General features: G+C 49.8%; 100 protein-coding genes, 1 tRNA gene and 1 pseudogene (2 of these 102 running past the window's edge). 41 read left to right on the top strand and 61 right to left on the bottom strand.

Annotated elements, in window-relative coordinates; genetic code table 11:
• The 10 genes from EB241_RS00970 to EB241_RS00925 form a co-directional block, all read right to left on the bottom strand.
• Positions 1 to 3,656, bottom strand: partial view of a dermonecrotic toxin domain-containing protein gene (locus tag EB241_RS00970; protein ID WP_124231368.1) — the 5' portion only. The gene continues 1,846 nt to the left of window position 1, outside the view; 3,656 of the gene's 5,502 nt are visible here — the first part of the coding sequence; it begins with the start codon at positions 3,654 to 3,656; its stop codon lies beyond the left edge, outside the window.
• A 260-nt stretch (positions 3,657 to 3,916) separates the two neighbouring features.
• The gene (gene yfaE, locus EB241_RS00965; RefSeq protein WP_124231367.1) at positions 3,917 to 4,177 is read right to left on the bottom strand and encodes a class I ribonucleotide reductase maintenance protein YfaE; all 261 of its coding nucleotides are present in this window, start codon (positions 4,175 to 4,177) and stop codon (positions 3,917 to 3,919) included.
• Positions 4,177 to 5,307: a class Ia ribonucleoside-diphosphate reductase subunit beta gene (nrdB, locus tag EB241_RS00960; RefSeq protein ID WP_124231366.1), complete on the bottom strand. Its 1,131-nt coding sequence runs from the start codon at positions 5,305 to 5,307 to the stop codon at positions 4,177 to 4,179. Before nrdB ends, yfaE begins: the two co-directional genes overlap by 1 nt.
• A 62-nt stretch (positions 5,308 to 5,369) precedes the next feature.
• The gene (nrdA, locus tag EB241_RS00955; RefSeq protein ID WP_124231365.1) at positions 5,370 to 7,655 is read right to left on the bottom strand and encodes a class 1a ribonucleoside-diphosphate reductase subunit alpha; all 2,286 of its coding nucleotides are present in this window, start codon (positions 7,653 to 7,655) and stop codon (positions 5,370 to 5,372) included.
• 456 nt (positions 7,656 to 8,111) lie between these two features.
• Complete coding sequence (ubiG, locus tag EB241_RS00950; protein ID WP_124231657.1) at positions 8,112 to 8,840, bottom strand: bifunctional 2-polyprenyl-6-hydroxyphenol methylase/3-demethylubiquinol 3-O-methyltransferase UbiG; 729 nt, start codon at positions 8,838 to 8,840, stop codon at positions 8,112 to 8,114.
• A 101-nt stretch (positions 8,841 to 8,941) separates the two neighbouring features.
• Entirely contained in the window at positions 8,942 to 9,553 is a 612-nt protein-coding gene (locus EB241_RS00945) for an HrpE/YscL family type III secretion apparatus protein (RefSeq protein ID WP_158612361.1), read from the bottom strand.
• Complete coding sequence (locus tag EB241_RS00940; protein ID WP_124231363.1) at positions 9,537 to 10,226, bottom strand: hypothetical protein; 690 nt, start codon at positions 10,224 to 10,226, stop codon at positions 9,537 to 9,539. The genes EB241_RS00945 and EB241_RS00940 overlap by 17 nt, the downstream gene beginning before the upstream one ends.
• A gap of 83 nt (positions 10,227 to 10,309) precedes the next feature.
• Positions 10,310 to 11,020 carry a type III secretion system inner membrane ring lipoprotein SctJ gene (gene sctJ, locus EB241_RS00935; protein WP_124231362.1) on the bottom strand — a complete coding sequence of 237 codons (711 nt, stop codon included), beginning with the start codon at positions 11,018 to 11,020 and terminating at the stop codon, positions 10,310 to 10,312.
• 15 nt (positions 11,021 to 11,035) lie between these two features.
• A complete protein-coding gene (locus EB241_RS00930) occupies positions 11,036 to 11,449 on the bottom strand; it encodes an EscI/YscI/HrpB family type III secretion system inner rod protein (RefSeq protein WP_124231361.1) in 414 nt (137 codons plus the stop codon).
• Positions 11,450 to 11,523: 74 nt separating this feature from the next.
• Positions 11,524 to 11,730 carry an ATP-dependent helicase HrpA gene (locus EB241_RS00925; RefSeq protein ID WP_124231360.1) on the bottom strand — a complete coding sequence of 69 codons (207 nt, stop codon included), beginning with the start codon at positions 11,728 to 11,730 and terminating at the stop codon, positions 11,524 to 11,526.
• A gap of 458 nt (positions 11,731 to 12,188) precedes the next feature.
• On the opposite strand from EB241_RS00925, the gene EB241_RS00920 reads away from it, so the two are divergent.
• Positions 12,189 to 14,168: a hypothetical protein gene (locus EB241_RS00920; protein ID WP_124231359.1), complete on the top strand. Its 1,980-nt coding sequence runs from the start codon at positions 12,189 to 12,191 to the stop codon at positions 14,166 to 14,168.
• A gap of 580 nt (positions 14,169 to 14,748) precedes the next feature.
• Here EB241_RS00920 and EB241_RS00915 read toward each other — a convergent pair.
• The 9 genes from EB241_RS00915 to sctV all read right to left on the bottom strand — a co-directional run bounded on the left by EB241_RS00915 (position 14,749) and on the right by sctV (position 23,508).
• Positions 14,749 to 15,819, bottom strand: coding sequence for an EscU/YscU/HrcU family type III secretion system export apparatus switch protein (locus EB241_RS00915; protein ID WP_124231358.1), 1,071 nt, complete (start codon positions 15,817 to 15,819; stop codon positions 14,749 to 14,751).
• 3 nt (positions 15,820 to 15,822) lie between these two features.
• The gene (locus tag EB241_RS00910) at positions 15,823 to 16,620 is read right to left on the bottom strand and encodes an EscT/YscT/HrcT family type III secretion system export apparatus protein (RefSeq protein WP_124231357.1); all 798 of its coding nucleotides are present in this window, start codon (positions 16,618 to 16,620) and stop codon (positions 15,823 to 15,825) included.
• Position 16,621: 1 nt separating this feature from the next.
• Positions 16,622 to 16,882: a type III secretion system export apparatus subunit SctS gene (sctS, locus tag EB241_RS00905; RefSeq protein WP_124231356.1), complete on the bottom strand. Its 261-nt coding sequence runs from the start codon at positions 16,880 to 16,882 to the stop codon at positions 16,622 to 16,624.
• A 15-nt stretch (positions 16,883 to 16,897) separates the two neighbouring features.
• On the bottom strand, positions 16,898 to 17,551 hold the full coding sequence (gene sctR, locus EB241_RS00900) for a type III secretion system export apparatus subunit SctR (protein WP_124231355.1): 654 nt from the start codon (positions 17,549 to 17,551) through the stop codon (positions 16,898 to 16,900).
• The gene (locus tag EB241_RS00895; RefSeq protein ID WP_124231354.1) at positions 17,551 to 18,546 is read right to left on the bottom strand and encodes a FliM/FliN family flagellar motor switch protein; all 996 of its coding nucleotides are present in this window, start codon (positions 18,544 to 18,546) and stop codon (positions 17,551 to 17,553) included. The genes sctR and EB241_RS00895 overlap by 1 nt, the downstream gene beginning before the upstream one ends.
• Before the next feature lie 135 nt (positions 18,547 to 18,681).
• On the bottom strand, positions 18,682 to 19,149 hold the full coding sequence (locus EB241_RS00890) for a hypothetical protein (protein ID WP_124231353.1): 468 nt from the start codon (positions 19,147 to 19,149) through the stop codon (positions 18,682 to 18,684).
• On the bottom strand, positions 19,127 to 20,494 hold the full coding sequence (locus EB241_RS00885) for a FliI/YscN family ATPase (RefSeq protein WP_407644247.1): 1,368 nt from the start codon (positions 20,492 to 20,494) through the stop codon (positions 19,127 to 19,129). The genes EB241_RS00890 and EB241_RS00885 overlap by 23 nt, the downstream gene beginning before the upstream one ends.
• Positions 20,488 to 21,393: an FHA domain-containing protein gene (locus tag EB241_RS00880; protein WP_124231351.1), complete on the bottom strand. Its 906-nt coding sequence runs from the start codon at positions 21,391 to 21,393 to the stop codon at positions 20,488 to 20,490. Before EB241_RS00880 ends, EB241_RS00885 begins: the two co-directional genes overlap by 7 nt.
• Positions 21,394 to 21,420: 27 nt before the next feature.
• A complete protein-coding gene (gene sctV / locus EB241_RS00875; RefSeq protein ID WP_124231350.1) occupies positions 21,421 to 23,508 on the bottom strand; it encodes a type III secretion system export apparatus subunit SctV in 2,088 nt (695 codons plus the stop codon).
• A 400-nt stretch (positions 23,509 to 23,908) separates the two neighbouring features.
• Between sctV and EB241_RS00870 the strand changes: the two genes are divergently transcribed.
• The 6 genes from EB241_RS00870 (at position 23,909) to rcsC (ending at position 33,204) form a co-directional block, all read left to right on the top strand.
• Entirely contained in the window at positions 23,909 to 24,388 is a 480-nt protein-coding gene (locus EB241_RS00870) for an RNA polymerase sigma factor (protein WP_407644246.1), read from the top strand.
• A 21-nt stretch (positions 24,389 to 24,409) separates the two neighbouring features.
• Complete coding sequence (locus EB241_RS00865) at positions 24,410 to 24,952, top strand: GNAT family N-acetyltransferase (protein WP_233592506.1); 543 nt, start codon at positions 24,410 to 24,412, stop codon at positions 24,950 to 24,952.
• A gap of 6 nt (positions 24,953 to 24,958) precedes the next feature.
• Positions 24,959 to 25,192: a hypothetical protein gene (locus tag EB241_RS00860; protein WP_324128834.1), complete on the top strand. Its 234-nt coding sequence runs from the start codon at positions 24,959 to 24,961 to the stop codon at positions 25,190 to 25,192.
• Positions 25,193 to 25,218: 26 nt separating this feature from the next.
• Complete coding sequence (locus tag EB241_RS00855; RefSeq protein WP_124231347.1) at positions 25,219 to 27,264, top strand: secretin N-terminal domain-containing protein; 2,046 nt, start codon at positions 25,219 to 25,221, stop codon at positions 27,262 to 27,264.
• 224 nt (positions 27,265 to 27,488) lie between these two features.
• Complete coding sequence (gyrA, locus tag EB241_RS00850; protein WP_124231346.1) at positions 27,489 to 30,125, top strand: DNA topoisomerase (ATP-hydrolyzing) subunit A; 2,637 nt, start codon at positions 27,489 to 27,491, stop codon at positions 30,123 to 30,125.
• Positions 30,126 to 30,348: 223 nt separating this feature from the next.
• Positions 30,349 to 33,204 (top strand): two-component system sensor histidine kinase RcsC, encoded by a 2,856-nt coding sequence (gene rcsC / locus EB241_RS00845; RefSeq protein ID WP_124231345.1) that lies wholly within the window; start codon positions 30,349 to 30,351, stop codon positions 33,202 to 33,204.
• A gap of 142 nt (positions 33,205 to 33,346) precedes the next feature.
• Here rcsC and rcsB read toward each other — a convergent pair whose 3' ends face one another.
• On the bottom strand, positions 33,347 to 33,997 hold the full coding sequence (gene rcsB / locus EB241_RS00840; protein ID WP_124231344.1) for a response regulator transcription factor RcsB: 651 nt from the start codon (positions 33,995 to 33,997) through the stop codon (positions 33,347 to 33,349).
• The gene (gene rcsD, locus EB241_RS00835) at positions 33,994 to 36,648 is read right to left on the bottom strand and encodes a phosphotransferase RcsD (protein ID WP_124231343.1); all 2,655 of its coding nucleotides are present in this window, start codon (positions 36,646 to 36,648) and stop codon (positions 33,994 to 33,996) included. The genes rcsB and rcsD overlap by 4 nt, the downstream gene beginning before the upstream one ends.
• Before the next feature lie 1,401 nt (positions 36,649 to 38,049).
• On the opposite strand from rcsD, the gene ompC reads away from it, so the two are divergent.
• The 4 genes from ompC (at position 38,050) to EB241_RS00815 (ending at position 42,980) form a co-directional block, all read left to right on the top strand.
• Positions 38,050 to 39,168 carry a porin OmpC gene (gene ompC, locus EB241_RS00830; RefSeq protein ID WP_124231342.1) on the top strand — a complete coding sequence of 373 codons (1,119 nt, stop codon included), beginning with the start codon at positions 38,050 to 38,052 and terminating at the stop codon, positions 39,166 to 39,168.
• A gap of 365 nt (positions 39,169 to 39,533) precedes the next feature.
• Positions 39,534 to 40,574, top strand: coding sequence for an FAD:protein FMN transferase ApbE (apbE, locus tag EB241_RS00825; RefSeq protein ID WP_124231341.1), 1,041 nt, complete (start codon positions 39,534 to 39,536; stop codon positions 40,572 to 40,574).
• Between the two features lie 21 nt (positions 40,575 to 40,595).
• On the top strand, positions 40,596 to 41,240 hold the full coding sequence (gene alkB / locus EB241_RS00820; RefSeq protein WP_124231340.1) for a DNA oxidative demethylase AlkB: 645 nt from the start codon (positions 40,596 to 40,598) through the stop codon (positions 41,238 to 41,240).
• 87 nt (positions 41,241 to 41,327) lie between these two features.
• Complete coding sequence (locus EB241_RS00815) at positions 41,328 to 42,980, top strand: multidrug ABC transporter permease/ATP-binding protein (protein ID WP_124231339.1); 1,653 nt, start codon at positions 41,328 to 41,330, stop codon at positions 42,978 to 42,980.
• 38 nt (positions 42,981 to 43,018) lie between these two features.
• On the opposite strand, the gene EB241_RS00810 is transcribed toward EB241_RS00815, so the two are convergent.
• Positions 43,019 to 43,846, bottom strand: coding sequence for a 4'-phosphopantetheinyl transferase family protein (locus tag EB241_RS00810; protein ID WP_124231338.1), 828 nt, complete (start codon positions 43,844 to 43,846; stop codon positions 43,019 to 43,021).
• An 81-nt stretch (positions 43,847 to 43,927) separates the two neighbouring features.
• The gene (locus EB241_RS00805) at positions 43,928 to 44,134 is read right to left on the bottom strand and encodes a hypothetical protein (protein ID WP_124231337.1); all 207 of its coding nucleotides are present in this window, start codon (positions 44,132 to 44,134) and stop codon (positions 43,928 to 43,930) included.
• Positions 44,135 to 44,593: 459 nt separating this feature from the next.
• Here EB241_RS00805 and EB241_RS21015 point away from each other — a divergent pair, with 459 nt between their 5' ends.
• A complete protein-coding gene (locus tag EB241_RS21015) occupies positions 44,594 to 44,791 on the top strand; it encodes a hypothetical protein (protein ID WP_199737283.1) in 198 nt (65 codons plus the stop codon).
• A 109-nt stretch (positions 44,792 to 44,900) separates the two neighbouring features.
• Here EB241_RS21015 and EB241_RS00795 read toward each other — a convergent pair whose 3' ends face one another.
• Entirely contained in the window at positions 44,901 to 46,175 is a 1,275-nt protein-coding gene (locus EB241_RS00795; protein WP_124231336.1) for a Glu/Leu/Phe/Val family dehydrogenase, read from the bottom strand.
• Between the two features lie 292 nt (positions 46,176 to 46,467).
• Between EB241_RS00795 and EB241_RS20780 the strand changes: the two genes are divergently transcribed.
• The 4 genes from EB241_RS20780 to EB241_RS00775 all read left to right on the top strand — a co-directional run bounded on the left by EB241_RS20780 (position 46,468) and on the right by EB241_RS00775 (position 48,999).
• Complete coding sequence (locus EB241_RS20780) at positions 46,468 to 46,746, top strand: hypothetical protein (RefSeq protein ID WP_158612360.1); 279 nt, start codon at positions 46,468 to 46,470, stop codon at positions 46,744 to 46,746.
• Between the two features lie 394 nt (positions 46,747 to 47,140).
• The gene (locus EB241_RS00785; protein ID WP_124231335.1) at positions 47,141 to 47,467 is read left to right on the top strand and encodes a tail fiber assembly protein; all 327 of its coding nucleotides are present in this window, start codon (positions 47,141 to 47,143) and stop codon (positions 47,465 to 47,467) included.
• A 345-nt stretch (positions 47,468 to 47,812) separates the two neighbouring features.
• A complete protein-coding gene (locus tag EB241_RS00780; protein WP_199737282.1) occupies positions 47,813 to 48,244 on the top strand; it encodes a CHAP domain-containing protein in 432 nt (143 codons plus the stop codon).
• Positions 48,245 to 48,507: 263 nt separating this feature from the next.
• Positions 48,508 to 48,999, top strand: coding sequence for a lysis system i-spanin subunit Rz (locus tag EB241_RS00775; RefSeq protein WP_158612359.1), 492 nt, complete (start codon positions 48,508 to 48,510; stop codon positions 48,997 to 48,999).
• Here EB241_RS00775 and EB241_RS00770 read toward each other — a convergent pair.
• Together EB241_RS00770 and EB241_RS00765 are read right to left on the bottom strand one after the other, a co-directional pair.
• Positions 48,993 to 49,316 (bottom strand): DUF1493 family protein, encoded by a 324-nt coding sequence (locus EB241_RS00770; RefSeq protein WP_124231333.1) that lies wholly within the window; start codon positions 49,314 to 49,316, stop codon positions 48,993 to 48,995. The genes EB241_RS00775 and EB241_RS00770 overlap by 7 nt on opposite strands.
• On the bottom strand, positions 49,310 to 49,774 hold the full coding sequence (locus EB241_RS00765) for an STM2901 family protein (RefSeq protein ID WP_124231332.1): 465 nt from the start codon (positions 49,772 to 49,774) through the stop codon (positions 49,310 to 49,312). Before EB241_RS00765 ends, EB241_RS00770 begins: the two co-directional genes overlap by 7 nt.
• A gap of 667 nt (positions 49,775 to 50,441) precedes the next feature.
• Here EB241_RS00765 and EB241_RS00760 point away from each other — a divergent pair.
• The 3 genes from EB241_RS00760 to EB241_RS00750 all read left to right on the top strand — a co-directional run bounded on the left by EB241_RS00760 (position 50,442) and on the right by EB241_RS00750 (position 52,273).
• Complete coding sequence (locus EB241_RS00760) at positions 50,442 to 50,720, top strand: hypothetical protein (protein ID WP_124231331.1); 279 nt, start codon at positions 50,442 to 50,444, stop codon at positions 50,718 to 50,720.
• Between the two features lie 426 nt (positions 50,721 to 51,146).
• Positions 51,147 to 51,848: a hypothetical protein gene (locus tag EB241_RS00755; protein ID WP_124231330.1), complete on the top strand. Its 702-nt coding sequence runs from the start codon at positions 51,147 to 51,149 to the stop codon at positions 51,846 to 51,848.
• Positions 51,845 to 52,273, top strand: coding sequence for a hypothetical protein (locus EB241_RS00750; protein WP_124231329.1), 429 nt, complete (start codon positions 51,845 to 51,847; stop codon positions 52,271 to 52,273). Before EB241_RS00755 ends, EB241_RS00750 begins: the two co-directional genes overlap by 4 nt.
• 464 nt (positions 52,274 to 52,737) lie before the next feature.
• Here the strand turns inward: EB241_RS00750 and EB241_RS00745 are convergent, their stop codons facing one another.
• From EB241_RS00745 to EB241_RS00700, 10 genes are all read right to left on the bottom strand, one after another.
• A complete protein-coding gene (locus EB241_RS00745) occupies positions 52,738 to 53,493 on the bottom strand; it encodes an HGGxSTG domain-containing protein (RefSeq protein ID WP_124231328.1) in 756 nt (251 codons plus the stop codon).
• Between the two features lie 424 nt (positions 53,494 to 53,917).
• Complete coding sequence (locus EB241_RS00740; RefSeq protein ID WP_233592505.1) at positions 53,918 to 54,157, bottom strand: hypothetical protein; 240 nt, start codon at positions 54,155 to 54,157, stop codon at positions 53,918 to 53,920.
• Between the two features lie 671 nt (positions 54,158 to 54,828).
• Positions 54,829 to 56,964: a DUF927 domain-containing protein gene (locus tag EB241_RS00735; protein WP_124231327.1), complete on the bottom strand. Its 2,136-nt coding sequence runs from the start codon at positions 56,962 to 56,964 to the stop codon at positions 54,829 to 54,831.
• Positions 56,961 to 57,143: a hypothetical protein gene (locus EB241_RS00730; RefSeq protein ID WP_124231326.1), complete on the bottom strand. Its 183-nt coding sequence runs from the start codon at positions 57,141 to 57,143 to the stop codon at positions 56,961 to 56,963. The genes EB241_RS00735 and EB241_RS00730 overlap by 4 nt, the downstream gene beginning before the upstream one ends.
• 17 nt (positions 57,144 to 57,160) lie before the next feature.
• Entirely contained in the window at positions 57,161 to 57,358 is a 198-nt protein-coding gene (locus EB241_RS00725) for a helix-turn-helix transcriptional regulator (RefSeq protein WP_124231325.1), read from the bottom strand.
• A gap of 218 nt (positions 57,359 to 57,576) precedes the next feature.
• Complete coding sequence (locus EB241_RS00720) at positions 57,577 to 58,203, bottom strand: hypothetical protein (RefSeq protein ID WP_124231324.1); 627 nt, start codon at positions 58,201 to 58,203, stop codon at positions 57,577 to 57,579.
• Positions 58,200 to 59,444, bottom strand: a complete 1,245-nt coding sequence (locus tag EB241_RS00715) for an integrase domain-containing protein (protein WP_124231323.1) — start codon at positions 59,442 to 59,444, stop codon at positions 58,200 to 58,202. Before EB241_RS00715 ends, EB241_RS00720 begins: the two co-directional genes overlap by 4 nt.
• 175 nt (positions 59,445 to 59,619) lie before the next feature.
• Positions 59,620 to 59,696: transfer RNA gene (locus EB241_RS00710), tRNA-Pro, on the bottom strand.
• 85 nt (positions 59,697 to 59,781) lie between these two features.
• Positions 59,782 to 61,533 (bottom strand): LPS biosynthesis-modulating metalloenzyme YejM, encoded by a 1,752-nt coding sequence (yejM, locus tag EB241_RS00705; protein WP_124231322.1) that lies wholly within the window; start codon positions 61,531 to 61,533, stop codon positions 59,782 to 59,784.
• Between the two features lie 21 nt (positions 61,534 to 61,554).
• Positions 61,555 to 61,782: a YejL family protein gene (locus tag EB241_RS00700; RefSeq protein ID WP_124231321.1), complete on the bottom strand. Its 228-nt coding sequence runs from the start codon at positions 61,780 to 61,782 to the stop codon at positions 61,555 to 61,557.
• A 160-nt stretch (positions 61,783 to 61,942) separates the two neighbouring features.
• Between EB241_RS00700 and yejK the strand changes: the two genes are divergently transcribed.
• A complete protein-coding gene (yejK, locus tag EB241_RS00690; RefSeq protein WP_124231319.1) occupies positions 61,943 to 62,947 on the top strand; it encodes a nucleoid-associated protein YejK in 1,005 nt (334 codons plus the stop codon).
• A gap of 55 nt (positions 62,948 to 63,002) precedes the next feature.
• Here the strand turns inward: yejK and rplY are convergent, their stop codons facing one another.
• Both rplY and EB241_RS00680 read right to left on the bottom strand, forming a co-directional pair.
• Positions 63,003 to 63,287, bottom strand: coding sequence for a 50S ribosomal protein L25 (rplY, locus tag EB241_RS00685; RefSeq protein WP_124231318.1), 285 nt, complete (start codon positions 63,285 to 63,287; stop codon positions 63,003 to 63,005).
• 186 nt (positions 63,288 to 63,473) lie between these two features.
• Positions 63,474 to 65,228 (bottom strand): DEAD/DEAH box helicase, encoded by a 1,755-nt coding sequence (locus EB241_RS00680; RefSeq protein WP_124231317.1) that lies wholly within the window; start codon positions 65,226 to 65,228, stop codon positions 63,474 to 63,476.
• 206 nt (positions 65,229 to 65,434) lie between these two features.
• On the opposite strand from EB241_RS00680, the gene rsuA reads away from it, so the two are divergent.
• The 3 genes from rsuA to EB241_RS00665 all read left to right on the top strand — a co-directional run bounded on the left by rsuA (position 65,435) and on the right by EB241_RS00665 (position 67,975).
• Positions 65,435 to 66,160, top strand: a complete 726-nt coding sequence (rsuA, locus tag EB241_RS00675; RefSeq protein ID WP_124231316.1) for a 16S rRNA pseudouridine(516) synthase RsuA — start codon at positions 65,435 to 65,437, stop codon at positions 66,158 to 66,160.
• A gap of 5 nt (positions 66,161 to 66,165) precedes the next feature.
• Complete coding sequence (locus EB241_RS00670) at positions 66,166 to 67,365, top strand: Bcr/CflA family multidrug efflux MFS transporter (RefSeq protein ID WP_124231315.1); 1,200 nt, start codon at positions 66,166 to 66,168, stop codon at positions 67,363 to 67,365.
• A gap of 268 nt (positions 67,366 to 67,633) precedes the next feature.
• Positions 67,634 to 67,975: a YejG family protein gene (locus EB241_RS00665; protein WP_124231314.1), complete on the top strand. Its 342-nt coding sequence runs from the start codon at positions 67,634 to 67,636 to the stop codon at positions 67,973 to 67,975.
• A gap of 23 nt (positions 67,976 to 67,998) precedes the next feature.
• On the opposite strand, the gene yejF is transcribed toward EB241_RS00665, so the two are convergent.
• The 8 genes and pseudogenes from yejF to EB241_RS00625 form a co-directional block, all read right to left on the bottom strand.
• Positions 67,999 to 69,582 (bottom strand): microcin C ABC transporter ATP-binding protein YejF, encoded by a 1,584-nt coding sequence (yejF, locus tag EB241_RS00660; RefSeq protein WP_124231313.1) that lies wholly within the window; start codon positions 69,580 to 69,582, stop codon positions 67,999 to 68,001.
• Positions 69,582 to 70,607 (bottom strand): microcin C ABC transporter permease, encoded by a 1,026-nt coding sequence (locus EB241_RS00655; protein ID WP_124231312.1) that lies wholly within the window; start codon positions 70,605 to 70,607, stop codon positions 69,582 to 69,584. Before EB241_RS00655 ends, yejF begins: the two co-directional genes overlap by 1 nt.
• Positions 70,604 to 71,698, bottom strand: a complete 1,095-nt coding sequence (locus EB241_RS00650; RefSeq protein ID WP_124231311.1) for a microcin C ABC transporter permease YejB — start codon at positions 71,696 to 71,698, stop codon at positions 70,604 to 70,606. The genes EB241_RS00655 and EB241_RS00650 overlap by 4 nt, the downstream gene beginning before the upstream one ends.
• Positions 71,699 to 71,708: 10 nt before the next feature.
• Positions 71,709 to 73,517 (bottom strand): extracellular solute-binding protein, encoded by a 1,809-nt coding sequence (locus EB241_RS00645; RefSeq protein WP_124231310.1) that lies wholly within the window; start codon positions 73,515 to 73,517, stop codon positions 71,709 to 71,711.
• A gap of 116 nt (positions 73,518 to 73,633) precedes the next feature.
• A complete protein-coding gene (locus tag EB241_RS00640) occupies positions 73,634 to 75,172 on the bottom strand; it encodes a cyclic di-GMP phosphodiesterase (RefSeq protein WP_124231309.1) in 1,539 nt (512 codons plus the stop codon).
• Positions 75,173 to 75,391: 219 nt separating this feature from the next.
• Positions 75,392 to 75,967 (bottom strand): bifunctional murein DD-endopeptidase/murein LD-carboxypeptidase, encoded by a 576-nt coding sequence (gene mepS, locus EB241_RS00635; protein WP_124231308.1) that lies wholly within the window; start codon positions 75,965 to 75,967, stop codon positions 75,392 to 75,394.
• 509 nt (positions 75,968 to 76,476) lie between these two features.
• Positions 76,477 to 77,184 (bottom strand): phosphatase PAP2 family protein, encoded by a 708-nt coding sequence (locus tag EB241_RS00630; RefSeq protein ID WP_124231307.1) that lies wholly within the window; start codon positions 77,182 to 77,184, stop codon positions 76,477 to 76,479.
• A gap of 47 nt (positions 77,185 to 77,231) precedes the next feature.
• Positions 77,232 to 78,189 (bottom strand): annotated as a pseudogene (locus EB241_RS00625) (CobW family GTP-binding protein).
• 134 nt (positions 78,190 to 78,323) lie between these two features.
• On the opposite strand from EB241_RS00625, the gene EB241_RS00620 reads away from it, so the two are divergent.
• Positions 78,324 to 78,623 (top strand): fimbrial protein, encoded by a 300-nt coding sequence (locus EB241_RS00620; protein WP_124231306.1) that lies wholly within the window; start codon positions 78,324 to 78,326, stop codon positions 78,621 to 78,623.
• 67 nt (positions 78,624 to 78,690) lie between these two features.
• Here EB241_RS00620 and yeiP read toward each other — a convergent pair whose 3' ends face one another.
• Positions 78,691 to 79,263 carry an elongation factor P-like protein YeiP gene (yeiP, locus tag EB241_RS00615; RefSeq protein ID WP_124231305.1) on the bottom strand — a complete coding sequence of 191 codons (573 nt, stop codon included), beginning with the start codon at positions 79,261 to 79,263 and terminating at the stop codon, positions 78,691 to 78,693.
• Between the two features lie 191 nt (positions 79,264 to 79,454).
• Between yeiP and EB241_RS00610 the strand changes: the two genes are divergently transcribed.
• The 4 genes from EB241_RS00610 (at position 79,455) to fruA (ending at position 83,832) form a co-directional block, all read left to right on the top strand.
• Positions 79,455 to 79,712, top strand: a complete 258-nt coding sequence (locus tag EB241_RS00610; RefSeq protein ID WP_124231304.1) for a YkgJ family cysteine cluster protein — start codon at positions 79,455 to 79,457, stop codon at positions 79,710 to 79,712.
• A 338-nt stretch (positions 79,713 to 80,050) separates the two neighbouring features.
• Positions 80,051 to 81,184 (top strand): fused PTS fructose transporter subunit IIA/HPr protein, encoded by a 1,134-nt coding sequence (gene fruB / locus EB241_RS00605; RefSeq protein WP_124231303.1) that lies wholly within the window; start codon positions 80,051 to 80,053, stop codon positions 81,182 to 81,184.
• Positions 81,181 to 82,119, top strand: coding sequence for a 1-phosphofructokinase (fruK, locus tag EB241_RS00600; protein ID WP_124231302.1), 939 nt, complete (start codon positions 81,181 to 81,183; stop codon positions 82,117 to 82,119). The genes fruB and fruK overlap by 4 nt, the downstream gene beginning before the upstream one ends.
• A 15-nt stretch (positions 82,120 to 82,134) precedes the next feature.
• Positions 82,135 to 83,832, top strand: coding sequence for a PTS fructose transporter subunit IIBC (fruA, locus tag EB241_RS00595; RefSeq protein ID WP_124231301.1), 1,698 nt, complete (start codon positions 82,135 to 82,137; stop codon positions 83,830 to 83,832).
• A gap of 87 nt (positions 83,833 to 83,919) precedes the next feature.
• Here fruA and EB241_RS00590 read toward each other — a convergent pair whose 3' ends face one another.
• From EB241_RS00590 to EB241_RS00580, 3 genes are all read right to left on the bottom strand, one after another.
• Positions 83,920 to 84,438 (bottom strand): hypothetical protein, encoded by a 519-nt coding sequence (locus EB241_RS00590; RefSeq protein ID WP_124231300.1) that lies wholly within the window; start codon positions 84,436 to 84,438, stop codon positions 83,920 to 83,922.
• Between the two features lie 306 nt (positions 84,439 to 84,744).
• Positions 84,745 to 85,587 carry a deoxyribonuclease IV gene (gene nfo / locus EB241_RS00585; RefSeq protein WP_124231299.1) on the bottom strand — a complete coding sequence of 281 codons (843 nt, stop codon included), beginning with the start codon at positions 85,585 to 85,587 and terminating at the stop codon, positions 84,745 to 84,747.
• A 64-nt stretch (positions 85,588 to 85,651) separates the two neighbouring features.
• A complete protein-coding gene (locus tag EB241_RS00580; RefSeq protein WP_124231298.1) occupies positions 85,652 to 86,710 on the bottom strand; it encodes a YeiH family putative sulfate export transporter in 1,059 nt (352 codons plus the stop codon).
• A 121-nt stretch (positions 86,711 to 86,831) separates the two neighbouring features.
• Here EB241_RS00580 and yieE point away from each other — a divergent pair, with 121 nt between their 5' ends.
• The 4 genes from yieE to EB241_RS00560 all read left to right on the top strand — a co-directional run bounded on the left by yieE (position 86,832) and on the right by EB241_RS00560 (position 91,365).
• Positions 86,832 to 87,710 carry a DNA-binding transcriptional regulator YeiE gene (gene yieE / locus EB241_RS00575; RefSeq protein ID WP_124231297.1) on the top strand — a complete coding sequence of 293 codons (879 nt, stop codon included), beginning with the start codon at positions 86,832 to 86,834 and terminating at the stop codon, positions 87,708 to 87,710.
• Between the two features lie 150 nt (positions 87,711 to 87,860).
• A complete protein-coding gene (locus tag EB241_RS00570; protein WP_124231296.1) occupies positions 87,861 to 89,330 on the top strand; it encodes an amino acid permease in 1,470 nt (489 codons plus the stop codon).
• 167 nt (positions 89,331 to 89,497) lie between these two features.
• The gene (locus EB241_RS00565) at positions 89,498 to 90,580 is read left to right on the top strand and encodes a FecCD family ABC transporter permease (protein ID WP_124231295.1); all 1,083 of its coding nucleotides are present in this window, start codon (positions 89,498 to 89,500) and stop codon (positions 90,578 to 90,580) included.
• Positions 90,580 to 91,365 carry an ABC transporter ATP-binding protein gene (locus tag EB241_RS00560; protein WP_407644245.1) on the top strand — a complete coding sequence of 262 codons (786 nt, stop codon included), beginning with the start codon at positions 90,580 to 90,582 and terminating at the stop codon, positions 91,363 to 91,365. Before EB241_RS00565 ends, EB241_RS00560 begins: the two co-directional genes overlap by 1 nt.
• A 42-nt stretch (positions 91,366 to 91,407) precedes the next feature.
• Here EB241_RS00560 and fghA read toward each other — a convergent pair whose 3' ends face one another.
• The 3 genes from fghA to ptrR form a co-directional block, all read right to left on the bottom strand.
• The gene (fghA, locus tag EB241_RS00555; protein ID WP_124231293.1) at positions 91,408 to 92,283 is read right to left on the bottom strand and encodes an S-formylglutathione hydrolase; all 876 of its coding nucleotides are present in this window, start codon (positions 92,281 to 92,283) and stop codon (positions 91,408 to 91,410) included.
• A gap of 12 nt (positions 92,284 to 92,295) precedes the next feature.
• Entirely contained in the window at positions 92,296 to 93,420 is a 1,125-nt protein-coding gene (locus tag EB241_RS00550; protein ID WP_124231292.1) for an S-(hydroxymethyl)glutathione dehydrogenase/class III alcohol dehydrogenase, read from the bottom strand.
• Positions 93,421 to 93,611: 191 nt separating this feature from the next.
• Entirely contained in the window at positions 93,612 to 94,508 is an 897-nt protein-coding gene (gene ptrR / locus EB241_RS00545) for a putrescine utilization regulator PtrR (protein WP_124231291.1), read from the bottom strand.
• A gap of 129 nt (positions 94,509 to 94,637) precedes the next feature.
• On the opposite strand from ptrR, the gene EB241_RS00540 reads away from it, so the two are divergent.
• The 7 genes from EB241_RS00540 (at position 94,638) to mglC (ending at position 102,877) form a co-directional block, all read left to right on the top strand.
• The gene (locus EB241_RS00540) at positions 94,638 to 95,774 is read left to right on the top strand and encodes a YbfB/YjiJ family MFS transporter (protein ID WP_124231290.1); all 1,137 of its coding nucleotides are present in this window, start codon (positions 94,638 to 94,640) and stop codon (positions 95,772 to 95,774) included.
• A gap of 126 nt (positions 95,775 to 95,900) precedes the next feature.
• Complete coding sequence (folE, locus tag EB241_RS00535) at positions 95,901 to 96,566, top strand: GTP cyclohydrolase I FolE (RefSeq protein WP_124231289.1); 666 nt, start codon at positions 95,901 to 95,903, stop codon at positions 96,564 to 96,566.
• Between the two features lie 8 nt (positions 96,567 to 96,574).
• Complete coding sequence (gene yeiB, locus EB241_RS00530) at positions 96,575 to 97,729, top strand: DUF418 domain-containing protein YeiB (RefSeq protein ID WP_124231288.1); 1,155 nt, start codon at positions 96,575 to 96,577, stop codon at positions 97,727 to 97,729.
• A 155-nt stretch (positions 97,730 to 97,884) separates the two neighbouring features.
• Complete coding sequence (gene galS, locus EB241_RS00525) at positions 97,885 to 98,883, top strand: HTH-type transcriptional regulator GalS (RefSeq protein WP_124231287.1); 999 nt, start codon at positions 97,885 to 97,887, stop codon at positions 98,881 to 98,883.
• Positions 98,884 to 99,231: 348 nt separating this feature from the next.
• Entirely contained in the window at positions 99,232 to 100,227 is a 996-nt protein-coding gene (mglB, locus tag EB241_RS00520) for a galactose/glucose ABC transporter substrate-binding protein MglB (protein WP_124231286.1), read from the top strand.
• Positions 100,228 to 100,326: 99 nt separating this feature from the next.
• Positions 100,327 to 101,847, top strand: coding sequence for a galactose/methyl galactoside ABC transporter ATP-binding protein MglA (gene mglA, locus EB241_RS00515; RefSeq protein ID WP_124231285.1), 1,521 nt, complete (start codon positions 100,327 to 100,329; stop codon positions 101,845 to 101,847).
• 19 nt (positions 101,848 to 101,866) lie between these two features.
• Positions 101,867 to 102,877, top strand: coding sequence for a galactose/methyl galactoside ABC transporter permease MglC (gene mglC / locus EB241_RS00510; RefSeq protein WP_124231284.1), 1,011 nt, complete (start codon positions 101,867 to 101,869; stop codon positions 102,875 to 102,877).
• A 53-nt stretch (positions 102,878 to 102,930) separates the two neighbouring features.
• Here the strand turns inward: mglC and EB241_RS00505 are convergent, their stop codons facing one another.
• The gene (locus EB241_RS00505) at positions 102,931 to 104,907 is read right to left on the bottom strand and encodes a glycoside hydrolase family 127 protein (protein ID WP_124231283.1); all 1,977 of its coding nucleotides are present in this window, start codon (positions 104,905 to 104,907) and stop codon (positions 102,931 to 102,933) included.
• 9 nt (positions 104,908 to 104,916) lie between these two features.
• Complete coding sequence (locus EB241_RS00500; RefSeq protein WP_124231282.1) at positions 104,917 to 106,296, bottom strand: MFS transporter; 1,380 nt, start codon at positions 106,294 to 106,296, stop codon at positions 104,917 to 104,919.
• Positions 106,297 to 106,577: 281 nt separating this feature from the next.
• Between EB241_RS00500 and EB241_RS00495 the strand changes: the two genes are divergently transcribed.
• Positions 106,578 to 107,393, top strand: a complete 816-nt coding sequence (locus tag EB241_RS00495) for an AraC family transcriptional regulator (RefSeq protein WP_124231281.1) — start codon at positions 106,578 to 106,580, stop codon at positions 107,391 to 107,393.
• Between the two features lie 492 nt (positions 107,394 to 107,885).
• Here the strand turns inward: EB241_RS00495 and sanA are convergent, their stop codons facing one another.
• The 6 genes from sanA to metG form a co-directional block, all read right to left on the bottom strand.
• Complete coding sequence (gene sanA / locus EB241_RS00490) at positions 107,886 to 108,611, bottom strand: outer membrane permeability protein SanA (protein ID WP_124231280.1); 726 nt, start codon at positions 108,609 to 108,611, stop codon at positions 107,886 to 107,888.
• A 254-nt stretch (positions 108,612 to 108,865) separates the two neighbouring features.
• A complete protein-coding gene (locus tag EB241_RS00485) occupies positions 108,866 to 110,563 on the bottom strand; it encodes an NAD-dependent malic enzyme (protein ID WP_124231279.1) in 1,698 nt (565 codons plus the stop codon).
• A gap of 119 nt (positions 110,564 to 110,682) precedes the next feature.
• Complete coding sequence (gene cdd / locus EB241_RS00480) at positions 110,683 to 111,567, bottom strand: cytidine deaminase (RefSeq protein WP_124231278.1); 885 nt, start codon at positions 111,565 to 111,567, stop codon at positions 110,683 to 110,685.
• A gap of 127 nt (positions 111,568 to 111,694) precedes the next feature.
• Positions 111,695 to 112,387, bottom strand: a complete 693-nt coding sequence (locus EB241_RS00475; protein ID WP_124231277.1) for a CidB/LrgB family autolysis modulator — start codon at positions 112,385 to 112,387, stop codon at positions 111,695 to 111,697.
• Positions 112,380 to 112,775, bottom strand: a complete 396-nt coding sequence (locus EB241_RS00470; protein WP_124231276.1) for a CidA/LrgA family protein — start codon at positions 112,773 to 112,775, stop codon at positions 112,380 to 112,382. The genes EB241_RS00475 and EB241_RS00470 overlap by 8 nt, the downstream gene beginning before the upstream one ends.
• Before the next feature lie 181 nt (positions 112,776 to 112,956).
• Positions 112,957 to 115,014: a methionine--tRNA ligase gene (gene metG, locus EB241_RS00465; protein ID WP_267431904.1), complete on the bottom strand. Its 2,058-nt coding sequence runs from the start codon at positions 115,012 to 115,014 to the stop codon at positions 112,957 to 112,959.
• Between the two features lie 149 nt (positions 115,015 to 115,163).
• Here metG and apbC point away from each other — a divergent pair, with 149 nt between their 5' ends.
• On the top strand, positions 115,164 to 115,343 hold the 5' portion of the coding sequence (apbC, locus tag EB241_RS00460) for an iron-sulfur cluster carrier protein ApbC (protein ID WP_124231275.1). Its footprint extends 930 nt past the window's final position; only the first 180 of its 1,110 coding nucleotides appear in the window; the start codon lies at positions 115,164 to 115,166; the stop codon falls past the right edge of the window.

Genomic DNA, 115,343 nt, shown 5'->3' with positions numbered 1-115,343 from the left:
TATACGCGCAATCTTTTTACCGTGTTTGACTCTACTGAATTAATTTGCTTGTTTAACCATGACTCCATCTCGCCAAAATTTTCAAAGCGATAGCTACCTGACTTTGGATCATAGCCATGATATTTATCTGGCTGTACGGGGTCTTGTTGAATTGCCAGACTTTTAACAGGATTAAGTCTTACCGCCCTTTCCCGGTAGGTTTTTTCATCACAGTTAAAGAGGGAAATATTGATTAATGAAGCCTTGCTTTCTTGTGGTTCGGAATTTGAAAAAATATGCTTTAGTTTTTCTGAAAGTTCCTGAGTATCCCCGAAGCTTTCAACAGATTTATTTGCATGAAGCTGAGGTAAGCTTCTTTCGTCAAACGGCTGAAGAGGATTGACATTATGCCGCGATACGTATCCCTGCAGTTCACTAATGAGTTCGTTGCGCGTTGTTGTGGAGTCGTAACGACTTTGTATTTTCTCAGCGGCCGTCGATAAATCCGTAACCTTATTGCTTTCTTTATAGCTTTCTTTTTCAATGGCTAATAATAAAGATGTCGGGTGAGAAGGTTTATTCACACCAAGCTTGACCGTATTGACAGATGTGTTGTGAGTTAACTGGCTTTCTGGAGCAGGATTATCACGATAGATGCGTAATACTTTAACTTGCGCATTTGCTGTTGATGATACTTCCTGGTTTAACCATTCTTTCATCTCATTATAGTTATTAAACTGAAAGCTTCCTTTGGCCGGAGCGTATCCATAATATTTCCCTGAGGCGGCCTCTCCTTGATGTACAGGATCTCTCTGAACTAAAATTGTTTTTAACGGACTCCGCGAACGAGCCTGTTTAGAGTACGTTTTGGGATCGCATTCAAACAGAGCGAAACTCAATAATGAAGCCTCACCCTCTCTCGGGGCAGAGTGGCCCAGAATATGCTCTAACTTACTGTCAAGCTCCTGGATATTTTCAAACTGAAGAGAGTCTTTTTGTATGTTCAGATTCGGTATAGTTCTGAAATCCACAGGCGCCAGAGGATTATTACGGCGGTCACTGATATACGTCTGCATCTCCTTGATAACAGATTGGCGGGTTTCGGGTGAATTGTAGCGATCCTGCAACCGCTTTGCGGCCTCAGCTAAATTAACCGTGCCGTTTCCTTTGTAGGCTTCATGTGCTACCGCTAAATGTAAAGCGGTTGTATTGCTTCTTTGAACGTTAGAAAATTTAATTGTATCGACAGAAACCTGATTCAGGGGATCCTGCCAGGCTCTTTCGGTAAGCGTTGGACGCTTTGCTGCCGTGGCACCTGAAGTTCCCGCTTCTTCTTCAGAGTTTGCCGGTCTCCTGAGGCCTGAAGGGCCGGGCTGGGGAGAGTCCGAACGGCCTGCCGGGGTTAAGGCCCCACCAACAGGAGGACGAATCCCTCCGGGTCCGGGTACCCTGATCCAGTTTCCGTCGCTGGTGGCGTGTGCCAGCATCACGGCTTTTCTGGTCTGCGGATCGATGATATTGACGTAGTTCGAATTCTGCATGAAATCGCTTCTAATCTCGTACAGTTCACTTTGGCCACCGTTGTTGGTGCTTCGAATAAACCAGCGAGATGCGTTTTGACCCTGATTTATCTGGTAAATTCCCCGGCTGTCAGGGGTAACGTGTTGTATTAACTGCTCGCCGTTTGGAACGGCATAAGAGGGGAGACTATGTTGTGTGAGTGAAGTCGGTATCACTGAGGCCGTATCAGCAACAGCCTGTCGCGGGAGCCCTTCATTTGCTATCGCAGAAACGGCTTCACGCGCGATAACATCTTCGGTGGCTTTACTGAGAGCAGATTTAACCGTACCGATCGCCGGGGTTGCATTTAATAAACCGAACACGGCGCGATTAAGACCCGCAGCACGTTGTTCCGCTGAATTTCCATTCGCGGTATCCGCTATTCCCTGGCCCAGATTTAACAGCCCGATGCCGCCATAAGCTACGTCCGCTGCTGGAAAAGCCAGCGCCACCGGCCAGAGATACTGGCCGGCATCATTGGCGTAATCCAGACCTTCCCGGAACGCAATGGCCCCATTTGACGGAATATCAGAGGCTTCTTGCTGAGTGCGGGTCTGCCAGCTATCGGCGATATTGCTGAAAATATCACCGGCGATGGGAGTACCAGTACTGATATACTGGTCAGGTTGCCATACTCCCTCAGTGGTAAAACCCGGGCGATCGTACGGGAGTCTGTGTTGTTCAGGATAGTCTGCTAACCCCTCCAGCGCTGTGTTTACACCGCTGCGAAAAATCCCGTCGGGACGATCACCCTTATAGAAATGCGAGGCGATTACCGCTCTCTTCGCGGGATCTTTTACCTGCTCAGCCAACCATGTAGTCAGGTTTTTGCCCTCGGAGGCTGAAAATTCGTGAAAAGGAGAGGAGTTTCCGGGAATATACAATATTTTACGGTCGCTTTTGTGGTCGCCTATCACCAACATATCGGTAGAGGTATAACGGTAAATTTTCAGCGGTGCGACACTGACACGGCCATCGGGCTTATTTTTTGCTTTAATCGATTCTTCATCGGCTAACGGAGCGCTTTTATCTCGCGGAAGACCTGCTGCAAGGCTGACCAGCTCATATCCCTCCTGTGTCAGGCTGTTTTCTGCACGCTGTAGCTCACTGGCCTTGAGGAAACTGGTTTTGGACAGCAGGCGATAATCCTCTTTATGTGATTTCCAGTAATTATCGATCTTGCTGTAAATTTGTGGAACGGTGGCCTTGATCTCATTAACCAGTTCATTCGCGGGAATATTGATTTGTGTTGCGGAAGTGTAGGCGGGTGGTGAACTTTGCCGAAAAATACCGGAGAACTCCTGCCCGAATTCATGCCTGAAGCCAGTAGCAGCACTGTAATGATCTTCAAGGCGATCGGTGATATGCAGGGATCCAGGGACGGGAGTGAATTCACTGACATCGAATAACTTTCTCAGAGCGTCCGCGCTGCTGTCTCGCCAGTTATTTAATACGGCCTCCGTCAGCGTCATCTTTTGTTGTATTACCGCATTATTACCGGCGGCCGGATTACTGGGATCGCGAGGTTGATATTGCAGCGTAACGACATCAGTTTTGTCAGGGTCAAGATCGATGTGCCATTTCTTTTTAGCCCAGCTTTGAATTGTGCCTGAGGCGAAGGATGCCGGTGTGATGAGATCGGAATAGTGTAAGCCTGCAAGTTTTTCATATACCGGGTTAGCGCCAGCGGAGGGCGGTTTAGCGCCTGTGGGGATCTGTTTGTCATCAGCGCGGCCGAGTTCATCTGGTCGCAGGTTAGCGTGGCTGGGTGTGTCATCAATCGCTCGTATCTCGCGTATGTGACTACTGTTATTCGCCAGACTGGACAACACTTTCGCTTTCCCGGCAGACGGCGCGGAGGATTTAAATCCGGCAGAATTTTCCGTAGCTGTTGACCCGGAAGGAGGAGACTCTGTGTCAGCCTGACGCTTGTAACGATTAGAGATATTAGCTCTTTTGTAGAGTAGTGGTGCTTTTTTACTGAGTGAGTGATTCACATTTTCCAGGCTAACAAACTGCTGATTATCCTGTTTTCCATTTCTGATATTTCTTTCTATTTTATTGACCTCTTCATTATAAGAAGGAAGAGGAAGAAAGTGATTATTATGTATTTTCATTAAATCTCTCCAGCAAAAATAAAACGAACCATGCATTTAAAATTGCAATGCGTCAGAGGTTTATTGTTTGCGAAAATTTATTAACAGAACGTCATCTGTTTACTGAGATGCAATAATATAAAGGGATATCTTTTGGTGGACGTTAGCGCGTCTAACGTTCCGTTAAACAGCGACTTTGCGATGATTTAATTATGCTGGCGGAGATTTCAGTAGGGGGATTGGACCGTGACGGGAGGCGCTGTCTGGGGCGACTGCGTTATTTACATCTCGATCTCTATATCTCCATTGGCGGTACAACAGCAGGGAAGGATTTCGCCTTTCTGTACAAAGGCCAGCGGCGGAGTAGTGTAGCAGACCTTCCCTTTCAGTAACCGGGTACGACAGGAGCCACAGTAACCTTCCCGGCACTGATACTCAACCGGAATATGGTGGGATTCCAGCGCGTCCAACAGTGAACGATGTTCTTCCTCACAGCGCAGCTGCGTACCGGAAGTACGCAGCGTAATAATCGAACCTGCCATTACAACTGGAAGTCGTCGAAGTCGTTTTCGCCGACTTCTGAATCGATCTGACCGACCAGATAAGAGCTGACTTCAACTTCCTGAGGGGCGACCTGTACGTTGTCAGACACCAGCCAGGAGTTGATCCAGGGGATGGGGTTGGAGCGCGTCTGGAAGGGGAGATCAAGCCCCACGGCCTGCATACGGATATTGGTGATGTACTCAATGTACTGCCATAAAATATCTTTATTCAGCCCGATCATCGAGCCATCACGGAACAGATATTCCGCCCACTCTTTTTCCTGTTGCGCAGCCTGTACGAACAGGTCGTAGCACTGCTGACGGCACTCTTTGGCGATATCTGCCATTTCAGGGTCGTCTTCACCGCTGCGTAACAGATTTAGCATGTGCTGGGTACCGGTAAGATGCAGCGCCTCATCACGGGCGATCAGACGGATAATTTTTGCGTTACCTTCCATCAGTTCGCGCTCGGCAAAGGCAAACGAGCAGGCAAAGCTGACGTAGAAGCGGATCGCTTCCAGCGCGTTGACGCTCATAAGACAGATATAGAGCTGCTTTTTCAGCGCACGCAGATTAACGGTAACGGTTTTGCCGTTGATCTGATGCGAGCCTTCACCCAGCAAATGCCAGTAGCTGGTCATTTCGATCAAATCGTCATAGTAGCCGGAGATATCTTTGGCACGGGACAGGATCTGTTCATTGGTGACAATATCGTCAAACACAATGGCCGGATCGTTAACGATATTGCGGATAATATGGGTGTAAGAGCGCGAATGGATGGTCTCAGAAAACGCCCAGGTTTCCACCCAGGTTTCCAGCTCAGGAATGGAAATCAGCGGCAGCAGGGCCACGTTGGGGCTGCGACCCTGAATGGAGTCCAGCAGCGTCTGATACTTCAGATTGCTGATAAAAATATGTTTTTCATGATCCGGCAACCCCTGATAGTCGATACGATCGCGTGAGACGTCGACCTCTTCAGGACGCCAGAAGAAGGAGAGCTGTTTTTCAATCAGCTTTTCAAAAATGTCATACTTTTGCTGATCGTAGCGGGCAACGTTAACTGACTGACCGAAGAACATCGGTTCGTCCAGCTGGTTGTTTTTATTTTGCGAGAACGTGGTGTAAGCCATTAGCAGTAATCCAGTAAGACCATGTTCGGGAAACGGGACGAAAAATATCGCCCCGCCTGAAGTTAAATTTTGCAGGCACCGCTTTCACATCCGTCATCCTGAACGGACGGTGCCAGATCGTCCTGTGCATCTTCTGCACCATCGCGGGTGTTCTGATAGTAAAGTGTCTTCACGCCAAATTTGTAGGCGGTCAGCAGATCCTTTAACAGTTGCTTCATTGGCACACGTCCATTGGCAAAACGGGTCGGATCGTAGTTGGTATTGGATGAAATGGCCTGATCGATAAATTTCTGCATCAGGCCAACCAGTTGCAGATAACCGTCGTTATTCGGCATTTCCCATAACAGCTCATAGTGGTTTTTCAGACGCTCATACTCAGGTACTACCTGACGCAGAATGCCATCTTTAGAGGCTTTAATGCTGATGTGCCCGCGCGGTGGTTCAATACCGTTGGTGGCGTTGGAAATCTGCGAAGAGGTTTCTGACGGCATCAGGGCAGACAGGGTTGAATTACGCAGACCGTGGGTTTTGATTTCCTCACGCAGCGTTTCCCAGTCCAGGTGTAATGGTTCGCTGACGATCGCATCCAGATCTTTCTTGTAGGTATCGACAGGCAGGATACCTTGCGCATAGGTGGTTTCATTAAACCATGCGCAGGCACCCTGTTCCTTTGCCAGCGCGTTAGAGGCCTTCAGCAGGTAATACTGAATGGCTTCAAACGTTTTGTGCGTCAGGTTGTTTGCGCTGCCGTCAGAGTAACGCACGCCGTGTTTTGCCAGATAGTAGGCAAAGTTGATTACGCCAATACCCAGCGTGCGGCGTCCCATTGCCCCACGTTTCGCCGCCGGAATAGGGTAATCCTGGTAATCGAGCAGTGCATCCAGCGCGCGCACGGCGAGGGTGGCCAGTTCCTCCAGATCGTCCAGGCTGTCAATCGCTCCCAGGTTAAAGGCTGACAGCGTACACAGGGCGATTTCGCCGTTTTCGTCGTTAACATCCATCAGCGGTTTAGTGGGCAGGGCGATTTCCAGACAAAGATTGGACTGACGCACTGGCGCGATGGATGGATCGAACGGGCTGTGCGTGTTGCAGTGGTCGACGTTCTGGATGTAAATACGGCCAGTGGAGGCACGTTCCTGCATCATCAGTGAGAACAGATCAACCGCTTTTACACGCTGCTTACGGATGCTGTCATCTTTCTCATATTGCGTATAAAGACGCTCGAATTCATCCTGATCGGCAAAAAAAGCATCGTACAGTCCCGGTACATCCGACGGGCTGAACAGGGTGATATCGCCACCTTTCAGCAGGCGGGTATACATCAGCTTATTGAGCTGCACGCCGTAATCCATATGGCGCACGCGGTTACCTTCCACGCCACGATTGTTTTTAAGAACCAGCAGGCTTTCCACTTCCAGATGCCACATCGGATAGAACAGCGTGGCCGCGCCACCACGAACGCCACCCTGAGAACAGGATTTTACGGCGGTCTGGAAATGTTTATAAAAAGGGATACAGCCGGTATGGAAGGCTTCACCGCCACGAATTGGACTACCCAGCGCCCGAATGCGCCCGGCGTTAATACCGATACCGGCACGTTGCGAAACGTATTTAACAATGGCGCTGGAGGTGGCGTTAATGGAATCCAGGCTGTCGCCACATTCAATCAGCACGCAGGAGCTGAACTGGCGAGTTGGGGTGCGCACACCGGCCATGATTGGCGTGGGCAGTGAGATTTTGAAAGTGGAAACTGCGTCGTAGAAGCGTTTCACATAGTCCAGACGTGTTTCCCGTGGGTAGCCGGAAAACAGGCAGGCGGCCACCAGAATATAAAGAAACTGTGCACTTTCATAAATGTCACCGCTAACGCGGTTCTGTACCAGATATTTGCCTTCCAACTGCTTAACTGCCGCGTAGGAAAAGTTCATATCACGCCAGTGGTCGATGAAGCCGTCCATCTGTTCAAACTCTTGCTGGCTGTAATCTGCCAGCAGGTGGTGATCGTATTTACCGAGGTCAACCATGCGTTTGACCTGATCGTAGAGTTTTGGCGGTTCAAACTGGCCGTAAGCTTTTTTACGCAGATGGAAAATGGCCAGACGCGCCGCCATGTACTGATAGTCCGGCGCATCCTTTGAAATCAGATCGGCAGCGGATTTGATAATGGTTTCATGGATATCAGACGTTCTGATCCCTTCATAAAACTGGATATGTGAACGCAGTTCAACCTGTGAAACGGAGACGTTTTGCAGGCCTTCAGCAGCCCAGTCAAGCACACGGTGGATTTTGTCCAGATTGATACGTTCGGTGCGGCCATCGCGTTTAGTGACAAGCAGGCTTTGATTCATTGCGCGTTTTATCCTGTCCGTGAAGTCAAAAGTATCCCCCGCTTATGCACAGATGTGAATACATTGTGGATAAACACTATATATAGGGGGCAGGTGAAATATGGATAACAATATGGTGAGTATTCTAGTAATTTATCATCGCTTAACAAGGCTTGATTTTTACACGCTTTTACTGTTCAGGCGCTGGCTAATTTCCTAAGTCCACGTTTCTCAAGGCGATGCAGCAAGTCAACCACTTAAGAATTTTTTTCAACATTGGGCCGGTAGCCGCTTTCTTGCACTGCCCTGAAAATGCGTGATTTTTTTTGCGTAAACGCCGCTGCATAAACATGTCTCACTGCGGTTTTATCGCCAGTGCGGGAGGCCCGGCTATTTCAGAAAGGTGTAAAAACGGATGCGGAATCAGGCAGCTTGTCATCCTGATGCAGGCTGGAGAGCCTGCATCAGAGGGGCCTGTCAGTCTCCGGGACAGTGGGTATGCAGCATATAGTTAACATCCACACCCGGTGCCAGTTTAAACTTATTGCTGAGCGGATTGTAATGCAGACCAATAATATTGCGCTCACGGAGTGAGGTTTCACTTACCCAGTCGATCAGCTCACCCGGACGAATAAACTTTTTAATATCATGGGTGCCGCGTGGCAGCATCCGTAGCACGTACTCTGCGCCCACTATCGCCAGCAGCCAGGCTTTGCTGTTGCGGTTGATGGTGGAGAAAAACACCTCGCCGCCGGGCTTTACCAGACGCGCACAGGCATGAACCACCGAGCGAGGATCGGGCACGTGCTCCAGCATTTCCATGCAGGTCACCACATCGTACTGACCTGCAAATTGCTCTGCGTGTTCTTCAACCGTTCGCTGTACGTAATCCACTTTTACCCCGTTTTCCAGCGCGTGCAGGCGGGCGATCTGTAAGGGTTCCGCCCCCATATCCAGTCCGGTAACTTCTGCCCCTTCACGTGCCATGCTTTCCGCCAGGATGCCGCCACCGCAGCCAACGTCCAGCACTTTCTTACCAAACAGCCCGTTGCTGTGCTCAGCAATATAGCCAAGGCGTAACGGATTGATGCGATGTAACGGTTTGAATTCGCCTTCCGTATCCCACCAGCGCGAGGCGAGCGCTTCAAATTTAGCAATTTCGTTGTGATCCACATTAGCCGTGACGCTGTGTTGTTCTGCCTTCATTGTTTGCTGACTCCCTACAGGTTTGGCTTCAGTATACATTGGATTAAGGCATTTCAGCGCCGTTTTCAACGCCTGCTGACACTTCAGACGAAAGAGCCGCTTCATGTTAGCGTGGCGTCTGTATTTTCCGTTACCGCTGACAGTAACTGCTCTTTGACGGTTTCCCAGCTGATAAAAAAGTCACCTGTGGTACTTTTCAGACAGAGTTGATCTTTTTGCAGCCGACTGTCATCGATAATCTCCCAGTGATTGTTGCTGTGCATTTTTAAAACGTTTTCAACCTGTATTCGCAGTTGCGGATTAACCAGTAATGAGGCCGGGCTTTTCTCGTCGTAATTGCGCCTGAGATGCTGAATTAAAGCCTCTGTTCTCTTTTCTGTCGGCTGTTTAGCAAAAGCCAACTGTAAAGCCTGTGCAAGCAACTGCTTTGTACATTGCAGAATATCCTCTTTCATTTTTTCACGTTCCCGTTGCCAGTCATCAAGCAAAACCTGTGCATCCTGCCAGAACTGTCGCGATACCCTGTGACGTACGTCGAGACGAATAGCCTCAGCCTCTGCATGAGCTTCATCTAAAATTTTATTTTTCTGTTGTATGGCAGCATTAATAATTTCTTCAGAAAGATAGAATTTTTCAACATTTTCCCTCCTTATGATGCATTCCTTCTGACGTTTAATGCCGGGATAAATGTTAATTTTACGGCAATTTAGCATTTTTATTCTCTTGTAACGGCCTGCCATCAACACGGGAAATGACTGCCTGTAATAAAGTCGATAATCTTTTCAGGGGCGGAGATTCGACCACAGGATGTTCTGCGGCTTCGACCTTATTCTTATCCAGACAAAAACGCATCCGTAGCCAGACCGGTTCAATTGACCAGCAGCGTAGTAACCAAATACCGTATATGTCAGGTTCAGGACAGGCAAAATAAGGCGGAAGCCATAATCCGGGCTTTAACCCTTTTGCCACCCGACGGCACCATTTTTCATCATCGATATTTGCCAGAAAGTAAGGGGGAGGAAGACCAACAGCGCAAATGGAAAAACATAATTTGAACAGATAAGACCATTTTTCCTGAGGTAGCTTTATTAATGTGATCAAACCAGCAGCAGGGTATGGGGCCGGCACTGGTGCTATGCCAAAAAAACGATCTGTTGTCTCTCTGCTAGCTGATTCAGTAAGAGGATAAGCAAACGAAAGCAATTCTGTTGGTAAAGGCCAGCTAAGATGCCGCCTCTTTCTCCACCCGTTCCGCCACCAGTGTATCCACGCCAGCATCGCATCCTTTTCAGTAAGGCAGCGTTCAGAGTCCGATCCACCCTGGAAATCTGACTGGTTATGATGATCCTGCATGGTTATAAAGTCCTTATCATCTCTTTTCACCATTTTGGTGATTTTTTTGCGGGGGACGGCATAAGCGACTGCTATTAGATAGTCCTGTTACATAATGATGCCATCGGTAAATGCTGTCATTTTCGGTTTCTTTTAATCAAAAAAAAGAAAGCAAGGAGCAAAAAAAATGAGGCGGTAAAATATAAAATTATGCCACGAGTGTTTCTGTTGACAGTCAGCCGGTGTTTATCGGTAAGCTGTTCGGCAGGAATAAAGGAGATTGCCAGTTTTTCATCGCCTGCATCTGTCATACCTGGAAGGCTGCTGATAATGAGTTTTCTGATATCCGACCTCATTTTTTCCAGGTTATTTATTTTTTTGTATTTGATAAAAACGGCAGCGGAGGCAGGCTGGACAGGCTCCGCCAAAGAAATACGTTCAGGTAATACAACGTGTACTCTGGCCACAACCACTCCGTCTATTTGTGAAAGCGTAAATTCCAGCTCCTGTGAAAGCGCAAATATATAGCGTGCTCTTTCTTCGAGCGGTGATGAAATAAGACCATCCTTATGAAAAATAACCCCCAGGCTGGTATGAGTCTGGGGGGGTAAGCCTGCGGAATGAAGGACCTTTACAGCAAATGAAAAATCAGATGCGGCAACAGATACCGTATAACCACTTTTATCCTGATACTTGCTGGCTTTTATACCTCTGTGTTCAAGCTCAGCCACGACTGCATTAGCAGCCTCTTCAGAAAGGTCGTGATGTAACTGTAAGTTATCATTGCATCCCGACAGGAAAATCACCAGGAGAATAACAGGTAAATATTTTATTAAAAACGCAGACATAGTTGATTGCTTACGCTATTGCAGGCTTGTCAGCTTTTCCAGAGAGTTTGTTACTTTTCCTATCATTTTAGAAAAAAACTGGTTATTAAGATAGTAGTCAGACATTGAACGATTGGCTTTCAGTACATTATATGGGTCACTGCTACCTGAGGCTGATTTAAGACTCTGCCCAGCTTGCTGAGATAACTTGTTTAACATTGAAAAAATCTGGTTAAAAATTGATTCACTGTCTGAGTTACTGCTGGTTTTATTGCTCTGTGAAGATTCAGAACCGCTTTTGCCTGGTTTATTCCCATTGCATTCACCTTGTTTATGAATGTTTTTATTTGATGGTGGCTGACAGGATTTTGCAACAGAGTCAGCGCCGCTGAACACTGGGGAATTAGCACTGATATTTTGTTGTGACGAATTAATACTTTGTATCAACATAATAAGTTACCTCTTCAAAGATGTAATTTAACGTCCCATTTACTGGGGTAATAATCAATCACTGTTACTTAAATTCAATACTGAATTGCTTTACCCGCCTGCTGCATGGAGTTTTGTGCTTTTGTGGCTGAATCAACGAAAGAACTGGTAATGCCATTAATAGTATCCGTTATCATTTTGGTGGACTGTGCCGCCGCATTCATCGCTGTCGTCGCGGCAGAAACTGAATCCAGAAGTTGCATGGATGCCAGGGATGATCCCAGTGAAGCTGCACCGGCCATATCATATCTCCTTATTGATTGAGGGTATTGGTGTTACGGTATATTGGTGGCAATACAAAACAAAACAGTTCACTTTTTTATACCAGTGATGGATCTGTGCAGGGTCAGAGATCGTATGCTGCTTATACTCTGGTGGCGAGGCAGACTTTAATTTAATAAACAGGGTTTACACTTCATGCGGTAAGATGAGAATAATTTAAAACCTTTTCATGATCTTATTTAAGCTATTTTAAAAATATAGAAATATAACAGTGAGTTAAATGGAACTAAATACTTAAAATTTAACACCAAATATTGGAGGTCACAGCTGAAAGCCTCTTATCATAATAATATGTCTGAAATAATAGTGGTGGCACTTCTGATTTATTAATTGAAAATTATTTGTTATTTAACCGTTAGGCTTAAACGGTTTAAATATATTGTCCGTGTCATATTTATCATATGTATAAGAGGTTGTCATGAAAATTAACTCAACGCCATTATCTGCAATGAATGCTGTGCAATTGAAATTAGCATCCGATGCTGAAGTCAAAGGTAACATACGAACAAAACGCGATCTCCCTGATGGATATTCAGTTACAGGACCTGGCAATAACAGGACCATTCAGTTTCCCAGGGTTGATGCCAGCAAGCTGAAGTTTACTCAGGATCCCCGAGGAAAAGAATATAAACCACTGGAGAAACAGCTAGCAGGGAGTATTATCCGTAAGCAAGAATGGCATGCGACTGAATCAGATTTTACTGCGTCATATGGGACTGCTTATGATGCGCGGGAATCCATTCTTTCCTGGGGGCTTGCCGCTGCTGATATCCATGATACCGACAATCTGCCAACCGATTGGTACAAAGACCAACAGGTTATCGACAATCTGAAATCCAGAGTACAGGAACAGTACTCTGCACCCAGACAGCATCCCGTGTATAACGCGCGTGGTAATTCGCTTGTGCCCTCACTGCCTGTGGAGGCAGGACGTGATTTTTATAATTCTCAACTGGGAAATGGTAAAGAATATAAGACAAATACCTGGCCGGTTCCCGGACTTGAGACAAAACCACTGGGACAGTATAGCGACAGGGATAAAGTGCAGGCACTGAAATATTTTTCACAACAGCCGTTGCAGCAGGAAAGTAATGAAGCCTCTAATTCGGATCGTTATATGAAAGCGATCGGCCTGTTACTTGCCTTCGATGGACTGGCAGCAGATGTGGGGGCTTTGGGGGAAATTTTTGCTGAAGGTGAGATAAAAAGCGAACTGGAGGAAGAGGTTGCCGGTAACAGTCGAGTAAAAACTTCAGCCAGCCGTACCTCCGAACGTCCGGGACAGATAGCAATATTGCCTGAATATTCTGGGTCAGAAATCAATCGTCTGCGACCTTCTCAAAGTGGAAATATCAGCCAATATGCCCTCAGAGATGGTGAAACGCTAATACAGCAAAGCCGTGTCGGCACAAATGGTATTCATCAAATAAAAAACGGCGCCGGCGAAGATCGATGGTTACTGCGCTATAAGGACAGCACGGGAGAAAGTAAAGTTTATGAAATTAACCAGAACTTCAGAACAGACAGCCAGCAGGCAAATATTATCGATCCTGCCACCAGGAAAGAGGTGCTGAATGTCTCATACAATAATGGTGAGTGGCGGCAAACCCGGCTGCCAGGTGGAATGTATCCGGGCAGACCGATGAATCAGGCACCGGGAAAAACGTATCCTGATCCACGACAAGACCTACCGCAACATCCTCTCGATCTGAGTATGACACGGCAGCAAGAGCCGGTGCGACCAGCGCCTGTTGACATCGAGCCACGGCCAGGTCCTTCATCTGAAACCGGTCGTCCGGTGAGCGAATCAGGCCGATCCTCCTCCAGATCCAGCGTTAGTGGATCGAACGCCGGTTCCAGTGGGGTCGCTTATTCACCCTATCAGGATATTGAACCGCCAGAAAATCCATTAAGAGATAGCATCAATTTACCACAGGGAAGTTATCTTAATAATCGTGGGTATATTGAAAGAAACAACTTTGACACACTGTACCGGGTCGAGAAAAAAGAGCGAACTGAACGCAGGGGCGATCCTCAGGACATTGGTTTCCGGGACTCCATGCATTTCGGCGGGGTGAAGAAAATGACTTCCGGTCCGTCGTTAATTGTTTCACGTAGTCAAAAAGGGGCGGAGGAGTATGGTGCAGCAGAGTTTGGGTGGGGGGAGTTTCACCTTTATAAAATTAATGCGCAAGGTATCCCTGGCGTATCACTCAATGAAAATATTGAACACAATGAAAATTTTATGGAGCTGTCAAACTCATACCCGACGGGAACTATAGGTGATCTACGCCGTCAAAACAGGCTGAGAGAGTTTGGCGAAAATGCTTACAATTTTGATGAAGTCCATTTAGAAAATAAAAATTTATCCAATGACAGAGTGGTGAAAATGTATTGATTTTATCCACAGGGCCGTCATCATCTAATGATAATGGCCTTTGATTATTGGTGATTATTTCTCGCAAACCAGTGGCCTGCCCGCAATATCGGCTGTAATCAGTAATCTGTAATCTGCAATCTGCAATCTGCAATCTGCAATCTGCAATCTGCAATCTGCAATCTGCAATCTGCAATCTGCAATTTGCAATCTGCAATCTGCAATCTGCAATCTGCAATCAGTAATCAGTAATCAGTAATACCGCTATGTGCACCCCCTGATTTACCATGTCGCTATATCACCATGTTTCTGTAAACACTGCTGGCGTTGGGTAGTTAAATACTGAATGTTAATGATATTCATTATCATACTGTCGCCAAACGCAGATGTTTTTTCTTGTGCGAACAATATCACTGGCCGCATGCCGATGAGTATTCAGCGCAAAGTGAACCGCTCCCACATCAGGCGACGTGCATTGCAGAAGATGACGGCATGATCGGCATCATAAAAATCCACCAGGCGATGTGTTTCTTTTTGGCGATTGAAAAAATTCACACAATACGTGCAGAATTCACTTAACGTGCTCTGCTGCCCGGAACGGTCATTCAGCACTTATCCGGTTTTGTTGATCGAGTGTTGTATAAATATGAGCGACTTGCTCAATAATGTCGGCAGGAATACATTCACCAGCCTTACCTTGAGAAAGGGTATTGGCCAGAACTGTCGAGTGAATAACAGGAACTTTTTCCTGCTTAGAAAGGCAGATCAGGTAATTCGCATTTTTGCCTCTGGCATTGAAAACGATTTGGGGTAAAGAAAACGTATTTTTTTTATAGCTAAGTGCGATGGCCACAGATGAACCATCGTAAATCACCACGTCAGTGTCCTTCAGAATATTGCCAGGGGGATCCTCTACATGGCGAGACTCAGATGGAAGTGAGAGAAGCGCTGACAATATTTTTCTGTAAGACTTAATCAGAGGATTACCTTCCGTATCCTGAAGTTCACGACGCATTTCTTCAATGCTCATTCCTTGTTTTTTCAGGAAAAAATAGCGTTTTATAAAAAGATCAAAGGCAGATAAAAAAACGAATAATATCATGAAATTGTGAAGTATCTCACGCATAATGCTACAAAGCATTAGAGGGAACATTCTGAGAGTTTCTCTCGAAAGGTTAATAATATCATCTGTTCTGGAAATAATAGTCTGGTAAGTGAGATATATTAGTATTAAAAACTTTATAAAGTTCATTAACAACTCAATTATTTGACTTCCGGAAAAAATTTGTTTTAATTTGTTCGCCGGATTTAAACGATCCATTCTTAAGGCTATCACCGAGGGAGAGAAAACGATCCCGAACTGTACCCAGCTACCAGCTATTCTTAGTATGATTACCATTCCCGCAAGGGGTAAAATAAACATACATAATTCTGAAATCATCGAAATAGTTATAATCTGTATTGCTGAATTAAATGGCAGATTGGTTAATCTTAATGAGATGACATACAGTCTTTCCAGTCGCTCCAGGCCGTTAATTGCCATTCTGAGCATTATTTCTATAGTGACGGTGACCGTTAACAGCAATATGATTTCTTCACTTTTGCTGACATCCCCCTTTTTTTTTGACTTGTCCAGTTTTCTTTTTGTTGGTTTCTCTTTTTTTTCTCCCATAGTTCAGTCCTTGCTTAGTCTGATTATATTGGGTATGTTATGGATAATATTTTCCTGCCTTATTATCTGTTTCTCAGATAAGTTAACCAGACCCGGTATATAAACAATCAGGAAGGCTATACTGATCAGTATTTTTGTTGGCAGTGCAATTAATGTTACCTGCATTCTGGGACTGTGGAGACTGAGGATAGCGATACTGAAATCAATTAATAGTAGTAGTACAGAGAATGGAGCACTGTAAACAAGTATGGAAATAAAGGATTCTGAAAGTAACAACAGCCAGTAAGTAACTACCTGTTTTGTTTGAGAGAAATAAAGACTGTCAACCGGCCAGAAAACATAACTGTCCCAGATCAGGGCAACAAGCTGGGAAAATCCATTATTATAAATAAAAGTGATTATGAAAATAGATTTAATAATATAACCTGACACTGAATTGCTGGTGGTCATTGCTGGGTTTATTTGTTCACCCATTAAAACACCACGCTGGTTGTCAAAAAGAGCGCCTGTGCTTTCAAAAATCCAGAAAGGAACGGCCAGCATTAATCCCACTATAAGTCCCAGGAGTAATTCTTTAATAAACAGAAGAAAAAAAACCGCACCCCGGATATTACTAAAGTTTACCTGTTCACTGATATACAATGCCGGAGTAATGGTAAGAGTAAATGCAATACTGTAGAGAATAACGCCTTTTATTTCTTTGAAAGCAAATAATGAAATTACATATATATAAATATAGACTCTTGCGCTGCATAAAATGAGCGAGGTTAGTGGCTCACTTAACCATGAAAAATAATACATGTTAATAGTTGGCCTGGCTAATCAAATCAAAACAGTTAAGACTCAACTGTACGATCTGGTCTAATATCCATCTTCCAGTAATAAACAGCATGATGCCGACTGATATTAGTTTAAGTACAAAAGGCAGTGTTGCATCCTGTAGTTGCATCATCGACTGGATTAAGGAAATGGTAACCCCGACAAAAATAGCTATTAACATAGGCGGAGCTGATAAAAGTAATAATATGTAGAAACCCTGCTTCAATATTTCAAGAATATACATCTTAATTTCCTGACGCTAGAGATAACTGTAAAATAAACCTTCGAGTAAGCGGCTCCAGCCATCAATTAATGTAAAAAGAAGGAGTTTAAGCGGCAGTGAAACCACCATCGGAGCCACCATTTGCATACCCAAGGCCATAAGTATGTTAGCAACGAGTAGGTCGACAACTAGAAACGGGATATAAATAAGAAAACCTGTTTTGAAACCCGCCTGTAACTCAGATAAAACGAACGAACTTAATATAATGGCCAGATTGTTATGGTCTACAGGGTCTTCAGCGTTTTTTTGCCATAATTTTTTTGCTGCTTTGGTTAAACGGATTTGCGTGTCAGGATTGATATTATGCAAAAAGAAATTCTGTAACGGCTCAATGATTCTTTCACGGTTGGAATAAATTGCTTCAATGTTCATTTCTCCTTGTGACACATCTTCAATTCTTCGGCATGTTTCGTTGAATACCGGCATCATAATAAAAATTGTGGCTGCCAATGAGATACTGTATATCACCATATTGGCAGGTACTTGTTGTATGCCAAGTGCATTACGCACGATAAGCAACACAACAGATATTTTAAGGAAGGAAGTACATATAATGATAAACAGGGGTAATAAAGAAATTGCACCAACAAATATCGCTAAAATATGTGGATCGATATTCTGTATATCCATTAAAAACGTTCCATTCTTGTTATTCTTAATCCCAGTTCACCCTCAATATCAACCAGTTCTCCGTGCGCAAGTGGTCGCTCCGCATAATACAGGGTAGCGTAACCGGGAGTACTACCACAAAAAGCCAGTATTGATCCTGGCCCAAGCGAATGGAGCTGTTCTAATGTAATCTCCAGTGTACCCGCCCGAAGAGTGACGGTAACAGGTATACCGGAAAGATCTGGGAAATCAGTATCCTGAACCATGAACTGTCTTTGTTCACTGACATCTTCAGAAGATATCGACACAATTTCGGGGTAGTTAGCGTCAGATTGTGTTGATTCCATGTCCTGTACCTTATTGTGAATGACTAAAAAGGTTAAAATCTCCGCAGTGCTTTGTTGTAAATAAATCCATTTGTTGCCAATCTTTAATCTTCCCAAACCATTCGGACTAAAAAATTGGTTATCAGGAATGAGAATGTCTCCTGTGCGAAGACTCTGGATCATTCCGGCAGGTAACGTCGTTGAAGACAGTAGTAGTGGTAAATAATAGATAAAATGGCTGTTTATAATAGCCCGATTAATTTCCCAGTTGCTGTGTAAAAATATCTTTTTCCATGCCAGGAGGGGCATGGAGATGAATCCCTTTGCACTTTGTCTGTTTATACTTATTTCTATAGCGCAGGATAGCATTGATGGCATTTTTTGTTTTGTCGGATAGAGATAACCAAATATCTCCTTCATTTCTGGGCTGAGATTGCTATTATATAATTCCCAATACCAGTCGTCTTTGCCTGTATTCATGTTTTCAGACAGTGCAGGGCAGATGGAAATAAGGCAGAGTAAGTATTCTGCGTTAGTAATGAATAATAATCCATAATGACATATAAAGCACGCTTGCTCAGTATGCAGATGATCTGGTAGCGGTTTCGGGGTTAATTTCAGGTATCCTGAATGTTCATTAAGATAATAAGTAATGGCTGGACTGCTCTCCAGGTATTTTCGGATATTCAATTACTCCTTTGATACTGTCGGGAGTTTGATATTATTCTCGGCCATAAATAAATCCCATGATGTTAAGTTATAAAATTAACCTGACTAAAAAAGGGTTGTGTCAAAATTGCAGGTGGAGGTATAGGGAAAATGTATTCAAAAATGACTGTTGTTGTTGATTGTTACAAGCATGATTTTTATCTTTTCCATTTTTTTTTCATACTTTAGTGTTAGCTGACTACATTGAGAAACCTTTTCCTGCTGGATGACACATTTCTCACTCTGACTGTTATAGTGCGATGATTTTATATTAACCTGCTGTGCCAGTTCTTTCTCTCTCTTTCTCCAGTTCTTTATGTTATGCGTTGATAAAACTCTTTCTATATTTATTGCATTTATTTTATTAAGAGTGAGGCGGCTATGATGAAAAGTATAATCCAGTTCATTTTTTAATGCTGCAAGTGTGATATTCATTTGTTGCAGTACGCTCTTTTGCTTTAACCATATCATGAATGATTTTTTATGCCTGAGATGATAAAGTCGTGAAAGTTGCATTGCTGTTTTTATCAACTGATTGTTTTCAGAATACTCTTCGTCTTCTTCAGTTGTGTTGTAATGGCGCACGGGTCACCACCTCTTTTAGTTTGTCTAATGTGAAATTCATAGGGCGTGGTGACTTTAAAGATTGTTTCAGTATTGCATCAAGCTGTGGCTTGATACTGACGGCATAATCTGTAAAAGGGTCAGCGCCACTGTGATATTCTCCCAGACGAACCAGCATTTCCACTTCGTCATAGGCAGCTATCAACAGTCTTATATTAGTGGCAATATGTTGCTGTTCAGTTCCTGTAATATTGTTCATTATGCGGCTGAGGCTGGCTGAAATATCTATAGCCGGGTAATGTCCTACATTGGCGAGTTTTCTGGAAAGAATAATATGTCCATCGAGTAAGGAGCGAATTTCATCTGCAATTGGATCATGCATGGAATCCTGCTCAATAAGTACGGAGTAGAGCGCAGTAATTGTTCCTTTTTCCGTACGTCCACTTCTTTCGAGGAGTCGGGCAAGCAGATTATAGACGGAAGGCGGAAAACCATTACGGCCAGGAGGCTCGCCATTAGCCAGTCCGATTTCACGCTGAGCTCGGGCCAGGCGGGTCAAAGAATCGATAATTAATAAAGTGGATTCACCCTGTTGCCGGAAACCCTCTGCTATCGCTGTGGCAGTAAATGCGGCGCGCACCCGTTCCATACTGCTACGATCCGATGTAGCGCAGACCACAATGGTCCGCTGACGCAGGCACGCATCCAGTTCGCGTTCAATAAATTCGCGTAGTTCACGACCTCGTTCACCAATCAGGCCAAAAACAATTGTGTCACAGGGGATATTACGTGCCAGCTCGGCCAGGAGTTTGGTTTTGCCACAGCCAGCGCCGGCAAAGATCCCCACTCTCTGGCCAGCGCCCAGGGTTAATAAACCGTCAATGCTACTTAATCCGGTATGAACAGGCTGTTCAATACACAGACGCCCGGTGACGACTGAGCCGCTGTGCATGACAGGGGCAATCCGGGAGGTGAAAGTCGTCGCGAACGCAGTGGCGCTTTGCCCGTCAACAGGACGGCCAAATCCATCAAAAATGCCTCCTTTAAGTGACTGACCGATGTGTACACAGTGGCTGTGACCCAGCGGGTAAACCTCCGCTCCTGCTCTGATGCCTTCAGGTGTATCAAGTGCAGAGAGAAAGACATGCTGGGCTTCAAACCCCACCACTTCTGCCATCAGCATCTCATCGCCGCAGCGGATGTTGCACAGATCGCCAATCTTTGCGCCGGGAAGACGACAGTTAAGAATAATGCCATTAACTCCGGTAATATAACCCGTTTTTTTGACCAGCTCAGTTTGTTTAAGCCGGTCATATAAACTGCTTTGCCACAGGTTGAGGGTGTGCTTGTAATCAGAGTTCACCAGCTTACCTCGATTTTTTGCTTACCCTCGAATATCAGTTTATCGTCTGTGATTGCCACAAAATTGATACCGCAGAGCCGATCGTTAATAAAAATATACTGGCCATCCTCAGTGACTAAATAGGGCGACTGGCCTTTGACGACCTGAATAACCTTAAAAGGTAGTGATGGGAAAGTATCGATAATGTTCAGTATGATTTGTACATCACTGTCATAAAGTTTCTCAAAATGAGAAAGTACTTCGTGAGTGCTTTCCAGCAGTTTATTTTCGTTGTCCAGGCTAACAGTGATGTTTCCTTTGTCTTTTATTTCTATGCTCAACTGAGAGAATAAATCGGCTTCTTCGAACATCTGTTGCAACACGTTACTGACTTGCTGTGTGGATTCAAGATATATGCGGGAAGCAGGCTGTATGCAGTCGGCTTGCTGCGTTGCCGGGGGAACCTTTTCTTCGGAGCTGAATATCGCCAGCACCATGGCAGTCAGTGCCAGGAAAAAACAAATTAAGGCGGGGAAAGGGCTTCTTCTTCGACGTTCATTTTCTTTGTTTTGCGCCGAAACAGGGTTTTCCTCTTTCTTCTGCGTGATATTTTCCTTCTCATCCCACGGGCTGTTTGCTTCTTCGATGCATAACCATATACCGTCGAGAGAAAAAGGGGTGCCAACAGTCAGATCTTCAATCCGATCGGTGCGATATCCTTCTTCAGTAAGCACGGGGCCTTGTAAGCCCTCTACCTGCCAGTTTGTTGTTGTGTGATTAATTCTGCAGTGGTTTTCTTTAATGACGGGATCGTATAAAGTCAGGTCGGCATCAGATGATGAGCCGATTAACCACTGTGTGCCAGATAACGGTAACAGCGCGCCACGATGCAGCCCGGTAAGAACCCTCAGTTCATATGGCATGATGATTTTCTTCCCCTTTTCTGCCTGTTATGCTTCCTGATCCTCAAGATCAATCCGCCCTTTGACCAGGATTGTTACCGTTGGAGTCAGCTCTGAGAAAGAGAGTATGGGGATATGGCTGAGCGACTCGCGCAGCAAATTTGCAAGCGGGCCTCGCAAATTTTGTTCAACAAGTAATACGCTGGAATCTTGCTGATGGGCAGGAAACCGCGTTTTCAGGCGTACCATTAACGCTTCTTGCATTTGCGAATTCAGTTCAATGCGGTTTTCATTGTTGGTTGAAATTAATCCGTTGAAAAAAATATCTTCGCAGGATTGTGTCAGTAACCAGCAATTAAGACGATCATTATGGCAATACTGTTGGCAAATTTGCCATTTCAGCGCACAACGCACCTGCTCTGTTAATGAAACCAAACTTGCATCGTGTTGATAGTGCTGAAGTATTGATTCAACGATAAGCCTTAGTGGCCGTAAAGTAATATGCTCGGCGGCCAGTTGTCGCAAAATGTCTGCAAAACAGGTCAGGGGAATACTTCTTTCTAATTCCTGAGCCAGCTCCGGCTCAACTTCTTTCAGCCATTCAATAAGTGTTCGACATTCCTGCAGACCAATAAATTGCCAGCCTGTAGCCTGAATTGCGTTTTTCATACGTTCAGCAATGAGATCGGAGGATTTGCAATAGTCTGGTTTATCTGTTGAGAATCGGGGATCGCTGGATGCCAGCCAGCACCACTCCTGTTCTCCCCGTTCTTCTGTACCTAAAACATCTTCCGTAGCATTAACAAGGTCGGCTTTTACCGCGTACTTTGAGGAATCGAAAGTTGCCCGAATGAGAGGGGCTTCATACATACAAAAACGGAACTCATCGGTAGAGACCTCAGGGGAAAATTCAAGATCAAAATTGGGAAGCATGAGTCCATAGTCGAAAACATATTGGTTCCTAAGGGAGTGCAGCCGCTGAGATAATTCAAGACATTCAGGGCTTCCCTGATGCTGCGGATGAAACTGCATAAGATAAGCGCGTAAGGGAAAAAAGCGGCGAACATTTTCTTCGTTGAGAATAGCCGACCTTTCGTCGCTGTCTCCAGAAGAAAACGGCTGGCTTTCCTGCATTTTGCCTCTTTTTTCCTGGCGATAAAGGAAAAAAAATAAAAATAAGCATGATAAACTCAGTGAGGCAAACAGAGACGTTGGCATTCCAGGTATTGCAGAGAAAAGCATCATTATAACGGCAACATATAGCCAGGATTTAGATTCCCGCATCAGCTGCGAGGCTATCTCATTGGCAATGCTAATATCTGATAAACTTTTATCCGTTGTCACCCGTGTGATAATGATGCCAGCTGAAAAGGAGATCAGTAACGCCGGAATTTGAGCTATTAATCCGTCACCAATACTCAGGACTGAATAGATATGCATCGCATCGGCTGCGGCCATTCCCTGCTGCAATATACCTACTGCAAGCCCACCCACTAAGTTAACAAAGACAATAATAATCCCGGCTATAGCATCGCCTTTGACGAACTTCATTGCGCCATCCATTGCGCCAAAGAGCTGACTTTCACTGGTTAACTGCTTCCGACGAATTTGGGCCTCTGCGGTGTCAATCAGGCCAGAACGGAGATCGCTATCGATAGCCATCTGTTTTCCTGGCATGGCATCAAGTGTGAAACGTGCTGAAACTTCAGCCACACGTTCAGCGCCTTTGGTAATGACCAGAAAATTGACAAGCGTCAGTATTAAAAATATGACCAGCCCCACGGCAAGGTTACCTCCTACAACAAAGTTACCAAAAGTTTCAACGATATGGCCTGCATCATGTTGCAGTAAAATAAGTCTTGCCGTGCCAACAGACAGTGCAAGCCGGAACATTGTGGTCATTAACAAAACAGCAGGGAAAGTTGAAAATGCAAGAGGGTAAGGTAAAAACAAAGACTTGATAGCCAGCAGCGAAGCAATGCATATATTCAGTGATATTGCCATATCGATAACCCACAAAGGCATGGGTAATATCATCATAAATATAATTGTCATTACTATGACAATGACAATAAGTTCCGTTTGCCTTACCATTTTTCTTGTCAGGTTAGCTAAAAAATCTGTTATTGCCGTCATGTTTTATCCGAAAAAATAGTATTTTTTCATCATTTTTCTGAATGAGATGATATTTTTATTATCATCTTCAAGAAAGACGAATTGTAAAATCTTATTCTCAATCTTAGAGATTAAGACGTACTGCTTTTAGTGTTGAGCATTGACTGAAACGTTCATAACATTTTTTATGGATTATTTTATTTTTAAGTATTTCATTCCATCTATATGATTTAAAAGGTTTTATTTATTTTTATTTATCTGTGCATGTCTCTTTTTCATTTTATTTGGGTTTTTTACCAGGCATTTTTTTTATGATTTGCCACTCACTTGATACAACATTTGAAAGTTAAGTAAAGGGATGTTATCTATGGAAAGGATTCTTGACCTGGCAGTGAACTATAAAAATAGTAACGTATTTGACATGGATGATTTAGTGAGAGGTACTAACGATAAGCTGCATAAATTCATCAGTCGGCGGGTTTACAACCGAAGTGATGCCGAAGATCTTGTGCAGATGACTTATCTTGAGGCTTTTCGCAATCAACACAAGTTTGCGGGTGAGTCAAGTAAAGAAACATGGCTGTTTGGAATAGCTTCTAATTTAATTAGAAATTACTTTAAAACTTTATTTAATAAACCTGAAATGGTTGATCTTGATGAAATAATGTTCCTGGCGACCGAAGAATCATCAAATCCAGATCATGTTAGCGAATATAAAATTAAATTTTGCAGAATGCTGGGTGTGGTAGACAGTTTACCCGTTAAAATGCAGGATGTTATTTATTTTATCATGGATACGGACAGTAACTATCATGATGTAGCCAGGCAACTTGGCATTCCAGTTGGCACCGTCCGCTCAAGGCTCTCCAGAGCCAGAGGGATTTTAAAGAGCCAGTGTTAAAATCAGGGATGAAAACTAACTGTGCGAATCGATAAAACTGTTATGAAAAATATACCTAAAGGGATCAGGCGCGCTAATACAGGTGATTTAAAAGCGATGGCTTTTATTTTTAACGAAACAGCAAATACCGGTATGAATTCCCCCGTTACCAGGAGTGTTACCCTGAAAGAATTTTCTTTTTATATAAATCTCTATCAGCAGGATAACCTTCCAGTGTACGTTCTTGAGCGTGATGGAGAAATAACAGGCTGGTTTTCCGTTAATCGCTTCAGTTGGGGTACACGAGCTTGCTATCTGACGGGAGAAATATCTGTTTATGTTCGTGCAGACTGCTACGGTCGGGGAGTCGGCATCCTTTTGGGAAAGGCAGCACTGCGTATTGGGCGTGCTTTTGGGCTTGAAACCCTGGTTGCCTGGATTATGGCTTCGAATCATGCCAGTCAGAGAATCGCCAGGTATTTGGGAGGTGAACAGTGGGGCTTTTTCCCGGAAATAGCGTCTTTTGGAAAGCAACGTACCAGCGTAATATTGTATGGCTTCAGACCTACTCTTTCACTCAAATAAAACTCAATGGTGTTTAATATGGTTACAATGTCAACGGTACGCAAAGAATTAGATTCTCAACTACAAATAAGTCAGAGTAATTTTTATCAGTCAGCAGCTCATATAAAAAACCCGACATTAGGTGACTGGCATAAGTTTAATCATTATATGCGTCAATACTCTTCATCCACCTGGGCCGCTAATCAGGAGGTTACTTTAAATCATAATCTGGCACGATCGATTATTAATGATATCAGATAACTAAATGATCAACGTGTGGAGGACATATGAATCAGGAAACGTGCTCAGATTTGATTTTTTTAAAGAAAATTGTTTCTTTTGTCTTTTATAGGATAAGAACTATGTCTTTATGGAATCTGTGTGTAAAAAAAAGAGCACGTTTTTTTTCTTTAATTACTTATCAGTTACTGTTGCTGGCCTCGTTTCTCTTTATCCTTAACCCATCAGCCATTGCTGTACCACCACTATCATTAACTAACTCAGAATTCTCCTATCAAAATACACCGGCATCACTACAAAAGGTATTGGAAGATTTTTCATATGCTTTTTCGCTACAGCCCGTTATTGATAATGAAATTTCTGGAGAGGTTACTAACAATATACGTACCGCAACGGCTATTGAATTTATTGACCGCCTCTCAAAAAAGTACCATCTACAATGGTTCGTTTTTGATGGCAAGCTATATATAAGCAGCCTGAAAAGCAGGCAATCTATGAAGATAAAAGTGCCAAAAGAAAATGTTGAAACCCTTAAAAAAGCACTGACTGAAATCGGTCTGTTGGACAAGCGATTTGGGTGGGCGGAACTGCCCGACAGTGCCGAAATATTAGTGAGTGGCCCCGATCGCTATGTTAAGCTTATCCAGGATTTTTCTCAAATTTCGGAGAAAGAAAAAACGAAACCAGAGAATAAAGAGGTCATGTTCTTTCCGCTGCACTTTTCGGAAGCCTCAGATCGTGAGATAAAGTATCGTAGCGAAGTGATCATCATTCCGGGAGTGGGAACTGTCCTGAAAGATTTATTAAATCACAGTAAATCAGAACCTCAGTCAAGGCAACGTTACCCTGATAAAGTCTCAAATATACTGAATGATAATTCTTATGTTAAAAACAGGATAGAATCATTTTTTCCTGACTATTCATCGTTGACAATTCCCATGTTGTCAGAGTCACGGCAGGCTGATGAAAACGATGAGAAAGAAAGAGTAGTGGTTGACACTCGCAATAATGCCATACTGATTTATGGCAAGTCTTCCAGGCGCGATGAATACGCCCAAATAATTAAAAAGTTGGATATGCCTTTAAAGCTGATTTCAATTGATACCCTGGTTGTGGATATTGATCGAAACCTAATTATCCCAGCAGGGGGGCAGGGCAAAGAGTCGAAAAGAAAGAACAGTCTTGTTGAGGGAGTTATAAATGGTAATAAAAAGATAATGACCGCTGAAGAGATGAAACGTTTTCAAAAAGAATTGAAATATTTTTCTCAACGTGGAGTGGTTTCATCAATTTCACGCTCGGCGCTTATTACTATGGAGAATTACCCCGCTATTCTTACTTTTAATCCGCAAGGCGCAGATAAGGCAAAAAATAATGAAGCTGTTTCCTGGGGGGAAACCTTTTTGCAAATAACCCCAAGAGTAATAGCTTCGGCTGAAAAAAATCTTTTTCAGGTAAAACTCGATATTTATTATGGTAATGCAACACAGCCTGCAACAGCAACGAAAAACCTGTCCGGCGATATAAGCACTTTAGTCGCATTTAACGAAGCAGATTCACTGGTTGTCGGCGGGCTGTCTGTGCATGAAGAAAACAACCTGAATGTTAATCTTTCTGAGAAGACTAAGCGGGAACGTTTTTTTATAATAACGCCCAGGAGTGTTTATGATCACCAGAGCGGCCAGCCCGTTGAGAAAAACGCCACAGTAAACAGATTAAATAAAAAAAATAAGGAGCGTTATTCAGAAAGTACTTACAAAAATATAATTAAGGATATTGTCAGGTTATCCAGCTATTCAGATCTGTCACGGGCTCCTCATGAAGATGAAAATATCTCATTACAGGATGTTTGCGATGTAGGCTGGCCGTTTTCGGTAATTTCCGGCAATGTTAAGTCGTTGGTAGATCCGCGATATACCATCTTTTCATCCTTTATAAAAAATACCGGACAGCAGAAGGCCGTATTCCCTACGGATAATTGTGATGATGCTGAAAATCTTATTCTTTTCCCAAGTGTAGATGCAGAAGTATTTCCCGGTTCAATCATTGAAATCTATGTTGTTAGCGCAAGCAATGATTATGATGACGCCTGAAATTGACCTGCCAGGCTCATAATCCCGTCGGTTGCCGCACCCCGAATGGTCATCTCCCGGCAGCCAGCCAGTCCGTCAACCTGATCTTTCATCACCAAAAGCTCAGTGCACGAAGCTCCGCTTTTAAAGCGCGCAAAACGATGCTTTCCATTCACCACCAGGTCTAAAGGTGATATACTTTCGCACCTTTGAATCCGGGTATATTTTAGAAGGAAAGCGCCTTAATGAGTGACCTGGCCAGAGAAATCACACCGGTCAATATCGAAGAAGAGTTGAAAAATTCCTACCTCGATTACGCCATGTCGGTCATTGTCGGCCGCGCATTGCCTGATGTCCGCGATGGTCTGAAACCCGTACATCGTCGTGTGCTCTATGCCATGAATGTGTTGGGCAATGACTGGAATAAACCTTATAAAAAGTCTGCCCGCGTGGTTGGCGACGTTATCGGTAAATACCACCCGCATGGCGATACCGCCGTTTACGACACCATTGTGCGTATGGCGCAGCCGTTTTCATTGCGTTACATGCTGGTGGACGGTCAGGGTAACTTCGGTTCCGTTGACGGTGACTCCGCTGCGGCAATGCGTTATACCGAAGTGCGTATGGCGAAAATTGCCCATGAACTGCTGGCGGATCTGGAAAAAGAAACCGTCGATTACGTTGATAACTACGACGGCACCGAGCAGATCCCGGAAGTAATGCCGACCAAAATCCCCAATCTGCTGGTTAACGGCGCATCGGGGATTGCCGTCGGAATGGCCACCAACATTCCTCCACATAACCTGACAGAAGTTATCAATGGCTGCCTCGCGTATATTGAGGACGAGAACATCAGCCTCGAAGCGCTAATGGAACACATTCCCGGTCCTGATTTCCCCACCGCTGCGATCATCAACGGTCGTCGGGGAATTGAGGAAGCCTATCGCACTGGCCGTGGCAAAATTTATATTCGCGCCCGTGGTGAAGTGGAAGTTGATGCCAGGACCGGGCGTGAAACCATCATCATTCACGAGATCCCCTATCAGGTGAACAAAGCCCGTCTGATCGAGAAAATGGCGGAGCTGGTGAAAGAGAAGCGTCTGGAAGGGATTAGCGCGCTGCGTGATGAATCTGATAAAGACGGTATGCGTATCGTCATTGAGATCAAACGCGATGCGGTTGGCGAAGTGGTGCTGAATAATCTCTACTCACTCACGCAGTTGCAGACTTCTTTCGGCATTAACATGGTGGCCCTGCATCAGGGGCAGCCAAAGATTATGCCGCTGAAGGAGATTCTGGAGGCGTTTGTCCGTCATCGACGCGAAGTGGTGACACGTCGTACTATCTTTGAACTCCGTAAAGCCCGCGATCGTGCTCATATCCTGGAAGCGCTGGCGATTGCTCTGGCGAATATCGACCCTATCATTGAGCTGATCCGCCGTGCCCCTTCGCCTGCCGAAGCAAAAGCCGGTCTGGTGGCACGCCCGTGGGCGCTGGGTAATGTTTCCGCCATGCTGGAGCGTGCCGGTGATAACGCCGCGCGCCCGGAATGGCTGGAAGATGAGTTTGGCATTCGCGACGGGCAGTATTATCTGACCGAGCAACAGGCACAGGCGATCCTTGATCTTCGTTTGCAGAAGCTCACCGGCCTTGAGCATGAAAAACTGCTGGATGAGTATAAAGCGCTGCTGGAGCAGATCGCTGAACTGATCTATATCCTCGAAAGCGCCGAGCGTTTGATGGAAGTTATCCGTGAAGAGCTGGAGCTGATCCGCGATCAGTTTGGCGACCAGCGGCGTACTGAAATCACCGCCAACAGCGCCGACATCAATATCGAAGATTTGATTAACGAGGAAGACGTGGTGGTGACCCTGTCCCACCAGGGCTACGTTAAGTATCAGCCATTGTCTGATTACGAAGCGCAGCGTCGCGGGGGTAAGGGCAAATCGGCTGCACGTATTAAAGAAGAAGACTTTATCGATCGTCTGCTGGTGGCAAATACCCACGATACCATTCTGTGCTTCTCCAGTCGGGGACGTTTGTACTGGATGAAGGTCTATCAGTTGCCGGAGGCCAGCCGTGGTGCGCGTGGCAGACCTATCGTCAACCTGTTGCCGCTGGAAGCCAATGAACGTATCACCGCTATCCTGCCGGTACGTGAGTATGCTGAAGGCTGGAATATCTTTATGGCCACTGCCAGCGGTACGGTGAAGAAAACGGCATTGCAGGAGTTTAGCCGTCCGCGCAGCGCCGGTATTATCGCGGTTAATCTGCGTGAGGATGACGAGCTGATTGGCGTGGCGCTGACCAACGGCAAGGATGAAGCCATGCTGTTCTCTGCGGCCGGTAAAGTGGTGCGCTTCTCTGAGCAGGCTGTCCGTGCCATGGGACGCACCGCGTCCGGCGTGCGCGGTATCAAACTGGCGGAAGGCGACCGGGTAGTCTCTCTGATTGTGCCACGTGACGACGGTGCTATCCTGACGGTGACGCAAAACGGCTATGGTAAGCGTACGGATAACAGCGAATATCCAACCAAGTCCCGTGCCACTCAGGGGGTTATCTCAATCAAGGTCACTGAGCGTAACGGTCCGGTCATTGGTGCGGTGCAGGTTGTCGACGGCGATCAGATTATGATGATCACCGATGCCGGTACGCTGGTGCGTACGCGCGTTTCAGAAGTGAGTGTGGTTGGACGTAACACCCAGGGTGTTATCCTGATCCGCACGGCGGAAGATGAAAACGTGGTGGGGCTGCAGCGGGTAGCCGAACCGGTGGCGGAAGAAGAGCTGGATGCTATTGACGGCAGCGTGGCGGAAGGGGACGACGATATTCTCCCGGAAGTGGACCATGATGATGCAGCAGAAGGTGATGAAGAAGAGTAACTCACGTAGTTATTGATCCCGAACCTCACCTTTGATAATCATCCACACCCTGTCAGCTCTGTGCTGACGGGGTGTTTTTCTTTGTGCCATTTCTGGCCGGATTGCCTTTCACTGGCAGATATTTCTCACTGCCTGAAAGGAGGTTAGCTGGCTTTTTTACCGTTCTGGCGGTACTGTAATGGGACAAAATTGGTCGATAGTTAGCCGCTCTATAGGGTTTCGTTTGAAATACTTAGTCTCTTTCAGAACCACGTTACGAATCTCCCGCTATTTGTTCCGTGCGCTGGCACTGATGCTCTGGACGCTGGGTGCGTTACTGACGACGTTTTATATTATCAATGTGCTGCATGAGAAAGAGGCTCAGGTTCGACAGGAGTTCAACGCTAATGTCGAACAGGTACAGTGGTATATGACCCATGCGACTGATGTGACCAGGGAACTGAAGTTTATTGCCGAAAACAGACTTAACGCCTCAGCCAATGGTCTGGATGTGCTGAATGGCATGTTTCCCGGCAAAACCACGCTGCCACAATTTTACCCGCTTTATTCTGATTCCGACTGTGGCGCCATGAGTAACACATGGCGTAATTCTCTGGAATCTCTCAGTTATTTTCTGCGTTACTGGAAAGATAATTTCTCATCAGCCTATGAACTTAACCGGGTGTTTTTTATTGGTGGCGAGAGCCTGTGCCTGGCGGACTTTGGGGTGGGTAATGCTTCTGCCGATCGTGGACACGCGCTGAAGTCATTACAGGAACATATCCTGAAATACCGTAATGCCAACGGCGGTGAACGAAAAAACAGCATATTTTGGGTGGTACCGTCAGCGCAGGCTGGGGTTGGTTATTACTACATGCTAACACCTGTGTATGTGGTTAGCAGGATGGTGGCACTGTTAGGCATTGAGCAGTCCGTTCGTCTGGATGATTTTATTGCCCCTGGTTCGTTCCCGATTAGTGCGATGCTTCTTGATGCCAATAACGAACGCATTATGTCTTCTTCCCATAGCGGAGAACGCATTGCGCTTGATGACTTGCTGGATGAAGGCGACTGGTTTGGCTATATCAATGGCTATAAGCAACTGGTGCTGAAAAAGACGCTGGTGCCGTCTTCCCTGACCATCGTCTATTCCGTGCAGACCAGTGATATAGTCGAAAAACTGAAAATGCTGATTATCAACGCTGTATTACTTAATCTGATTAGCGCGATTTTTCTGTTTACGCTGGCATGGCTGTTTGAACGCCGTATGTTCCTGCCCGCGGAAGATAACGCCCAGCGCCTGGAAGAGCATGAGCAATTCAACCGCAAAATTGTAGCCTCAGCGCCGGTAGGGATTTGTATCCTTCGTACCAGTGATGGCACCAATATCCTCAGTAATGAGCTGGCGCATAACTATCTCAGCATGTTGACTCAGGAAGACAGGCAGCGCCTTACTGAAATCATTTGTGGTCAGCAGGTGAATTTTGTTGATGTGCTGACGGGCAGCAATACTAATCTGCAAATCAGCTTTGTTCATTCACGCTACCGCAATGAAAACGTGGCGATCTGTGTACTGGTGGATGTGTCAGCCCGCGTGAAGATGGAAGAGTCACTTCAGGAAATGGCCCATGCAGCGGAGCAGGCCAGCCAGTCGAAGTCGATGTTTCTGGCAACCGTCAGCCATGAACTGCGTACGCCGTTATATGGCATTATTGGTAATCTCGATCTGTTACAAACTAAATCGCTGCCGAAAGGCGTGGAGTCGCTGGTTTCGGCGATGAACAACTCCTCCAGCCTGCTGCTGAAAATCATCAGCGATATCCTCGATTTTTCAAAAATTGAATCTGAACAACTGAGAATTGAGCCAAGAGAATTTTCCCCGCGCGAGGTGATAACCCACATTACCTCCAGCTATCTTGCTATGGTGCTGAAAAAACGTCTGACGCTGTGGTGCTTTATTGACAGTGACGTGCCGGTGACGCTGGATGGCGATCCGCTGAGGCTGCAACAGGTCATATCAAATCTCCTGAATAACGCCATCAAATTTACCCATACCGGCGGCATTATCCTGCGATCTTATATAAAAGATGGCTACGTGGTTTTCTGCGTGCGTGATACCGGCGTGGGAATACCGGCGAAGGATATTCCTCGTTTATTTGATCCTTTCTTCCAGGTAGGGAGCGGTATGCAGAGCAACTTCCACGGTACCGGGTTGGGGCTCGCTATCTGTGAAAAGCTCATCAATATGATGGATGGCGACATTGAAGTGGATTCAGAACCTGGAATGGGAAGTCAGTTTGTGGTCCGTATTCCGTTATACAACGGCCAGATAATGACGCCGGTACTCCATGAGGGACTGCTGGGGAGAAAGTGCTGGCTGGAGCTGCGTAACGACACGCTGGCAGACTTCCTTCAGAAACTGTTGCAGCAGCATGGTATTACCGTGGGCTACCTGCATGAAGGCGCCCCCTGTGAGGCTGACGATGTAATTATCACTGATTATGATGTTCAGATTAACCAGACGGTGCGTGCCATCATTCGGTTTGATGGTAACCACAATGATGCGCCTCTGGAGATTATTGGTGGTCACTGGATTTATGGCACAACGACGCCGCATGAATTGCCTGTTCTTTTGGGCCGGATATTCAGGGTTGAAGTGAGTCTGCCTGATTCACTGTCCGGTTTGCCTGAGACACAGGAGCAGCCCCTCAGTAATGAAGATATCCTGATTCTGGTGGTGGACGATCATCCAATAAACCGAATGTTACTTTCCGATCAACTTGGAACACTGGGATATCGGGTGAAAACCGCCCAGGATGGCGTGGACGCATTGAATGTGTTGAGTCGTCAGGAGTTTGATATTGTGCTGACCGACGTGAATATGCCCAATATGGATGGTTACTTACTGACACAGCGTTTACGCCAGCTCGGTCAGACTTTTCCTGTGGTGGGCGTCACCGCAAATGCGCTGGCGGAAGAGAAGCAGCGTTGTATGGAAGCAGGAATGGATAATTGCCTGTCGAAGCCCGTCACGCTGGATATTCTGCAACAGACGCTGGCGTTTTACGCCGATCGCGTGCGCAAGAGCAGGGAAAGTTGAACATCAGCGGTGTGAGGTAAATTCGTATCAGTACGACGCCGGAACGCAAATGTTGAGGCGGTAAGGAAACGGCGGACGGATACGATAAAACAACGCGTTAAAAGGCGAATGAATATTCGCCTTTTAACTGGCATAACTGCGATCAGTCTTTATCAACCGGCATGGTGCTGACAGAAGAGAGGTAGTTCAGCAGGGCAATATCGTTGTCCACGCCCAGCTTCATCATCGCTGATTTTTTCTGGCTGGAGATGGTTTTGATGCTGCGGTTCAGCTTCTTGGCGATCTCGGTTACCAGAAAGCCTTCCGCAAATAAACGCAGGACTTCGCTCTCTTTTGGCGATAAACGCTTGTCACCATAGCCACCTGCACTGATTTTTTCCAGCAGCTTCGCCACGCTGTCCGGCGTGTACTTTTTGCCTTTTTGCAGGGCAGCCAGCGCTTTTGGCAGGTCGGTTGGTGCCCCCTGTTTTAACACGATCCCTTCAATATCCAGATCCAGTACGGCACTGAGGATTGCCGGGTTATTGTTCATGGTCAGCACAATAATCGACAGGTCAGGATAGTGACGTTTGATGTATTTGATCAGGGTGATACCGTCGCCGTATTTTTCCCCGGGCATCGACAGATCGGTAATCAGAACATTGGCATCAAGTTTTGACAGACTGTTGATTAATGCCGTGGAATCTTCAAATTCACCAACAACGTTAACCCACTCGATTTGTTCAAGCGATTTACGAATGCCGAACAGCACGATGGGATGGTCATCGGCGATGATTACGTTCAAGTTGTTCATATTATTTGGTTACCTTGCTGCAACAGTTTATTGACATAATCGTCAATCTCACTGGTGGTATTTTTAATGTTTGAAATGTCACACTCTGTAATGTGCTGTTCTAGTGTTTCACAAAGCTGTTTGCCTGGTGTCAGGTTGAGCATGGCAAACACACCTTTCAGACGGTGTGCCGTCTGAGCAAGCGAACTCAAATCCCCTTCGGCTGCTTCATTATACAATCTCTTCACATCGTCTGGTACTGTATCAACAAAGAGCTGAAAATAGCCTGGCGAAAACAGCTGGGGGAGCTCCTGATCTTCAACAACATCATCCATGGCCAGCTGCTGCTCAATCAGCTGGAGCAATGCATCCTGCATCGCGTTACTCAGATTGAAATTGACCCTGAACTGATTACGTGACAGTACGGTATAGCCTGCTTCATTGTCCGTAAGCAATAACGACCACGGCGTCACGTTGGCGGGTTCGTCAGTCACCAGCACATCATGATCCTGGCCGGAAAAACGCTCATCCGGTGTAATACAATTGGCTCCCCAGTTTTCGAGCTGGCGAACCACTATTTTTCTGACATCATCCACCGAAATGTCAATCAGGGTAGTCAGTCCTTCCAGCAGTTTCTCTTCCTGTGGCTGCTCCAGCTCCTGCGGAGCCTGAATCTGAACGGTATAACGAGTACCGATGTCCTGTCGGGCAATAATCTCCAGCTGTCCACCCAGCTGTTTACAGAGCTGCTTGATCAGGAAAAGTGCCAGCCCTGAAGTCTGGCTGAAGCGATCCTGGCTGGTTTCACCGAGGAAGGGAAAATCTGCATTGCCCAGTTCATCGGCTTTCAGCCCTGCACCGGTATCCACTATCTCAATCATCAGGCAATCAGGGCGATCTTCTGGGTGGCTTACTTCAATACTGATGCGTCCCCAGGTCGTGGTTGTAACGGCGTAATGTAACAGCGTGGTGAGGATTTTATACAATGCCCGACGATCGCTGAAGCGGTTTTCATCACCGCTCAGGCGATTATTAACCAGTAAATTTAGCCCCTTGCGACGCAGGGAGGGCAGGGCCTCTGTCACCAGTTCATCCAGCACTGTTTGCACATTAAAAGCACCGGCATCGGGCGCCCAGTCATGGGTTTCCAGCCGGTTAAGCAGCACAATATCATCGACCAGGCGGCCCAAAGCCAGAGATTCTTCCAGCGCTTCGCTGACGGGATCGGATTCATGCGTTGTACTGAGTTGCCGTAACTGACTGATGACGTTATTTAGTGGATGGTTCAGGGCCTGTCCAAGATTCTGTAACAGTTGCTGACGCGTCTGGTGATTTTTATCCAGGATTTGCTGGGCTTTCTGCAATTTTTTGTTGACCAGTAGCTCACGATCCTGATCGCGCATCATAAACAGCTGTGTATTGGGCGAAATCACACTGCGGGCGTGACGTATTTCATACACTTCGTTATTTACCGTGGCCTGAAGTACGCCCTGATGTTGGTCGGACATATTAATAATTTTTTGCAGATTAAGATGCGGTAACAGGTGCTCGGCAATTTTATTGCTGATAATGGTGCGATTGCTGGAAAAGTCATACACCAGTAGTCCAACAGGTAAGCTGCCAACGATCTCTTCATTCAATACACGCAGAGAATCCAGCTCGGCGCTTTGGTTTTCACTCGGCCTTAACGACTGTTGCCGTATCAGAAATAATCCACCCAGCGAAAGCAGGATAAGCAGCAGATTAGCCAGAAGCGGCAACATAAGATTGTGCAGCGTGTCGACAATCAGGCCAAGAACCCGTACACGATAAACCAGCTGGAGTGGCGTGCTGGTCAGTGACGCTGAAATTTCCACGCCGGGATTGATCAATGAGACGCTGGTGCTGCTGGTGGCATCATTGCTGTCCGAACTCTCCGTGGCAACATTGTTGTCCTGTTTGATTTGAAAATTTTCCAGCGGCATGTTGAGCGGGATGAGGTCGTTGATCGGTAAATCGAATGCCACAACGGTTGCAAGATGCCCCGGTTGATTAAATGTGGTACGCACGGTGAAATAGTGATCGTTTTGCCAGGTAAAACGTCTGAGTGGCGAGAAACTCTCGCGTTCATCCAGCGCATTGGCCTGTTGCAGCATTTCGGCCCGGCGGGTGTCGACTATATTACTGATGGCACTCTCTTTGTAACGCGTTGCCATATCCTTCAATGGCAGCGTGGAAATAAGGATTAAGCTGTTATCCTGCCCGTCGAGAAAATACATGGACCAGGTGCTGTTTTCAGCACCCCATAAGGTATCCAGATAATTTGACATCCGTAGCGTCATATCCAGAGTGCTGCTGTCATGAGAGCCGAAAATCAGCGATTCAGTTTTACGACGGGTTTTTTCCAGGTAGTAAACATCCGGGCGCAGTCGGGTTTCCTGAAGGCTGCCAGAGGGAGAGCCGGTGGCGCTGGCGGCAAGATTTTCATACACTTGCCAGGTGACAAAGCGATAGGTATTAATCCGTTTTTGCATGGCATGAGCAATATCTGCCATGGCATAACGCTTATCCATCAACCATGCATTGACAGAATTGTGGATCATAAACCCGGAACTGATCAGGATCAGCAAAATAAACATCACAAAAAAGTGTGTGACATTGCCTGACTTCAGAGGAAACTTGTATGGCAACATGGGGTAACTTACCTCTGTGTACGTAATATCGGCCCTCAGCGGGGACCGACCCGCCCGGGCAGTCTGATGCGGTTAAGCGTTGCCATCAGGCTGTACCACTGTGAAATAAATTCTGTCAGTGTTAGGACTGCGAGAATACCTGCATAATTTAACGTTGTCATTGAAGAAATACCCCCGTGATTTGGCATGACTTACGCTTATCCAGTGGAATGAACTGGTCAGCAGTCGTTGCCCAGCGGTGTCCTGTGAATGCCGGGAAAATGGCGTCCCGGGCCAACGATAAAATTGCACAGGGAACACAAGAGATGGCATCTGCGCTGGCATTGATTTGTCGGGGGCCGGTGTCTTCATCGTCTTCGTTGCTAAACCTTTCATGGTTAACGTTACTTTTATCACAATTAGTGAAATTAAAGAAGTTTACAGGCTACATTATATTTTTTTCCAGGTATCCAAAGCCTTGGTGAGCCTTGCTTGTCAGGAATTAATCCTTTAAAAGCACGCTTAATGCGTTTTATCGCATCAGGTTGTCACTTTTAAAGCAAAAACTGTTAAATCGCGCAATAACAAAACCTGTCGTTTTTTGCCAGATATCGTTCAGGCACTCTTTTGGCTCATCACCCCTTCTTATCTCCGGGCAGGAGTATGGGACCGGTAACCTGAGCAAGGTTGAGGTCTGAGCGGGACGCTTGCGCCGGCGTTGATTAGCGCCTGGCGCGTGCGTGACTGCTCTGGTTGTACAGGGGCACGCGTTACAGGCCTGCGAGGTTGCAACACCTGGCAGATATTGCGCAAATACTGGCTGTTAAGCCGCTAATGGCCTGGTACTGAATAATGACTTACGCTCTGGCATCTTTTTGATTAATCCCCTGCAGAGTAAAGGGATCGCGCTGTTGGTGGGGTAAATACGGCAATAAAAAGACAGAGGCGCTGAGTGTTCAACTATTAACAACAATCACCGCTCAGACTGGCTGGGACAAACTGAGAATAAAAAAAAGCCGGACACAGGGGCCGGCAGGATAATAAATTTAAAAAAAATCATTCGGGGAGAATGAAGGTAATGGTAAATAAAATGATGATAGCGAAGAAATTATATAATCTGGCGCGTGCTCGTTTTTATCATTCAGTGCTTAATAATGTACTTACACCTGATTTTATATAAATCAGGTTATTTTTTTATTTTTGATTATTGGTGCGATTTTTTTATCAATTAGTGCTACTAAAAAGTTCCCTCTTATTAATAAAATGAAATGTTTAATTTGCAGTCTGAAACATAATTGGAAATTTAGTATCATTTTATTTATGGATTATTACTTTTTACGCAGTAGTATAAAATTACTGGCTGAATTTCTACTATCCAGCACGCAGTGGCAAATTAGGATATAACTACCAGAGGGTAATAAAATGAAACTTCGTGTTCTCTCCCTGATGATCCCAGCAATAATGATCGTCGGCTCTGCGGGTGCGGCTGAAATTTATAACAAAGACGGCAATAAGCTTGACCTTTTTGGGAAAGTTGACGGACTGCATTACTTCTCCGACAACGATGATGCCAACGGCGATCAGTCCTATGTTCGTTTTGGTTTCAAAGGTGAAACTCAGGTTAGTGAACAGCTCACTGGATACGGTGAGTGGGAGTACCAGGCGGCGCTGAACAGCGCGGAGTCGGAAGGGGCGGCCAACAGTTTTACCCGCGTCGGTTTTGCTGGTCTGAAATTTGGTGATGGAGGTTCTTTCGACTACGGACGTAATTATGGTGTGGCTTACGACATCGGTGCATGGACTGATGTACTGCCTGAATTTGGTGGTGATACTTACGGCGCCGATCAGTTTATGTTCCAGCGTTCAAATGGGCTGGCCACTTATCGCAACAATAATTTCTTCGGGCTGGTTGATGGCTGGAACTTTGCCGTGCAATACCAGGGCAAAAACAGCAGTGCAACAGAATCACCTAACGGCCGCGACGTTCTCGGACAAAATGGTGACGGCTGGGGCCTTTCCACCACCTACGATCTTGGCGCCGGCTTTGGTATTGGCGCCGCGATGTTCAGTTCAGATCGTACCACTGAACAGAATGGCGGTACCGCCGGGACATCCACCATCCTTGGTCGTGGCGATAAAGCGACAGCCTATACCGGCGGTCTGAAATACGATGCCAATAACATCTATCTGGCGGCAATGTATACCCGTTCTTACAACGCAACACGCTTCGGTTCCAGTGATGCTGCCGCTTATGGTTACGCTAATAAAGCAGATAACCTGGAACTGGTTGCTCAGTATCAGTTTGACTTCGGTCTGCGTCCTTCTTTGGCCTTTGTCAGCTCACGGGGCAGCGAAATCGAGGGATTTGGTTCGCAGAATCTGAAAAAATATGTTGATGTAGGTGCCACATACTACTTCAACAAAAATATGTCTACCTATGTTGACTATCAGATTAACCTGCTTGATGACAACAACTTCATCAACAGTGCTGGCATCAATACCGATGATGTGGTTGCGCTTGGGTTGGTATACCAGTTCTGATGTGTTGGGGAGCGCTGTCCAGCGGCGCTTCCGATTTCTTCTCATTTTTCACTCCTGATTTATCTTCCGGCCGGTTAAATCTCATTTCCCACTCAATCGATTAGTCGGGGGACGATTGAGCTGTTTGTTGTTGGTATGCTTGTAATGCTTGTAACCAGCAAAGATAATCATAGCGATGAAAATCACTGAAAGAATGCAATATATCATCCTGGATCTCCTGTTTTTATGATTTTACAGCTAAAGGTTTGCTGCGGGAGAAATCATTCTGATAAGCATTTTTAGCAAGGTCAAGGCTATAAAATTTGTATAAATCCCCTTTTTTTGAAGTTTTAGTGCCAAAAATAACTGAAGGCTCTCTTTTTTAAATGAAGAATAATTGGCTGTATTTATCTGGTTTAGTAGCATTTATTGTGATCGCTGGCTGTGACGATCGTAATCAGAGTTCACCGGTTCAGACCCTGGTTTTACATGGACGCACTATGGGAACATTCTGGAGCGTCAGTCTTGCGGATCTGCCATCTGAGCGTAAAGAGACACTGCAAAAACTGATACAACAGCAGCTGGATGAAGATGACCATGAGCTGTCAACGTGGAAGCCTGATTCTGTGCTTTCACGCTTTAATCAGTATCGGGGCAGTGAGCCACAGCCGGTCAGCGATAACATGGCTGATATTGTCACGCTGGCGTTGCGTATTGGGCAGAAAACCCACGGCGCGATGGATATTACCGTCGGGCCACTGGTTAACCTCTGGGGCTTCGGACCCGATAAGCAGCCGATAAAAACGCCAACTCAGGATCAGATCGATGCAGCCCGCACCCAAACCGGCCTGAGACACTTGCAGGTTATTCAGCGGGGTGAGGGGGGTTATCTGCAAAAAGACCTGCCGGGACTTTATGTCGATCTCTCCACGGTAGGGGAAGGATTTGCTACCGATCACCTGGCACGGTTAATGGAGAAAGAGGGGGTCAGCAGCTACCTGGTGTCTGTGGGAGGGGCGGTGTTGAGCCGGGGTATCAACCCGCAGGGCAGGCCGTGGAAAGTTGCCATTCAGAAACCGACAGACCAGGAAGACGCGGTTCAGGCGTTGGTGGATTTACAGGGACACGGTATCAGCACGTCGGGGAGCTATCGCAACTATTATGAACTCGATGGTAAGCGGATTTCTCATGTTATTGACCCAACCACGGGCAGGCCAATTCAACACAAACTGGTGTCGGCGACGGTGATAGCCACTACCGCACTGGAAGCGGACGGCTGGGATACGGGGCTGATGGTGTTGGGCGAAGAAAAGGCGAAAGCGTTGGCGCTTCGTGAAAAACTGACCGTCTACCTGATTATTAAGCAGGCCGACGGATTCCGCATCTGGATGTCGCCGCAGTTTAAAGCATTTATAGCGCAACAGTGAAGCCGATGCTCAGGAGGTAAGATGCTCGATTTGTTCAGTGAAGAATCACCCTGGGCGGAGCCGTTGGCTGAGGGGGCGATGATCCTTCGCCGACGTGCGCGGGACGAGGCAAGACAGCTACTGTCGCTACTGGAGGCGGTGGCGGCGAAGAATCCTTTTCATCACCGAATCACGCCCGGCGGGCACCGTATGTCGGTGGCGATGACTAACTGCGGTGATTTTGGCTGGTCAACCGATGCCCGTGGCTATCAGTACAGCAAGCGTGACAGCCTGAACGCACATCAATGGCCTGCGATGCCGGCCCCGTTCAGGGCATTGGCAACCGCCTGTGCAGCAGAGGCCGGTTTCACCAATTTCAACCCCGATGCCTGTCTGATAAACCGCTATGAACCGGGGGCGAAACTGACACTGCACCAGGATAAAGATGAGCAGGATCTGAAGCAACCCATCGTTTCGGTTTCACTGGGGCTACCGGCAGTCTTTCAGTTTGGCGGTTTCTCACGTGATGATGCCACTCAGCGGGTGTTGCTTGAACATGGCGACATTGTGGTTTGGGGCGGTCCCTCGCGTTTGCGTTTTCATGGTATCCTGCCGCTGAAACCGGGTATCCATGCTCTTACCGGGGCATTTCGCTATAACCTGACCTTTCGTCGTGCCTTTCGCTAAAGCATTATCCCGGAATGAGAATAATTATTGATATCGTCCGACTTCGGTTTACACTGCTGGCAGCGTTAAATCTGCCTGGATGGTGTCATGGAGTTGCTTCGCGTTGTCTGTCGACAATATCGCTGGCCGTTTACAGCGGTTATTCTGCTCAGCCTGCTCAGTGCTGCACTTGGTATAGGGCTGATTGCGTTTATCAATCGTAAGCTTATCGTCGCCCTGGACAGTTCTGTGCATGTTTTGCCGCAATTTCTCTGCCTGCTGCTCCTGCTGATGGCCCTAACCCTGGCCTCGCAGCTGTCACTGACTCTGCTTGGCCACCATTTTGTGTATCGTCTGCGTGGTGAGTTTATTAAACGTATTCTTGATACGCAGGTGGAAAGAATTGAGCAAATTGGCAGTCCACAACTGCTGGCTACACTCACCAGTGATGTGCGGAGTATCACTCTTGCTTTTGTCCGTCTGCCGGAACTGCTGCAGGGTATTATTCTGGCGATGGGCTCCACTGCTTATCTGGCGTGGCTCTCGCCAGAGATGCTGCTGGCTACCGTTGTCTGGCTGTCCGTTACCCTTGTTGGCGGCTGGTTGCTGGTATCGAAAGTGTATTGCCACATGGCAAGGTTACGTGACGTTGAAGACCAGCTCTACTGCGACTACGAGACCATTCTTGAAGGACGAAAAGAGCTGGCGTTAAACCGCCAGCGTGCGCAGCTGATTTATGAGCAGGTTTACCAGAAAGATGCCCGCGAATTCCGTCACCATATTGTCAGAGCAGACACCTTTCATCTGAGTGCCGTCAACTGGTCAAATATTATGATGTTAGGTGCCATTGGGCTGGTGTTCTTTATGGCCAACAGCCTTGGATGGGCTGATACCGCCGTTGCAGCAACCTATTCACTGACATTGCTGTTTCTGCGCACGCCGCTTCTTTCAGCCGTAGGGGCCTTACCAACGTTACTCAATGCACGTGTTGCATTCGATAAACTCAATGCCTGGCAACTGGAGCCTTACCGACCAGGTTTTGCACCGCCTGTTACCCTGAAAAACTGGCAGACGCTGGAGTTGCGTGATCTGGTCTTTCATTATGGCGATGGCGGCTTTTGCGTTGGGCCTGTCAATCTGATGCTGCGGCGCGGAGAGCTTGTGTTTCTGATTGGTGGCAATGGCAGTGGAAAATCCACGCTGGCGATGCTGTTAACTGGCCTGTATCGGCCGGTATCAGGACAGATCCTGCTGGATGGTGAGCAGGTGAATACTACCGATCCGCAGGGCTATCGTGCGTTATTCTCCGCGGTGTTCACCGATGTGCACCTGTTTGACCGCCTGATTAATCACCGTGGGCAACCCGCCGACCCGGAAAAAGTCCGCCAGTGGCTGGTTCGCCTGAAAATGCAGGACAAACTCAGGTTGCAAGGCAATCAGGTTCTGGATTTGAAATTATCCAAAGGCCAGAGCAAGCGGCTGGCACTGCTGCTGGCCATGGCGGAGGAACGTGATATTTTACTGCTGGATGAATGGGCAGCCGATCAGGATCCACATTTTCGGCGCATTTTTTACCGTGAACTGTTGCCGTGGCTGATAAGCATGGGCAAAACGGTGTTTGCCATCAGTCATGACGATCACTATTTTCTGCATGCCGATCGTCTGCTGGAGATGCGTGAAGGTAAGCTCTGCGAACTCACCGGGCAGGAGCGGGAGCGGGCAACCCTTGATGCGGTGGAGCACACGGATCTTATCCAGTAAGATCGTCAGGATACGTTCAGCCTTAAGGAAAACGGCAGTCACGCTACGCTGCCATCATTCGCCAGGTGTTGTGCTGCGGACATGTCGAATGCGTTCAGTGGCGTAACAATCCAGCTCAGCACCCGATCTTCCTGAATCAGGACGTGGCCAGTAAAAAGCCGCCCGGCAGGAAAATCAGCCGGGAAATGCCGGACCAGCCGCAGACAAACGCGACTGGCATCAGCGTTGCTTGCAACAATCTCGGCGTCCTTAAAATCCATAAACTGACGAATACGTGGGAACAGCGCCTTGTAAAGGCTCTCTTTCAGGGAGAAGGCGACGGTCAGTGCCACGGCATCGGCTAATCCGCTTTGCTGCAGGACGTTTTTTTCATCCGTGCTGATGATCATCTTCTGCAACTCATGTGCTCTGGCCTGCGGTATTACCCATTCACAGTCAACGCCTAATAACTTAGCGCAGGATGACTGCCCCACTATCAGACCGATCCAGCTATCGGTATGGGAGAGGGAGCCGACTATGCCCGGCGGCCAAATCGGTGCCCTGTTGGCATCGTTATGCAGAATAAAGCCATCAATTCCTGTCAGACTGAGTGCGTGACGCACGCAGACGCGGCTTGCCAGATACTCGGCTCGACGCTTTGTGACGGCCCGATTAAGATGAACGGGGAGAGGAATAGCAAGCTCGCTGAACAGGTGGTCAGAAAAAGAGGACAAATGGTAGTTGGCTAACATTAACATTACATCAGGATGTCCGGCAGGGGACAGAATAGCCATATCGCTAATAAAGTGATGACCGGGCTCACAGGCCAAAGATGTTGACGCGTCGAACCGGGGTAACAGATCGTCCGATATTTTTTGATGATACACCGCTTTTAACCCTGCGTAGCCTGCCAGATGGGGATTTAAACAGGTTTAGCTGTTGGTGGCAAAGATAAAAATACGGCACGGTTATTCATTTGGCGGGATCAAAAAGCCCTTAAGGGAAATGATAAAGTGGCTATTTTTTTTGGCGATCTTTGCACCCCGGTCACACCAGTAGCTGGCGATACGGAAAAAGTCATCGTGGTCAATATCACAGGCCAGTTCAACGTGACGGATGCCACTGTGCAGCATCTCTTCTGCATCTTTGCAATTTGTTGCCGTAATGGTTTTCATTTTGCCAGGCCGCCAGTGTGAATGAGGAGTGAGGAACTCAGTAGCAGCTTGTAATGTAGCGTGTTTATGTTTCGTTTTTATTACATGACATCAGCTGTGAGGAATAAAAGGTTGTCTGTATCATTCACAAAACATCCCAGCTGCCGGGATGCATTGTTTTCGTCATAACGGTATAAGCAAGCAATGACGGTTCCGAAATAATAAAATGCTATAAAAATTGACGCTGACACAGAGCGTCACCACCATAGCAACGCTCGACCGTCTTCTCACAGAAAATTAAAACAACGCTCTGAGGCAATGAGATTTATTTTCAGGGCATAAAAATAAGTTCCGTTCAGTTACGCCTGGTGATCCACACTGTCCCTTTATCCGTGGAGCGTCACAGTAATAATCAGACCTCGGTTAACCGTGGTGGTGAATATAATGTGAGTGACGTGCAAAAAGTAAGGGTGGACAGGGTTGTGCTCAGGTGAAATTCCGCTGAATCTGAATCTGAATCTGAATCTGAATCTGAATCTGAATCTGAATCTGAATCTGAATCTGAATCTGAATCTGAATCTGAATCTGAATCCGGCACGGCTGTCGCCGCTACCGGTAGGGAGTGCGGGCTTTCACGTTGGCATTTCGCTGACAGCGCTAATAATGAAATGCCAGTAACAGAATAATCCAGGCTGAGGAGTGTAACAGCGAACATCATCCGGTGAAAAATCAGAACATTATGATGCACTACAGCAGAATCCTTTCTGCTGACAGTCAGGTCGCAGGTTCACGGATAAATTCCACGCTCCTTGCGCGCAGTCAAAATTCTTTCGCAGCCAACGGCATAGGCCGCGGTACGAAGTGTGACATCCAGTGTTTTCGCTTTCTGCCATACCGCGTCAAAGGCCTGGGACATAATCACATCCAGACGTGAATTGATTTCGTCTTCGCCCCAAAAATAACTGGAGAAATCCTGTACCCATTCGAAGTAACTTACCGTAACACCACCGGCATTGCACAACACATCGGGGACGATAGTGATGCCGCGCTGATGCAAAACATCATCTGCTTCAGGTAGCGTGGGGCCATTAGCGCCTTCGAGGATCAATTTACAGCTGAGCTGACGCGCGCGCGCTGCCGTGATTTGTCCCTCCAGAGCCGCGGGGATCAGGATATCGAACGCCTGCAACCAGAAATCCTCTTCACAGATAACACCAGCCCCTGGAAAACCTGCAATTGCACCGTGTTTTTGCTGCCAGCTTTGCAGGGCGGCGATATCGATTCCCTGATCGTTCCACAGGGTCGCACTGTGGTCCTGTACCGCGACAACATGCGCTCCCGACTGTTGAAACAGACTGGCCGCCACGCTTCCCACATTACCAAAACCCTGCACCGCGACGCGGCTTTGTGCAATGGGCAGGCCAATGTTTTGTGCCGCTGCCCGGCCAGTGACAAATACGCCGCGCCCCGTAGCCGTGACGCGGCCCAATGAACCGCCGAGGTGAACAGGTTTACCCGTCACAACACCGGTGCTGGTCGCCCCGGCGTTCATCGACCATGTATCCATAATCCATGCCATCACCTGCGCATTGGTGCCAACGTCCGGTGCGGGAATATCACGCTGTGGACCGATGATATTGCCAATCTCACTGGTATAGCGGCGCGTCAGGCGTTCCAGTTCCTTGATGGAGAGTTCACGCGGATCGACGCGAATACCGCCTTTTGCACCGCCAAACGGCAGGTTGATTACCGCACACTTCACCGTCATCCACGCGGACAGGGCCATAACCTCTTCCAGATTGACGTCCGGGTGATAGCGCAATCCGCCTTTACCCGGACCGCGAGACAGGTTGTGCTGTACGCGAAAACCTTCAAAATGGCGCACGCTGCCATCATCCATTTCGAGTGGGATATCGACAATAAAGGCGCGCTTGGGATGACGTAAGGTATCGGCCCAGCGCGAGAGATCGCCCAGATAGGGCATTACGCGGTCGACCTGGGCAAGGTAGGTCGCCCATGGGGAATGTTGATCTTCAGAAACGTAAGAGAGTGATTTGCTCATTTATTCATTTTCCGTATGCAGATCATGTTTAACAGTATGTTGTTGAGTGGCATGAATGATGAAATAAACAGACCGCCTTTATATCTCATCACGGTAGATAAAAAGAAGGACATGACAGGGAGAGTATATAAAATATGCCGCCCCCGGTACGGTTTTCTCTGAGAAAATAATAAAATGCCAGCCACGGGGTCAGGCCTCATTGCCAGTTATGCAATACAGCCAGAGGGATATATAATCCCGTCACAATGCGCCCCAGACCAGGCTGCTAATCCCACGCATACCAGAACCGGGGTTGCTGTCCGATACGCTGCTCGTGCGCGGTCTTCATCAGCTCATAGCCCCAGTTGATGCCAAACACCGACATACCGCAGGCGATGGAAATCACGCGATCGTTTTTATTTATGCGGCCTTCTTTTTCGCCATTGACGATATCACCAGGACTTGTGGATTCCGTCAGCGCAGGCAGTTTACCGACATCAATCAGGCGGTAGAATGGGCTGCCAATAACGCTGCTGTAGTAGGTTTCTTTATCGCCGGAGCCAATCGCATCTGCAGTGCGGTGTGGTTATAGATAATTTTGGCACTGGTGAGAAATGACTCTTCGGTATTGACCGGACCAGAAACCAGAATGGTGGCACCTTCTTTGATCCATTCATCTTTCAATGCAGTGGTTTCAGACGTGAAGCCGCCACTGTTATCACATCAGCACCACGGATACCAAATTTTGCCTCATTCACCCCAATCGCTGGCACGTTATAGGTTTCGCTTACTCAACTGGCAAATTCATCGGCTTTCTCCTGAAAGAGGTCGAAGCAGACGACTTTTGCCACCGATTTCAGCTGTGTCATGATCGCGACATAGCAGGCTTTATTGACAGGACCTCCGCAAATCACTGTGTCGGGATCGACGACTCAGGAAAAATTATTGCAGTATCGGATAACGGAGCACTGTTCTTTCCTCTTCACATGAATGTCTGGGAAATTCTCAGGACAGAAGCCCCTGAGAATCTTCTGTCAGATGGATACAGTGCGGTCATTATCGATGGTATCTATTCTGTCGATTATAAAAGAATTGCAGAATTAAAGTGCGATGGTCTTATGTCTGATGCCCGCAATAAGATTTCGGAATGGCGTACAGAATTGGAGTTGGACGTCATCAGTGACGAAGACAAAACAAGACTGACTGCATGGATGAAATACATTAAAGAGCTTAAGGCACTGGATTTTACAGACATGGTGGATGAAAAATGTTACTCGCTGATTGAATGGCCGATAATACCTTCAGATTTGTAGGTGGGTAAAGGAATCAAGCGTTGTGATTATCAGTTGTCAGTCGTAATTATTTTCTTCATATCTTTGGTTGTCATCATCACGAAATATGAAAAAGAAAATGACTGATAAAACAACTCCCGTTGCAAGTATGGTGTAAATCAGAATCATAGATTTTTTCCTTTATATCAATCGTCCGTTTATTGGTGGTGTTGATATTAAATACAATTTACAGCCATTTGAACCATTATAAAAGAAGGGATAAACGATCAATTCTGAGATATTGATCGTCTGAAACGATCAACTTATTCTGTAACAGTAATGATATTGGTAAGTTAAGAAGATAATAATAATTATAAAGAGGTTTCGTTGTCGAAATTAATTGATATTGCAAGTTCTCAAACAGGTGTCAGTGAGAAACCACGTGGAAGCAATTCTGGCCCGGAAGTTATGAGATACCTGAAAACAGTTGGCATTAATTTTCCGGCCGCATGGTGTGCAGCCTTCGTTGTGTGGTGTCATCCTGAAGCAGGTATTACGGGCATTTCGCGAACCGGCGGCGTTCTCGATATGTGGAACAGGAGTAAGGAATATCGTGTCACTTCTCCACAACCGGGTGACGTTATGATTATCGATTTTGGGAAAGGGGTAGGGCATACGGGAATCGTTCTGTCTGTTGATGGTGATGTAATCAAAACCATTGAGGGCAACACGAATGAATCAGGTGGCAGGGAAGGTTACGCCGTGTTCAGCAAGACCCGTAGTGCTTCCTGGTGTAAAGGATTCCTGCGGTTTAACTGATGTTAAATTGAATTGATCGATAATAACGATCAATTACCCTTAATCGATCGATGGTAACCGTTACACATGTACAGGTATTTACCATAGATTTGTCTTTACTTCACAGGAGGTGACTATGGGATGGCTGTTGCTGATTATTACAGTCAGTTGGATTTCTCTGGGGTTGGTTGTCAATCGCAGGCGAAAGAGTAAAGATCAACAGGAACCATATCAGGAATGCCCATACGAATAAGCCCTGACGGCATTCTCTCTCAATGGACAACATGAATAAATATCTAATCATTACAGCAACCATTGTGGTTGCTGCTCTTTTATGGTCTGCTCACCACTTTCAGCAAAAAGCATCCCAGCTTGAGGCAAATCTTGTTGCAGCCAACAGGGCAATAAAGGAAAGCGGTGCAACCATAGTTGCCCTTCGTAACCGAAGTATTGAGCTTTCTGCCATCGACTGGCTGCATACCAATGAACTGAGAAGAAAGAATGAAGAAATTGATACTATGCGTGGCAGGCTGGTCACTGGTCACAGGATGTACGCCAAAGGTAAGTGTCCAGCCACAACCCACAATGAGCGACAATCCTCCGGCAGCATGGGCAATGATGCCACCATCGAACTCTCTGATTCTGTTGCAGGAAACGTTTCCGATATTGCCAAAGGCATTGCCAGCGACCAGCAAAAACTGATGTATCTGCAGGACTACATTCGTGCCCATACAGCCACATCAGCGTTACAGAATGCTCAGGATTCGAATCAGTAAAGCCACCGACCCGCTTTAGCAGATTCTATCAGCATACCGATGGTGAAGTCTGGCACCTGTAATGGTGTATATTTATGAAACGGATTCCATGAGAATGGTGGCTCCTGATAATAGATTTTTATATCAAACTGACCTCTTTCTACATTGAATGTTTCAAAAAACTTATCCATTAAGTCTTCCGCTTCGAATTCATCAACATCCAAATCGAAATCAATGTCTGTATCAGGTGTAAGTTGTACCTTTTTCAGGTTGAACAGATAAGTACCGGCATAGGGCCGGACCAGTTCGTAAACTCTTTCTTCAATGTTGTTTACCATAATCTGTCACTACCTCGTGCTATCATATTGTAGTCACGAATTGTTCGGTAAGTGATTTCTGTAATATCAGCGGCAAGGATAATGATACCCAACAGGGGAACAGACCTGCCAACAAAAGGTGCAATATTGCGAACCATTACCTTTCTGGCTGTCCACGGTGTATATCCTCCAAGCCATGTGGGTAATGATATTCCGAATGGAAACTTAGCTTTCCTGAAGACCTTTCTTGCTGCGACTGAAGCATGAGATGTTCCTTTAGTTGCATCTGCAAGTTTCCCTCTGGTGGGAAGATTACTTCTGCCTGAAACAATGGCTGCAACAGCCGCAAAATCAGCTACCCCCAGACCAAATTGCTCCACCGTCTTCTCACAAAAAATCATAAAGAACAGTTCAGAAGCGGTCAGATTTGTTTTCAGCGCATAAAAATAAGTTCCATTCAGTTGTTCAGTGGTATCCATACCATTCCTTTATTTGTAGAGTGTCAGAACATTAATTATACAATTATCGTAACGGAGGTGAACAAATATCAGTGATTTATTTGAGTGACAAAAATGTGGCACGATTACCGCAGCCACTGGTAACGCACACCGCGAGCGTAGCGAGTAACCGTCATGGGTGTCAAAATGCAAATCTGTGAGCCGCTACGGCCTTTTCGGTGATAAATGATGTATTCGTATGGCAGGAAGAAGAGGGCGCTCAGAATGGCTCTGGCTGAAGGCATAAATGATGGCACGTGCCATTTTGTGGTTAAAATATGAACAGGTGTTTTTGCGAGAGTAATATCAATAAGTTATTGATAATTGGGGAAAAATTTGGTCGGCACGAGAGGATTCAAATTATAAAGTTAATTATCTGTTTTTGTTAATTTTTGTATGACATGATTTAATTTTGTAGTCCCAAACATAGTCCCAAAAAGAAAAGTCATCCGGGTTTCAGCCATTTGAAGGACACTTCGAAGCAAATAGCTTTGGTGATTCATTGTAACCCTACTGACAGCTACCACGTTGCCGGGAAGTGCAATCCCGTATCTGCAATCTTCCTTAGCTACGAAGAAGGTTTATTTCCAGCGCAAATGCGGTATCGCGCGCGTACAGATGCAGAGAAAACCTTTCAGGCATACAGCTGGTGAATGCAATCACCAGATTCAATCGTTTTAAACGTCAGGAAATAACAGCGGGTAAAGCTGAATTAAGAAATCTATTCACTCTGCTGCACAAGTCTTACGACCATCCACCACTGGATGAAGACTGGCGGGGAGAAGCCGCCCTTCGCGATGGTTTTCCTGCCCGGATGCACTGCTTTAAGAGCTTCTCTAACATTTCATCAGAAATGCGCGGATACTTGCTCCTGATTTTTTCCTTCTGGATCTTGTCTATGATGCTTCTCACCTGTCTGTCTCCCTGAAGTTAAATTATTTGCTTGCGCTTGTATTGCATGGGGTGTTTTCAAAATACAGCATACGGGCACGATAAAAACCTCATGCTGTGCATGAGTCAGTTATTTTGCGCTCACGTAGCGATACGGGTAAACCTCACTCTACCCTCCCGGTCCTGCTGCGGTTCACGTGCGCGTAGTGATGCCTGGAAAACCTTCAGCGCTCATCCATTGCGCTCACACGAAAGCCTCGCGGCTCGTTCTTTTAAGAAAACGCGCGCGAGTGGCTAACCCCGTTTTATGGCCGGGGATGATCCCAGCTATCACTACCAAAAAAGCAGAATTGTTACACCAGCAACAAATCAGTAAAACCTGCGATTGCTCTAAGCCTGTGGTGGCGTATTATTCACCATGTATCATCACATGATGTAATTTTAAATAGAAAGGGAATCAAGGATGAGTGAACGTAATGAAATAATTGATGGTTCGCAGGCAGCAAGTGCGAGAGGTGGTCTGGTATACACAGAAGTTTTGGGGTGGATTGATCTCGGCCATGCGAGAGGTGATGATATCAGGGCACTGATACAAAAAATCGACGCAGGTGAAACAATGAGTGCAGATCGCTACGATGTCACCTATGCACAGTCTATGGTGTCTCCACTCCAGATCATCCGGGTAGGAAAATTTATCAGGTGGCGTATACGAAAGGGGCGTCCACATCACGAACGTAAAAGCATCGCCCTTGCAATGATGATGACGATGGCGCGGAAATTTGAAGCATTTCAGGGGGCATTCCCTAACAATCTGGTGACTGACAGCGGATTCAGTGGAGAAGACCTTGTGTCGGATTTACTGGGCTTTTACCGCGTTGTCTCCATTCAAAATCCCTTTGAAATGCTTCGCCCAATCAGCAAAATTGAAGCGTTGAAAAGATGGGATTATTACGGGAAAATTGGTTCCTGGAAAAATGAAACTTTCCGTCCACTGTTATTTCCTGATCCGGAGCGATTCCCTAACGCCAGGCCTCGCTTAGGCCAATTGCCTAACTTCATGCAGACCGTTCAGCCCTATAAAGACTGGAAATCTGGAAATGTTGCTATCGCAACTATGGACGGTTCTTTCATACAAGACGGTAAGAGAAAGGATCTAATTGTATGAGAAGGTCACATACAATCACACTGACCATACTTGCCATCATCGCAGGCGTTTTTGTTTACTTTTTGCCGGTGATTAGAATGGAGCTGGCAGGTAGTGCTCATTACATGGAACAGGATAGTCGAGAATATGCGTTCTATACCCCGGATCTTTTGAAAAAAATCCCGAGAATATCTGATCGGTATGAGTTTGATTTTTATAACGTGGCTGGTCCAGGATCACTTATATACTCGGTTACTTTTTACAATACAAATGATACCGATAGGGTCAGTGCTTATCTGGCCTCTGAGGGCTACATTAAACAAGAATCCTGTTCAGTAGAAGGAAAATGTTGGAAAGGCAACAATCCTGCCGAAACTGTAACCGTTAGCGCGGTGCCAAAAACTAATGTGGTGATGGTGCAGATTGATAACTCGCCCCAATTTTGAGTATGTAACTTCGCTTAACTGCTGGCCTTTCTGTATGCGCCATATTTGCGCCACTGAAGGCCGATTCTGTATGGTCGCGGGGATAATTCGTTTTCTAACGCAGCCGGAAAAGCGAACAACTTTGCCAAAATAAGCCCCTTATCAATATGCGTTGCCTGGCGGAAAAAAGTTTCTTATTTTCGATGCGTAAAAATCTGACGAGGTGGGCAGGCCGGGGAACGTTGAGCTGTAAAAATCCGATCTCCCCATCCCCAGGAAAAAACTTTTCATTTCGCGATTCAACACGGAAACCGGGACGGGCGGTCCACAGGTAGTGTGCTGCTGAAGTTTTTCTCCACCCCGGCCCGCAGGCGTTCAGCAGACACCACAGCATGAGATTTCCAGAGCTATCATAATTTCCCCCTGTTCCGCCCTGCTGTCAGGGGAATTAATTTCCTGCGCTTTCGTCAGACTGGCCCCTCGTATTATGACCTGTCAGCAACACGAATTTTCTCCGTGCTCTGGCTGGCATAGTGAATCCCGGCACACTGGCGGCACACCAGCGCATTGTCATTTACATAGAGGGCCGTGCGCCGCGTCTGGCAGGAGGGGCAAACGTACCACCAGCAAACGCCGCCGAAATGTGGGCCAGTTGTCGCCAGTCCGATCTCTGCGCTTTCGCCATTCGGTAGGTTTACCACCAGCTGCATATTTTCCATTCGTCGCAACGTCATATCGCTCACGGGCTGTAAATCGTCTCCCGTAGTACTGGTGCTTATTTCCGCCAGTGTGGCGCGGCCCAGTTGCTGAGCGTCGTCTGTGTAGGTTCTGGTGCGCTTCCTGCCTGCTTTACTGGACCGCTGTTTTTCAAGCCATGCCCGATAACCCTCACGCTGGCGCTTCCTTCCCGCTTTCGTTTTTGCGCCGGTGCTTTTGCCGCCGTGAAACTTACAGCGCCCGTTCAGGCTGAGTTCTCTGTTTTTACACGGCGTTCCCTTACGGGTTCTGGCACCACACGTCAGCCCACGTATATCGGGATAAGGCTCATATTCTGGCTCTTCCGGTCGGACGTAACGCACACGCTTACCCGGCAGGAACCGGGCGAAATAACTTTCTCTGTCAAAGATATTACATAAATGCATGTAGTGATTATAAGCCGCAAAGTTACGCTGACTCACCCGCCTGAACAGCGCCAGCAAACGGATTTTAGCTTTATGGTCCATCGCAAAAAAACTTAGCATTTCTATACATCTCATGGGGTAAGGGCAACGCTGCGCAATTCTTATTTTTCACCCGCAAAAAGCGGATCATTTCGGATCTCTGTATGGGGTTAAAGCAGCGCTTTACCTGAACATCAATCCCGTTGCCCTGTGCGCTGCGCAGGCCCGTAATGCAGAAATGAATTTACGAAATCATCAGGTAAAAAACTGCGCATTTTGGAGCAAAGTTGCGCAGTTTTGCCCTTTGTATCCCTTGCCGTATCTGGCTTCAGCGGGTTTTCCAAAGGGCAAAAGAACGAAAAAGGGCGAATTTGCGCAATTTGCAGCAGGTCGGGAACAGCAGGGCGGAGTTCTATCGGTGGGATTATTGCCTGGAGCCACCCGGAGGACTGACCTTCCACAACTTTTCTGAAGGCCAGTGCAAGGTTTTGAAGGTTATTTATACTTAACTGCGATGTTCTGTCAGAGTATTTTCCCCCTCATCCATTTTTTGTCTCAGAAGTTCTACCCGCTCCATCATTACCCATGTAAGACAATCCCGCGCGGTAGTGTTGGTTAGTTCGGTTATGGCAAATACAAGAGCACGGCACTGATCCAGTAATTCAGGCTCAGAGATATCCGTTGCGGTAAACATGCCATCATCAAGGAAGGTTAAGAACCCGGAAGAAGTTTTTTCGGTATCCATACCAGTAATCTCACTTTGAAGTTTAGAACCTCACCAGACCACTGCTAAATGGGGTGGTGAGGCGTAGCAGGGTTAGCAGACCGGTCAAAGCGAAACCCGGCGAGCGCGAGCGCTCCCCTACCACGCCCCACCATAATTGGGCGTGACTTGTCCTTTACGGGTACAGAAACCGCTGAATATTTAGCGGTAATCCCGCGCTTTGCTTCAGGCTGCTAAACCTGGTCGCCCACGTTGGAGCAACGAGGCGAGAATAACGCCGACCAGTATTAGCTGGCAAGAAATAATGATTAACCTGCGGCTGGTTAGTGGTAACACATTTCAATCCGCGGCTGGATGCAGAAGGGAAAACGGGATTATAGATATACAAAACGGCTTATCCCACCTGTCCCATTTGTCCCAAATGCCGTAACTAAATGATTTAACTGAAAGTGCTTTTTATTTCTGGGATAAGTTGCCCTGATTTTGGGACAAGTTGACCTGTTTTCGACCTGTCCCGGCCACCAGCAGAGGCGAACTTATCCCAGAATAGCCCTGGCTTATCCCAAAACGCCCCCAACCTGTCCCACTTTTATCCCAGAAATAAGCATTCATACACTTTAAAAACAATAAGTTAATCTTTTATATATACCTCCGGGATAAGTGGGATAAGTCGTTTTACGCGCACGTGTAAGCTATTCGGGTGTGCTTTCTTCCGATCCCGGTGCAAACAGCAGAACGTATGCCCAGGGCCTGGCATTATTCAGGTGCTTCAGGCGCGGCGTTCTTATCTGCCAGTTTTTACCGCTGGTGGGTTTTTTGAGCATTCCGGCTTCATGGAGTATCCGCGCGGTGGCGTCTTTGTTGTGGCTCCCGGCGACATACTTTTTAAACGGTGCGGGCAGCACGTAGAACAGCAATGGATCATCGTATTGTTCACCGTTATCGCGATATCCCATCAGTTCGGGGATCGGTAAATCTCGCGGGTCATAATTCAGCGGAGCAAACCGGCTCATACCAAAGGCATTAAGAAACGCTGCGGCCTGCTCAACAATCTGCTGGTGCTCTTTGTTGCCGGTACCAAATTCGGCCACCCAGGCATTAAAGCTGTGCTGAACGGCATCCCGGCAGGCCTGCGCATCCCAGCCGGTGATATGGCCTGCCAGCAGCAATGCGGCCTCCATCACGGCAAAGCGTTCTCCGACGCGGTGAACCTGTTCCCCGTAACTTTCAGGGATAAGACCGCGCCAGCGTTCCCGTGCAGCCCCTGCGGCCTCCTGAGCCTCCTGCTGGTGGTCGGCAAGCCAGCGCACCCACTCACGCCCCGCCGCGCCGTGGTGTAGCGCCCATGCATCACGAAGGGCATCAGCATGGGCCTTGCCCGATGGCAGGCCGTGAAACACCGTGGCCTTTTCCAGAGGAACGTTAAGCAGGCGCACCAGTTGCCCCGCTTTGGGCCTGATACCCTGGCTCAACAGATAGGTTTCAATGTCCATTTCCCCGGTGCTTATGGCAACGGTGCGCCAGCGTTTTAACTCCCGGTTGCCACCATCTTTTGCCCCCTGTAGTTTTCCTGAACCGTTGAACAGCGTGTAAGCCGAGGTGGCTACTGATTTGGGGTCTGCTCCCTGTCCAACTTCATCCAGCGCCAGCAGACCGTCATGGTGTGCCTGTGCTTCATTGGCGATACCCAGCGCCGTGCCGTACCACGTCAGGCGCAACATCTCCGGGTTTCCGTAAAGGCTGCTGGCAATACTGGCCGTGGTGGTTTTACCGGCGCTGGACTGTTGGAAGAAATGCACACCGAACCCGTCAGCCCCCACCAGTCCGATTAGCGGAGCCGCCAGCGCAGCGGCAACGCCCAGCATCATCGACGGATTGCCCGCTACCAGCGCGGCGACATTTTCACGCCAGCTCTGTGCGGTTCCCGCCACGGTATGACCGGACGCCGTGGCGCTGCGTCCGTGGAAAATCACGCGCTTTTCACTGTCGCCGATAATTTCCCCGTCTGGCATGACGTAAACGCCGTGCTGCCACCCGGACAGCGTGGCAACGTTCCACAGCTCCCCGTTGTCGCTGTCCGTAAGATGGTCGGCCAGAATGGCACGAAGATGGGTTTTGGCCGTGACGCGCAACCCGCGATTGCTCAGGCGTGACCAACCCTCACGATTGCCGATATCACCCGCTGCGATAGCTTCAGTACGTTCCGGACGGTTGCCGGGTGGCTGCCAGCGCAAAACAACAAAATCGGTACCGTCACCCACGCCGGTCCCCAACACGTCCACCCTGCCGCATAACCACTGGCCGGGGCGCTGAAGCTCTCCGGATTTATCAATTTTGGGCATGACCCAGTACAGCCCACCAGCGCGGGCCTCCACGCGAGGGGCCAGCTCGTCCAGCGGCGCACGATTGCCGGTTGCTTTGCGCATATCGTCAACCAGGCTTTCGCCGCGTCCGGACTGCTCACGCACCCTGGCTAAATATTCCCGCCAGTCCTCCGGCTGCCGGTCGGTTATTCCCCTGTACAGCGCTGCATCCTGCACCCCGGCCAGCGCCAGCTTTTCACCAATGGCGTTAATCATGATCGGCTCAATCTCGCCCGCCAGATAGACGCGGGCAGCGCGGCGGCCTTTGTCGATAATGCGGAGGTTATCCAGCTCCGCCAGCTGCTTTGGCCCCAGATAAATCGGCGGGATGGTGTCTCCGGCTATCTTTTTGCCGTAATCCTCCTCCCACGCGCTGGCGTGGCTGTGTGCATCAGCACCGGCAAAAATAACCGCCTCGGTGAATTTATCTTTTGGCAGTTGCTTAACGTTCGGTGCAGATTTCATCGCGCAACGCTCCGCATTACCGCTGTCGTCCTGCCGGTTATGGTGGCCGTTCTCAGTAATTCCCCTGAGCGGGTAACGGCCACGTCAGCAGAGAACGCCGCCGCATCCACAGCACCGGCCAGGCGTCGCTTGCAGTTTATCGCTCTCTGACAATAAGGAATATTTGTTCGACTATTCATACTGGTAACCTCGTTGATTACTCACGTTCTGCCAGACGTTTTGCCAACCAGTTATTTACTTCATCTTCAAACCAGCCAACTCGGCGCAGGCCTACACGGAAACCTTTTGGAAATTCACCAGCGTTGATCATTTCCTGAAAGGAACTGTCCGAACTCAAGCGCAGGATCGCTTTAACTTCTTTCTTGAGTAGTATTTTTCGGTCTAAAAGGTTCATAACTCCATATCTCCACTACAACCGGTAACATCCGGTCAGTACAAGTAGTTAACCGATAAAATGATGAAAAGTGTGGTGGTAAAAAAATAAAGTTGGTGAGAAAAAATTGATGACTGGTAATTTTTTTATTTAATGGCCGAATCAGGGTGGAGGTTTGGGAAAGAAAAAATTCCCATGTTGAAAGTTTGGTAATAAAAAGCATCCTTGCATATGGTTAGTTAATAATCTTCAGGGTTTTCAGGATAGCTTTGTAGCGCTTCGGCAATCAGTTTTCTGAAGGACTCTGTTTTGTCATTTGTATATCCATCCATAAAACCAGCTATGGCCTCTGCTGCATCTTGCGCAATTTTGCTTTTGTTAATGTCTTTTCCCCATGTGTAAACGCCTTTGTGCTTACCAGCTAAGGTCCGTGTAAGGGCTGCTATCAGCAGGAGTGCCGCATTTTGAGGAGGGAAACTTTTTCTTAACGTTGGGGGCATGTCACGAGGATATAATGAGTTCGATTTTAGTGCTGGCAGGGCAGAACCATCAGGTGAATACCAGGGACTTTCATCAGAAAGTTCTTTCAAAGCCCAGGGCCATATTTCATTAGAGTAGAATTCTGCACCAACAATATTCTCACCTATATCTTGCCACTTGTTTTTGTAAGTTAGTTTTCCAGAACGCACCTCATAAAGAATTATATGCCAATACGAAACCGCAACATTATGAACATCTGAGTGACGATCTAAGTCCCTTAAGTGAAGGCAATCATAAACACCCGCCATAGCCAGGGCTACCTGTTCAGCGCTTACGGTCCGTTGGCGGCGTATATGATTTGGTAAATTAATAATATTATCTGTCATAAAACCGCCCTCATTCCACGAGTACCATTGGCAATGGTTATTCCGGTAGCTGCATTTTCGACGAACTCACCCCACCAGCGCATAAGCACAATGCGTTTTTCCAGATAGTTGCTGCGATTGTAGGCGCGGCGTACTTCGTTAGTATCAACGTGGGCGAGGGCAGCTTCTATCACGTCTGGCTCGAATCCTTCCTCATTCGCTGCGGTGCTGAATATGGCGCGTAGTCCGTGAGACACCAGCACCCCCTGATAGCCCATACGGCGCAACGCGGCATTGGCACTCTGGCTGCACATCGGTTTAGTGGGAGCTTTAAAGCTGGGAAAAATATATTCACGGAGGGCGCTGATTGGTTTCATTGCATCCAGTACAGCCAGTGCCTGGCTTGACAGGGGGATCACATGGTCACGGCGCATTTTCATTCGTCCGGCTGGTATCGTCCAGGTGTTATCTGCCTGGTTGATCTCTTCCCAACGACATTCAGCCGCTTCTACCGGACGAGTTACAGTCAGTAACTGCCATTCAATGAGTAACCGTGTTTGACGTTCAATACTGGCAACAGAAAGCGAGTTCATCAGTTCAGGCAACTGTTCCGGCCTGATGGTTGGCATATGCTTTTTGATAGGGGTAGGGAAGGCTTTTCTGACGTTGATGGCGGTGTTTATCTCAATGAGTCCGCTATTGGCTGCGAAATCCATTACTTCATTGATACGCTGTAAAACCCGTTTCAGGGTTTCAAGGTTTCCTCGCGCTTTGATCGGTTCGAGGAGAGTGACGAATTTACGTGCAGTGAGTTCATTGATTGGCGTCGTGCCGATGTCCGGGAATACATACTTTTCCAGCGATCGCCAAATGTCCTTAATCGTATTTGCAGCCAGATTCTGGCTTTTCTTCATCTCGTACCATTCAGCCGCCACTTTCTGGAAGGTGTTTCCCCGGCGTAATTCTTCAGCGTCATGTTTTTGCTGCTGGTGGCGCTGTGGATCGATGTTCCTTGCTAACAGTGCCTTTGCATTCATTCGACGTTCTCTGGCATCGGCCAACGACAGCTCTGGGTAATTCCCCAGCGTTAGAGTCGTGCGTTTACTTGTACCTGGTTTGTAATATCGAAGTTGCCATGTCTTTACTCCTGAAGGTTTCACTATCAGGATTAGCCCTCCACCATCGGTAAGGGTCATTTCTTTGTCAAAGGTCCTGGCATTTTTTATCTGTGTAGCAGTGAGTGGTGTGGTTCTGATTGCCATATGGGACTAGCTCCTTTGGGACTAAGGATCAACTAGTCCCAAATCTAGTCCTAAAGTTTCCGTCTGTAAACGGTCAGTCCCGATAGTTACAGGCAACAAAAAACCCGCAAACTCATTGAGAATACGGGTTTTTGCGGGATTTCCATCAGTAACCGGTACTAACAGAATATGTATTTGGTCGGCACGAGAGGATTTGAACCTCCGACCCCTGACACCCCATGACAGTGCGCTACCAGGCTGCGCTACGTGCCGACATTTGACAGCTGATTCTACTGAAATCTTTTACGAATGCAAGCGCCTAACATGTTGACTGCTATGAAATTAGCCAATTCCATTGCTAATTGGCAATAAAGCGCTTTTCTTCGGTCAGCACCTGCAACAGCAACGCCAACTGCGGTTTATGATCCTTCAAACGGTTGCCTGCATTGTCCCATGCTGTATAGCTCCCGTTATTGTCCAGCAACAGGGTAAGTTGCGGTGTGTTTATCACCAGCTGGCGGTTGCTGCTACTGGCTACCCACTCATTGCGTCGGCGCGCCGCAAACAGATCTTCACCCTGTGAATAATCAGACGTCGCGGTACTGACATGCAGCAAACGTTGCATCAGGGTCGCCATTACATCCGGGTGGTTAGTCAGTTTGTTAACCTGCTGTGGCGGCGTGTTTGGCCAGTGGATCACCAGCGGCACCCGCAAATTTGCACGATTACCCATGCTGGTGTCACCATCCAGCGCCATGCCATGCAGCGAGGTAATCACCACCACGGTATTGTTGAGTAAGCCTTTAGCCTGCAAGGTGGACAGCACCGTTTGAATCTGATTATCCACCGCAGCTGCGTTGCGTTGATAATGGCGGACTGACTTTTCCGGGGTGCTGTCACTCACGTCTTTCCCCGACAGGGAAAGATAGGAGAACCACGGCGCTTTGGGGTTGTTTTGCCCTTCGAGCCAGGTTTGCCATTGAGCGACCGTCTGTTCATCGGGCTGTTGTTTGGACAGCGGTAATGAGTAGTCAGCCAGCAGTGCCTGTCGATAGAGTGGGGAAGCAAAACCATCAGAAGCGAACAGACCAAACTGATATCCCTGTCTGCCAAGCGCATCTAAAAGGGCCGAAGGCATTCTTGCCGACAATACGCCATCCATGTAGCCGGGCGAAATGCCATAAAACAAACCAAACAGGCCGCTATCAGAGCTGCTACCAGCACTGAAATGCTGGGTAAAATTGAGATTATCATTGGCAAACTGCGTTAAATGAGGCAACGATTTCGCAAGCGTTGCCTCATTTAACCCATCGACGGTAATCACCAGCAAGTTATTGCGTGTCCCGCCATCGCGAAACGTGATGTTATTTAGGGGGTAAGCGACCGACACGGCTTCAGGATTACCCTGTTCGACCAGCCTACGCTGGTATTCCTGTGCATCCAGCAGACCATGCTTTTCAAGGAAACGGCGCGCTGTCATTGGATAGGAAAGCGGCAGGTTAGAGCGCTGCATGGTGATCGGGCGATAGAAATTTGCATCAGCCCAGATATACATAACGTGGCTGGTGCAAAACGCCACGATAAAGAGCACCGCCAGTGGCTTACCGAAATTACGCCGGTCAAGGCTACGCAGTTTCTGCCAGCTCCAGGTGGCAAACAGCATTTCCACCAGGAAAATAGCCGGAACGCTGATGAACATGAGTTGCCAGTCTCGCGCCAGTTCGCTTTGATCGGGGTTGACCACCAGTTCCCACACCACCGGGTTAAGATGCAGATGGAAGCGATTAAAAACGGCGCTATCCACCAGAATCAGCGTCAGCCCAGTGGTGGCAACCATTGCGGACAAAAAGCGAAGCAGTCGTTGTGACATCACCACAAAGGTCAGCGGAAAAATAATCAGCAGATAGGTGGCGAACACGATAAAGCTGAAATGACCAATCCAACTGGTAAAGGCGTAAATACGTCCTACCAGCGAAGCTGGCCAGTCAGAAACAAACAGGTAACGGCTACCGAGGATAAAGGCAAAAAGGATATTAAACAGGGCGAACCAGTGCCCCCAGCCTATCATCTGGGAGACTTTTTCACGGTAGCGCTGCTGATTTGTTACCATATCAGGGTCAAAATTTTCACGTTAATGTGTTTTATCTTCACGTACCGACGCTTGCAGGGCGTCAGCAAATGAACGTGCCAGCGCGTTACGCTGAGCGGATGATACGCTGGTATTGATCAAATTGGTGACCATATTTCCAAGAACCATCAGGGAAAGATCGGTCGGGGCCTGATCTTTTTCAAGAATATTAACCATGTCAGCGAGCAGTTTTTCCACGCGCTCGTCACTGTATCGGGATTGTTGTGGCATAGAGTCGAATTTACTGAGTATCAAAAGGCAATATCCTACCGTAAATGTACGATTTTTTCTGCACTTTTATCGCAATGCATTGGTTAATGTTGTTGTCTGTTGATTGCTGCATCGCCGGGTGATTGAATACGCGCCTGGGTCCCATAAAGGAGAGTTTACCATGAGTCTGGATATCGACCAGATTGCCCTGCATCAGATGATCAAGCGCGATGAACAGACGCTGGAGCTGGTGTTACGTGAGTCTTTGCTGCCTGCCAATGGCCCGGTGACCGCCATGATGGAAGAGCTGCATCGCGTTTACAGTGCCAAAAGTAAAGCATACGGTTTGTTCGATCAGGAGAGTGAACTGGCCGCTGCATTACGTCATTGTCGCAAAGGCGAGGATGATTTTCTGGCGTTCAGCCGTGCTGCAACAGCACGCCTGCGTGATGAGCTGGCTAAATACCCCTTTGCTGACGGCGGTATTGTTCTGTTTGGGCATTATCGTTATCTGGCGGTGGAATATCTGCTGGTCGCGGTACTTAACAGCCAAAGCAGTATGCGGGTTAATGAAGAGCTGGATATCAGCAGTACGCACTATCTTGATATCCATCATGCCGATATTGTTGCCCGTATTGATCTGACTGAATGGGAAACCAATCCTGAATCGACCCGCTATCTGACGTTTCTGCGTGGCAGGGTTGGCCGTAAGGTTGCCGACTTTTTTATGGATTTTCTCGGTGCCAGTGTCGGGCTGGATACCAAAGCGCAAAACCGTGGGCTGTTACAGGCTGTTGATGATTACTGCGATCGGGCCAGTCTGGACAAGAATGAGCGCCAGAACTATCGCCAGCAGGTGTACAGTTACTGTAATGAACAGTTGCAGGCGGGTGAAGAGATTGCCCTGGAAGCGTTATCCGGTGAGCTGGCCCCACTGGGGGAACAAACCTTTCAGGCTTTCACTCAGGAGCAGGGTTACGCGTTGGAAGAGCACTTTCCAGCCGATCGCAGCACATTACGTCAACTGACCAAATTCGCGGGTAGTGGGGGAGGGTTAACCCTGAATTTCGATGCGTTGTTATTGGGGGAGCGCATTTTCTGGGATCCAGCGACGGATACCCTGACCATTAAGGGCACCCCGCCTAACCTTCGCGATCAGCTACAGCGTCAAAACGGCAGCAACTGAGCGCAAAAAAAAACGCCGCATATCGCGGCGTTTTTTTATCGGAGACGAACGGCAATTAAGCGCGAACGAAATCGATGTGGTGCAGTTTTGGCTTGAACGGGTGACGCTGTACAGCCTGCACTTTCACTTTGGTTTCTTTGCCATTGATAACCAGAGTCAGCACTTCGCTGTAGAACTCAGGCTTAGCCTGCATGTTCATCACCGAGTCGTGGTCCAGTTCGATGGCAACAGCTGCATCTTTACCGCCATAAATAATGGCCGGGAATTTGTTAGCTGCACGCAGGCGGCGGCTCGCACCCTTACCCTGCTCTTTACGTTCTTCTGCATTGATAGTGAACATTGTTCAGTCTCTTAAAGTGATTATCCTGCTACAGGCGACCCAGCAACAGGTTGGTATTTCAGCTTCTGCGGTTGCAAAAGCGGGGCGGATTATAGCCTTACTTCAGGTGTTCCGGCAACGGCTATATGCCGCGTTTTATTTTGCGGGTCACTGTCCGACCCTGGGCTAATGGGGTAGCCATTGATGTCAGCGAAGCTCCCAGGCCCGGCGATAACGCCCCTGATAGTCGAAAACTTTCTCGCGGATTTGCCAGTAATGGCGCTGTTTTCGGGCCACAACAAAGTCGGGGTGTCGCAATAATGGCTCCATAGCAATAATGTCCTCTGCGCTTTTCCACACCATCGCAATGCCCGGCGCGCGCTGGTGGGGGCGCAGGAAAATCTGTTCAAAGGCGGTACGCTGAGCGGGGGTACTCAGACGGAAACGTTCACTCACTTCTGTGGCATCTTCGTCATAATAGCGTGCTTTCAGCCACTCGCCTTTTTCATCAGATCCGCATTCGAGTCGCATTGCAGCGCAGCGCAGCACCAGAGCATCTTTCAGTTTCAGCGCGGCTTTCAGCATATCGTCGGGGTCCACCAGTACCGCCTCACACTGATGACATCGGCGGGCAGCAATATCATTTTCGGCAAGGCAGTGCGGGCAGCTCTTGTAACGAAAGCGATAATCGCACTGCTGGCGTTCGCCATCACTGTTTTCAACGATCCCCTGGCAGCGACGGCCATAATGTTCAGTGATGGTGCCATCTGACGCGAGTTTTCCCCAGAAAATGTTGGCAAAATCGCAGGTTGGACAAAAAACCTGCACCGGCTGGTTATCGCTTTTGCCCCTGGGAGTGCCGACTTCCGGTGTAAAAATATCATGTGCATTGCCCGCATAATCAAGGATCAGGCAGTCCCGTTTGCCGGGACAAAGGCGCAGTCCACGCCCCACAATCTGTTGATAAAGGCTGACCGATTCAGTGGGGCGCAGGATGGCTATCAGATCAACGTGCGGTGCATCAAACCCGGTGGTCAGCACGGCCACATTAACCAGATAGCGCAGCTGGCGTGCTTTGAACGCAGCGATCAATGCATCGCGCTCGCTGGCAGGCGTAGCTGCGGTAATCAGTGCATTATCCTGCGGTAACAGACCCGCCACTTCTCTGGCATGTTCGACCGTTGCGGCAAAAATCATTACACCCTGACGGTCCAGGGAGAATTCGACGATCTGTCTGATAATATGTGGCGTTATCCGCCGCTGTTGAGTCAGTTCACGGTTGAGATCGGCCTCGCTAAACAGGCCATTGTCTCTGGCGGTCAGACGACTGAAATCATACTGTACGACCGGCATATCAAGCCTCTCTGGCGGCACCAGAAAGCCGTGTTTAATCATATACCGTAGTGGCAGTTCGTAAATACAGTCCCGGAAAAGCGCATGTTCATTGCCACGTACCATACCGTGGTAATGAAACTGGTAAATCCAGCCCTTCCCCAGTCGGTAGGGCGTTGCGGTCAGACCGAGCAGTCGCAGCTGGGGGTTACGCAGACGAAGATGGCTGAGGATTGTCTGATACTGACTGTCAACAGCGTCGCTGATGCGGTGGCATTCATCGACAATCAGCAGCGTAAATTCACCGTCGAACTGCTGCAGGTTGCGTGCTACTGACTGCACGCTGCCAAAAACCACTTTGCTCTGGCTCTCCCGTCGTTGCAGTCCTGCGGCAAAAATATCCGCTTTCAGGCCATAGGATTGATATTTGCTGTGATTCTGTGCGACCAGTTCTTTGACGTGGGCCAGAACCAGCACGCGGCCACGGGCGCGCTTAGCCAGTTCAGCAATCACCAGACTTTTACCGGCACCGGTGGGCAGTACAATGACCGCAGGGTGGTGGGAACCACGGAAGTGGGTGAGGGTGGCTTCAACCGCCTCGTGCTGATAAGGGCGCAGTGTAAATGACATTACTGTTTGATGAGTTCCGCGAACAAAGCCGCATTATGTCACGAAAGCTTGTGTGATGTTTACCGGGCTCTGTGCCTGTGGGCGAACTCCCGATATACTGCCGTCTGAGATTGCGGGCGTGACGCCATGTCAAATATCCGCACGTCCTTCATCCGTCTCTTTCAGAGGCGTCAGTTTTTTTCATTCAAACAGGCAGTACAGATTTAATGCGACTTGATAAATTTTTATCTCAGCAACTGGAAATCAGTCGGGCTATTGCCGGACGTGAGTTACGGGCACGCAAAGTTACCGTGGATGGTGAGGTGGTGCGTGACGGTGCCTTCAGGCTTAGCCCGGAAAATGAGGTGGCATACGACGGAAACCCGCTGCAACTGCAAATCGGGCCGCGTTATTTTATGCTTAACAAACCGCAGGGATACGTCTGTTCCACTGACGATCCCGATCACCCCACCGTGCTGTATTTTCTTGACGAGCCTGCTGCGTATAAATTACATGCGGCAGGGAGGCTGGATATTGATACCACCGGGCTGGTGCTGATGACCGACGATGGGCAATGGTCGCACCGTATTACTTCCCCGCGCCATCACTGCGAAAAAACCTATCTGGTCACCCTTGAATCTCCGCTTAGCGCAGATACGGCAGAGAAATTTACAGCTGGTGTGCAGCTACACAATGAAAAAGACCTTACGAAACCGGCTCTGCTGGAGGTGATCGGCGCATCTCAGGTGCGTCTGACCATTAGCGAAGGGCGCTACCATCAGGTTAAACGGATGTTTGCAGCCGTAGGGAACCATGTGGTGGCGTTGCATCGTGAGCGTATCGGCGGGATCAAACTTGATGCAGAACTGCAACCGGGTGAATACCGCACGTTGACGGCAGAAGAGATTGCCAGCGTTGCTGCCGCGTCAGGCAAAAAAATAAACAAGGAATGACAAGCGTGCGCAAGGAAAAAAACTCCTCGCTGGGACTGGTAGTGATCCTCGGGCTGCTGGCAATGCTGATGCCGTTATCGATTGATATGTATCTGCCTGCACTACCGCAGATTGCCAGAGAGTTCGGCGTGTCTGCTGGTAGTGTACAGATGACGCTGAATATCTACATTCTTGGTTTTGCGCTGGGCCAGTTAATTTACGGTCCGCTGGCCGACAGTTTTGGTCGCAAGCCAGTGATTTCCGTTGGGACGCTGGTTTTCGCGGTGGCGGCAGCCGCCTGTGCGATGGCGCAAACCATCGATCAGCTTATCTTTATGCGCCTGTTGCATGGCCTGTCGGCGGCCGCGGGCAGCGTGGTGATCAGCGCCCTGATGCGTGACTGCTACTCGAAAGAGGAGTTTTCCCGCATGATGTCCTTTGTAATGCTGGTGACGACCATTGCGCCACTGCTGGCACCGATTGTTGGCGGCTGGCTACTGCTGATCTGGAGCTGGCATGCTGTTTTCTGGAGCATCTCAATGGTAGCCGTTGTCACCACGGTGATGGTGGTGACACAGATTAAAGAGACGCTGCCAGCAGATAAACGCCAGAAATTCCACTTGCGAACCACGTTGTTAAACTTCCTGTCGCTGGTTCGCCATAAGCGCGTATTTAGCTATATGCTGGCCAGCGGCTTCTCCTTTGCCGGTATGTTCTCCTTTCTCAACGCCGGGCCATTTGTCTATATCGAACTGAACCACATCTCACCGCAGAATTTTGGTTACTACTTTGCGCTAAATGTGGTGTTCCTTTTTCTGATGACGCTGGTTAACAGTCGATCGGTACGTCGCTTTGGGCCGGTGGTGATGTTTCGTTTTGGCCTGCTGGTGCAGCTCAGCATGGCCGTATGGATGGTGGTGGTCAGTGCGTTCAATCTTGGATTTTTGCCACTGGTATTTGGAGTGGCCTTATATATTGGTTGTGTTGCCATGGTGTCGTCAAACGCGATGGCGGTCATTCTCGAAGAATTTCCACATATGGCGGGGACGGCTTCATCGCTGGCGGGGACGCTGCGTTTTGGCGTGGGTGCTTTGACCGGTGCGCTGCTGTCCACCATAACCTTTACCAGCGCATGGCCAATGGTCAGTTCGATCTTCATTTGTGCCACGCTTTCTGTGCTGTTGTTGAGCTATGCAATCCGATCACACCAGGGTGCTGCCGGCTGAATAACACATCCGCGCGAGCTTTCGGTGTTTTTTTCATATGTTGCTATAATGTGAAAATAACGCTACAAAAAGATATCTCTGTGCAACAAAGTGATTGTTATCGGAACGATAAAGCGGTAAAAATAATGTTAAAATGGGAGCGAGATCTCAAAAAATAGTGCCATTATGACCGATAAATGCAGACGCAGTTGGCTGGCTGCATAATCTAAACACCGCTTGTTTGCCGCGGAACAACGGCACTTCAGCGATACCGGTCTGGGGGAACAGCATGAATACATTACAACATTCAGTGGTACACCGTCTGCCTCAGAGTTATCGATGGGGTGGTGGAGGTCGTGGGGCGAGTGTGGAGCCACTGCTTATCAGCAGCATAGCAACCGATGACGATTTGGTGGGACTTAGCCTGCTAAGCCACCATGGCGCACAGGCCTGGGATGTGATGCAGATGATTAAAGACGCACTGGCTGAAATCCAGCTTGACTGCTCCGTCGTTGAATGGGAGGGGGAACCATGCCTGTTTGTCGCCCGCCATGATGAATGCGCTACCACCTGTCGGCTTAAAAATTTCGGTGTCGGCATTGCTGAGCCATTTAAAAATGCATCTGCCTGATTATCTCAATCAGGCAGATTTTCTCATTTCAGTGCCAGTAGCTGTTGTGTGTAAGCCTGCTTTGGTGCAGCAAAAATCTGTTCACATTCTCCCTGTTCAACCACTTCCCCCTGGCGTAACACCACCATCTGATGACAGAGTGAACGAACCACCTGCAAATCATGACTGATAAAAATGTATGCCAGCCGGTGCTCCTGCTGCAGCTTTTTCAGCAGAGCAAGAATTTGTTTCTGTACCGAGCGATCCAGTGAAGAGGTCGGCTCATCAAGAATAATCAGCCGGGGTTTCAGAATGACCGCTCTGGCAATCGCCACGCGCTGACGCTGGCCGCCTGAAAACTCAGTCGGATAGCGATGTCGGGTTTCCGGGTCAAGCCCGACTTCCTGCATCATCGCCATTACTTTCTCTTCCCGCTGTGCGGCTGTCAGTTCGGGATGATGTACCTGCAAGCCTTCTGCGATAATCTGCAACACGGTCAGTCTGGGGTTCATGGATGAATTGGGGTCCTGAAATACCACCTGTACCTGGCGTCTGATCGGCAACATTTTCCGGCGATCCCATTGGTGCAGAGGTTGTCCGGCGAACCAGATTTCTCCCTGTGACGGAATTAATCGCAGAAGGGCCAGACCGGTAGTGCTCTTTCCAGAACCTGATTCGCCCACCAGTCCCAGACTTTCACCGGGACGTAGCGTAAAGCTCAGTGATTTCAGTGCGTGGTGATAGCCGCCGAACCGTCGCATTATGCCCTGTCTCAGCGGGAACGAGACCGTCAGCCGATCCACATGCAGCAACGGAGTCGTCTGGCTGTCGAACGGGTCGGGACGACCATCCGGCTCAGCATCAAGCAGTGCTTTGGTATAGGGATGGGCCGGGGCGCTGAACAACCGCGTCAGGCTGTTGCTTTCCACATTCTGCCCCTGGCGCATTACTGTCACATTATCGGCCAGCCGACGGACAATATTCAGATTATGGGTGATGAACAACAGCCCCATATTCAGCTCCTGCTTCAGCTCTTGCAGCAAAAGCAGAATCTGAGCCTGCACCGTCACATCCAGCGCCGTGGTCGGTTCATCAGCGATCAGCAACTCCGGCCGGGTCAGTAAGGCCATAGCAATCATCACCCGCTGTCGCTCGCCACCGGAAAGCTGATGAGGAAAAGCGCTCAGCCGCCTGCCTGCCTGACGTATACCCACGCGATCAAGGCAGCTAAGCATTTCGGCGCGGGCAGCCTCCCGACGCATCCCGCGGTGGAGCGACAATACTTCATACAGCTGCTTTTCAATATTGTGCAATGGATTGAGGGAGACCATTGGTTCCTGGAAGATCATCGTCATGCGATTACCACGCCATCCCCGCAGCGTTCGCTCATCGGCTTTCAGCACATCCTGTCCGGCAAACAGGATCTCGCCCTGCGGATAATGGACCGGTGGCTCTGGCAACAGGCGCATTACCGACTGTGCCGTCACGCTTTTTCCCGATCCTGATTCGCCCACCAGCGCCAGCGTTTCCCCGGCAGCCACCGACAGTGAAAGATTGTCCACCACCAGGCGGCTTGCGCCGCCCTGACGAAAAGCAATACTTAAGTTTTTTATGCTCAGCAGTGACATCAGTGCACCTTACTGGGGTCGAAGGCGTCACGAACCGCCTCGCCGATAAAAATCAGCAGCGACAGAAGGAGAGCCAGCGTAAAGAAAGCGGTTATTCCGAGCCAGGGGGCCTGTAAGTTGTTTTTTCCCTGCAACAGCAGTTCACCCAGTGAAGGGGAGCCAAGCGGCAGACCAAAGCCAAGAAAGTCAAGGGAGGTCAGCGTGGTGATGGAGCCACAAAGAATAAATGGCAGATAGGTCAGTGTCGCCACCGTGGCATTCGGCAGCATATGCCTCAGCATAATTTTGCGATCGCTGACTCCCAGCGCCTGAGCCGCACGAATGTAGTCAAAATTGCGTGCGCGGAGGAATTCAGCTCTGACCACGCCGACCAGTTGCATCCAGCCGAACATAACGGTGATAGCCAGCAGCCACCAGAATCCGGGTTGGATAACGCTTGAGAGCAGAATAATCAAAAACAGTGTTGGCATCCCGGACCAGACCTCAATCATCCTCTGGCCCCACAAATCAACCCGGCCACCGTAATAGCCCTGACAGGCACCGACGATAATGCCAATAATGCTGGACATGAGCGTCAGCATCAGGCCAAACAGCAGTGAAATGCGCGTACCATAAAGTAATCTTGCCAGCACATCGCCGCCGTTGGCATCGGTTCCCAGCCAGTTTTGCAAAGACGGCGGGGAAGGGAAGGGAACTCTGGAGGCAAAGTTAATAGTACCATCACCAAAACGAACCGGCGCCCAGATGGCCCATCCCTGTTGCTCAATACGGGACTTCAGCCACGGATCCTGATAATCGGCAGCGCTGGCCAGCGGGCCGCCAAAATCCGATTCACTGTAATTGACCAGCAGTGGAAATCGGGTCTGGCCCTGATAATGCACCACCAGGGGTTTATCATTTGCCAGCAGTTCGGCACCAAGGCACAACACAAATACCACGGCAAAAATCCACAGTGACCAGTAGCCCCGGCGGTTTTGGCGGAATCTCGCCCAACGGGCCTGGTTTACAGGGCTTAAACGGCTCATTGGCGTGCCTCAAAATCAATGCGCGGATCGACCAGCGTATAGGTAATATCGCTGAGGATATTCAGCAACAGGCCAATCAGGGTGAAGATATAAAGCGTGCCGAACATGACCGGATAATCACGCTGAATGGTGGCATCGTAGCCCAGCAGGCCAAGACCATTTAGCGAGAACATCACTTCGATCAGCAGCGAGCCGGTAAAAAACATACTGATGAAGGTGGCGGGAAAACCCGCAATCACCAGCAGCATGGCGTTGCGAAATACATGACGGTAAAGGATTTTTTTTTCATCCAGCCCTTTAGCGCGTGCGGTTACCACGTACTGTTTACGGATTTCATCCAGAAAGGCATTTTTTGTCAGCATGGTCAGCGTGGCAAACCCGCCGATGACCGTTGCCGCAACCGGCAGGGTGATATGCCACAAATAGTCGGCAATCTTGCCGTACCACCGCAGGCTGTCAAACTGGGCAGATACCAGCCCGCGTAATGGAAACCAGTCAAAATAACTGCCGCCAGCAAACAGCACGATCAAAATCGTTGCAAACAGAAATGACGGAATGGCATAACCGACAATAATGATGCTGCTGCTCCAGATATCGAAGGCGCTGCCATTGCGCACGGCTTTTTTGATACCCAACGGAATCGATACCAGATAAATGATCAGTGTGCTCCACAGGCCAAGGGTCATTGAAACCGGCAGGCTGTTTTTAATCAGTTGAATAACCGAGCTACTGCGGAACAGGCTGTCACCGAAATCAAAACGCAGATAGCTCCACAGCATGCTGAAGTAACGCTCATAAATCGGCTTATCGAAACCATAACGTTTGGTGATTTCGGCAACCACCTCCGGGTCCAGACCGCGCGAACCGCGATACTGATTGTCACCAGGATTCAGATTGACTTTGTTTTTGCCCTGAGCTTGCAGTGTGCCAGCCGTGCCCGGCATGCCGGTGCTCTGTCCAAACTCAATGTTTGCCAGCGCCTGATCCACCGGGCCGCCCGGCGCGATTTGTACAATGAAAAAGTTGATGGTAATGATTGCCCACAGGGTGGGGATCATCAGTAACAATCTGCGTAGCAGGTAATTGCCCAAACTCTGCTCCTTATCGACGTTGGGCCGGCAACTGCGCGGCTTTATTGACATCGTACCACCAGCTGTCGAAACCTGATGACCAGGTAGGACGTGTTTCTGGCATGGAAAACTTATTCCACCAGGCGTAACGATCGTTCGCGCTGTGCCACATTGGGATCATATAGAAATTCCACAGCAAAACCCGGTCAAGCGCCCGTCCCAGAGGAAGTAACGCGGCTTTATTGCCCTGCCGTTGACTGATTTGAGCAAGCAGGTTGTCAATCACAGGGTTGGAAACATGCGGGCGGTTATAGCTGGAATTGATATACTGCGTTGCCCAGTACATTTGCAGGCCGCTGTCCGGGAAAGGCATTGCCGGATAAGGCGACATCAGCATATCAAAATCACTTTTCCGCAGGCGGGCGAGGTACTGTGAACTGTCGACCTGGCGGATGTTTAATTTGATGCCAATTCTTGTCAGATTATGCTGGAAGGGCAGTATCCACTGATCGTTACCGCCGCTCTGGGTCAGCAGTTCGAAGCTGAATGGAACACCGGTTTTTACGTTGACCAGACGCTGATTTTTCAGTTGCCAGCCTGCCTGCTTTAATAAATCCAGCGCTTTTAGCAGATTGTCACGATCGTATCCGCTACCGTCAGTATGAGAGGGTTGATAAATTTGCGAGAAAACCTCATCCGGGATCTTACCTTTAAACGGTGCCAGAATTTCCAGTTCTTTGGCATCCGGGTAATTCCGTGCAGCGTATTCCGTGTTCTGGAAATAGCTGTTGGTTCGTTTATACGCACCGTAAAACAACGTCCTGTTCATCCACTCAAAATCGAACACCAGTGAGATGGCCTCGCGCACTCGTCTGTCGTTGAACAACGGTTTCTGCACGTTGAATGCCAGCCAGGTAGTGGCGCTGGCAACCTTGTTTGGCTGCTCATCCTTGACGATGTAATGGTTGCTGAAATTCTTACCCTGATACTGAGTGGCCCATTTTTTTGCCGATCCCTCAGCGCGGAAATCAAATGCCCCGGCTTTAAAAGCTTCGAAAGCGACATTGTCATCCAGGTAATAGTCGTAGCGCAGGGTGTCAAAGTTACGCAATCCCTTATTCACCGGCAGGTCTGCCGCCCAATAGTCCTTAACCCTGGAATAAGTCACGGACTGACCGACTTTATAGCGGGATATCCGGTAAGGTCCGCTGGCAGGGGGCGGAGTGGCGAGAGGTTCATTCAGTTTGTGGTCTTGCCAGAATTTTTCAGGAAACACCGGCAGAGTGAGCAGCGACAACATTTTATCGCGATCGCTTTCCGGCAGGTCAAAACGCACGGTCAGCCCCGTAATCGCTTTCGCCGTCACGCCTTTAAAAACCACCCTAAACTGCGGCACGCCTTCGGTCATAAACTTATTAAAAGTAAAAGCCGCGTCTTTTGCGGTCATCGGCGTGCCATCCTGAAAACGCGCCTGAGGTTTAAGGGTGACTTCCAGCCAACGGAAACTGTCAGGGTAGCGGGCGAATTCAGCAATCAACGGATAATAGCTACCCGCTTCATCGTCAGGGGAGACAAACAGGGTGTCATAGAGTGTCTCTGATCCTGCGGCCGGATTACCTCGTGAGGCGTAACGATTGAAATTGTCATAGGTACCGATTGCCGAGAGGACGATATCTCCACCCTTAGGTGCTGCCGGATTGACATAATCATAATGGCTGAAGTCTGTCGCATATTTCGGTTCGCCAAGTTGGGCAAAGGCATAACTCTCATTACTATTTTCAGCCAACGCCAACGGTGCGGTAACACTGAAGATTATCAGGGCAAACCAGCGCAAGATCATTATCTTATTCAACTCCGCAAACAAAATCCTAAGCTGCCCAGTCCCGGCAGCAGTACGAACGCTCAAGCCTAACAGCAGTATGCTGGCTGTGGCAATGCACCACTGATGCAACAGAATTAACTCAGAAACAGTTTCGGCTGGTTTTGCTGCATATATTCCATTAACTGCGGGACGGTACAGGGGCGACTGAACAGATAGCCCTGAAGATGGGAAACACCACGACGAATCAGCCAGGACGCCTGTTCGCTGTTTTCCACACCCTCTGCCACGACAAGCATGCCCAGCTTACTGACCATGGTCAGAACGGCTTCAAGGACCGGTGAGTGCAGGGTTTTACTGTTGATATTTTCAATAAAACCCCTGTCAATTTTAAGATAATCAAAGTTGAATTTATCAAGATAAATCAGTGCGCTGTGTCCGGTGCCGAAATCATCAACAGCGATACTGATCCCCTGATTACGGATCCAGTTGAACACCGGTTGCGTACTGTGTTCATCCAGTATGGTTCGTTCAGTAATTTCAAAGACGTAGTTGAAGTGATCCTGCGGCATCGCCTCCAACCATGCCGCGACGTCATCACAGAAACAGTTGTCAGCGAGATGATTTGGCGAAATGTTCAGATTGAATCCGGTTCCCACCGGCAGAATACGACGAAGTATATGGCTGTCACGCGCTACCAGTTCAAACAGATGACGTGTTAAAGGGGCGATAAGATTCGTACTCTCCGCGTAGCTGATAAACCGATCGGGAGGAATACTGCCCTTTTCAGGATGGGTCCAGCGTAGCAAGGCTTCAATACATGAAATTTTGCCACTCATTGTTGCAATAACAGGTTGATATACAACATGAAAGTTGCCACGCCGGATCCCCTCTAAAATATCCCTGCCGGGGCGCATCCGTCGGGACACCAGCATATAAAAAACGAAACCGCTTAGTAGGGCGAACAGCATACCGGCCAGCAGCACCATGGTTATGTCATCAACCAGGATCGGCTTACCATAAAGCAGTAGGGTAAGAGGCAAACCAGGCATCACCAGCATTCCTGATGAATTACCGGATACGGCGGTGAGATTGTGAATATGCTGTTCCCAACTGTTCAAGGCTATATCCATGTTGGCAGGTAGCATAGTGGCCAGTGCCTGTTGGTGAGTGGCAAGTAACAAATAGAGCGGAAGGTTAATGTTGAGGGGAGCCAGTTCGATGCTGTGAGGTATATGTGGATCTTTCAGCCATATTGCCAGGTCTGACTTATTGGGCATGAGCGTCGGCAGACACATGTTTATGACTTCGTTGGGGCCGGTGTCCGCTGATAACCTGGCAAGGTTTACAGGCATATTGCCACTGGAAGAAGAACAAAAAAACAGGGCGTTGTTTACCTGCATAAAGGTTCGGTTACTGATGTTTAAGGCGGCTCGTTCAGTTAAATTCTGGCTGCTGTTGCTCAGATAGGCGTTACCCGGTTTTTTTGGGGTGCCATTTACGTCGTAGGGAGGAGAACTGCTGAGCTTGCTGCGATCTTCACTGTGATGCTGCGAGACAAATACCAGAGCACTGGTGATAAACAGCAGAAAAGCGAACAGGGCAATGGCCACACTGTAACAGGCTATTTTGCACGTATTCGTATTATCCTGCCTGGAAGTTATTGAAAATGGCATTGGGTTGATCTCCCGTTAGTGCCTGTTTTTATTATTGTGCTGTCTTGCTCTGGTGTCCAGCTGGCAGGATATAACGGCTGTGTGCTGTCTGTCTTCCGATAATTGGCGTTCAAAACGGATTTTGTCTTTGTCAGTCCGTTGTGCCGGATAAAGGCCAACAAAAAAACGCTGCCATGGCAGCGTTTTGTTTTTTCGTTTCGCAGACTTCAGGATCGATAATCAGCTTTGCGAGCGGTTTAGTACTCTGCGTGCATCACGGTAGCGGTTCTTCCAGTATGCTTCATTCATATTAGAAATCGTCACGCCGTTGCTGGTGGAAGCATGCACAAAGTTATCATTGCCCAGGTATATGCCAACGTGACGTCCTGTTGAACCCGCACGGAATAACACTAAGTCTCCCGGACGTAATCTGGCGCGCTGAATACTTTTTCCGGCATCTTCCTGTTCATAGGTTGAGCGAGGTAAATCCATGCCAAACTGTTCACGAAAGGTGGTCTGAACAAAAGCTGAACAGTCTATGCCGCGTTTGTTGGTACCGCCAAGACGATAACGAACGCCTTTCCAGTCAGAATACTGTTCCATCAGACGGGATTTAATGTCCACATTCTGGACCAACTGTTCAAATTCATCCTGAGACGCTTGCAGTAAAAAACCATTTTTGTCTTTAACTGCATGGGTATCAGTTTGTGCATTGTTGCTGGTATTCGTCGAGCTACAGGCTGAAAGCAATGTTGCCAGAGCAACCGCGGGAACAAGCCGCCATATATATCTCAGAATCGGTTGAGACTTGACCATTATAAATGTGATCCCTTGAAGTCCTTAACGACAATGTCGCTAGCTAAATTGCGAAACGAAACGAGAGTAAGTTATCACGGTAAAGTAAGACAATTCCTGAATGGTTAAAATGTGTTTGTGAGCACAATTTAAAATGTAAATTTCAGAAATATAGCTATTGGTTTTTACCAGATAAAAATGAGGTTACCCGATTAAAGACCGCATGGCGAGCGGTTTTCACGACTTTTTTACCGGATTTTATAATGTCAAACTGCTTCGCCATTAACGCGCCACCGTATCGGCATGGTGCGAAAAAACTTTAACTAAAGCAGACAAAAACAGGGTGAAAATTTGTTTTTTTCATGATTTTTAGATTGGAATCTCATTTTTTTTACTAATCCAGAGCTTTTCACTAACATGGGGTCATAAACTGATCTTTTATGAAATATTCGTTCAGCCAGCCTGGCAGAAAATGAACAGCAATTGACAGTATTGATAACACCTTATTTTGCTGTCCACGGAGCATTAAATTACTTAGTTGGCTTATATTTTCCAGGTAAGTGAAAATATAAGGCGTTCACTAAATAATCACTGGCTGGCGCAATTAACCACCAGCTCATTCCAACCAGAACGATGGAAAGAGAACCTACCGCCACATCAGTAAACCAGTGTGCGCCAATCATTATACGCGGAGCGGCAAATACCAACACAATTATCACGGCGATTAAAAACGCACCCCTGGTAAAATAACGCAGCATAAAACAGGCAAAAACCATTAGCATCATGCCGTGATCACCCGGAAAACTGTCGGCAGAAGCATCTTTAGTGGGAATGCCGGTCAGCTTCGCTACGTGGTTAACCCCTGGAAAGAATTTTGTTGGACTGCGATGCGAAACGGGGATCAGATGACCCAGTTGGTTTAGCAGCAGGGCGCTGAATAACATTGTCATGCCGATGGCAAACATGCGGCGGCGACCTTCTGGCGTTTCACGTCGCCAGAAGTGAAGATAAAGCGCCCCCATTGCCAGTAACGAAACGCCATCAAAAAGTCGAAAATTGGTTATTGCGACCAGCCACAGCAACGCTTTATTGGTAACCAGCCGGTCGTTAAACCAGAAAAAAATACTTTTATCTGTGATAAACCAAAATCCATGATTCTCAGGAAGATACCAGGAAAAGAACAGCGCAAAACCCACCAGGTTAAGAACCATAATGCTGATAAATTTTTTTATATTCATTGCTGGCTAATTATAAGATTGAAAATTACCAGCGCACATTATACAGGTTAATTTAAACGAAGCTTCAACAAAGATGTCTGTAGCGTATTCCAGTGGGTTTTCGCTTTGTTAATCATTTCGATGCGGCTATCCGGGGGCTTACACTGACTGATTTTTTGTTAAAAAATCCTCACCCTGGCGATTGATGCTGACAGTGCCTATCGGGGTAGGCATTACACGCTTTATACATGTCATCGGTGCCAGCCTGACTCAGTTCAACAGGCCGCCATGGTTGAAATGGTTTCTTCATCAAATACCCATCCGCAGGAATAGTAGCCCTGTTCCTCATTGAGCGAGCGATGCCGGCGACAGTGATGCCTCAGCGGAAGCGCTGCCAGTCTTAATGGTGGCCGGGCAGGATGGTTGTGCCCATCCTCCAGAGGGCGGAGATTTTCACCGGGTCGGTCAGGTAGCGTAGTATCTGGTTTGCCAAAACGCGTGGTTATCACTGGCCGTTGGAATCTGTCGCTGTCCTGCCATGACCGCAACGCCTGCCGTGTATTCTCATCCCAGCGGTCTTCTTTGTTGGCCATGATAACGTCGGTATCAGCAAGCTGCTCGCGGAAATTTTTATTTTCCAACAGATGCCTCATGCAGCTGTTGGGGATCGGGCAGAGATAAAAAGGCATTCAGCGTCAGCCAGGGATGGTAAACATCGGCCGAGAGCATTGACAGGATCTGTTTTGGATGGCCCAGGCCGGTTGGTTCTGTCAGCAGCCGGTCCGGCTGGTTTTGCTTCAATAACATATTCAACTCAACCTGCATCGGCAGACCGTTGACACAGCGTATACAGCTGCCTGGGATCTCTTTCAGTATGGCCCCGCTTTCGGCCAGCAAAGCACCATCAACGCCCACTTCTTTGAACTCGTTCACCAGCACCGCCACGGGTTTACTGGCCAGTAAATGCAGCAGTGTTGAGCTCTTTCCGCTGCCAGGAAAACCGGTAATCAAATTCACTTTAGTCACTTTTAGCTCCTCATGCTTCAGCCTGTCCGGCAACGGGAACGATTGCTTAAGGGCCAGCTAAAACTTTACTAACAGGGCGCGATTAGAAAGTTGCTACTACGTTAATAAGAGGATAATCAAGTAATGAGGTTACTATGAACGTTACAAAACTGGCGATAGCAGCTGTTATATTCACGTCATGGGCAAATCATGCCCTGGCGGCAGGAAGCAACACTGGCGTGATATATTTTGAAGGGACCATCGTTGAACCCCTGTGTGACGTGGAAGTTGAACAAAATCAGTTCAGCTCATCCTGTTATCGTGAAGGGCGCAACCAGGTAACCCACTCGGCAATCAGCGATGAGCAGGCCATCCCTGCCAATATAGGTCAAACGGAAATACGCTGGTTAGACAGTGAGCATAAACAGGGCGTGGTGACCGTCAGCTACAATTAATTGTCGTTCGGGGACGGTAAGAGAGCCAAACCGGTCACACCGTAAGCTGACCGGTTTTTTGTGCAAATTACTCCGCGCGGCCCATGTAGCGGCGTTCCGGGATGTGAATACGGATTTTATCGCCGCTGCTGAGATATTCCGGCACCTGGATCACCAGACCGGTGCTCATGGTGGCAGGTTTAGTTCGTGCGCTGGCGGAGGCCCCTTTAATGCCGGGGGTGGTTTCGACAATTTCCATATCCAGCGTCTGTGGCAACTCAAGCGCCAGAATCTGTCCCTCCATTGTCAGCACCTGAATACCGGGAATACCGCCTTCAGGAATGAACAGCAGCTCCTCTTCAATCTGTTCTTTTTTAAACAGATAAGGGGTGAAATCCTCATCATCCATAAAGACGTATTCGTCACCGTCAATATAAGAAAAACTCACCTGGCGTCTGCTCAGGGAGATGGTTTCCAGAATGTCGTCACCTTTAAAACGCTCCTCGACTTTCAGACCGGAACGGATATCGGTAAAACGCATTTTATAGAGGGTGGATGCGCCGCGCGCACTGGGGCTTTGCACATCAATATCTTTTACTAACAGCAGCTTACCGTTATGGCTGACGGCCATTCCTTTTTTAATTTCGTTAGCTCTTGGCATGGTGAGTTCTCACTGAACGGGCGATGAAAAACAGTCGCGTCAACTTACTCCGGCTGGAGGATTCAGGCAAGGATTGCGCGAGGCATTCGCCGGGAAATAAACCTCGCGGTGCCGTAAAAAATGATCGTAACAGGGATAGTATTCTTACCGGACGGCTGCTATTGTCGCGCCAAAACTCACAGGGGAAAAAAATGGAGTGTCGTTCTGCGTGCGGAGCCTGCTGTACCGCCCCTTCAGTTTCAACACCTATCCCCGGAATGCCAGAGGGCAAACCGGCCAATACCCCCTGCATTCAGCTTGATGAACAGCAGCGCTGCAAAATATTCACCTCCCCCCTGCGCCCTGCGGTATGCGCTGGTCTGAAGCCCAACCCGGAAATGTGCTGTACCAGCCGTGAAGAAGCAATGATCTGGTTACTGGATCTGGAAAGGCGTACCGCACCCGGCTAACCGGCCTGTCAGCACGTCAGCAAAACGACGTTTTTAGCGCCTTTCTCACCGGTGCAAATATAAAACGGCCTGAGCTGGTCAGGAATACTCTATACTTTGTCAGCATTTATTCAGCTACTGCTGTATCTGATACGGCGTATTTTTCTGAAAAGTGCGAATGAAATGTGCGTCGCTTCAAAAATCTGCTACGTCGTTGAAGGTAAAACTTGCCACATTCCTGCCAACACACCAGACTCATTGAAACGTTTCAGCGATGTCTGTTCAGTTAATTCAAACACAGATTTCGCTTTTTTTCTCAAATTAGCTGAAACGATTCAATTTCAGCAGCGAGGAGAACTATGTTCCAGCTTGAACTGTCCGCAATCCATCCCGGTGCCAGCGCCGGAGATAAAGAAGATGCTATACGTCAGGTTGCCGCCGCGTTGACCGCAGCTGGTAACGTGGGTGAAGGATATGTTAACGGCATGCTGGCCCGTGAACAGCAAACCACAACCTATCTTGGCAACGGCATTGCCATCCCACATGGCACCACGGACACCCGCTCACTGGTGTTAAACACTGGCGTTCAGGTGTATCAGTTCCCGCAGGGCATCAACTGGGGCGACGATCAAACCGCCTATGTGGTGATTGGCATTGCTGCGAAGTCAGATGAACATCTCGCACTGCTGCGCCAGCTGACTCACGTACTGAGCGATGACAGCGTGGCTGAACAGCTAAAAAGTACCGACTCCGCAGAGACGTTACGCAGCCTGCTAATGGGCGAGAAGCAGGGCAGCGAGTTTAAATTTGACACCTCACTGATTGCCACCGACGTGGCCGCCAGCGATCTCATCACCCTGCAGGCGCTTAACGCGGGACGTTTACAGCAGGCGGGAGCCGTTGATGCCAGTTTTGTCAGTAAAGTGGTATCAAATCGGCCGCTGAATCTGGGGCAGGGTATCTGGCTGAGTGACAGCACCGAAGGTAATCTCACCAGCGCTGTGGCAATCAGCCGGAGCGCCACGCCGTTTGAGGTGGAAGGCGAGAAAGCGGCATTACTGATTACGGTAGCCGTCACCGACGATCAGCCCCTGAGCGTTCTCAACTACCTGAGCAGTCTGCTCTGTACACAAAAAGCCGATCGTCTGCTCACAGCTGACGCTGCGGGGATCCTGGCATTACTGACCAGCGAATTTACCGAACAGGCAGACGTGCTGAGCGAAGAATTCACCATCCGCAACGAGCATGGTCTTCATGCCCGTCCGGGAACGGCGCTGGTCAGCGTCATTAAACAGTTCAACGCAGAAATTACCGTCACCAACCTTGATGGTAGCGGTAAACCTGCCAATGGCCGCAGCCTGATGAAAGTTGTGGCGCTGGGCGTGAAGAAAGGACATCGCCTGCGCTTTACCGCCAGCGGTGAAGATGCGCGTGCCGCGCTGGATGCCATTGGCGAAGCCATAGCCGCTGGCCTGGGCGAGGGGGCGGCATGAGCAGGCGTGTCGCAACCATTACGCTGAATCCGGCCTATGACCTGGTAGGTTACACCCCGGAAATAGAACGTGGTGAAGTGAATCTGGTAAAAACAACCGGTTTACATGCCGCAGGGAAAGGGATCAACGTTGCCAGGGTGCTGAAAGATCTTGGTATCGACGTCACCGTAGGGGGATTCCTCGGTAAAGAGAATCAGGATGGTTTTCAGCATCTGTTCAGCGATCTCGGTATTGCCAACCGTTTTCAGGTGGTGGAAGGCCGTACGCGTATCAACGTCAAACTGACAGAGAAGGATGGCGAAGTCACCGATCTCAACTTTTCCGGCTTTACAGTCACACCGCAGGACTGGGAACGCTTTAGCGCTGATTCCCTGAGCTGGCTGGGCCAGTTCGATATGGTGTGCGTGAGCGGCAGCCTGCCGGAAGGCGTTGATGCAGATGACTTTACCCGCTGGATGAGCGCGTTGCGTACTCAGTGTCCGTGCATTATTTTTGACAGCAGCCGTGAGGCGCTGGTGGCTGGTCTGAAAGCCGCGCCGTGGCTGGTAAAGCCTAACCGCCGCGAGCTGGAAATCTGGGCTGGTCGTAAACTACCGACTTTGCAGGATGTGATTGAAGCCGCTCATTTACTGCGTGAACAGGGAATTGCCCATGTGGTGATCTCGCTGGGAGCAGAAGGTGCGCTGTGGGTGAACGCTTCAGGTGAATGGATCGCCAAACCACCAGCTTGTGAAGTGGTGAGCACCGTTGGTGCCGGGGACTCAATGGTTGGTGGCCTGGTTTATGGCTTACTGATGCGCGAGTCCAGCGAGCACACACTGCGTCTTGCAACCGCTGTGGCAGCAATGGCCGTCAGCCAGAGCAACGTAGGCGTTACCGACCGTACCCAGTTGGCCGCGATGATGGCGCGTGTCGACCTCCAACCTTTTAACTGACAGCAGGAGAGCATAATGAAAACGCTGCTGATAATTGATTCTTCGCTGGGGCTGGCAACAGGCTATCTGGCAAAAAATATCACCACCGCTGCGGCAGCCAGTAAAGGGCTGACGCTGACGGAAAACCTGGCCGAGGCTGACCAGATTATCGTTGCCGGGAAACACATCCCGACCGACAGCAAACTGGACGGGAAAGCCATCTATCTGGCGGATATTGAACAGCTGCTGCGTCAGCCGGAAGCAGTACTGGAGCAGGCGCAGACTGGCGCAACAACCTGGCACGCACCGGCGCCTTCTGCGGCTGCACTTGTAACTGCAACAGGTAATGGTCCAAAACGCATAGTCGCGGTCACCGCCTGTCCTACCGGTGTGGCTCACACCTTTATGGCGGCAGAAGCGATTGACGCCGAAGCGAAAAAACGCGGCTGGTGGGTCAAAGTGGAAACCCGTGGATCGGTGGGTGCGGGCAATGCCATCACCGCGGAAGAAGTGGCGGCAGCCGATCTGGTGATCGTGGCGGCGGATATTGACGTTGACCTGGCTAAATTCGCCGGCAAACCAATGTATCGTACCTCCACCAGTCTGGCGCTGAAAAAAACCGTGCAGGAGCTGGATAAAGCGGTTGCCGAAGCGAGACCTTATCAACCTAAAGGCGGCAGTCAGCCTGCTGGCGCAACGGATGAGAAGAAAGAGAAAGCCGGTGCGTACCGTCATCTGCTGACGGGGGTTTCCTATATGCTGCCGATGGTGGTGGCGGGGGGGTTGAGCATTGCGCTTTCATTCGCCTTTGGCATCACCGCGTTTAAAGAACCGGGTACGCTGGCGGCGGCACTTATGCAGATTGGTGGCGGAAGCGCTTTTGCGCTGATGGTACCGGTACTGGCCGGGTTTATTGCTTTCTCAATTGCCGATCGTCCGGGCCTGACGCCGGGTTTGATTGGCGGGATGATTGCCACCAGTATCAATGCCGGCTTCCTGGGTGGGATCATCGCTGGTTTCATTGCCGGTTATGCGGCAAAACTGATCAGCTCGAAAGTTAAGCTGCCGCAAAGTATGGAAGCGCTAAAACCCATTCTGATTATTCCGCTGTTGGCCAGTTTGATAACCGGTCTGCTGATGATCTACGTGGTGGGTACGCCCGTGGCCAAAATCATGGCGGGCCTCACGCACTGGCTGGCTAACATGGGGACGGCCAACGCGGTTCTGCTGGGTGCTATCCTTGGCGGTATGATGTGTACCGACATGGGCGGTCCGGTGAACAAAGTGGCTTACGCTTTCGGCGTTGGCTTGCTGAGTTCGCAGACTTATGCACCGATGGCTGCCATCATGGCGGCGGGGATGGTACCGCCGCTGGCGATGGGTCTGGCAACGTTGGTCGCCCGCAAAAAGTTCAACAAAGGTCAGCAGGAAGGTGGCAAAGCAGCGCTGGTGCTGGGGCTGTGCTTCATCTCTGAGGGCGCTATCCCCTTCGCTGCCCGCGATCCGATGCGTGTGCTGCCGTGCTGCATTATCGGTGGCGCCCTGACCGGTGCAATCTCCATGGCCATCGGCGCCAAACTGATGGCACCGCATGGTGGTCTGTTCGTGCTGTTGATCCCAGGTGCCATCACGCCGGTACTGGGCTACCTGATGGCAATCGTGGCGGGTACGGTCGTGGCTGGTCTGGCTTATGCCGTGCTGAAACGCCCGGAAGCTGAACTGGCAAAAGCGTAAACATCACTGCGATTAACGTCAGCAGGGCAGATGCAGGGAAGGGTAGATTATCCACGCCGTTCTCAGCATCTGCCCTTTCTTCTGTCCTTAGCCGAAACGCCATTCAACAGTTGCTGCAAAGATTGCAGGGAAGATAATCCCGGCGTCGACACCGATATGGCGGTTAAAGTTGTACTGTATTCCATTGTAAAGGTACGGCGAGAAGCCGACGCCGGTGGCTTTCTTAAACGCATGATAAGAACCGCGATCGCCACAGTGACTGAATGATTTAAAAAAGAATTCGCCGGTATAGCCATAAACGCCCTTAAAAACCCAGCCATTATCCCAGTCTGCCCAGTCTCTTCTCACCGCCAGTGACAGACAGCGATCGTCAAAGCTGTTTTTTAGCGTGCCAACCAGTCCGCTGTATTTTGACGTTTCAGAGAATTTGCGCTCCACCGAGACGAATTGGTTATTAAAATTTTCATTGTACTGTCCTTTATTACCGGTCAGATGGTAGACGAACGAACCGGTGTTAAAAGAGTACAAATGCAACGAGCTTGCCTGGCTTGTCGTTGAGACAGCACAGACAAGCCAATATAAAGCCCTGCCTGATTTTTTAAGCACGAGTAAAATCTCTTAATCAGCTGGAATGAGGTCAATAAACATCAGGGCTGATAATAGAGAGCAACGTATCAACCGGTAATAAACCGTTGTTTTGTGGGGAGGTTGATTTGGTGAATAATAAGGCTGATTTATGCTGTTCTTAAAATGGCAGGCGAAAACCTGACCTTGTTCAGAAAGGGTTATCGGGTTGATTAAGCGAAGAAATACCGTAAACAGAACGGGCGAAGCCGACAACGATAATAGGCCCGCTGGCAGAAAAGATATCGGGCGCGGCCTGGAATAAATCGCCGCGCGGTTTAACTCTGGTTAACGTTGCTCTGCCTTCAGCCAGGCTATCTCGTCTTTCCAGATATCCGGGTTGATGGTTTCCAGGATCATCGGAATACCGTCAAAGCGGCTGTCTTTCATCAGCCAGCTGAACGCCGTTTTGCCGATGTTACCCTCTCCCAGACTGTGGTGACGGTCAACCCGGCTGGCGAAATCGCTTTTGGCATCGTTAAGATGCATCCCACGCAGATAGTTAAAGCCAACGATGCGGTCGAATTCTGCAAAGGTTTCCACGCAGGCTTCTTCGCTACGCAGATCATAACCTCCGGCAAAAGCGTGGCAGGTATCAATACAGACGCCAACGCGGGATTTATCTTCCACACCTTCAATGATCGCCGCCAGATGTTCAAAGCGGAAACCCAGATTGCTGCCCTGACCGGCGGTATTTTCAATCACGGCGGTAACGCCGGTGGTTTTTTCCAGCGCGATATTGACAGACTCAGCGATCCGTTGCAGACAGGCGTCTTCGTCAATCTGATGCAGATGGCTACCGGGGTGAAAATTCAGCAGCGAAAGACCCAGCTGCTCGCAACGGCGCATTTCATCAATAAAAGCGTCGCGCGATTTCTCCAGCGCTTCCTCCACCGGGTGACCAAGATTAATCAGATAGCTGTCGTGGGGCAGAATTTGACCGGCATCGTAGTGATATTTTTCACAGGCCGCGCGAAAAGCGGCAATCACGTCATCAGTTAGCGGAGCCGCGCGCCACTGGCGCTGGTTCTTGGTGAAAAGTGCAAAAGCTGTCGCTTCCAGTTCATGGGCGCGAAGCACCGCCTGGTCCACGCCGCCGGCAGCACTGACGTGGGCACCAATAAATTTCATGCCGTTTCTCCTGTTGGGGGTATCTGAACACGCTAACGGGCAATGATAACCGGTCGGCGGGAAATCATGCCATTAAATGTTGTACGGCAAGGTTAATTGCTCCACCTCCGGCGATCAGCCAGACAAACAACAGTAACCCCAGCAGTAATGGCTTCAGCCCGGCCTGCTTCAGCGCGCTGAAGCGTGTGGTCAGGCCCAACGCCGCCATCGCCATCGCCAGCAACAGATTATCCAGCTGATTCAGGTTCACGATGATGCGCTGTGGCAACAGATGCATAGAGTTAAACAGCGCCACGGCGATAAACATCAGGGCGAACCACGGAAAAGTAATGCTATCCGGGGATCTGCCGATGACGGCTGTGCTGTTTCTCAGTCGGGCACTGAGCAACAGCAGAAAAGGTGCCAGCATCATTACCCGCAGCATTTTGGCAATCACGGCTGCATTTTCGGTTTCCGGGCTGACGGCGTGCCCGGCGGCGACAACCTGAGCCACTTCATGCAGCGTGGAGCCGGTGAAAATACCCCACGCTGTGCCGGTCATGGTGGGGATAGTGGCGCTGGCCCATTGCCAGAGCAGGGGATAGATAAAAATGCCCAGCGTGCCGAACAGCACCACGGTGGCAACAGCAACCGTCACTTTTGATGCTTCAGCCCGGACAACCGGCCCGGTGGCCATGATGGCGGCGGCACCACAGATGCTGCTGCCGGCACCAATCAGCCAGCAGGTTTGCCGGTCAAGGCCAAACACACGCCGTCCCAAACCGCAGGCCAGCAGAAATGTGGAACTGAGCGTCAGAACATCAATCAACACACCACTGATGCCAACGCCAGCAATTTGCTGCACGGTCAGACGCAAGCCGTACAGGATAATACCGAGACGCAACAGGCGTTGTTTCGCCAGCATTACACCGGGATCGCAACGTTCAGCACAGCGCGCATAAACCGTGTTGCCTGCCAGCATACCGGCGATAATGGCAAGGGTTAATGCTCCCAGACCCAGCGCGGCTACCGCAGGCTGGTTACCGAGCCAGATAGCGACCGTGGCCAGTAACAATGAGAGTAAAAGGCCCGTCACATGGCGTAAGGGGTGGGGCTGGGAATGCGTCAATGTCAGGTCGGCCATCACAATACTCCTGTTGAGAGCGGACAGCATGAACCCGGCTGGCTTAAAAGAGAAATTGATTATATATTTATAATTAACCAGAATAAATGATATGGCTGCGATGATGGCGTAAGGAGGAGTGATGCATATTACATTGAGACAACTTGACGTATTCCGGGAAGTACTTAAAAGCGGCTCCACTACCCAGGCGGCGTTGCTGCTGTCTCTTTCGCAGTCGGCGGTTAGCGCGGCCCTGGCGGATCTTGAACATCAGCTGGGGGTGCAGCTGTTTGATCGCGTCGGCAAACGACTGGTGGTCAACGAACACGGCCGACTGCTCTATCCGCGCGCGGTGGCATTGTTGGAGCAGGCAACGGAAATTGAGCTGTTGTTTCGTGAGGACAAGGGGGCCCTGCGCATCTCTGCCAGCAGCACCATTGGTAACTATATGCTACCGGGAATGATAGCCCGCTGGCGGCGGGATTACCCGGATCTGCCGCTGGAGCTGAGCGTGGGTAACAGCCAGGATGTTATTAACGCCGTGGCCGATTTTCGCGCCGATATTGGCCTGATCGAAGGGCCATGTCATATGAGTGATTTGATCAGTGAGTCGTGGTTGGAGGATGAACTGGTGGTGTTTGCCGCGCCCGACGCACCTGTTTTGCACGGTCCTGTAACGCTGGAAAGCCTGGCCAGTGCCCCGTGGATCCTGCGTGAACAAGGCTCAGGTACGCGTGAGATCGTGGATTATCTGTTGCTCTCGCATCTGCCGTCATTTCGTCTGGCACTGGAATTGGGTAACTCTGAAGCGATAAAACACGCCGTCCGCCATGGCATGGGGATCAGTTGCCTGTCAAGGCGGGTAGTTGCGGAACAATTACAAAGCGGGATACTGCGGGAAGTGGCGCTGCCAGTGCCGCCACTGCAACGCACGCTGTATCGGATCCATCATCGTCAGAAGCACCTTTCCAGACCGTTGTTACGGTTCCTGAGCTACTGCAATGAAACGGTAATATGCTGATTGGCATGTACTTTATGCGGTAAATTGCATTCGGGCTAATAATTTTACCATCATTATTAAGCTGTCTTATAAAAAGGGCCTTAACACTGTCGCTGGTGGAAGAGTTTGCTACAATCGCGCCTCATTTCAGCCAGGGTGCAGCATTTCAAGATGGTTAAAGACAAAATAACAACACAACAACCTGGGTTACGTCGGGTATTGAAAACGCGTCATCTGACGATGATTGCTATTGGTGGTTCTATTGGAACCGGTCTGTTTGTGGCATCCGGGGCGACCATATCCCAGGCGGGGCCGGGTGGTGCGCTGCTCTCATACGCGCTGATCGGTTTGATGGTTTATTTTCTGATGACCAGTCTTGGGGAACTGGCGGCGTTTATGCCGGTATCCGGTTCTTTTTCCACCTATGGCTCGCGTTATGTGGAAGAAGGCTTTGGCTTTGCGCTTGGCTGGAACTACTGGTACAACTGGGCGGTGACGATTGCCGTGGACCTGGTGGCATCACAGCTGGTCATGACGTACTGGTTCCCGGATACGCCAGGCTGGATCTGGAGTGCCATCTTCCTCGGCGTACTTTTCCTGCTTAACTACCTGTCAGTGAAGGGATTTGGCGAGGCTGAATACTGGTTTTCCCTTATCAAAGTGGTCACCGTGATTATTTTTATCCTGGTGGGCGTGCTGATGATCGGTGGCATCCTGCGAGGCAGCGAGCCGGTGGCGGGCTGGGCCAACTGGCAGATTGGTGACGCGCCATTTGCCGGTGGCTTCTCGGCGATGATTGGTGTGGCAATGATCGTGGGCTTCTCTTTTCAGGGAACGGAACTGATTGGCATTGCAGCGGGAGAGTCTGAGGATCCGGCAAAAAACATTCCGCGCTCGGTACGGCAGGTATTCTGGCGCATTCTGTTGTTTTACGTGCTGGCGATCCTCGTTATCAGCCTGATCATTCCTTACACCGCGCCGGAGCTGTTGCGCAACGATGTGAAAGACATCAGCGTCAGTCCGTTTACGCTGGTATTCAAACATGCCGGTCTGCTCTCTGCGGCAGCGGTGATGAATGCGGTGATCCTGACCTCCGTCCTCTCTGCCGGAAACTCAGGCATGTATGCCTGTACCCGCATGTTATTCACTCTGGCGCGTGAGGGCAAAGCGCCGAAGCTGTTTGGCACTCTCTCGGCGGGCGGCGTGCCGCGTAATGCACTTATCGCCACCACGCTGGTGGCCGCGCTCTGTTTTCTCACTTCACTGTTTGGTAATCAGTCAGTCTACCTGTGGCTGCTGAACACCTCTGGCATGACCGGTTTTATTGCCTGGCTGGGGATTGCCATCAGTCACTATCGTTTTCGCCGTGGTTATCTGGCACAGGGATTTGATCTGGCAGCATTGCCGTACCGCTCGCGTTTTTTCCCCCTGGGACCGGTATTCGCTTTTGTTCTGTGTCTGGTTATCACCCTTGGTCAGAACTATCAGGCGTTTCTGGCCGACAGAATAGACTGGTACGCAGTTGCCGCTACCTACATCGGCATCCCGCTGTTTCTGGTGATTTGGTTTGGCTACAAACTGGTGAAGAAGACCCGTTTTATCAAATACAGCGAAATGACCTTTCCTGACTTTAAAGGCTAGCGGTATCGCCTGATGCTATTTTTGTTAATTCATTGTTTAAATAAAGGCGCGTTCTTTGCGCCTTTATCGCTACCAAATGAAACAGTTGCCTGCAAAGATTATTGATAACTATTATCATTTCCTTTAATGTTACCGCCGTGTTTTTTTTCCCCCTGTCAGGTGTAAAAATGAGTGTAACCCACGATCCCGCACATCATGGTGCCGGGCGTCAGAATGACGGTGTGATGAGCCGTTACCAGCGGGTATTGCGTCATCGTATGATAATGATGAGCGTGCTGTTGATTGCCATTCTCGCGTCGCTGTTGCTCGATTTCACGCTTGGCCCTTCTGGTTTGTCTTTATCCACGCTGTGGCAGACACTGCTGTCGCCGGAAAGTGTGGATGCCGGTACGCGGGTGATCGTCTGGGATATTCGTCTGCCTTACGCGCTGATGGCGGTGGTGGTGGGGCTGTCGCTGGGCCTCGCGGGTGCAGAGATGCAAACCATCCTTAATAACCCACTGGCCAGCCCCTTTACTTTGGGTGTTTCCTCTGCGGCGGCATTTGGTGCGGCGCTGGCGATTGTGCTTGGCATCGGCATTCCCGGCATTCCCGACCAGTGGTTTATCTCGGCGAATGCCTTTATCTTTGCCCTGTTTGCTGCCCTGATGCTGGATGGCGTTACGCGCTGGACCCGTATTGCCAGCGCGGGTGTGGTGCTGTTTGGTATTGCGCTGGTCTTTACCTTTAACGCGCTGGTTTCAATGCTGCAGTTTATTGCCAGCGAAGATACGCTACAGGGACTGGTGTTCTGGACTATGGGCAGTCTGGCACGCGCGTCATGGCAGAAGCTGGGCGTACTGACAGCGGCGTTTGCGGTGCTGGTACCGTTGTCAATGATGAGCGCCTGGAAACTGACGGCGCTGCGTCTTGGCGAAGATCGTGCGGTCAGTTTTGGTATTGATGTGCGTCGTCTGCGGCTGGCCACGCTATTACGTATCAGTATCCTCTCCGCGTTGGCCGTGGCTTTTGTCGGGCCTATCGGTTTTATCGGGCTGGTGGCCCCGCATATCGCCCGTCTGATATTTGGTGAAGATCATCGTTTTTATCTGCCAGCCAGCGCGCTGACCGGTGCGCTGGTGCTTTCGCTGGCCTCGGTGGTGTCCAAAAACCTGATACCGGGAGTGATTATCCCGGTCGGCATCGTGACGTCACTGGTTGGCGTGCCGTTCTTCCTGAGTATTATTTTACGCCACCGGGGGAATGTCTGATGGATGGCCTGAAAATTAGCGGCTTTTATGCCGGATATCCCAAATGCCAGATCATCAGCAACCTTAATGTGCCGCTGCTGCCAAGGGGAAAAATTACCGTCCTGCTGGGGCCAAACGGCTGTGGCAAATCAACGCTGCTGCGTTCACTGGCCGGGCTTAATCGTGCACAGGGGCAACTGTGGCTGAACGGTAGCGAGCTGATAGCGTTGCCGTTTGCCCGCCGGGCAGAGAAGGTGGTTTATCTGCCGCAGTCGCTGCCTGCCGGTGTGCACCTGCACGTCCTCGAATCGATAATTGTGGCGCAGCGCGCGTCGGGTGGACGCCACAGCCAGGCCAGCAAAACAGAGGTGATGGAGCTGCTTGAAAGGTTGGGAATTGCTCATCTGGCAATGAGCTATCTTGACCAACTGTCTGGCGGTCAGAAACAGTTGGTGGGGCTGGCACAGTCGCTGATCCGTCGCCCGGAGCTGTTATTGCTTGATGAACCACTCAGCGCCCTGGATCTGAATTACCAGTTCCACGTCATGGATCTGGTCCGTCGGGAAACCCGTAGCCGTAACATTGTTACCATTGTGGTGGTGCATGATATCAATATTGCCCTGCGCCACGGTGAGCATGTATTAATGTTGCAGAAAGGTGAATTAATTGCCGACGGTTTGCCACAGGAGGTTATTACTCCCGAGAGCCTGGCAAAAGTTTATGGTGTCAGGGGGCGGATAGAACGCTGTTCTCAGGGCGTGCCGCAGGTGCTGATTGATGGGCTGGTTGCGCAACCAGAGTGCTGAGTAACGCCAGGCGACGCCCTTCGCCTGGCATATCGGTTATCTCTATGGGCCGGTAAGACCCTGTTTTGCTGGCGTCGTTGCGAACAGGTGTCCGGCATGAAAGCGCAGATGATCCTCCACAAAGCTGGCGATAAAAAAGTAGCTGTGATCGTAACCCGGCTGGATGCGCACGGTTAACGGCCAGTCTTTTTCCGCGGCAATAGCTTCGAGCCGTTCCGGGCGCAGTTGATCGGCAAGAAACTGATCGCTGTCTCCCTGATCGATAAGCATCGGGATCCGTGCCGAACTCTGCTGCATCAGCCAGCAACTGTCGTACTGATACCAGCTGCTACTCTCCTCGCCCAGATAGGCGCGAAATGCCTTTTGCCCCCACAGCACCTCTGTGGGGTTGACAATGGGGGCAAAGGCGGAGACTGAAGTGAATCTCTGTGGATTACGCAGCGCCAGCATAAGGGCACCGTGACCGCCCATTGAATGTCCCATCATCGCCTGACGATCGCTGACGTGGAAATTTCCGGCGATAAGCGCGGGCAGTTCCTCATGCAGATAATCGTACATGCGATAATGTGTTTTCCACGGGAGCCGGGTAGCGTTGAGATAGAATCCCGCACCCTGACCCAGGTCATAGCCATCATCATCCGCCACGCCTTCTCCACGCGGGCTGGTGTCTGGCATCACCAGTACCAGCCCAAGCTCGGCCGCGATGCGTTGCGCACCGGATTTAGTTGGGAAATTTTCATCGTTACAGGTCAGTCCTGCGAGGCACCATACCACTGGCGGTGGCGTTTCCCCTTTAGGGCCAGGCAGAAAAATACTGAAGGTCATGGTACAGTTAAGTGCGGCTGACTGGTGCCGGTAACGCTGTTGCCAGCCGCCGAACAGACGATGTTCTTCCAGAAGCTCCAGAGTGGCTACCATCAATCCTCCTGCTTATTTGTTGTAATGCACCACGGTGCGGATTGATTCGCCTTTATGCATCAATTCAAAGGCCTGGTTAATCTCTTCCAGCGGCAGGGTGTGGGTGATGAAATCGTCCAGCCTGAACTCGCCGTCAAGATAGCGCTGTACGATATCCGGCAGCTGTGAGCGACCCTTGACGCCACCAAACGCCGAACCTCGCCAGACACGGCCGGTCACCAGCTGGAACGGACGGGTGGCAATCTCTTCACCGGCTCCGGCCACGCCGATAATTACCGATTCCCCCCAGCCTTTATGGCAGCATTCAAGCGCGGAGCGCATCACATTGACGTTGCCGATACATTCAAAAGAGAAGTCCACGCCGCCATCGGTCATCTCGACTATCACTTCCTGAATCGGTTTGTCGTAATCCTGCGGGTTGATCAGGTCGGTTGCGCCGAGCTTTGTCGCCAGATCGAACTTACTGGTATTAAGATCGATGCCGATAATACGGCCCGCTTTCGCCATTTTCGCGCCAATAATGGCCGACAGGCCAATCCCACCCAGGCCAAAAATCGCCACGGTATCGCCTTCTTTCACTTTTGCGGTATTCATCACCGCCCCCATGCCGGTGGTCACGCCGCAGCCGAGCAGACAGACTTCTTCCAGCGGTGCTTCTTTACTGATTTTGGCCAGGGAGATTTCCGGCACCACCGTGAATTCAGAGAAGGTGGAAGTACCCATATAATGGAAAATGGGCTGGCCATCTTTGAAGAAGCGGGTGGTGCCATCCGGCATCAGGCCTTTACCCTGCGTGGCGCGTATGGCCTGACAGAGATTGGTTTTGCCGGACAGACAGAATTTACACTTGCCGCATTCCGGCGTGTAAAGCGGAATCACATGGTCACCAACCGCCACGCTGGTCACGCCTTCGCCTAACGCTTCAACGATGCCACCGCCTTCGTGCCCCAGGATCGCCGGGAACACGCCTTCAGGATCTTTTCCTGAGAGGGTGTAAGCATCGGTATGGCAAACGCCGGTGGCGACGATGCGCACCAGCACTTCGCCCTTTTGCGGTGGCATCAGATCAACTTCTTCAATTTTCAGTGGTTCACCGGCAGCCCAGGCAACGGCGGCGCGCGTTTTTATCATTTGCATGTAGGTTTCCTTTAAGTATCAACCGGTAAGGTCGTCTGTGGTGCAAAGAGGGCAGAGCATTATCCCAAACGCCACCAGCGATGGTGCTGAAAACATCGGGACCAGCCAGAATCTGCCATTCTTAGCCAGCCAGGCAACGACAGTTTTGCCCGGTTATTAAAAAATCAGTGTAATAAGTATGGACGATTTTTTCAGCCCGTCGGGATTTCACCTGACGGGGAGGCGCCATCCATCAGGTCAATAATCATATATTTCAGTGCCTTAATATTCGGCGTAAAGGCATCGCGACGCCAGACGAGGTAAGTGGTGGTGCAGGCGATCGCTTCCGGTAAAGTATGACGACGGACCTGGCCTGCGGCTGGCAGTTGCGCCAGCACCGATTCCGGTAACAGCGCCAGACCGCCGCCACTGGCAACGCAGGCCAGCATAGCGTGATACGACTGGATTGCCATAAAAGTGCCGGGCTGCACGCCCTCGTTGTGGAACCAGTTTTCAAAACGCGAACGATAAGAACAACCTGGCCCGAAAGCAAACAACGTTTTGCCGGCGGCATCTTTGGGATGATAAACAGGCCGATGATCCAGGCTGGAAATCAGGATCATTTGTTCAGTAAAAGCCAGACAACTGTTCAGTTCGTTGAAAAGTATGGGGCCACTGGCCAGGGCGGCAGAGAGCGTACCGGCGCGGACTCGCTCAATGATTTCAGCGGAGGTGCCGGTCAGGAGCGAAAGCGCAACGGTGGGGTAGCGCTGATGATAAGCTGACAGCAGCATCGGCAGGCGGGCGGCAGCGGTGCTCTCCATTGAACCCAGCGCAAAGTTGCCGCCGGGTTCGCCATTGTGCGTCATATTCATCGCCTCCTCGCTAAGTGCCAGGATGCGTTTGGCGTAGCCGAGAAAATTGTGTCCCACGGGCGACAGTCGCAGACGCTGTTTCTCACGGATAAACAGATCCATTCCCAATTCATGTTCAAGCTGACGCAGGCGTGTGGTCAGGTTGGATGGTACGCGATGCAATAATTCTGCCGCGCGAGCCAGCGATCCTGTTTCAGCTACGGTACAGAACATTTTTAATTGGGTCAGATCCATTATTCTCTTATTGTAAGTAACTTTGTTTCTGTTATTCACTTTTCGTGAGTTTAACCTTGAGGCAGCATATTGGCAACACTCAGATTGTGGTACCCGGCGCGTTGCGCCAGACAAAATGGAGAAGTCAGTATGGCTGTTCGTGTGGCGCTCAGCGCATTTCTTTCGCTGGTGGTGATAATGGGAATTGGCCGCTTTGCATTTACACCCCAGGTTCCGCTGATGATCGGTGAACACCAGCTTTCACTGACCAGCACGGCGGTGGTGGCTGCTCTGAACTACTTAGGCTATCTCTTTGGTGCCTATGACGCGATGCGGGCTACCCGACATGTTGAACTGCGGCTGCTGGCGGGTATTGCTGGCGCGGTGGTGCTGACCTTATTGTCTGCCTGCGTTTCTGTTGCATGGCTGCACGGTGTGATTCGCTTTCTTGCAGGCTGGTCCAGCGGCTGGGGGCTGGTGTTAATTGCGGCCTGGAGCGGAGAAAAACTGCATATTTTGGGGCGTCCGGACATGAGTGCCGCGGTATTTGCCGGGCCTGGCGTCGGGATATTGCTTTGTGGGCTGCTGGCATGGATTTTACATATTCACGGCGCGAGTGCCGCCACGGCATGGTTTATCTATGGCCTGTTGGCACTGTTTTTGTTGTTACCGGTGGCTCGCTATTTGCCGCGTAAAGGTGAACTGCACCGGCCAGCGATGACGGCAGAACCGCTGATGATCACCGGCAGTTTGAAAAGGCTGGTCTGGAGCTACAGTCTGGCCGGGTTCGGTTACATACTGCCGGCCACGTTCCTGTCACAGCTGGCCATATCACGTTTTCCTCACAGCGAGCTTGCCCTTCTTGCCTGGCCACTGTTTGGTGGGGCTTCAGTGGCAGGCATTGTGCTGGGCATTGCCACCCGTCATACTGGCCGCGCCAGCCAGCGGCTGGCAATTACCCTCTGGCTTCAGGCGCTGGGAATCGTTTGTGCCGATCGGTTAACCGGTATCAGTGGGCTGGTGCTGGGGGCGATACTGATCGGCGGCGGTTTTCTTAATGTGGTGCAGCTTTCCCTCTTCCGCGCCCGCGAACTGGCACCGCAGCATGCCCGCTATATGGCCGGCCTGCTGACCACCGGCTATGCCATTGGGCAGCTTCTGGGGCCGCTTTTTTCGGCGCTGTCCACCGCGCTGAGCCACCAACTGGAACCTGCGTTATATCTGGCGGGAGCGGGGCTGTTACTGGCGGGGGTGCTGGCCTGGTGGCGTGATGCCGGCGCTGAATGAGGCCGTTTCATGCCACGGATAACTGATTAACTGGATTAACGGCGCGTTGTGTACCAGAATACCGCCTCAGAATTGAGAGCGGCTCTGTTGCGGGCCGCAGTAAACCCTGCCGGAGAAGAAACAGTCATGGCGACGTTAAGTCAGGAAGCCACACTTGTTCACGACGCGCTGCTTGCCCGTGGACTGGAAACCCCACTGCGCGCACCTGTGCGTGAAATGGATGACGAAAGCCGAAAAAATCTGATTGCCGGTCATATGACCGAGATTATGCAACTGCTGAATCTCGATCTGGAAGATGACAGCCTGGCTGAAACGCCGCACCGTATCGCCAAAATGTACGTTAATGAGATCTTTTCAGGGCTGAATTACGCTAATTTCCCCAAAATCACCCTGATTGAAAATAAAATGAAGGTGGATGAGATGGTGACGGTGCGAGACATTACCCTCACCAGCACCTGTGAGCACCATTTTGTGATGATCGACGGTAAAGCCACCGTGGCCTATATTCCGAAAGATAAAGTCATTGGCCTGTCAAAGATCAACCGCATCGTGCAGTTTTTTTCCTCACGTCCACAGGTGCAGGAACGCCTGACCCAGCAGGTGCTGGTGGCACTTCAGACGCTGCTGGGCACTAATAATGTGGCCGTTTCCATTGATGCGGTGCACTACTGCGTGAAAGCGCGCGGTATCCGTGATGCGACCAGTGCCACCACCACCACCTCACTGGGCGGGCTGTTTAAGTCCAGCCAGAATACCCGGCAGGAATTCCTGCGTGCCGTCCGTCACGGCTGACAGTCAGCATGCCACGGATCCCCACGCTGGACTTTATCCGGGGTCTTGCCATTCTGGGGATCCTGCTGCTGAATATTGTTGCCTTTGGGTTGCCCCGCGCCGCCTATCTTAACCCCGCCTGGCATGGGCTGCCTCACTGGCAGGATGCGTTAAGTTGGGCGGCAGTGGATCTCTTTGCCCAGATCAAATTTCTCTCGCTTTTTGCCCTGCTGTTTGGTGCCGGTTTACAGATGTTGCTGCCGAACGGCAAACGCTGGTTACAGGCGCGCCTGAGTTGGCTGGTACTGTTTGGCTTTCTCCACGGCGTTTTTTTCTGGGATGGCGATATTCTTCTGGACTACGGCCTGATTGGGCTGGTGGTCTGGCGAATGATCCGGGATGTCGGCTCCCCCCGCCAGTTGTTCAGTACCGGCGTTCTGCTGTATATGGTTGGCAGCGTGCTGCTGATCGTACTGGGTATGGCGGCAGGGGGACAGGCGAACGACTCATGGCTGCCGGGCTTTGCCGAAGTACAGTACGAAACGTTCTGGAAAACCCACGGTGGCTGGGAAGCGATGCGCAATCGTCTGGATATGCTTTCTTCCGGCCTGCTGTCGTTGGGGGTACAGTACGGCTGGCAACTGGCCGGGCTGATGATGATGGGGGCAGCACTGATGCAATGCGGCTGGCTGCGAGGGAGCTGGAGTCAGGTCCATTACCGCCGCTGTGCACTGATGCTGATTGGTAGCGCATGGCTTATTCAGATCCCGGCGATTTATCTGCAATGGATAAGCGGTTGGGATTTCCGCTGGGCGGCCTTTTACTTGCAGGTGCCGCGTGAGCTGGGCGCACCGTTGCAGGGCGCGGGCTATGCCGCGTTATGTTTTGGTTACTGGCCTGTGCTCTCCCGTCTGAAAATGACCTTTGCTATTTCCTGCGTTGGCCGTATGGCGCTGAGCAACTATCTGTTGCAGACGGCTTTATCTACCACGCTGTTTAACCGACTGGGCTGGTTTAATCAGCTGGACCGCTGGCAGTTACTGCTGCTGGTGCCGCTGGTGTGGTTGTGCAACATCCTGTTCTCGCTCTGCTGGCTGCGTTATTTCCGTCGCGGACCGGTGGAATGGCTGTGGCACAAACTGACCCTGCTAACTGGCGGTCCGCCGCCGGAAAAAAACGCCTGAAGGAGACAATTGTCACAAATGTTGCGTAATTGTATGTAACCGTTTTCATTGCTGTGACGCGATTCACGTAGTCCGTTGCCGACGCCTGTCAGAATGCTTGCCTCAGACTTTAGGTCAGGAACGGCTATGCAGACTTTCTCTTCGGTTAAACAACCATGATTACCATCCGTGATGTGGCCCGTGAGGCTGGCGTGTCGGTGGCAACGGTGTCGCGCGTGCTGAACAACAGCAACGCGGTCACCGCTGAAACCCGCGACAGGGTGCTGGGTATCGTTGACGCGTTGGGCTACCGGCCCAATGCCAATGCGCAGGCGCTGGCTTCACAGGTCAGCGACACCATCGGTGTGGTGGTGATGGATGTCTCGGACCCTTTTTTTGGTGCGCTGGTTAAAGCGGTTGATACCGTTGCCCAGCGGATGCAAAAACACGTCCTGATTAACAACTCCTATCATCAGGCTGACAAAGAGCGGCACGCCATCGAAGTGCTGATCCGTCAGCGCTGTAACGCACTGGTGGTTCATGCCAAAGCCCTGGGTGATGCAGAGCTGGCTTCATTAATGGACCAGGTACCAGGCATGGTGTTGATTAATCGGCTGTTGCCTGGCTACGCCCATCGCTGTGTTTGTCTGGATAATATCAGCGGGGCGCTGATGGCCACGCGCATGTTGCAGCAACAGGGCCACCAGCGCATTGGCTATCTTGGATCCTGTCATCCGATCGAGGATGTGGAACAGCGCCGGACAGGCTGGCAGCAGGCGCTTAGCGAGCAAGGTATTACGCCGCCTGAAAGCTGGATTGCCAATGCTGAACCGGATTTGCAGGGCGGAGAGGCGGCAATGGTAGAGCTGCTTGGGCGCAATCTGCATCTCACGGCGGTGTTTGCCTACAACGACAGCATGGCCGCCGGTGCGCTGGTGGCGCTGAAAGATAATGGTATTGCGGTGCCGCAGCATCTCTCCGTCGTGGGTTTTGATGATATTCCCATGTCGCGCTATACCGATCCGCAACTGAGCACGGTGCGCTATCCTGTTATTTCAATGGCCAAACTTGCCACCGAGCTGGCCCTGAAAGGTGCCGAGGGGCGTCTGGATACCAGTGATGAACACTGCTTTATGCCGACGCTGGTTCGTCGTCATTCTGTGTCCTCAGCCTAAAGTGTGGTACCGGTCACTAACCTGAGCGATTGTGCCATGTAACCGTTTTCAATTTGTGAGTAAATTCACAGTTAATTAACATTGCCTTCCTTATGATGGCCAGCAGTTAGCAGGATTGAAACATCATGTAACGCGGTTTAGCCCTTTGGGGCTGAGGATTTCAGCCGCCGTGAAACAGTTAATTACACAGCATTCTGGACAGCGGTAAAGCACAGGGACGTCGGGTTTTGTTTTACAAATAATCGGCTTTGCGTAACGTTTTCTCAACCTGAGCGCCACGCCGGATTTCAGCGCCTTACCTTGCAAGGTGAGACGCAGAGTATGACCCTACAAAAAACCGGAGATACCATGAATAAGAAGGCTTTCACGCTTACTGCTCTTGTCGCCAGCATGATGTGCGCTGCCACCGTTCACGCAGCGGATACCCGCATCGGTGTGACCATCTATAAATACGATGACAACTTTATGTCCGTCGTGCGCAAAGACATTGAGAAAGAAGCAAAAAACAGCCCTGATGTTAAGCTGCTGATGAATGACTCGCAGAACAGCCAGTCAACGCAGAATGACCAGGTAGATGTAATGGTAGCAAAAGGCGTGAAAGCGTTGGCGATCAACCTGGTTGACCCGGCGGCCGCTGCGGTGGTGATCAGCAAGGCAAAAGCCAATGATATCCCGGTGGTGTTTTTCAACAAAGAGCCGACGGCCAAAGCGCTGGCCAGTTATGACAAAGCTTACTACGTTGGCACCGACTCTAAAGAGTCCGGTGTGAAGCAGGGCGAGCTGATTGAAAAACACTGGAAAGCGAATTCTGGTTGGGATCTGAACAAAGATGGCGTGATCCAGTTCGTGCTGCTGAAAGGTGAGCCGGGCCATCCCGATGCTGAAGCCCGTACCAAATATGTCATTGATACCCTGAACAAAGACGGCGTGAAAACCCAGCAGCTGCATCTGGATACCGCCATGTGGGACACGGCTCAGGCAAAAGACAAGATGGATGCGTGGTTGTCGGGTCCGAACGGTAACAAAATTGAGGTGGTTATTGCCAACAATGATGCAATGGCAATGGGGGCGGTTGAAGCGCTGAAGGCGCACAACAAATCTTCTGTGCCGGTGTTTGGTGTCGATGCTCTGCCAGAAGCGCTGGCGCTGGTGAAATCTGGCGCGATGGCCGGTACGGTGCTGAACGATGCCCAGAATCAGGCGAAAGCGACCTTTGATATGGCGAAAAACCTTGCTGCTGGCAAACCGGCTACCGACGGTACCAACTATAAACTTGAAGGAAAAGTGGTGCGCGTCGCCTATGTACCGGTTGATAAAGATAACCTGGCACAGATCGCGAAATAAAGCTGTTACGGGCATGGGCGCGGTGGGCCGCGCCCTTTTCCGGTTTTCCGGGGTAGCCATCGGGCTCCGGTTTCACGCAACGTTAAGCCAGGTAGAATTATGGGCAGTGATAAACAACCCGATCAGCGCGAATATCTGCTGGAAATGACCAACGTCAGTAAATCATTTCCCGGCGTAAAAGCGTTAGACAACGTTAATTTAAAAATCCGCCCTCATTCGGTTCATGCCCTGATGGGTGAGAATGGTGCAGGAAAATCCACCTTATTAAAATGCCTGTTTGGTATTTACAGCAAAGACAGCGGCAGCATTTTTTTCCAGGGACAGGAAATTAATTTTAAAAGCTCGAAAGAAGCGTTGGAAAATGGCGTTTCAATGGTCCATCAGGAGTTAAACCTGGTGCTGCAACGCACGGTGATGGATAACATGTGGCTCGGACGTTATCCGCGCAAAGGATTTTTTGTCGATCAGGACAAAATGTACCGTGACACTAAAGCTATTTTTGACGAACTGGATATTGATATCGATCCACGGGATAAAGTGATTACACTTTCCGTTTCGCAAATGCAGATGGTCGAAATTGCCAAAGCGTTCTCCTATGATGCCAAAATTGTCATTATGGATGAGCCAACCTCTTCATTAACAGAAAAAGAAGTTAATCACCTTTTTACCATTATTCGTAAGCTGAAAGATCGCGGCTGCGGGATTGTTTATATCTCGCATAAAATGGAAGAAATATTCCAGCTGTGCGATGAGATTACTGTTTTGCGCGATGGGCAGTGGATTGCCACCCAGCCGCTGGAAGGGCTGGATATGGATAAAATTATTGCCATGATGGTGGGGCGATCGCTCAGTCAGCGTTTCCCGGATAAAACCAATACGCCGGGCGAAACTATCCTCGAAGTACGTAACCTGACGTCACTGCGTCAGCCGTCGATTCGGGATATTTCATTCGATCTGCGTAAAGGCGAGATTCTTGGTGTGGCAGGTCTGGTGGGCGCGAAGCGCACCGATATTGTCGAAACCCTGTTTGGTATTCGTGAGAAGTCTGGCGGCACCATTAAACTGCACGGCAAGCAAATCAATAACAACAGCGCGAATGAAGCCATTAATCATGGTTTTGCACTGGTGACTGAAGAGCGACGCGCCACCGGCATTTATGCGTTTCTGGACATTGGTTTTAACTCGCTGATTTCAAATATCCGTAAATATAAAAACAGTATCGGCCTGCTGGATAACAACCGGATGAAAAGCGATACCCAGTGGGTCATTGACTCCATGCGGGTAAAAACACCAGGACACGCCACCTCGATTGGATCGCTGTCCGGCGGTAACCAGCAAAAAGTGATTATTGGCCGCTGGTTATTGACCCAGCCGGAAATTCTGATGCTGGACGAGCCCACGCGCGGCATTGACGTTGGGGCTAAGTTTGAAATTTATCAGTTAATTGCTGAACTGGCCAAAAGAGAGAAAGGCATCATTATCATCTCTTCTGAAATGCCGGAACTTTTGGGGATTACCGACAGGATCCTGGTAATGAGTAACGGCATGGTTGCAGGTATTGTTGAAACAAAAACGACTACGCAAAACGAAATTTTACGTTTGGCATCGAAGCACCTTTAACAAGGTAAGGGCTGTTACCATGAATGCTGTAAATAAAAAAAATGCGCTCACCTGGTTAAAAGAGGGTGGCATATATGTGGTGTTGCTGGTGCTGCTGGCAATTATTATCTTCCAGGATCCGACATTCTTAAGTTTAACCAACCTGAGTAATATTCTTACCCAGTCTTCTGTTCGTATTATTATTGCGCTTGGCGTCGCCGGGCTGATTGTCACCCAGGGTACCGATCTGTCAGCCGGTCGCCAGGTAGGTCTGGCGGCGGTGGTAGCGGCAACGCTGCTGCAGGCGATGGACAACGCCAACAAGGTGTTTCCACAACTGAACACCGTGCCAATTCCGCTGGTGATCCTCGCCGTTTGCGTGATTGGTGGCGTGATTGGTCTGGTAAACGGTCTGATCATCGCCTACCTGAAGGTGACTCCATTTATCACCACGCTGGGTACGATGATTATTGTTTATGGCATCAACTCACTGTACTACGACTATGTTGGCGCATCACCGATTGCCGGATTCGATGATAAATTTTCCACCTTTGCCCAGGGATTTATTCGTTTCGGTGAGTTCAAGCTCTCTTACATCACCTTTTACGCGGCCATAGCCATTTTCTTTGTCTGGATCCTGTGGAACAAAACCCGCTTTGGCAAAAACATTTTTGCTATCGGCGGTAACCCTGAAGCGGCGAAAGTCTCCGGGGTGAACGTTAATTTTAACCTGATCCTGATTTATGCGCTGTCTGGCGTATTCTATGCCTTCGGTGGAATGCTGGAGGCCGGTCGTATCGGTTCGGCAACCAACAACCTGGGCTTTATGTACGAGCTGGATGCGATCGCGGCCTGTGTGGTGGGCGGCGTGTCGTTTGCCGGTGGTGTGGGAACCGTGGCTGGGGTGGTGACCGGTGTGCTGATTTTCACCGTCATCAACTACGGTCTGACTTATATCGGGGTGAACCCATACTGGCAGTACATTATTAAAGGCGGCATTATTATTTTCGCCGTGGCACTGGACTCCCTGAAGTACGCCCGTAAAAAATAATCCCGCTGTGCTGATGAAAAGCCGGGCAGAATTGCCCGGCTTGTTTGCTTACTTCAGCGCTCATCCACCCAGACCCGCATTTCCCCCTCGCCACGGTTGCCCCAGCTGAAATAGGGCACAAAGGTCAACGTTTGCTCTGTGAAAGCGCAGGGCCCGCTGTTGAAGCGGTAAAGTGGCTCACTGTCGGCGTTGGCCGATCCACGGCGTAGTCCCTCGGCCTGCAGTAGCGTCTTGCCGCTGAACAGCTCGCTTCCCGTAAGCGTACGAAACGTTGCGGTTGCCGGCAGATGCAGATTATGCAGTTCCGAACCGTTGTCTTCCTGCTCCAGACAGTAGACCAGCGGGCCTCGCTGGATAGCGACCTTGCCTGCCACATGGCGCAGCAGCGGATTGCCTTTCACCCGCAGTACCGGCATTGGCAGCGTCAACTCCAGACGGTCGCCGCGCTGCCACCGGCGGTTAAGCCGCAGATAACCCTGCTGGCGTAATGGCGTCACATTCAGCATCTCACCGTTCAGACTGGCCTGCGGTTTTGCACACCAGTCGGGCAGGCGCAGTCCCAACGTGGCGTTCAGTGGTTCATCACAGTCAATCTCCAACAGCACGGTTTCCTGCCACGGGTAGTCGCCGCTCTGTTTCAGCCTAAGTATGCCACCGCCGACCTGACTTTCCACTTCGCTGCCTACGAACAGATTGACGTCAATACCGTCAGCCCGGCGGGTATAGATATAATGGCCCAGCGAAGCCAGCAGGCGGGCAATATTAGGTGGGCAGCAGGCACAGCCAAACCAGCGCTGCCGTACCGGTTTCACGTGGTCATAGATATGGTTGAACTTAATGCTTTGCGGATGTACTTCCAGCGGATTGACGTAAAAGAAGTGCTTGCCGTCCAGCGCCATTCCGGCCAGCACGGTGTTATAGAGCGCGCGTTCCATGACGTCGGCGTAGCGGCTGTCTGCCTCCATCTCCAGCATCCGCCTGGCAAACATCATCAGACCAATTGAGGCACAGGTTTCAGTGTACGCGGTATCGTTCGGCAGATCGTAATCACAACTGAAAGCCTCACCGCGACTTTGTGAGCCAATGGCACCGGTAGCATACAGCTGCCTGGTGGTCATATTTTCCCACAGCCGCTGACATATTTCGCGTTTATGCCGATCGTCACTGAGCCGTGCCAGATGAGCGACACCGGCATAAAGATAAACAAAGCGCACCGCATGGCCAATGGCCGTTTGCTGCAATGCAATGGGCAGATGGGCCTGGCTGTAAGCCTTATCCTTTACCATCCACGCCGGACCACAGGGCGACCAGTGGGAGGTTTCACCCCGCTTTTTGTATTCAATATCCCAGAAATGCGGCGCTGTACCACGCTGCTCTGTAAAGTAGGTCGTCAGATCCAGATAGCGGCGGTTACCGGTCGCTTCATACAGCCGCATCAGGGCCAGTTCGATTTCAGGATGGCCAGCGTAACCTTGTAGCTGATCTTCTCCCGTGCCAAATACCGTGGCGATATGGTCTGCAAGCCTGCTGACGATAGTGAGCAGGCGTGTTTTGCCCGTCGCCTGAGCGTAGGCCACACCGGCCTCAATCAGGTGTCCGGCACAGTAAAGTTCATGACACTCTGCCAGATTGGTCCAGCGGTCATTCGGTGCTTTAACGGTAAACCAGGTGTTGAGATAGCCATCCGGTTGTTGGACGTCACCGATGAGTTCAATCAGCGCATCGGCGGTCTTCTCCAGTTCAGGGTCCGACACTTTTGCCAGCAGGTAAGCCACCGCTTCCAGCCACTTTGCCACATCACTGTCCTGAAAAATCATGCCGTAAAACTCGCCGTCTTGCTGGCCGGCCGCGATGCGAAAGTTGGCGATGGCATGGCTGGGTTCGGCCTCTACGACTTCATCATTGAGCGCCCGCCATTGGTAGGGCACCACCACATCCTTCACCAGCCGCTGATACGACAGCCAGAAACGGTCGGTAACGGTGATTTGCTGAAGCGGGATCTCAGGTTGATCCACCGGGGAATAGTGCATGGAAGCTCCTTATTTACATTCGGTGGCCAGATCGTGGGAGATCCGTGCCAGCATGGAGGTATTCAGCTTGCAAAAGCACAGGCAGCCAGCCAGCAGCAGGTGCAGTGCAGCGGGCAGCAAGGTTTCAAACAGCGTGATGCCGGTCAGTGAGGTGCTCGTCTGATACTCCTCACCGGCCTGGTAGGCGACCAGGATAAATACCAGACTGATGATGCCGGCGCTTGAGGCCCAGGCGAGTTTGATAAAAAACAGGTTAAAGGCAAAGTTGATGCCGGAAGAGCGGATACCGTTCTTCCAGTGGCCGTAATCGTCAGCAAAGGCCATCAGTGAGAAGTGTAATGGCAGGGTAAAACCCAGTATCACGCAGTGGATGAAAATCAGCCCCAGCCACAGTGACTGGTTAGCTGCCCCGGTCGGTACAAACCACAGCGCAACGGAAAAAAACGCCAGCAGCAGGTTGGTTGCCTGATACAGCCTTACGCTGTCGATCCGCTTATTGAGCTGATTAACCATGACAGCGCCCAGAATTGAGGCAAGCGTCACCATGCCAAAAAACAGTGAGGCATAGCTGGCGCTGCCTTTCAGTACGTAAGTGATAAAGTACATATAGCCGCCGCCACGCAGGTTATAGACGTTGATTAACAGGAAAGACATCAGCAGCATCAACAGCAGTTGGTCATTTTTAAACATGCCGCGCAGGTGTTCACCAACGCTGAATCTGCCGGACTCCGGTAGCGATACCCGTTCACGTACCGTGAAAAAGCACCACAGGAACATGATAACGGCCACCGCACACACCAGAGCGACGCCGCGCTGGTAGCCAGACGCGGCGTCGTCTTTACCCGTCAGCCCGACAAACCACGGCAGGCCGACGGAGACCACAAAGCCAGCCATGCCGCAAAGTACAAAGCGCCACGCCTGACAGGACATCACCTCGCGGTGGTCGCTGGTGATGGTGGTGATCAGCGCGCAGTAGGGTACATTGATGGCGGTATAACCTATCGACAGCATGAAGTAGGTGACGAATGCCCAGAGGATTTTGCCGTTCATGCTCAGATCCGGCACGGTGAAGGTCAGTATTCCCGCGATACCAATCGGCAGCGCCGCCCACAGTTGCCAGGGGCGAAATCGTCCCCAGCGGCTTTGCGTGCGATCGGCGATAATGCCCATCAGGGGATCGGCGATAGCATCAACGATCCGCAGGGTAATAAACAGCGTGCCGACCAACGCAGGCGTCAGGCCAAAAATATCGGTATAAAAAAAAGTCAGAAAATTAGCGATGATGCAGGTAATGATTGTGCCACCAGCATCACCGAGGCCGTAACCTATTTTCTCTCCCACGGTGATGGGTATTGGCGTATAACGTGACTGAGCAAATTCCGTTTGCATCGTTTATTCCCTCATGGGGGCTGGACGTTAATTAATAAGCAGACTGAGCGATTTCTGATACGTCAGAAAAGCATAAATAAACCTATTTTCCGATATGAGCCGATAGTTAATCTGGCACGCTGCCTTTCTGTCAGCAAGGGGTGGAACAGGCAGTAAATCGGGACATTTCCGACCTGCTGAATAATTTGTGAAGCAAATCAAAACGCGTGCTTATGATGTGCTCAGCCTGCAGCGACTGTGTTATTTTGCGGATTATTTTCAGCACATATCGGGAGGGGTGAATGCTGTCTTTATCGATCAGTCATCCACTGAAAGTGCAGAATGGCGGCCTGTTTATCTCGCGTGGAACAGGTACGCATCCCGGTCGTACACTAAGTTCTTACGAGCTGATTTATGTTATCAGCGGCACGCTGTCTTTGCGGGAAGAACAACGGATATTTACTCTCAAAAAAGGTGAAAGCCTGTTGTTATTCCCCGGCAGGAAGCATCAGGGTATTTCGACCTTTGATAAGGCATTAAAATTTTACTGGCTACATTTTGATATGCTTTATTCTCATCAGGAAAATCCATCTTTACAGTTAACGATTCCCCAGCACTGCCAGGTAGCCGATGAAGAAAGTCTGCTAACGTTATTTCGTTTATTTTTAAATGAACAGGAACGCGGCGATCGCAGCTATTCTCTGGAATTATTGCTGATACTGATATTGCAGGAAATTATGCGTATCCGTCCGGCTATGCCGGCGGAAAATGACGCCGGTGCTGCCCTGGCCTGGCAGGCAAAAAAACTGATCGCCACGCAGTTCCATCTGCCGATCGGGGCGACAGAACTGGCGCAGCGTCTGCACTGCAACGTGGATTATCTTGGGCGGGTGTATCGCCAGACCTTCAGCATGACGCTGACGCAGGCGCTTCACCAACAGCGTATTATGGCGGCAGAGAAAATGCTGCTCAGCAATGCCGTCACGCTGTCGGAGGTGGCAGCGCTGTGCGGTTTTAATGATGCGGCTTACTTCAGGCGGGTATTTCGTAAACTGCGTAGCACCACGCCGGCCGCATGGCGCAGGCGCTACTGCCGCGAACATATTAATTCAGACTAAATAACTGTTCCTGATCCCGCTACACCTTACGCAAGCCTTATGGCACAAGGGATTATCAGCGTTGCACCACTTAACTCTCCAATATCAAGGCCCCAGAGCTGTAGTTATTAGCAAAGAAATAATCCCAACGTTACCAGACGATATACTGTTCGGAACAACTGTTCAGGTTCGCAATGGCGCACGGGATCTGACTGCCACGCATTCAGTGCTCCCGCGGTTTCCCGATGCGGTTGATCAGCCTTTGATCGGATGACTGCGATTTGTGTGAAAGCGGGGCAATAAAGGTTTCCCACTCTTTTTTTTGCCTGTGGCCCCGTGTTCTGCAGGAACCTTCTCTGCGGCACATCCCATCAGTCCCAGAGCAAAAAACAGCAGGGCAACATAAGGTTTCATCATAACTCTTCTTGTCTGAGCAGGGCGGGCCGTTGCCCACGGTGAAAACCGCTGTGTTTGCAGCCGTGATGAGGCGCTTTAGCAACGGCTGCGGCGTTGCTAAAGCGATTTACCGATCTTCTGCTGTAATTCCAACAGCTGTTCGGGGGTCACCGCCGGATAGCTTTGTGTATCTTCCGGCACTTCATGCCGTGCCGGGATTGGCACCATTGGCCCAAGAAAACGGGGTTCGCGTTTCATCAGATAGAGATCGGTCAGCGCCCCCAGCCGTGCACCCACTTCCCGCAGGCGAATATTCAGCATGTTTTTCGGTGAGGGTACGGCATAACATTGTGCCTGAATGCCCATATGTAGCGCGATAAACAGCGCACGTTCACAATGAAAACGCTGGGTGATAATAATAAAGTCATTGGTATCGAAGACCTTACGGGTGCGCACGATGGAGTCGAGCGTACGAAAACCGGCATAATCCAGTACGATATCTGAAGGTGGAACGCCTGCAGCAATCAGGTCGCGGCGCATGGTCATGGGTTCGTTGTAACTTTGCTGGGCATTGTCGCCACTGAGCAACAGATAGTTGACCTTGCCACTGTTGTAGGCGTTGATGGCGCCCTGTATGCGATAGAGGTAATACTGATTTATACCGCCTGTGCGGTAATATTTTGCGGTACCCAACACCACCCCGACCTGTCGGTGCGGCAGCGAATTCAGACTGGAGTAAACCCACGGAGCGGTTTTAACACTGATCCAGCGATCGAGGGCGAGCGCAGCCGCTACCATCAAAATAGCGATGATAATCGTGCCATAAATCAAGCGTTTCACCATGCCGGACGCTGCTCAGACTTCGCAAAAAAAGGTGGTTCAAGGCTACTTTACCCGGCGGGGTGAAGCAAGTAACAAGACTTCGGATGACCGGATTTCGCACAAACTGTAGTGAAGATGATGGCTGTCTGCAAAGGGAAAATAAGCCAGTCCGACCCACCCACGTGAAAAGGGCTGAAGAGGGGCTCCGACCGGGAACGATTCAGGTCCCATCCGGTGAGTAGCATACCGGGCGTCGATGCGCCCGGTAAATACCGTCAGATTGAGGTACGACGGTAATGACGATACTGCGGTAGCCAGAAGTTAGCTGAGATGGCCCTGGACAGCACATCTTCTGATGTGACGACCGCGACCCCCGCCTCCTGAGCGGCTTTCCCAACCGCCATAGCGATCACCTTCGACACGCCCTGGATATCTTTCACTTCCGGCAGCACCGGGCCTTTACCGTCGTTCACCAGAGGGGAACAGTCAGCCAGCGCCCGGCTGGCCGCCATCAGCATGGTCTCGGTAACGCGCGTTGCGCCGGAAGCGATGACACCCAAACCGATCCCAGGGAAAATATAGGAGTTGTTGCACTGGGCGATGGGGTAGGTTTTTTCCTTTAACATCACCGGTGAAAACGGACTGCCAGTAGCAACCAGCGCCGCACCATCGGTCCAGGTCAGAATATCCTGCGGGGTGGCTTCCACGCGCGACGTTGGATTGGACAGCGGCATCACGATCGGACGGGCACAGTGTTTGTGCATTTCCCGGATGATCTCTTCACTGAACAGTCCGGGCTGACCGGAGACGCCAATCAGGATATCCGGGTGGGCATTGCGTACCACATCCAGCAGTGACAGCGAATCTGACGACGAATCCCAGTTGGCAAGATTGTCACTTTTCTGCACCAGCTTGCTCTGGAAACTGAGCAGATTAGGCAGCTTATCGGTCAGCAGACCGAAACGATCCACCATAAACACGCGCGCGCGTGCTTCATCATCAGTCAGACCTTCAGATTTCATCTGGGCGACAATCTGCTCGGCAATACCGCATCCGGCTGAGCCGGCCCCCAGGAATACCACCTTCTGTTCGCTCATTTTGCTGCCTGCGGCATGACTTGCCGCGATTAGGGTGCCCAGCGTCACCGACGCCGTACCCTGAATATCGTCGTTAAAGCAGCACACTTCATCCCGGTAGCGTTCCAGTAGTGGCATGGCGTTTTTCTGTGCGAAATCTTCAAACTGCAACAGTACGTTCGGCCAGCGGTTTTTCACCGCCTGGATAAATTCGTCGACGAATTTATCGTACTCTTCACCGGTGATGCGCGGATGACGCCAGCCCATATACAGAGGGTCGTTGAGCAGTTGCTGATTATTGGTACCCACGTCCAGCACGATAGGCAGAGTATAGGCCGGGCTGATGCCGCCACAGGCGGTATACAGAGAAAGCTTACCAATTGGAATGCCCATGCCGCCGATCCCCTGGTCACCCAGGCCGAGAATACGTTCGCCGTCGGTAACCACAATCACTTTGACATTCTGCTTGGTGGCGTTTTGCAGCATGTCTTCAATATTGTCTCGGTTCGGGTAGGAAATAAACACGCCACGGGCGCGGCGATAGATTTCAGAGAAGTGCTCACAGGCGGCGCCAACCGTCGGGGTGTAAATAATCGGCATCATCTCTTCAAGATGATTGTCCAGCAGACGATAGAACAGCGTTTCGTTGGTGTCCTGAATGTTACGCAGATAGACATGCTTATCGTTATCGTTTTTGAAGTCCTGGAACTGACGCCAGGCACGCTGCGCCTGCTCTTCGATGGTTTCCACCGTCTCCGGCAGCAGTCCTCTCAGGTTGAATTCATTGCGTTCTTCAACGGAGAATGCGCTGCCTTTATTCAGCAGGGGAAATTCCAGCAGAATAGGACCAGCATAGGGGATATAAAGTGGCCGTTTACTTTCGTGTTCGAGTTCCATGTCAGTAATACTCATTCGGATGGTAATGTTGTGGGGCAATCCTAGAATAATTCATATGAAAGTACAGCTTTTGTTAATAACTGGCCACAAAAGCGGTTGGTTTTGTGCAATTGACAGCACTAAAGCAGAGGTATGGTGGTGATATTGTGGCATCCGAGTGCTTTGAGTGTTGCCTCCGTTGCGTGGCGCTGGGTCAGTTTCGCATCAGGTGCTTCTGCCAGCACCGCGCGTTGAATGTCCTTTATATCATAGCCACTGAGGTTCAGCAGGATCAGGGCTGCCTGTAACGGCGGCAGGCTCGGATTAAATGCGGCATTCTCGGCATAGCTTCCAAAAAAAATCGCCCCGTCGCGGCTTTGCAACGCCACACCACTCAGTGCCTGAGAATAGGGGGCGTGGCTGCGGTTGGCGGCCCGCAATGCGGCCTGACAGAGTGGATCGCCGGTGATGTTCAGCCGGTGATCGACCGGATCCAACAGCAGGGTCTGGATGTCCAGATCGCGCGGGCCAAACGCATCCGGCAGATAGTCAGCGAGTACGGCAGGCGCACGTCCCGGCAGATGAATGGCCAGGGTGGTCGCGCTGTTCAGCTCATTCATAAACTGCCGGCAGTGGCCGCAGGGCGTGTAGTTGACGGCAATCGCCGTAAGCCCCGTCTCTCCCCGTAGCCAGGCATGGGTGATGGCGCTCTGTTCGGCATGAACGGTTTGCTGCATGGCTGCGCCGGAAAACTCCATATTAGCCCCAAGCCAGAGGTGACCACTGTTACCCTGCGCGATCGCACCGACGTTAAAACCGGACAGCGGTGTCACGGCACAGGCAGCCGCCAGCGGCAACAAAGCAAACATCAGTTCACGAAGGTCAAGACCGCTATGATTTTTCATTGCCGCAACCTGATCCGGGGTAAAAAAAGCCTGAAAATCATCGGCGTGCAGACAGGGCGCAACGGCGGCCTGTAACAGTGGGGGCAGGGTATTAAATGCGGTCTGGAAACGGGGTTGCATCGCAAGCCTCTCTCACGGTAACGGCCCGCTATCATCGCCTGCCGCTTGGCTTCTGTATGTGATTTTTATCACATTCACTATGTAATCAGTGAAACGTAAATGCAAAATACACGATACAGAGCATGTTTCATCGCCAAAGGTGCAGCAGCAGCGGAAACAGAAAAGGGGCCAGCAGTGAGGTGATAATGCCGCAGATAACCAGTGCCAGCGAGCTGTAAGCACCTTCCTGGTAATCCATTTCGGCACAGCGAGCGGTCCCCAGTGCGTGAGAGGCGTTACCTATTGCCAGCCCGCGTGCTGATTTCAGATTGATGTTAAGCAAATTCAGCAGCATATGGCCAAACACGGCACCGAGGACACCGGCAATCAGTACGCAGATAGCGCTGATCGCCGGGATACCCCCCAGCGTGGCAGAAACGGCCATCGCGATAGGGGTGGTGACTGACTTTGGCATAATGGTTGCGGCGATTTGCGTGGTTGCCCCCATCCACAATGCAATGGCCGTACCGGAGATCATCGCGGCCAGACTGCCAATAAAACAGACGCCAATAATTGACTTCCAACGCGCCCGGATCTGGTGCAGTTGTTCATACAGGGGCACCGCCAGCGCTATTACCGCAGGTTGCAGGAACTGATTAAGCAGTTGACTGCCCTGAAAATAACGGGCGTAGGGCATCTTCATCAACAACAGCAGCGGAATAATAACCGCCATCGAAATCAGCAGAGGATTGAAAAATGAGATCCTGACCCTGGCGGCCAGTTTACGGGCGGCAAAAAACACCGCCAGCGTCAGGGGCAGGGACCACCAGATATCACTCATCACTGGCTCCCTGCTTAATCAACGGACGGCTGTGCAGCCGGTGAGAGGCCAGACCGACAGTGATTAACACGATAAATGTGCTCAATACTACGGAAACCACAATCGGGCCAAACTGCGCGCTGAGAATATCAGTGTAATTCATCACGCCAACGCTAATGGGAACAAACAGCAGCGCCATATAGCGGATCAGCAGATAGCTGCCCGGTTTCACCCAGTCCACAGGAAGCAGCTGGCTGGTGAGCAGAGCAAACAGAATTAACATACCGATGATACTGCCGGGGATCACCACCGGCAGCAGTCCGGCGATACCATTCCCGGCCCACAGACAGAGATAAATAATCAGGAAGGCGCGTAGATAACGCCAGCCTGCGAAAAGCGTGCTGCGCATGATAAGCTCCTGGTTTCTGGCAGATGAATCTTACGCTCAAACCGTTCAATGTGCTACCGATCACAGTTCTGTACCGGGTCTCTCTGCATCGGGGCAGCAAAAAGGGCGGAAAATCCGCCCTTTACGTGGTCACCCTGTTCCCGGCTGGCATAATGCGCTGCGCAATGCCAGCACGGTGAGGTTATTTCACCTGCATACCGGGCTGGGCGCCGCTGTCAGGAGAGAGCAGGAAAATATCACTGCCGCCGGGACCTGCGGCCATTACCATCCCCTCGGAAACCCCAAAGCGCATTTTGCGCGGTGCGAGATTTGCCACCATCACGGTCAGACGCCCGTCTAACACCGTCGGGTCCGGGTAGGCGGCGCGAATACCGGAAAAGACATTGCGCGTTTCGCCGCCCAGATCCAGCGTCAGACGCAGTAGCTTATCGGAACCTTCAACATATTCAGCTTTGCTGATCAGTGCAATACGCATATCCACTTTATTGAAGTCATCAAAGGTGATGGTTTCCTGCAGCGGCGTGTCAGCCAGTGGGCCACTCACGGCTGGCTTACTGGCGGCGGCTTCCTGTTTTGACGCGTCCAGCAACGCATTGATTTTATCCATTTCAACACGCGCGTAGAGCGCCCTGAACGGGGCAACGGTATGGTTGTGCAGCGGCTGTTGCACGCCATCCCAGCTCAGGGGTTGATTAAGGAAAGCCTCTGCCCGTTCGCTCAGGCCTGGCAGTACCGGTTTCAACCAGGTCATCAGCACGCGGAACAGATTAATACCCATGGAACAGATGGCCTGCAAGTCAGCGTCGCGGCCTTCCTGCTTCGCCACTACCCACGGAGCCTGTTCATCAACATAGCGGTTGGCCACATCGGCCAGCGTCATGATTTCACGGATAGCGCGGCTGAACTCACGGCTTTCCCACGCTTCGGCAATGCTGGCGGAGGCGTCGGTAAAGGTTTTATACAGCGCCGGGTCTGCCAGCTCGGCGGAAAGTTTTCCGTCAAAGCGTTTGGTGATAAAACCGGCGTTGCGCGAAGCCAGATTCACCACTTTATTCACGATGTCGGCATTTACGCGTTGGACAAAATCTTCCAGGTTCAGGTCAATATCATCAATACGTGAAGAGAGTCTGGCGGCGTAGTAATAACGCAGGCTGTCGGCATCAAGGTGTTGCAGCCAGGTACTGGCTTTGATGAAGGTGCCTCGCGATTTGGACATTTTCGCGCCGTTAACCATCACATAGCCATGAACAAACAGATTGGTGGGTTTACGGTAGTTGCTGCCTTCCAGCATCGCAGGCCAGAACAGGCTGTGAAAATATACGATGTCTTTACCAATAAAGTGGTACAGCTCTGCGTCAGAGTTTTTGTGCCAGAAGGCGTCAAAATCGATGTCACCGCGGCGATCGCAGAGGTTTTTGAACGATCCCATATAGCCGATAGGCGCATCCAGCCAGACGTAGAAGTATTTGCCTGGCGCATCCGGGATTTCAAAGCCAAAGTAGGGCGCATCGCGGGAGATATCCCACTGTTGCAGCCCAGACTCAAACCACTCCTGCATTTTGTTGGCCACCTGTTCCTGCAACGCACCGGAACGGGTCCACGCTTTAAGCATTGCGGTGAATTCGGGCAGGTCGAAAAAGAAATGCTCCGAGTCGCGCATTTCCGGGGTGGCACCGGACACCACTGACTGCGGTGCTATCAGTTCGGTCGGACTGTAGGTTGCGCCACACACTTCACAGTTGTCGCCATACTGATCTGCTGCCCTACATTTCGGGCAGCTGCCCTTCACAAACCGGTCCGGCAGGAACATGCCTTTTTCCGGGTCGTAGAGCTGAGAAATGGTGCGGTTTTTAATAAAACCGTTCTCTTTTAAACGGGTATAGATCAGTTCGGACAGTTCACGGTTCTCATCGCTGTGCGTGGAGTGATAGTTGTCATAACTGATACCAAAACCTGCCAGGTCGGTCTGATGTTCCCGGCTCATTTCGGCAATCATCTGCTCCGGTTCAATACCCTGCTGCTGAGCTTTCAGCATAATCGGCGTACCGTGGGCATCATCAGCACAGATGAAGTAAACTTCGTTGCCGCGCATTCGCTGGTAACGGACCCAAATATCTGCCTGGATATGCTCGAGCATGTGGCCGAGATGGATGGGGCCGTTGGCGTACGGCAATGCGCACGTTACCAATAATTTTTTCGCGACTTGAGTCATAGTAAGACTTAGCTCATACCTGTTCAAAAGAGGGGGGTCGATGGTAACCGAAAGCGGCTCCCTGCGTAAACAATCCCGCACCGGCAGCGACGTTTTTTGCAGGGCTACCCCTGCCAGAGACCATATCTGATATGCTCCGGTGGATAAAACTGACAATGATACAAGGAGCCGGGAAAATGTTACCGCCTGATCAAAAGCACTCACCGGAAGCGCTGCGTGCCGTGGTGATGGGAGTATTAAGCACCTTTGAACATCCGACACTTGAGCAGAACCTCACCAGCCTGAAGGCATTGCGCCACTGTGCGCTGATGGATAATACCCTGCACATCGATCTGGTGATGCCATTTGCCTGGCAA

The sequence above is a fragment of the Erwinia psidii genome (assembly GCF_003846135.1).
Classification (GTDB): Bacteria; Pseudomonadota; Gammaproteobacteria; order Enterobacterales; family Enterobacteriaceae; genus Erwinia; species Erwinia psidii.
Note: the sequence above shows the minus strand (reverse complement) of the source record. Positions and strands in the feature narration are given on the sequence as shown.

Coding starts and splice junctions, on each gene's coding strand:
- EB241_RS00725 (WP_124231325.1), bottom strand. CDS start 57,358: ATGAACCTTTTAGACCGAAAAATACTACTCAAGAAAGAAGTTAAAGCG.
- EB241_RS00915 (WP_124231358.1), bottom strand. CDS start 15,819: ATGGGAGAAAAAAAAGAGAAACCAACAAAAAGAAAACTGGACAAGTCA.
- EB241_RS00745 (WP_124231328.1), bottom strand. CDS start 53,493: ATGCTAAGTTTTTTTGCGATGGACCATAAAGCTAAAATCCGTTTGCTG.
- sctR (WP_124231355.1), bottom strand. CDS start 17,551: ATGGATATACAGAATATCGATCCACATATTTTAGCGATATTTGTTGGT.
- EB241_RS00755 (WP_124231330.1), top strand. CDS start 51,147: ATGAGTGAACGTAATGAAATAATTGATGGTTCGCAGGCAGCAAGTGCG.
- EB241_RS00860 (WP_324128834.1), top strand. CDS start 24,959: ATGGTGTTTAATATGGTTACAATGTCAACGGTACGCAAAGAATTAGAT.
- EB241_RS00475 (WP_124231277.1), bottom strand. CDS start 112,387: ATGAGTGATATCTGGTGGTCCCTGCCCCTGACGCTGGCGGTGTTTTTT.
- EB241_RS00765 (WP_124231332.1), bottom strand. CDS start 49,774: ATGGATACCACTGAACAACTGAATGGAACTTATTTTTATGCGCTGAAA.
- mglA (WP_124231285.1), top strand. CDS start 100,327: ATGGGCAGTGATAAACAACCCGATCAGCGCGAATATCTGCTGGAAATG.
- ompC (WP_124231342.1), top strand. CDS start 38,050: ATGAAACTTCGTGTTCTCTCCCTGATGATCCCAGCAATAATGATCGTC.
- EB241_RS00715 (WP_124231323.1), bottom strand. CDS start 59,444: ATGGCAATCAGAACCACACCACTCACTGCTACACAGATAAAAAATGCC.
- EB241_RS00925 (WP_124231360.1), bottom strand. CDS start 11,730: ATGGCCGGTGCAGCTTCACTGGGATCATCCCTGGCATCCATGCAACTT.
- fruB (WP_124231303.1), top strand. CDS start 80,051: ATGTTCCAGCTTGAACTGTCCGCAATCCATCCCGGTGCCAGCGCCGGA.
- EB241_RS00565 (WP_124231295.1), top strand. CDS start 89,498: ATGAGTGTAACCCACGATCCCGCACATCATGGTGCCGGGCGTCAGAAT.
- fruA (WP_124231301.1), top strand. CDS start 82,135: ATGAAAACGCTGCTGATAATTGATTCTTCGCTGGGGCTGGCAACAGGC.
- EB241_RS00805 (WP_124231337.1), bottom strand. CDS start 44,134: ATGAAAACCATTACGGCAACAAATTGCAAAGATGCAGAAGAGATGCTG.
- sctS (WP_124231356.1), bottom strand. CDS start 16,882: ATGTATATTCTTGAAATATTGAAGCAGGGTTTCTACATATTATTACTT.
- rcsD (WP_124231343.1), bottom strand. CDS start 36,648: ATGTTGCCATACAAGTTTCCTCTGAAGTCAGGCAATGTCACACACTTT.
- nrdA (WP_124231365.1), bottom strand. CDS start 7,655: ATGAATCAAAGCCTGCTTGTCACTAAACGCGATGGCCGCACCGAACGT.
- EB241_RS00940 (WP_124231363.1), bottom strand. CDS start 10,226: ATGGTGAAAAGAGATGATAAGGACTTTATAACCATGCAGGATCATCAT.
- EB241_RS00470 (WP_124231276.1), bottom strand. CDS start 112,775: ATGCGCAGCACGCTTTTCGCAGGCTGGCGTTATCTACGCGCCTTCCTG.
- EB241_RS00880 (WP_124231351.1), bottom strand. CDS start 21,393: ATGCCATATGAACTGAGGGTTCTTACCGGGCTGCATCGTGGCGCGCTG.
- EB241_RS00795 (WP_124231336.1), bottom strand. CDS start 46,175: ATGAGCAAATCACTCTCTTACGTTTCTGAAGATCAACATTCCCCATGG.
- yeiP (WP_124231305.1), bottom strand. CDS start 79,263: ATGCCAAGAGCTAACGAAATTAAAAAAGGAATGGCCGTCAGCCATAAC.
- ubiG (WP_124231657.1), bottom strand. CDS start 8,840: ATGAAGGCAGAACAACACAGCGTCACGGCTAATGTGGATCACAACGAA.
- EB241_RS00700 (WP_124231321.1), bottom strand. CDS start 61,782: ATGCCACAACAATCCCGATACAGTGACGAGCGCGTGGAAAAACTGCTC.
- EB241_RS00655 (WP_124231312.1), bottom strand. CDS start 70,607: ATGAGCCGTTTAAGCCCTGTAAACCAGGCCCGTTGGGCGAGATTCCGC.
- EB241_RS00640 (WP_124231309.1), bottom strand. CDS start 75,172: ATGCCATTTTCAATAACTTCCAGGCAGGATAATACGAATACGTGCAAA.
- rplY (WP_124231318.1), bottom strand. CDS start 63,287: ATGTTCACTATCAATGCAGAAGAACGTAAAGAGCAGGGTAAGGGTGCG.
- gyrA (WP_124231346.1), top strand. CDS start 27,489: ATGAGTGACCTGGCCAGAGAAATCACACCGGTCAATATCGAAGAAGAG.
- mglB (WP_124231286.1), top strand. CDS start 99,232: ATGAATAAGAAGGCTTTCACGCTTACTGCTCTTGTCGCCAGCATGATG.
- ptrR (WP_124231291.1), bottom strand. CDS start 94,508: ATGGATCTGACCCAATTAAAAATGTTCTGTACCGTAGCTGAAACAGGA.
- EB241_RS00785 (WP_124231335.1), top strand. CDS start 47,141: ATGAATGTCTGGGAAATTCTCAGGACAGAAGCCCCTGAGAATCTTCTG.
- EB241_RS00815 (WP_124231339.1), top strand. CDS start 41,328: ATGGAGTTGCTTCGCGTTGTCTGTCGACAATATCGCTGGCCGTTTACA.
- EB241_RS00870 (WP_407644246.1), top strand. CDS start 23,909: ATGGATGATTTAGTGAGAGGTACTAACGATAAGCTGCATAAATTCATC.
- EB241_RS00500 (WP_124231282.1), bottom strand. CDS start 106,296: ATGCAAACGGAATTTGCTCAGTCACGTTATACGCCAATACCCATCACC.
- EB241_RS00930 (WP_124231361.1), bottom strand. CDS start 11,449: ATGTTGATACAAAGTATTAATTCGTCACAACAAAATATCAGTGCTAAT.
- EB241_RS00495 (WP_124231281.1), top strand. CDS start 106,578: ATGCTGTCTTTATCGATCAGTCATCCACTGAAAGTGCAGAATGGCGGC.
- nfo (WP_124231299.1), bottom strand. CDS start 85,587: ATGAAATTTATTGGTGCCCACGTCAGTGCTGCCGGCGGCGTGGACCAG.
- EB241_RS00485 (WP_124231279.1), bottom strand. CDS start 110,563: ATGGAACTCGAACACGAAAGTAAACGGCCACTTTATATCCCCTATGCT.
- galS (WP_124231287.1), top strand. CDS start 97,885: ATGATTACCATCCGTGATGTGGCCCGTGAGGCTGGCGTGTCGGTGGCA.
- EB241_RS00855 (WP_124231347.1), top strand. CDS start 25,219: ATGAATCAGGAAACGTGCTCAGATTTGATTTTTTTAAAGAAAATTGTT.
- mepS (WP_124231308.1), bottom strand. CDS start 75,967: ATGGTCAAGTCTCAACCGATTCTGAGATATATATGGCGGCTTGTTCCC.
- EB241_RS00770 (WP_124231333.1), bottom strand. CDS start 49,316: ATGGTAAACAACATTGAAGAAAGAGTTTACGAACTGGTCCGGCCCTAT.
- EB241_RS00580 (WP_124231298.1), bottom strand. CDS start 86,710: ATGGCCGACCTGACATTGACGCATTCCCAGCCCCACCCCTTACGCCAT.
- EB241_RS00570 (WP_124231296.1), top strand. CDS start 87,861: ATGGTTAAAGACAAAATAACAACACAACAACCTGGGTTACGTCGGGTA.
- cdd (WP_124231278.1), bottom strand. CDS start 111,567: ATGCAACCCCGTTTCCAGACCGCATTTAATACCCTGCCCCCACTGTTA.
- EB241_RS00920 (WP_124231359.1), top strand. CDS start 12,189: ATGAAAATTAACTCAACGCCATTATCTGCAATGAATGCTGTGCAATTG.
- sanA (WP_124231280.1), bottom strand. CDS start 108,611: ATGGTGAAACGCTTGATTTATGGCACGATTATCATCGCTATTTTGATG.
- EB241_RS00550 (WP_124231292.1), bottom strand. CDS start 93,420: ATGCAAATGATAAAAACGCGCGCCGCCGTTGCCTGGGCTGCCGGTGAA.
- EB241_RS00560 (WP_407644245.1), top strand. CDS start 90,580: ATGGATGGCCTGAAAATTAGCGGCTTTTATGCCGGATATCCCAAATGC.
- EB241_RS00680 (WP_124231317.1), bottom strand. CDS start 65,228: ATGTCATTTACACTGCGCCCTTATCAGCACGAGGCGGTTGAAGCCACC.
- EB241_RS00630 (WP_124231307.1), bottom strand. CDS start 77,184: ATGAATATAAAAAAATTTATCAGCATTATGGTTCTTAACCTGGTGGGT.
- EB241_RS00945 (WP_158612361.1), bottom strand. CDS start 9,553: ATGCTAAATTGCCGTAAAATTAACATTTATCCCGGCATTAAACGTCAG.
- EB241_RS00665 (WP_124231314.1), top strand. CDS start 67,634: ATGAATACATTACAACATTCAGTGGTACACCGTCTGCCTCAGAGTTAT.
- EB241_RS00610 (WP_124231304.1), top strand. CDS start 79,455: ATGGAGTGTCGTTCTGCGTGCGGAGCCTGCTGTACCGCCCCTTCAGTT.
- yejK (WP_124231319.1), top strand. CDS start 61,943: ATGAGTCTGGATATCGACCAGATTGCCCTGCATCAGATGATCAAGCGC.
- mglC (WP_124231284.1), top strand. CDS start 101,867: ATGAATGCTGTAAATAAAAAAAATGCGCTCACCTGGTTAAAAGAGGGT.
- rcsB (WP_124231344.1), bottom strand. CDS start 33,997: ATGAACAACTTGAACGTAATCATCGCCGATGACCATCCCATCGTGCTG.
- EB241_RS00740 (WP_233592505.1), bottom strand. CDS start 54,157: ATGGATACCGAAAAAACTTCTTCCGGGTTCTTAACCTTCCTTGATGAT.
- rsuA (WP_124231316.1), top strand. CDS start 65,435: ATGCGACTTGATAAATTTTTATCTCAGCAACTGGAAATCAGTCGGGCT.
- EB241_RS00775 (WP_158612359.1), top strand. CDS start 48,508: ATGAATAAATATCTAATCATTACAGCAACCATTGTGGTTGCTGCTCTT.
- sctJ (WP_124231362.1), bottom strand. CDS start 11,020: ATGTCTGCGTTTTTAATAAAATATTTACCTGTTATTCTCCTGGTGATT.
- yejF (WP_124231313.1), bottom strand. CDS start 69,582: ATGTCACTGCTGAGCATAAAAAACTTAAGTATTGCTTTTCGTCAGGGC.
- EB241_RS00910 (WP_124231357.1), bottom strand. CDS start 16,620: ATGTATTATTTTTCATGGTTAAGTGAGCCACTAACCTCGCTCATTTTA.
- fghA (WP_124231293.1), bottom strand. CDS start 92,283: ATGGTAGCCACTCTGGAGCTTCTGGAAGAACATCGTCTGTTCGGCGGC.
- yejM (WP_124231322.1), bottom strand. CDS start 61,533: ATGGTAACAAATCAGCAGCGCTACCGTGAAAAAGTCTCCCAGATGATA.
- EB241_RS00540 (WP_124231290.1), top strand. CDS start 94,638: ATGGCTGTTCGTGTGGCGCTCAGCGCATTTCTTTCGCTGGTGGTGATA.
- EB241_RS00620 (WP_124231306.1), top strand. CDS start 78,324: ATGAACGTTACAAAACTGGCGATAGCAGCTGTTATATTCACGTCATGG.
- yeiB (WP_124231288.1), top strand. CDS start 96,575: ATGCCACGGATCCCCACGCTGGACTTTATCCGGGGTCTTGCCATTCTG.
- alkB (WP_124231340.1), top strand. CDS start 40,596: ATGCTCGATTTGTTCAGTGAAGAATCACCCTGGGCGGAGCCGTTGGCT.
- nrdB (WP_124231366.1), bottom strand. CDS start 5,307: ATGGCTTACACCACGTTCTCGCAAAATAAAAACAACCAGCTGGACGAA.
- folE (WP_124231289.1), top strand. CDS start 95,901: ATGGCGACGTTAAGTCAGGAAGCCACACTTGTTCACGACGCGCTGCTT.
- sctV (WP_124231350.1), bottom strand. CDS start 23,508: ATGACGGCAATAACAGATTTTTTAGCTAACCTGACAAGAAAAATGGTA.
- EB241_RS00505 (WP_124231283.1), bottom strand. CDS start 104,907: ATGCACTATTCCCCGGTGGATCAACCTGAGATCCCGCTTCAGCAAATC.
- yieE (WP_124231297.1), top strand. CDS start 86,832: ATGCATATTACATTGAGACAACTTGACGTATTCCGGGAAGTACTTAAA.
- EB241_RS00730 (WP_124231326.1), bottom strand. CDS start 57,143: ATGAATAGTCGAACAAATATTCCTTATTGTCAGAGAGCGATAAACTGC.
- EB241_RS00645 (WP_124231310.1), bottom strand. CDS start 73,517: ATGATCTTGCGCTGGTTTGCCCTGATAATCTTCAGTGTTACCGCACCG.
- fruK (WP_124231302.1), top strand. CDS start 81,181: ATGAGCAGGCGTGTCGCAACCATTACGCTGAATCCGGCCTATGACCTG.
- apbE (WP_124231341.1), top strand. CDS start 39,534: ATGAAGAATAATTGGCTGTATTTATCTGGTTTAGTAGCATTTATTGTG.
- EB241_RS00720 (WP_124231324.1), bottom strand. CDS start 58,203: ATGACAGATAATATTATTAATTTACCAAATCATATACGCCGCCAACGG.
- EB241_RS00735 (WP_124231327.1), bottom strand. CDS start 56,964: ATGAAATCTGCACCGAACGTTAAGCAACTGCCAAAAGATAAATTCACC.
- yfaE (WP_124231367.1), bottom strand. CDS start 4,177: ATGGCAGGTTCGATTATTACGCTGCGTACTTCCGGTACGCAGCTGCGC.
- EB241_RS00750 (WP_124231329.1), top strand. CDS start 51,845: ATGAGAAGGTCACATACAATCACACTGACCATACTTGCCATCATCGCA.